Origin of the sequence: Micromonospora sp. NPDC023737 (assembly GCF_040639715.1) — a bacterium.
Taxonomy (GTDB): Bacteria; Actinomycetota; Actinomycetes; order Mycobacteriales; family Micromonosporaceae; genus Micromonospora.
Window position 1 is genome coordinate 1 of sequence record NZ_JBFAAL010000009.1, and the last position, 113,441, is coordinate 113,441.

The window sequence follows — 113,441 nt, forward strand, 5'->3', positions numbered from 1 at the left end:
CGAGTCATGGTCATTCATGTCGCCGAGGTGACCCAGGTTGTGCAGCTTCGACTCCTGCAAGCTGGTGGCGACCGAGATGACCGCGGCCCGCTCGTCCATGCCCGACTTCTTCGTCGCAGCGATGATCGCCTTCACATTGGCGGTCTGCTCGTCGTCCAGAGCGATGCGCGACTGGACGCCCTGCGTGCCGTGCGGGATCAGCTTCGCCGTGTCCACACCCGGCTTCTTGTCCGACTGCACCACGGCAACCGGCTGAGCGTCGACCGTGTGCGCGTTGTGCGCCGCGATCGGACCACCGATGACACCACCGGCGAACGCGAGACCAGCGATACCAAGAACACTCTTACGCATGATCGTGTTCATCATCAAAGCTCCTTCGGGGGTGATGACCCGCCAGGGGACGCGGGCCAGCGCCACAACCGGCGCTTCGAAAAAGGGGAAGTCTGAGGACCAGGCCCACCACCACGAACCCGGGGGTGGTTCACAGGGGCCCGGTGGGGGTCGGCGTGCGGGGCGAGCCGGGGGGCTTACCGCGCCGGGGTCGGTGTTCAACGACCGGCTGCCAGCCGTCATTCCCGGCGACTCCACCAGCACCGTCGGTGGGGACCAGGGGGCGGCGCGCCGGACCGTGTTCAACAACCGGCGGACCGGCATCGTTCCCGGAGGCCTCGCCTCTGCGGACCGACCTGAGGACCTGCCGGACGAGCGGGCTGCTACCTCGGCCGTCAGAGACTGTTCAACGCCCCCGACCGGGCCACGATTCCGTCCCGCAGGTGCAGCCGGTCACACCCAAGCGGGTTGACCATGCCGGGTGTGGGGGGCGGCTGCGAGGGGTGTCCGGTTCCGGTGGGTAATGGTCAACTCGGCTTCCTTGATGTCGGCGCGTCCGCACGCCCCGGACACGCCCGACATCAGGGAACCGGCGTCGATCAAGCCGCAGACGAAACCGGCCGGTCCCAGACGGGACCGGCCGGTTTGCGAGTTCCACACCTCACCAGAGCTGCTGGACGATGTCCGCCGCCTGGTCCTCCCACTGCGCGTAGGCGAACGGGAAGGCCGAGACCTGGACGGTCTGGGCGGCCTGCGACAGCGGCATGTTCTGCCACCCGTCCACGTTCTTCAGCGCCGTGAAGAAGGCGGTGGCCGCGTAGTCGGGGTCGGTGATCTGCTCAGGGGTGCCCCAACCGGACGACGGCCGCTGCTGGAACAGGCCCTCCGAGTCGTGGTCGTTGGACGCGCCGAGGTTACCGAGGTTGTAGAGCTTCGACTCCTGCAGCGACGTCGCGACACCGATCACCGCGCCACGATCACCCACGCCCGTCTTCTTGGCTGCCTTGATGATCGCCTTGGCGTTGTCCCGCTGCGCGTCGTCCAGCGGGATACGCGACTGAGCGCCCTGAACGCCGAACGGGACCAACTGCTCCCGGCTCGGCTGGCCGACGCCCCGCTTGCCGTCGCGGGAACCGGTGGTCATACCGGAATCGTCCGTGGCGCCCTGCTTGTCGTGCCCACCGTTGCTGGTGGCGAAATCGATGGCGGCGATGGCCGCGTCGTGCGGTCCGATGGTGACGGGAGCCGCCACCGCGGTCGGCCCGAACGCGAGGCCGCCGAGGGCGGCCACGCCCACCACGCTCAGTGCGGTCTTCTGGTAAGAGTCCTTCGCGATGGCCGGGAGCCATCGAGTGAAGTCGAACTTCACGATGGTTGCCCTTTCGATCATGCGAAGCGCTCCGGGATGAGCACTCCTCGGGGGATGTCCGCACCGGAAATGGGTTTGGGCTCGGGCGGTACGGGGGACACAACCAGGTTGGCGTGTCGGTCATTCCGGATATGACCCCGCTGCGGGCGGCTGCGGCGCTGGTCACAGCACGGAACACGGACACCTGGTCGGGCAGCGCGCAACACCAGACATCAGCGAACTTTCGTGACGACCGGTCCTCGGATGCGCGTCCTGCGCCCGTACCGCCCCACACCGTGCGGTGGTGGAGAAAGCAAGGACTCGGCGTGCGGCGCGGCGCAAAGAGCCCACTCCGGCGGGATAGGGTCAAGAAGCGCCGACCGGGGGGCGACGACATGATTGGCGCTCCGCTGCCCGGTCGTCGACGGCACCGGGGCCAGGCGCTCCGAGCATCCGGGCGCGCCGGGCATCCGCGCGTGCCGACCCCCGCAGCGGACCGCGCGCCGCTCGGCGTGCCCCACCCGACGAGAGGCCACCCGATGAGCACTGCGGATTACACGCTGCGGCCGATCGGCCGGGTCGAGTCACCGCTGACCGATCCCGCGACAGCTCCGAAACAGGGGGACGAGGGCGCGCCGGAATCCTGGCTGGTGTTCGCACCGGACGTCGCCCCGGCGCTACACGACCTGCGGCCCGGCACCGAGGCGCTGGTGGTGACCTGGCTCGACCGGGCCCGGCGGGACGTGCTGACGGTGCATCCGCGCGGTGACACCTCGCGACCGGAGACCGGGGTCTTCTCCACCCGTTCGCCGCACCGGCCCAATCCGATCGGCCTGCACCGGGTACGCCTGCTGGCGATCGACGGTCTGCGGGTGCGCGTCGCCGACCTGGAGGCACTCGACGGTACGCCGGTGCTGGACGTCAAGCCGGTGCTCGGCGACCCCGCCGAACGGTGACCCACCACCTCGGCCCGTGCGGCGGATGATGCGGCCCGGACGGGCGAAGCCCACGGACCGGTACGTGGCCGAACCGGAACGGCCGACCACGTACCGGCGGGACGGTCAGTGGCCCCGGGCGATCCACTCGTCCAGGTGCGGAGCCTCGGCGCCGATCGTGGTGTCGTCGCCGTGGCCGGTGTGCACCACCGTCTCCGCGGGCAGGGTGAGCAGCCGGTCCCGGATCGACTCGATGATGACGCCGAAGTCGCTGTAGGACCGGCCGGTGGCACCCGGACCGCCGGCGAAGAGCGTGTCGCCGGTGAACACGGCGCCCAGCGCGGGCGCGTGGAAACTGCACGCGCCGGGGCTGTGCCCGGGGGTGTGCAGCACCGTCAGCACGATGCCGGCCACCTCGACGTCCTGCCCGTCACGCAGCACGCCGCCGGGCGCGACGTCCGGGTGGGTCAGGTCCCACAGGATCCGGTCGTCGGGGTGCAGCAGCACCGGGGCGCCGGTGGCCCGGGCCAGTGCTGGAGCGACCCGGACGTGGTCGTCGTGGGCGTGGGTGGCGAGGATCGCCCGGACCCGGCGCTCCCCCACCACACGCAGGATCGCGTCCACGTCGTGCGGTGCGTCCAGCACGACACACTCGGTGTCGTCCCCGATCACCCACACGTTGTTGTCCACGTCGAACGTCTGCCCGTCCAGGGAGAACGTGCCGGTGGTGACCGCGTGGTCGACCCGGGCGGTCACGGAAGGACCACCACCGAGCGCAGCACGTCGCCGTGGTGCATCCGCGCGAACGCCTGCTCCACCTGGTCCAGCGCGATCTCCTCGGTGACGAACGCGTCGAGGTCGAGGCGGCCCTGCAGGTAGAGCTCGGTCAGCATGGGGAAGTCGCGGCTGGGCAGGCAGTCGCCGTACCAACTGGACTTGAGCGCGCCGCCTCGACCGAACACGTCGAGCAGCGGAACTTCGACGGTCATCTCCGGGGTCGGTACGCCGACCAGCACCACCGTGCCGGCGAGGTCACGGGCGTAGAACGCCTGCTTCCACGTCTCCGGTCGGCCCACCGCGTCGATCACCACGTCGGCGCCGAACCCGCCGGTGGCGGCGCGGATCGCCTCGACCGGGTCCTCAGCCGTGGCGTCAACCGTGTGCGTGGCACCGAACTTGCGCGCCCAGTCGAGCTTGCGAGCGTCGGTGTCGATCGCGATGATCGTCGTCGCGCCGGCCAGCGCCGCGCCGGCGACCGCGGCGTCACCGACACCACCGCAACCGATCACCGCCACCGAGTCGCCTCGGGTCACCCCACCGGTGTTCATGGCCGCGCCCAGGCCAGCCATGACCCCGCAGCCGAGCAGCCCTACGGCGGCCGGTCGAGCGGCCGGGTCGACCTTCGTGCACTGCCCGGCGTGTACCAGCGTCTTCTCGGCGAACGCGCCGATGCCCAGGGCCGGGGTCAGTTCGGTGCCGTCGGTGAGGGTCATCTTCCGGGCGGCGTTGTGGGTGGCGAAGCAGTACCAGGGGCGGCCGCGCCGGCAGGCTCGGCAGACACCGCAGACCGCGCGCCAGTTCAGGATCACGAAGTCGCCCGGGTTGACCTCGGTGACACCCTCGCCGATCTCCTCGACGATCCCGGCCGCCTCGTGTCCGAGCAGGAACGGGTAGTCGTCGTTGATGCCACCCTCGCGGTAGTGCAGGTCGGTGTGGCAGACCCCGCAGGACTGGATCCGGACGATCGCCTCACCGGGCCCCGGGTCCGGCACCACGATCGTGGTGATCTCGACCGGCGCGCCCTTGCTGCGGGAGATGACTCCCCGGACCTCCTGGCTCACGCTTTTCCTCCTGGTCGACGGCGGAGCGACCACCGGGGCCGGCGCGGCTCCCGGGCACAGCGTCCGGCCGGACACCCACCACCACAGGCGCCCACCGGCATCGGTGATCGACTTCCGGTGAACCTATCGGAAACCGCCCATGCGGCCTAGGGGTCGTCCGGTAGCGGGTTAACCGGCCCGATCGAGGGGTAGGCGGGGGCACGATCCGGCCTCACCGCGGGAGTGGTCATGAGAATTGCACATGTGCCGCTGCGCGCTTCCATCGGCGCGTACATGCTCAACTCCGGGCTGACCAAGCGAAACCTGGAGGGCGAGGCGGCCCAGGCGACCCACGGCATGGCGGTCGGGGCGATCCCGCAACTGCGGCAGATTCCCCCCGACCGGTTCGCCAAATTGTTGTCGTACAGCGAGTTGGCGCTGGGTGCCGCCCTGCTCGTCCCGCTGGTGCCGTCGGCGCTGGTCGGGCTCGGGCTGACCGCCTTCGGCGCCGGGCTCGTGCAGCTCTACCTGAAGACGCCGGGGCTGCGCCAACCGGGCAGCGTACGCCCCACCGAGGCGGGTTCCGGGCTCGCCAAGGACGTCTGGCTGGTCGGCGCCGGGCTGACCCTGGTGCTGGACGGCCTCATCCCCCGACGGCTGCGCCGCTGACCCTGGCGGCTGCCCGCTGCCCTGCCGGGCGCGGCGTCAGCGCTACCCCGTCGTGACCGCCGCCGTGGGCTGAACACGCTTGGACGACTCGGCGGCGAGCCGGCGGCGGGTCGCGTTGCGGTGCCGGAACACCTGCACCGCGCCGAGCGACCAGAGCACGTACTGCAGTGCGAAGGCCCAACGGAACGCGTCGAGGTCGGGGGTCTCCCGCCCCGCCGGGGTCGCGGAGTCGAGCACGATGCCGACGGCGAGCACCAGCACGATGGAGGCGACGAAGCCGCCCACGTTGACGATGCCGGTGGCGCTGCCGATACGGCTGGCCGGGTTGAAGGTACGCGCGTAGTCGAAGCCGATGATCGAGGCGGGTCCGTTGACGGCGAGCACCAGCACCAGCGCCACCAGCAGCCAGTGCGGTGCCGGCCCGGGCCAGGCGAGCACCACGGCCCAGACCGCCGCGGTGGCCGCCACCACCGTGAAGACGAGCACCGAACGACGGTACGGGTGCCGGGCGCAGAGGTGAGCCAGCACCGGTCCGACCAGCAGGCCGGCCACCGTCATCAGGGTGAGCAGGGACGCCGCCGTGGTGGGTGTGAGGCCCTGCCCCTGAACCAGGAACGGGTAGCCCCAGAGCAGCGCGAAGACCGAGCCGGAGAACTGGGTGACGAAGTGCGTCCAGAGGCCCAGCCGGGTGCCGGGTTGGGCCCAGGCGGCGGCCAGCTCCCGGCGGACGGTGCCGAGCCGGGGCGGCGGGCCGGCGAGGGTCTCGCGGTACGGGGTGTCCCGCACGGCGACGAGGACCAGGAGCACGACCGTCGTGCCGAGCGCCGCGGCGACGAGGAACGCCGGTGTCCAGCCGAGGTGGTGCAGCAGCGCCACCAGGGGCACGGCGCCGAGGACGGCGCCGAGCTGACCGAGGGTGCCGGTGAGCTGCACGATGAGCGGGTTGGCCCGGCCGGGGAACCAGAAGGTCACGATGCGCAGCACGCTGATGAACGTCATCGCGTCGCCGAGCCCGACGAGGATCCGGGCCACCACGGCGAGACGCACGTCGGTGGCGAGAGCGAAGCCGAGCTGCCCGGCGACCATCAACGCGCCTCCGGTCACGAGCAGCCGGCGCGAGCCGAAGCGGTCGAGCAGCACCCCGACCGGAACCTGCATCGCCGCGTACACGGCGAGCTGGGCCACGGAGAAGGTGGCCAACGCGGAGGCGTTGATGTCGAAGCGGTGGGTGGCGTCGACCCCGGTGACGCCGAGTGAGCTGCGGTGGAAGACCGCGGCCACGTACGCGGCGAGTGCCACGCCCCAGACCAGTACGGCTCGGCGGCGTGCGGGAGCGGCGGCGCTCACCGCGGTGTCCGCGGTAGCCGTCATACCTCCATCCTCGGCGGGTCGCCGGATCGGCTCGGGGCCGGTCACCGGCAACGTGGCGTGGACCACCGGCCCGAGCGTCCGGCCGGGCCGTGGCGCCGGCCCGGCGTGACCAGCCCGGACACGCGGATGGGGCAGTCCCACTGCGGGACTGCCCCATCTCGATCAGTGCCTTCGGTCGGCCGTACTCGGACGGCTCGGACGGCTCGTGGGTCGGCTCAGAAGCCGAGCACGGCCCGTCCCCCGACCACGGGCAGCCGCAGTTCGCTGTGGTCCGGCGCGACCCGCAGCTCCGTGCCGCCGTTCGGCAGCAGGGTGTACTCCTGGTCGCTGGAGAAGACGACCACGCCGATCCGGTGCCCGGCCGGGAAGATGTAGTCCTTCGGCTCGAGGGTCCACCGGAAGTCGTACAGCTTGCCCTGCTTGAGCTGCTCCGTGCGGGCCGCGCTCTTGCGGTTCTGCGGGTCCATCCAGCCCCGGGTCACCACGGTCGGCGCGGCGGTCGAGCCGGCCGGGCCGTAGTCGACCAGGTAGGTGGTCAGGTTCGCGTCCGGCTTGTTGTCGATCGCCATCCGCAGCCGCATCTCCGGCCGCCCGGAGATGCGGACATCCTGCTCGAGCGCCGGGGAGAGGTAGGCGAGGCGGTTCGGGCTCGCCGCGTCCGGGCCGGCCACCAGCGTGTCCGGTCCGATGGTGCGGCCCTCGTCGACGAAGCTCTGCTCGACCTTGCCCTTCGGCCGCTTGCCCGTGGTGAGCGTGCCGGGCTGGGTGGCGTTGGTGGCGGCCAGCTTCACCGCGACGTCGCGTGCGCCCGGGTCGGGCCAGTTGGCGTACGTGGTGTAGACCCGGTCCTCCCGCTGCAGTACGGCGGTCGGCTCGTCCATGATCCCGTTCGGCACGTTCCACAGCCAGTAGTCGAACCAGCGGTTCTCGGTCTGCTTGTACGTCCAGGTGCGGCCGTCGGGCAGGGTCACCGACGCGTTGTTGCCGGGGCCGCCGTGCCCGCCCTGGTGCAGCCAGATCTTGCGCGGGACGTCGCGCTTGGCGAGCTCGTCCCACCACCCGGCGAAGTGCTCGGTCTTCACGTTCCAGTCGTTGAGGCCGTGTACGACGAAGACGCTCGCGTGCACGTTCCGCGCGTCGAGGTAGTCCCGGTCCGCCCAGAACTTCGTGTAGTCGCCGGTCACCCGGTCCTGCTGCTCGGTGAGCTTCGCGATCTCGTCGGCGCAGGGGCCCTCGGCGCGGGTCTGCCCGGCGGTGAACTGCGCGAGGATGTCGGTGTCCTCACCCTGGTAGGTGCCGGGTGCGACGACCAGACCGTTGGCCCGGTAGTAGTCGTACCAGCTGCTGATCGCGGAGACCGGCACGATGGTCTTGAGACCCTCGACGCCGGTCGTGGCGACCTGGTTGGGCAGGGTGCCGTTGTAGGAGACACCGGTCATACCGACCGCGCCGGTGGTCCAGCCGGCGGTGACCGGGGCGCCGCTGGCGTCGTAGCCCTTCGCCCGCCCGTTCAGCCAGTCGATGACCGCCTTCGTGCCGAGCGTCTCGGCCTGGTCGCCGCTGGTGGGGCAGCCGTCGGAGTCGGCGGTGCCGACGCTCTGTCCGAGCACCACGGCGTAGCCGCGCGGCACGTAGTAGTCGTCGAGCGAGCCGGGCAGGTTCGCCTTCGCCTCCGCGCGCTGCACGCCCAGGTCGAGCGCCCGCAGCCCGGAGCGGCCGGTCCGGCCGTTCTGCGGCAGGTCGTCGACCAGCACGCTCGGGTAGGGCACGTCGCCCCACGTGTCCTTGCGGTACGGGCTGTGCTCGAAGATGACCGGCACCTTGAGGCCCTGCGTGGCGGTCTCCCGCGGGCGGGAGATGTCGATGGCCACCCGGTCGCGCTGACCGTCGTGGTCGGTGTCGACCGGGGTCTGCACGTACACCCGTTCCTCGATCGCGTCGGCGAGCGAGAAGACCGGCTGGGTCATGCCGTCACTGACCACGATGCCCGGCTGCGGCGCGGCGGCGGGCGAGGCCGCGGCGCTCGCGGGGGCGGCGCTCAGCAGCAGCGCGCCGGACACGCCGACACCGAGCAGTGCTAAATGGGGAGATCGACGCACTCGCGTCTCCTTCGATCGGACTGATGGCCGGGTACGGCCAAGGGGTGGATTCCGAAGATCCATTCACCCACATGCTAGGGATGGTCGGCGCTCCCGTCGATGACCATCAATCGTACGAAATCAGTCTGACCCGGACCGTTCGGCACGGCGAAGCAGCCCGTCGGTGTCCACCTCGAACCGTTCACCGACCCGGCCGAGCAGGTCGGCGAGCCAGGCCGCCTCGTCCGGCGCGGCCCGTTCCAGCCGCATCCGGCGCACCCGCATCGGAGCCGCACGCAGGTCCCGCAGCTCACCGGTCGTGGCGTCGATGGTGGGCAGCCAGAGCAGCCGCAGGTGCGGCCGGTACGTCTCGTGACCACCGATTCCCTCGTAGTCGTCGACGAGGTCGCCGCAGCCGTAGAGGATCAGCCGTCCCCGGTGGACCTGCACCGGGCGGGGATGGTGCGACGAGTGGCCGTGCACCACGTCGACTCCCGCGTCGAGCAGGCGATGGGCGAACGCGACCTGCTCCTGCGTCACGTCGTACCCCCAGTTGGAGCCCCAGTGCACGGAGACCAGCACCCGGTCGGCCGGTGCGGCCTGCGCGGCGATCCGCTCGGCCAACGCGTCCGCGGCGGCCGCCGAGACCTCCGGAAGGTACGCGACGCCGGGCCGGTCCGCCGTGGCCGCCCAGTGCGGCGCCACACCGCTCGACCCGGCGGCCACGCCGAAGACCAGCAGCCGGCGCCCTCCAGCGAGATCCACCCGGGCCGGCCGCCAGGCCGAGTCGGCGTCCCGGCCGGCGCCGGCCGTCGCGACGCCGATGCCCTTCAGCGTGTCGAGCGTGTCGGTGAGCCCGTCCGGGCCGAAGTCGAGGACGTGGTTGTTCGCCAGCGCGCAGACGTCGAGCCGGGCGGCGGCGAGGCAGGACACGTTGCCCGGGTGCATCCGGTAGTGCACTGCCTTGCCCGGCTCGTGCGTGCCCCGGCCGGTCACCGCCGTCTCCAGGTTCACGATCCGCGCGTCCGGGCGCAGCTCGTCGAGGAGTTCCAACGCCGCGCCCCAGGGCCAGCTCACCGGTACCGAACGCGGCAGCGGACCGTTCGTCCGCTCGGCCAGCCGCACGTACTCCCGCGCGTCGTGGACCAGTTCCTCGCGCAGGTCGGCCGGGCCCGGGTGAGGCAGTATCGTGTCCACGCCACGGCCGGTCATCACGTCCCCGCCGAGAAACAGGCGGATCGTGTCGTCAGCCATCCGCCCACCATCGCACCCGGCCCGCGCCGGCACGGGTCGGACGCGAACTTGACCCGCCCGGGCGGGCCTGATCGCTATCGTTTGGGCGACGGCCGGCCGGAGGAGCGTGTGTGACCCAGACCCGCTCGGCACGCCCGTGGTACCGGCGGATGACCGGACGGCGACGCGACGAACCGCACCGCACCGCGACCCCGCTGGAGCTCTTCTTCGACCTCTGCTTCGTGGTGGCCGTGGCGCAGGCCGCCGACAACTTGCACCACGCCCTTTCGGAAGGGCACATCGGCCTCGCGGTCGGGCGCTACCTCATGGTCTTCTTCGCCATCTGGTGGGCGTGGATGAACTTCACCTGGTTCGCCTCCGCGTACGACACCGACGACGACGTCTACCGGATCACCACATTGGTGGAGATCGCCGGCGCGCTGACCCTGGCCTCGGGGGTGCCGCGCGCGTTCACCGAGGGCGACTTCGCCACGATCACGTTCGGGTACGTGGTGATGCGACTGGCCACGATCGTGCACTGGATACGAGCCGCAGCCGGTGATCAGGCGCACCGGCGCGCCGCGCTCCGGTACGCCGGCGGGGTGTTCGTGGTGCAGGTCGGCTGGCTGCTGCGGCTCACCCTGCCGGACAGCTGGCTGGCGGGCTCCTTCCTGGTGCTGGCGCTCGCCGAACTGTTGGTGCCGGCCTTGGCCGAGCGGCCGGGCATGACGCCCTGGCATCCGCGGCACATCGTCGAACGGTACGGCCTGTTCACGCTGATCGTGCTCGGTGAGGTGGTGCTGGTGACGTCCGTGGCGATCCAGACCGGGTTGGACGCCGGCGACCGTCACCTCTGGTCCCTCGCCGCTGCCGGCACGGTGATCGTGTTCGCGCTCTGGTGGCTCTACTTCGACCGGCCGGTGGCGGTCTCGAACCAGCTGCGGCACGCACTGTTCTGGGGATACGGCCACTACCTGATCTTCGCCTCGATCGCCGCGGTGGGCGCCGGCCTGGCGGTGGAGGTGGACCACGAACGCGACGACAGCCATGTCTCCGGTCTGACCGCCGGGTACGCGGTGGCCGTGCCGGTGGCGGTGTACGTGGTCACCCTCTGGGCGCTGCACGTGCGTCGCCGACCGCACCGGTGGCAGACCGCCGCCTGCCTCTGCACGGCGGCGCTGGTGCTGCTCGTCCCGCTCGGGCCGGCGCCGGTACACCTCGTGGCGGTCCTGCTGTTCTGCCTGGTGACGGTCACCGTGCTGGCGCGGAGGCGGAGCAGGTCGCCGGACGACACCGACCCGGGCCCCACCGGGAGCGAAGGCGGCGGTCCGGTCGAGGCGGAGTGAGCGGGCCGATCCACTGAACGCGACGACCCGTACACATCCGGTATGGGACACGCCGCGCTCAAGTGGGCAGAATTGGGCCATGTCTTGCCGTCGATGGCTGCTCGCCGACCAGCTCGGGCCCCACTTCCTCGACGACTCCGACCAACCGGTGCTGCTCATCGAGGCGCGGGAGCTGTTCAGACGCCGACCGATGCACCGGCAGAAGGCCCACCTGATCCTCTCCACCCTGCGGCACCGCGCCGCTGAACTCGGCGACCGCGCGCTGCTGCTGCGGACCGGCACGTTCCGGGAGGCGTTCGACCGGCTCGCCGAGCCGGTCGAGGTCTGTCATCCACACTCGCGGGCGGCGATGCGCTTCGCACGTTCCGTGCCCGGCCTGGCGGTGCTGCCGGCCCGTGGGTTCATCACGAGCCCGGCGGACTTCGCGGTCTGGGCCGAGCAGCAGCACGGCGCGCTGCGGATGGACGACTTCTACCGGCACGCCCTGGACCGCCACGGACTGCTCCGCGCCCAGGCCGGGAGTCCGTCGGCCCGCCGTCCGCCCCGCTCGGCCGACGCCACCCAGCCCGTACCGCCGCCACCGCCGGTCGTCGAGGATGACATCGACGCGCAGGTGCGCCACGACCTGGACCGGTGGGCGGCCGACGGGGTGCGGTTCGTGGGCCGCGACGGCCCCCGCCGGTTCCCCGCCACGCACACCGAGGCGCGGACCCGGCTCGCGCACTTCCTCCGCCACCGGCTGCCGGAATACGACCGGTACGCCGAGGTGATGAGCGTGCACGACCCGCTGCTGACGCACAGTGGGCTCTCCTCGTCGTTCAACCTCGGCCTGCTGGACCCGCGGTCGGCCGTGCAGGCGGCCGAACGCGCCTGGCGCGACGGATCGGCCCCACGGGCCGCCGCGGAACTCTTCATCCGCGGGCTGCTCGGCTGGCGCGAGTTCCTCTGGCAGCTCTACTGGTACGCCGAGCCCCGATTCCGGGGCGCCGGCGCGCTGTCCGCCGCCGAGCCCCTGCCGCAGTGGTTCGCCGAACTGGACGCGGACGCGGTCGAGGCGCGCTGCCTCGCCGACGTGCTGGCCACGGTGCGGGACACCGGGTTCACCCACCATGGTCCCCGGCTGCTGGTGCTCGGCAACTACGCGCTGCAACGCGGGTGGCGGCCGGCCGAACTGGTCGACTGGTTCCAGCGCTCGTTCGTCGACGGCACGGACTGGGTGATGAACGCGACGGTGCTCGGCATGAGCCACCACGCGCAGCCGTCCCCGGTGGAGACCCGGCCGTACGCGGTGGACGGCACGTACATCGACGAGATCAGTGACTACTGTGCCGGCTGCCGGTACGCGCCCGAGCGGGCGCTCGGGGACCTGGCCTGCCCGTACACCGGCGGGTTCGAGATGTTCCTGCACCGCAACCGGGGCCGGCTGGTCGACGACCCGCGGCTCGCCGCAGAGCTGATCCGCCGCGACGAGCCGGAGCACCGGGACGCGGTGCTGGCCCAGGAGGAGAAGCGGGGCAGCACCGCGCCCTGAGAGGGTGTCTGAGAAGGGCAAGTCCCACTGCAACACCCTCTGACCGTTCAGCCGTCCGGGGTGGGCCCGGCGGCGGATACGGTGGCGGTCACCGTCCGCCGCCGGCGGGCACGGGCACTCCCCAGAAGCTGAGCAGGAGCCGGTGGAACTCGTCGGCCCGCTCGACCTGCGGCAGGTGCCCACAGTCACGGAAGAGGTGGGTGCGGGCCTTCGGCAGGGCGGCGCGGGCGGCCTCGAGGTGGGTCGCCGGCAGGATGAGGTCACGCTCACCCCAGACCACCAGCGTCGGCACGTCCAGGTCGGCCATCCTGGCGAGCAGCTGCTCCCGCCACTGAGCTCGGAGACCCTGGAACTGGCCGAGGTTGCGGGCGATCTCGATCATCACCCGCCCGGTGTACGGCAGGCGGGCGATGTCCAGGGCGTGCGCGATCCGGTCCGCGGTGGCGAAGGCCGGGTCGTGGAAGAGCGCCAGCTCCGTCCGGCGGGCGGCCGCCCGGCTCGGGAGCAGCAACAGCCGGCCGAGTGGGCGTACCGTGAGCAACCGCAGCGCGAGGGTCACCTCCCGGCCGAAGCCGGCGCTGCCGGCCAGCGCGAGGCTCGCGACCCGGTGTCGTTCGGTGACGGCGAGCTGCATGGCGATCGCGCCGCCGAGGGAGCTGCCGACGACGTGCGCCGGACGGTCCACGCCCACCGCGTCGAGGTACCGGCCGACGAAGCGGGCCAGCGACGGCAGGTTGCACGGGTCGACCATCGGTAGTGATCCGCCGTGGCCGGGAAGGTCGACGCTGTGCACCCGGAACCGCTCGGCGAGCAGCTCGTGCTGCTCGGCGAAGTCGCGCATGCTGCGGCCGATGCCGTGCAGCAGCACCACCGGCTCGCCGGCACCGTCGATGCGGTGCCGTACCCGCCGGCCGGCGACGGTGACGTGCCGCGGCCGCTCTGCCGAGGTCATGTCGCCTCCCTCACGTTCTCGCCCGCAGACTGCTCAGCACGGCGCTGGGCGGGCACACCAGACGCCGGTGACGTGGGGGACGGTGACGCGCTCGGCCGAGCCGACGCGCCGCCGCGGTTGACGCCGAGGGCGAGGATCCGGCCGTACGAGGCGGGCGCGACCCGCGACAGCAGGTCGGGCAGCTTCGCGGACCAGCCGATCAGGAGCCGGCCGCGACGGCGGGCCACGGCGCGCAGGATCACCTCGGCGGCGGTCGCCGGCGGGATGGTGAGCAGCTTCTCGAACCGGCGCCGGCCCTGTTCGTACTCCTGGATGTCGACGCCGCTGCCGACGCGGGCGTTGGCGGCGATGCGGGTGTTGATCCCGCCGGGGTGTACGCAGGTGACGCCGATCCCGTCGTCGGCGAGTTCGTGGCGCAGCGCCTCGGTGAACCCGCGGACGGCGAACTTGCTCGCCGAGTACGCGGCCTGCCCGGCGGGGGCGATCAGGCCGAAGAGGCTGGAGACGTTCACCAGGTGCGCGCCGGGTTCGGCCTTGAGCGCGGGCAGCAGCTGGTGGGTCAGCTGCACCACCGCCCGGAAGTTGATGTCGACGACCCAGCTGAACTCCTCGAGAGTCGCCTGGTCGAACCGGCCGCCGAGGGCGACCCCGGCGTTGTTGATCAGCAGCCGGATCCGGGGGTGCCGTTGCCGGATCTCGGCGGCGGTCCGAGCGGTGGCCGCCGCGTCGGCCAGGTCGACCACGTGGATGTCGATCGGCAGGTCGGGGTGGGCGGTGCGGAGGGCGGCGACCACGCCGTCGAGGCGTTCGGCGTCCCGGTCCAGCAGGACGAGGTGGCTGCCGCGCCGGGCCAGCCCGTGGGCCAGCGCCGCACCGATACCGCTCGCCGCGCCGGTGAGCACGGCCGTGCCCGCGGTGAAGTCGAAGCTACGCACGCGTCGCGCTCCTCTCCGGACTGCCCGCGCGGGAGAACCGCACGCCCTCGTCGGCGAGCCGGCCGTGCCGCAGCAGCAGCACGTCGCGGGGATAGTTCTGGTGCAGCCGCCAGGGCGCGGATCGGCCCTGCTTGGGCAACGCGTCCAGGCTACGCAGCACGTACCCGGAGCGCAGGTCGATCAGCGGCACCCGGTCGTCGTCCGGCGGTGGTTGCGGAGTGACGATCTGCTGGCCGGTGCGGTCCAGGTGCCTCAGCAGGCGGCAGACGTAGGTGGCCACCAGGTCGGCCTTCAGCGTCCAGGAGGCGTTGGTGTAGCCGATCGTCATGGCGAGGTTCGGCACCCCGGAGAGCATCATGCCCTTGTAGGCGACGGTTCGCGCGAGGTCGACCTCCATGCCGTCCACCCGCACCGTCATGCCGCCGAGGGCCAGGAGGTTGAGCCCGGTGGCCGTGACCACGACGTCGGCGGGCAGCTCCTCCCCGGAGGCCAACCGGATCCCGTGTTCGGTGAACGTGTCGATGGTGCCGGTGACCACCGAGGCCCGGCCGGCCCGTACGGCGGCGAAGAAGTCGCCGTCGGGCACGATGCACAGCCGCTGATCCCACGGGTCGTAGCGGGGTGAGAAGTGCCGCTCGACGTCGTAGCCGGCCGGCAGGTGACTCCGCGCGGATCGCCGCAACACCCGCTTCATCAGGCCGGGGGCCCGTCGGCTGAGCTGGAAGTTGACGGTGGCGAGCAGGACGTTCTTCCAGCGGACCATCGGGTGGACGGCCTTCGCCGGCAACCACCGCCGCAGCGCGTCGGCGAGCGCGTCACGCGAGGGCAACGCGAGGATGTACGTCGGTGAGCGCTGGAGCATGGTCACGTGCTCGGCCCGGTCGGCCATCGCCGGTACGAGGGTGACCGCGGTGGCGCCGCTGCCGATCACGACGACCCGTCGGCCGGCGTGGTCGAGGTCGGCCGGCCACTGTTGCGGATGCACGAGCCGCCCGGTGTACCGCTCGACGCCCGGCAGGTCCGGGGTGTAGCCGGCGTCGTAGCGGTAGTAGCCGGCGCAGACGTGCAGGAACCCGCAGGTCAACTCGACGGTCTCACCGGTGTCGTCGCGGTGGGCCCGTACCGTCCAGCGCGCGGTGACGCTGTCCCACTCGGCGCTGACCACCCGGTGCCGGAAACGGATGTGCCGCTCGACGTCGTACTCGCGGGCGGTGTCGCGGACGTACTCGCGGATGGAGTCGCCGTCGGCGATCGACTTCGGGTTCGTCCAGGGTTTGAAGGAGTAGCCGAGGGTGAACATGTCCGAGTCGGACCGGACGCCCGGATACCGGAACAGGTCCCAGGTGCCGCCGATGGCGTCACGGGACTCCAGCAACGCGTACGTCTTGTCCGGACAGTTGCGGCGCAGTTGACAGGCGGCGCCGACGCCGGACAGCCCGGCGCCGACGATGAGCACGTCGACGTGATCGCGGGCCAAGGCAGCTCCCCGGGTGGCGGTGGACCGGTCCCTATCCACCATCGTCGACGCCGGTCAACACTCTGTCAACAATCTCGACACCCTGTCGAAACGCGATAGCATCGACGACCATGACGACCGTCCGCGCCGCCGCCGGGAACGCCACCACGCGCGGCCGACGGGCCGGCCGGCGCTCCGGCGACCAGCGTGAGCTGGCGATACTGGCCACCGCGGAGCGGCTGATGACCGAGCGGCCGTTCGCCGAGATCTCCATCGACGACCTGGCCCGCGGAGCCGGCATCTCCCGCCCCGCCTTCTACTTCTACTTCCCGTCCAAGGACGCGGTGCTGCTGACCCTGCTGGACCGGGTCACCGCCGAGGCCGACGCGGCCGCCGGCGACGCGTTCGACCGGATGGCCGACGACCCGCGGTCCCGCTGGGGCGACCTGATCGGCCGGTTCCACGACACGTTCCGCGCGCACAAGGCCGTGGTGCTGGCGTGCGCCCAGGCACGCGGCGCCAACGCCGAGGTACGCGAACTCTGGTCAGCGGTGCTGGAACACTGGGTGCGGTGCACGCAGGCGGCCATCGAGGCCGAGCGGCGGCGCGGTGCGGCCCCGGACGGGTTGCCCGCCCGGGACCTGGCGATCGCGTTGAACTCGATGAACGAGCGGGTCATGTACGCCACCTTCGCCAGCGACGGGCCCGCCGTGGCGGCGCCCGACGTGGTGGACGTACTGCTCGACGTGTGGCTGGCCGCGATCTACCGCAGCACCACTCCCCCGTCCGTTTGAGGAGGGACCGACCGCCGGGCGTCGGTGAGTTCGGCGGCAAGGCGGGTGAGCAGCCGGTCGAAGTCCGCCTCGGACAGCACCGGTCCGACCTCCTTGCGCCACCCCATCTCCCGGGACCGGCGCTGGACCGGTGTCTCGAACGCGCCGTCGACGGTCAGCACCCAGCAGGCATCACGGATCGTCGGCTCTCCGAGAAACAGCGCGGGCCGCGCCGCGAACCCAGTCACTGCCGACCAGGGCAGGGTCCGGGTGCGAAAGACGTGTCGCAGCCGGACCCCACTCGGGCAGACGTATACCCCGGCCAGATGCAGCCGGGCCGCGAACGTCAGCCAGACGCCCATGAGAGCCATCGCGCCCACGATGCCCAGCGCGGTGACCATTTCGACCCCGTCGGCCAGCGCCGCCACGCCGGTCACCAGAAGCACCACCGCGAACGCGGTCCCGACCAGCAGAAACAGAATGCTGACCACCTGCCGCCCTCGCCACGGGTCCACCCGGATCCATCTCCGCATGGCCGACAGGCTAGTCGAGCGACGCACGGGTGAAATCCATGATCCAGTTGGTCTCCCGGGTGCGCTCGCCGTCGGTGGAGAACGCCTGCTCCCGGCGGGCGGAGGTCGCGGTGATGCCGGACCAGATGAACCGGCAGTGGACCGGACGCCCCTCGTCGAAGTCGCCCCTCAGACGCCCAGCGGCCCCTCGGCGCGCGTGTCCGCCAGGTACGCCTCGACGTCCGGCGGCTCCGGTCAGTGGAATGCGGGCCAGCCGACTCCTCTCCGTCCTGCTGCTCCTGCAGGCGCACGGCCGGATGACCGCCACGCAGCTCGCCGAGCGGCTGGAGGTCTCCACCCGGACCATCTACCGGGACGTGGAGTCGCTGCACGCCGCCGGCATCCCGCTCTACGGCGAGGCCGGGCACGCCGGCGGCTACCAGCTGGTCGACGGCTGGCGGACCCGGTTGACCGGGCTGACCGCCGAGGAGGCGGACCGGCTCTTCCTGACCGGGCTGCCCGGACCGGCCGACGAGCTGGGCGACGGCGCGGTGGTGGCCGCGCTCCGACGCAAGCTGCACGCCGCGTTGCCGCCCCAGCTGCGTGAGCGCGCCGCCCTGCTCCAGCAGCGGTTCCACCTCGACACTCCCAACTGGTACGCCGACGGTGACCCGTCACCACACCTGGCGTCCACTGCGGACGCGGTCTGGCGGCAGCGGCGCGTCGAGGTTCGCTACCGCAGCTGGACCGGCGAGGTGACCCGGGTACTCGAACCGTACGGGCTGGTGCTCAAGGGCGGCCGCTGGTATGTGGTCGCCGCTCGGCCGGGGCGGGTCGAACCGGCCACCTACCGGGTCAACCAGATCCTCGCGCTCACCCCGCTCGACGAGGGGTTCGACCGGCCGGCCGACTTCGACCTGCCGGCCTGGTGGCGCGCGCACGTACGGGAGTTCCGGGCCCGCCTGCACCAGGACCAGGCGACCGTGCGGCTCTCTCCCGGCGGCCGGGACCGGCTGCGGGAGATCGCCAACGACGTCGTGGTCGCGGCGGTGGACGCCAGCGCCGGGCCACCGGACGCGAACGGCTGGACGACCGCCGTACTGCCGATCGAGTCACTCACCCACGCGCACGGTGAGCTGCTGCGCCTCGGCGCCGACGTCGAGGTGCTCGCGCCGGCGCAGCTACGCGACCGGTTGGCCGCGACAGCCGCGGAGCTGGCCCGGCTGTACCACGAACGCTGACCGCTGATCCACCGTGGAGCGTGGCGCGGGGCATCGATCGCCGGCACGATGTGCCACCCTGGAACGGGGACGACGAAGTCACCGGAGGTGAGAGTCACGCTACGGCTACGCGCGCTGGTCCCCGTGCCCGGCACCGGGCCGGTGACCCTCGAGGTGCCGGCGGGCCGAGTGGCCGCACTGGTCGCGCCGCCCCGCGTCGGCACCGCGGTCGCCCGGGTCCTCGCCGGGCTGGCCCCGCCGGTGGACGGGCGGATCCTGGTCGGCGAGCGGGACGTCACCGAGCTGCCGCCCTCGCGCCGGCAGATCGGCTACGTGCCGGCCGGCGGGGCGCTGCTGCCGCAGCTGACCGTCCGCCGGAACATCGAGTACGGCCAACGCAAGCGGGAGCGGGTGCGCGAGATGGCCGACGACTGGACGGCCACCGTGGTCGAGCGGCTGGAGTTGGCACCCACGCTCGCCCTGCTGCCGCACGTGCTCACCGACGCCCAGCGGTTCCGCGTGGCCCTGGCCCGGGCCGCCGCCTGCCTGCCCGAGGTGCTGGTGGTCGACCTGCCGGGCGGGATGGCCGATGGCGGTCGGCTCGACGACCTGACGCCCCGGCTCTCCCCGGCGGACGCACCGGGGGTGGCCGTGCTCGTCTGCACGGCCGACCCGGCCACCTTGGCGCAGATCCCGGTCCGGGTGGAACTCCCCGCCGAGGCGGTGCGACAGTGACGGCGCCGGGGCGGGTGAGCCGTCGTACGCTGCTGGCGGCCGCCGCGGCCGGCACCGCGACGATCGCGGCCGGTTGCTCCGACGGCGGGCGGGCCGTGCAGGTGGCGGTGGTCTGGAGCGGTGGGGAGCTCGTGCCGTTCCGCGCCGTGGTGGCCGGCTACGGCGCTCCGGTGCACGTGGTCAGCGCCGGCAACGACATCGACGCGTTCCTGCGGGCGCGGCAGCTCGCCGGGACCAGTCCCGACGTGGCGATCCTGCCCCGCCCGGGCCTGGTCATCGAGTACGCCCGGCGGGGCTGGCTCAGCCCGCTGAACCCGGCCCCCGGCCACGGTGTTCCGGGCAGCCTCGCCGGGCTGCTCCGCGGCGACGACGGGCAACGTTACGGGGTCTGGGTGAAAGCGGCCCACAAGTCGCTGTTCTGGCACCTGCCGTCGATGCTCCCGCAGCCGCCGGCCACCTGGGACGAGCTGGTGCTGCTCACCCGCCGCCTCGCCGCGCGGGCCCGCCGCGACGGGGGCCCGGCCCCACTGGCGATCGGCGCCGCCGACGGCTGGGTGCTCACCGACTGGTTCGAGAACGTGCTGGCCGACGTGGCACCGGACGGATACGACGCCCTCGCGGAGCCCACCGCCGACTGGCAGGGCCGGCCGGTGCGCGAGGCCCTCGACCGGCTCGCCGAGATCTGGAGCATCGACGGCGCCTTCCCCGGCGGTGGTCGCCGGGCCCTGCTCACCCAGTACGAGGAATCGGTGATCCAGGTGGTGCACACCCGCCGGGCGGTGACCGTCTTCGAGGGCGACTTCGCCGACGGTGTGGCCCGTCGCTTCCGGCAGGGGCCGGAGGAGCCGGCGACGTTCCGGTTCCCCGGCGTCCGGCCCGGCGACGGTCCGCTCATCGTCGGCGGCGACGCTGCCGTCGCCTTCGCCGGGTCCCGCTCCGGTGTCGACCTGGTCCGCTGGCTCACCGACGCCGCCTCGTTCCGGCCCTGGCTGCGCGCGGGTGGCTACCTGTCGCCGGACGTCACAGTCGAGCCCGGCAGTTACGCCGACCCGCTCCGCCAGCGACTGGCCAGGGAGATGCGTACCGCCGGCACCGTGCGCTTCGACCTCTCCGACCGCCTGCCCGGCCCGTTCACCGGCTCGGACGGGGTCGGCATCTGGCCGATCATGCAGGACTTCTTCGCCGACGTGACCGACGGCGTACCGGCCGCCGAGGCGATCCGCCGCACCACGAAGCAGCTCGCCGCGGCGGCTCGCGACGCCGGTGGTGGCCGATGAGCAGACTGCCGGTGCTCGGTGAACCGGTCGTGCTCGACGACGTGGGGCCGCCCCGGCGGGGTCGGGCGTACCCGGCGGTCGGCGCGTCCACCGCCCTGCTGCTGCCCGCCGCGCTGCTCCTCGGTGCCCTGGTGCTCTGGCCGGTGCTGCGGACCCTGCACGCCAGCGTGACCAGCGGCGGCCACTGGGTCGGCGCCGCGCACTTCCGGGCCGCGCTGGCCGCACCCGGCACCGGCGCGGTGGTCGGCCGTACGGTGCTGTGGGCGCTGCTCGTGCCCGCCGTGGTGACCGGGCTCGGCTACCTGCTCGCCGTCGCCTCCCGCCGCTCGCAGGAGGGCAAGCTCGTCCGGCTGATCCTCGTGGTGCCGACCGCGCTGCCGCTGGTCGTCACCGGCGTGACGTTCCGCCTGATGTACGACCCGAACCCGTCCCGGGGACTGGCCACCCTCGTCGCCGCCCGGTTGACCGGGCGCACCGGCGAGGACGTGCCGCAGATGCTCGGTCCGGGCCTGGTCACCGTGGCGTTGATGTCGGCGTTCGTCTGGGCGTGGGTGGGGTTGGCGGTGCTGGTGTTCCGGGCCGCCCTGGACCGGCTGCCGTCGAGCCTCGCCGACGCGGTACGCGCCTACGGCGGCACCCGCCGGCACGTGCTCTGGGACGCGCAGTGGCGTCCACTGCTGCTGCGTACGGTGGCGGTGGTGTTCGCCCTGGTGGCGCTCGGCACCAGCCGTACGTTCGACCTGATCCTGGTGATGGCGCCCGGCTCGGTGCGCGACGAGGCGGCGGTGCTGGCCCTGCGGGTGTGGCAGACCTCCGGCGGCACCACCACCGGCGAGGGCGCGGCGCTCGGCGTGATCTGGCTGGTGGCGGTCGCCGCCGGCATGCTGGTGGCGGCGCTGTTCGTCCGGCAGGCGTGGCCACCGCCGCGGGACGCCGAGCCGGACCCGGTGGCCGCCCCGCCACCGCGACCGTTCCGGCTGCTCGCCGCCGGTGCCGCCATGGCCTGGCTGGTACCGCTGGCCGTTCTGGTGGCGACCTCGCTGCACGGGCCGGTGGACGCCGCGGCACGGGGGTGGTGGTCGGCGCGGCCCAGCCTCGCCTCCTACCACGAGGTGCTCACCAGTTCCGAGCTGTGGCGATCGCTGGCGTTCACGCTGCTGCTGGCCGCCGGCGTCACCGCCGCGGTGCTGGTCGTCGCGTTGCTCGCCGCGTACCCGCTGGCCGGGCTGACCGGACCGGCCGCGCAGGCGACCGGACTGCTGCTGATGATCGCTGTCGTCGTGCCGGTGCAGGTGATCGCCGGACCGGTCAACGAGGTGCTCGGGGTGGCGCTCTCCTCCGGCACCGCTCGGGGTCTGGTCCTGGTGCACGTGGCGCTGGGTGTGCCGTTCGCGGTGCTGGTGCTGCGCAACGCGTTCGCGGACCTGCCGACCGATCGGCTGCGCGCCGCCCGGCTGGGTGGCCGGCACTGGTGGGGCACGTTGCGCCGGCTGGCCCGGCACTGCCGTCCGGCGATCGTCGCGGTGTCGGTGCTGGAGTTCGTGCAGGTGTGGAACGACCTGGTGGTCGGGCTGTTGTTCAGCGGGCCGGACTCGGCGCCGCTCGGGCTGTTCCTGGCCGGGCAGACCCGCGGCTTCGTGGCCAACAGCGGGGCGCTGGCGGCCGGCTCGGTGATCGCCTCGATGTTGCCGGCACTGCTGGTCGTGCTGGCCCGGCGGCATCTCGTCGCGGGTCTCGTCTCCGGCGGTGTCCGGTGACCGCCCCGAACGGCCGCGAGGGCGGTGGACGGCCACCCCGCTGGCCGTTCCTCGTGGCGGTCACCACCGTTGTCGGCGGCGTGCTCGTCAACCTGGCCAGCAACCTGCTCTCCGAGCTGGCCGCCACCATCCTCGGGCCGGCGAGCCTCGCGCTGGTGATCAGCGGCGCACTCGGCTGGGTGGTGTTCGACGTACGTCGCCGGCGGGCCGGGCGGCCGGACGGAACCGGGTTCGCGAACGGCGTGGCCACGCCGAGCGGCGCGCCGACCCTCCCGCCGGACCGGATGAGCGGCTGGCCGTCGCCGGGACGGATGCCCGGCTGGGACGCGGCGGTGAACGACGTCGCGGACCTGCTCGGCCGCGAGCAGGCGGTCGCCGTACGGGGACGGCGGGCGGTCGGCACGTCGGCGTGCGCGATCCAGGCCGCCAACCGGTGCCGCGACGACTTCCCGGACGGGCAGTACTACCTCGACCTGCGCCCGGGGGGTCGGCCCCGGTCGGCTCGGCAGGTGCTGACCGCACTGGCCCGCATCCTGGGCACGCCCCTGCCCGCCTCCGCCCGCCCACAAGCGCTCGCCGAGGCGGCCGACGCGCTGCGCCGGCACCTCGACGGCCGGCGGATCCTGGTGGTGCTCGACAACGTGGACCGCCCCGAGCAGGTGCGTCCACTGCTGCCGCCGACCACTCGCACCTGCCGGCTGCTGCTCGCCGGCGGTCCCGCGCTGATCGGCCTGCGGGGCGTCGCGGAGCGCTGGATCAACGAGCCCGACACCGACGACGCGGTCGAGATCTTCGCGGCGGCAGGGAAGGCAGCGCCCGCCGCCCGCACCCGCCGGGCCGACCCGCGCACCGACCCGCTGGTGCGGGACATCGTGGAGATCTGCGGACGACAGCCGCGGGCGGTACGCACCCTGGGTTACCGCACGGCGCAGCACAGCTGGCGGCACGCGGACGTGCTGGATGCGCTGCAACGGGCGGTACGGACACCGCCGCACCAGCGGACCGGTCTCGCCCCGGCGGCCCGGCTGCTCACCGAGGCCGACACCGCGTACCGGGCGTTGTCCGCCGAGGCGCGCCGGCTGTACCGGCTGATGTCGCTCAGCCCCGCCCCGGTGGATCGGGCGACGATCGCGGCGCTGGCCGCCCGGCGTCCCGAGCAGGTGTCCGCGCTCCTCGACGAGCTGACCGCCACGGCGTTCGTGCGGGGCCGGGACGGCGACCGCTACGAGATCCGTCCGCCACTGGCCGGGTACGCCCGGCTGCACCTGCGTGCTGTCGACCCGGTCCGCCGGCGCGTCGCCGCGCAGGCCCGGCTCACCCGGCACCTGGCGAAGCACGCCGAGCGGCACGCGGCCAGCCTCGCCGCGCTCGGGTCACCGCCGGACCGGGAATGGACGCTGCCACTGGACGACGACCCGTACGGCTGGTTCGACCTGCACCAGGAGTTGCTGCTGGCGGTGGTGCGGGTGCCGGCCGGCGCGGCCGAGACGCTACCCCGCCGGGTACGCCGCTGGTGGTTCCGGCTGTCCGTGGCGCTCTGCGGCTGGCTGGCCCACGCCGAGCGGCTGGACGAGTGGGAGCAGGTGTGCCGCACCGTGCTCGCCACCCCCACCGCCGAGGACCGGCCCGAGGTCGCCGGTTGGGCGCACAACGAACTGGGTGCGCTCTACCGGCGCCGGCACGAGCCGCACCGGGCGGCCACCGTACTGAACCTGGCGGTCGTCGAACGCGGCCGCCGGGCCACCGCACAGGCCCGGATGAACCTCGGCCTCGCCCTGCTCGACCTCGGACAGCTCGACGACGCCGTGGACCACCTGACCTGGTCGCGGCGGCATCGCTCCGGCGCTGATCGCGCCGGGCTCGCGTTGACCGACCTGGCGCTGGGTGCGGCCCGGTTGGCCCGGGGCGAACTGGACGACGCCCACCGCCACCTGGTCCGGGCGGCGAACACGTTCAACGCGCTCGGCGACGCTCGCGGCTACGCGGCCGCGCTGACCAACCTGGTGCTGGTGCACACCGGCCTCGGGGAGCATCTGGACGCGGCGCAGGCGTGGCGGGCGGCGCTGCGCGAGTACGACTCGGTCAACGACCCGACCGGGCGGGCCGCCGTGCTGCTCAACGCCGGTGCCGCCCTGCTCGCGGCCGGTCCGGGGCAGGCCCGTCAGGCGTACGACTGGCTGGCCGAGAGCCGTCGGCTGCGTGAGGCCGGCCGGCCGACCGCCGGGCTGGGCCGCACCCTGCTCTACCTGGGTGACGCGGCGGCGGCCCTGGACGACGCCGACGAGGCCCGCCGGCACTGGGTCGACGCCGCGGGGATCTGCGAGGCGGTCGGCGACGGCGCCGGCCAGTCCGCGGCCGACGCCCGCCTGAACGCCGCCGTCCACGAGGTGTGACCGCCTCGACCCGCCCGGGCATCGATCGGTCCCGACCCGGCTAGGATCGGACGATTCGCCAGGTCAGCGTGGCGGGACCGGCGGCACCGGCGGTGTGACGGGGGATGAGATGGGCGACGCACGGCAGCAGCACTTCGGCGGCCTGGCCGCCGACAGCCAGGGGACGGACGACGACCGCCCGCCGATGGTCCTGCTGCACGGCCTGACGTACGACCGGAGTCAGTGGGCACCGACCCTGCGCGAACTGGACAGCCTCGACCCGGGCCGGCGGGCGCTGGCACTCGACCTGCCCGGCCACGGCGGGTCACCGGCGGGCGACTCGTACCACACGGGTGACGTCGCGGACGTCCTGCACCGGGCGGTGACGGACGCCGGGTTCGACCGTCCGGTGGTGGTCGGCCACTCGCTCGGCGGCGCGTTGGCGACCGTCTACGCGTCCCGCTACCCGACCCGCGGGGTGGTGAACGTGGATCAGCCGCTGCTGCTGGGCCCGTTCGGTGAGCTGCTGCGCCGCAACGAGCCGGTGCTGCGCAGCCCCGACTACCTGCAGCTCTGGAACTCGCTGCTGGCCGGAATGGGCATCGACCAGCTGCCACCGGCCGCGCAGGAGGCGGTCCGTACGGCCACCACCCCGCGGCAGGACCTGCTCCTCGGGTACTGGAACGAGATCCTGGTGACCGCCGACGAGGCGTTCACCGAGCAGCGGGTGCGGGACCTGGAGCGGATCCGGTCGCTCGGCATCCCGTACCACTACGTGGCGGGCAGCGAGCCGCCGCCGCCGTACCGGCGCTGGTTGGAGTCGATGCTGCCCGACGTGACCATCGACGTCCTGCCCGGCGGCGGCCACTTCCCGCACCTGGCCGAGCCGGCCGCGCTCGCCCGGATCATCGCCGGGGTCGGCACCGGCCGTCCGGCCGACCGCTGACCGCTGACCGCTGACCGCTACGGTCTCCACGACCGGGCGGACGACGACTGCCGCACCCGGGTGACGGGGTCACCCGGGTGCGACAGCTGCCGCGTCAGCAGGTGGCGTTCAGCCCGGCCCAGTCGGCGCGGTCGTTGTAGCCACCGTCGCCGGCGTCACCGACCACCAGGTCGAGCACCCGGACGCCGGTCAGGTCGACGTCGACCTGGTGCACGGCCTCCCGCGTCACCACACCGCTGTCGTACAGCACCCGGCCGTCACCGACGACCTGGAAGGTGGACGTGCCACCGTCCGGGCCGACGTTGTTGACCGCGTCGTCGATGCCGACGACGGCGGCCAGCCGGCTGCACTGGTCGCCGACGTAGTAGCGGACCGTCGACGGCGAGGCGACCCCGATGCCGGTGGGGTAGACCTGGCCGAGCATCTTGATCGGCGATCCGCCACCGACACTCTGGTCGATGGTCGGGTTCATCCAGCCGCTGGTGGCGCTGATCCACGTGTGGTGCGACAGCACGGTCTCGCCGTCCGGCGGCACCGGCGCGACCACCAGGGTCGACGCCGTGCGCTGCTGCCGGCGGCCGTGGCCGAGCACGTCGTACGAGGTGGTGGCGGTCAGCGTGGCGTCGCCGGGAGCCGCCGAGCCGGGCAGGGTCACGGTGAAGGTGACGGTGGCGCTGCCACCGGGATTCAGCAGCTTCGGCGCTCGGTTGAGCGGCCGGACCTGCCAACCGTCCGGCGTGGTGAGCGCGACCTGCGGGGTGAAGACCGGCAGCACGCCGTCGTTGCGTACCGCGACCTGGACCTTCGCCTCGTCCCCGCCGGCCAGCACCGCAGCGGTGCCCTCGGGAAGCGGGGCGCCGCCGACCTGCGTCACCTGCGGGAGCCCGGCGGTCACGTGCGGGACGCCCGGCAGGCCGTGCGCCGTCGCGACGCGGAACAGCGCCGCGCCGTGGGCGGGAACGGCGGCGCTGATGGTGCCGGCGCTCTCGGTGACCTCGTTGGTCCAGGCGTTCCTGAGCGTGAACCGGTCCCCGCTCAGACCGACGGCGGACGCCTTCGCGGTGAGGGTCTTCGAGGTCTCACCGCGGTTGAGCAGCAGCACCGCCCGGTCGCCGTTGGCGAGGCGCTTCACCCACGTCTCGGTGGTGCCGGCGGGGCCGACGCGGACGGCCTGGACGACCGCCGGGTCCTGGTTGATGGCGAGCGCGTCGGCGTCGGTGAGGATGTCCACGCTGGTCTGGCTGAGCTTCCGGATGTCACTTCCGACGATCAGCGGCGCGGCGGCCATCGCCCAGAGCGACATCTGGGTACGGAACTCCTCGTCGCTCATCCCGAGCTCGGGGGCGAGGTAGTCCGGGTCGTTGAAGTGACCCGGCCCGGCGGCCTCGGGGTGCCGCGCGTTCGCGTCGTAGTTGCGCAGCACGTCCTTGAACTTGATGTCGCCGACGAACCCCACGTCGGTGTACGTACGCCAGGACTGCGCGATCTCCGGCGCGTACGTCCACGAGTAGGTGGACTGCTGCTCCTCCGGGTAGTTGCCCCAGTCCGGCGAGGTCACCGGGTTGCAGAGGTTGAAGATGATCTGCCGGCCGCTGGCGTTGCCGCGCAGCGCCCGCGCGAACTCGGTGAAGGCGGTCTTCGGGTCCAGGTCGGCGGCGATGCCGCAGAGGAAGTCCACCTTGACCGCGTCGAACTCCCAGGCGGCGAACTGGTCGGCGTCACGCTGGTAGTTGCCGCCGCCGCTGCCGAGCCCGCACTTGCCCGGGATGTACGGCCCGGCGTCGGTGTAGATGCCGGCCTTCAGGCCCTTGGCGTGAATGTAGTCGACCAGGGGCTTCAGACCGTTCGGGAAGCGGGTCCGGTCGGCCTGGAGGTCACCGGCGGCCGTACGCGGCTCCGGGTCCTGCCAGCCGCCGTCGAGCCAGACGATGTCGTAGCCGGCCTCGGCCAGGCCGCGGGAGACGAGAGCGTCGGCGACCTCGCGTACGGACTGCTCGGAGAAGTTGCCGCCGAGGCCGAAGTAGGTGTTCCAGCCCGCGTACGGCGTCGGGCTCAACACCTCGGACGCCGACTCGGGGGCGACGCCGGCCGCCGGGGCGGCGTGGGCGGGTGCGGGTACGACCAGCAGGCCGGTCGCGAGGGCCAGCACTGCCGCTAGGCCTTGTCGTTTCACATTGGATTCCTTTGCTGCCGGGGGTGCCGGAACACGGACGCCGGACGTCACGACGAGCCGACGAGCCCGCACAGCCCTTCCCTCCGCCTCTCGGCTGACCGTGTCGGGGCGTGCCCGCACGTCGGCCGGGCTTCGGGGCACGCCCCCGCGATGGGCCGCCGGCCCGTGACGCCCGTGTTTCCACGGATCCTGCATCCGGTTACGAGCGCGTGTCAATATTAATTCGTAAATTACGAGTTGTGAGTGGAGGGTTCGACCGTCCTACCTGCACGTCGACCCCTGCTCCCCGCGCCGGCGCCCCTCCCCCGTGCGAACTCCCCGGTCCGACATCCGGGATCGGCCGGCGCCGCGCTTCACGAGGTACGCGTTCGACGTAGCGCGGCGGCGATCGTGGCGACGCCCCGCTCGATGTCGGTCGTCGTGCTGGCGGCGTACCCGAGCACCAGTCCCGGCGGGTGCGTCCGCTGACAGTGCCAAGAGAGGGGCTGCACCTTCACGCCGCGTTCCAGCGTCGCCGCCGCCAGTTCGGTATCCGCCACCGCCTCGTCCAGCGTGACCATCAGATGCAGACCGGCTGCCGCGCCGTGCACCGTCGCACCGGGCAGGTGCCGCGCGAGCGCGGCGACCATCGCGTCCCGGCGGCGTACGTGCCGGCGGCGCAGCAGCCGCAGCTGCCGCTCCAGGGCACCGGTGGTCATCAGCTCGGCGAGCACCAGTTGCGGCAACATCGAGGTACCGAGGTCGGCGTTGCGCTTGGCGGCCACCACCGCGTCCCGGTGACGCGGCGGGACGATCAGCCAGCCGACCCGCAACGCGGGGGCGAGCAGCTTGGAGACGCTGCCCGCGTAGCAGACCTGCTCCGGCAGCAGGGCCCGCAACGCCGGCACGGGTGGACGGTCGTAACGGTGCTCGGCGTCGTAGTCGTCCTCGACGATCAACCCGCCGTCGCGGGCCCAGTCGACGAGCTGGCGCCGGCGGCGACCGTCGAGCACCACGCCGGTCGGGAACTGGTGCGCCGGCGTGAGCATCACCGCACGGGCGCCGGTGGCGACCAGTTCGTCGACCCGCAGCCCGGCTGCGTCCACGGTGACCGGTGGGGTGGCCACACCCCAGTTGTTCAGATGCTGCCGTACGCCGAGCGAACCCGGCTCCTCCACCGCGATCCGGTCGATCCCGTCGCCGAGCAGCGCCTGGGCCAGCAGGCCGAGCGCCTGCGAGACGCCCGCGGTGACGATCACGTCGGCCGGGTGGGCGGCGATGCCCCGGTTACGGGCCAGCCAGGCGGCGACGGCGGCACGCAGCGCCGGAGCCCCGCACGGATCGCCGTAGCCGAAGTCGGCCGCGGCGAGCCGCCGCAGCACGGTCCGCTCGGCCCGCAGCCAGTCCGCACGCGGGAAGGCGGCCAGGTCGGGTACGCCCGGGGTCAGATCGATCCGCGCGGGCGCGGTACGTACGGCGTCGAAGATGTCGCTGCCCGGCACGGGCGGGAAGAGTGCGGCCGGCGACGGCGAGGTGACCGAGACGGCGGGCGGTACGGGCGGCGGCGGTGCGGCGACGACCACGGTGCCGGCCCGGCCGCGCCCGGCGATCCGGCCCTCCTCCGCCAAGCGCTGGTACGCCTCGGTGACCACCCCGCGGGAGACGCCGAGGTCCGCGGCGAGCAACCGGGTCGCCGGCAATCGAGCGCCCACGGCGATACGCCCCTCGGCGATCGCGCCACGCAGCCGTTCGGCGAGCCACGCGGCTCGACCGCCGGGCGGCGCCTCGGCGATGTCGAGGTGCAGGAAGTCGGATCCGGCGGTGCGGAGGGCCGGACTCGCCACCAGCGTTACGGACCTCCCGGGCGACTGCGCTTTGGCCCTGCTCATCGGGCCATCCTGTCAGCAGAGTGGGTGGGGCGGCAGGTGCCGCCGTCACCGCATCGGAAGGACCCTCGTGAGCGTCGCGTTCCTGGTCACCACGCTCGTCGTGGTCGTCACCCCGGGCACCGGAGTGATCTACACGCTGTCGGCCGGGCTCTCCCGGGGCGCCCGGGCGGGCCTGGTCGCCGCAGTCGGCTGCACACTGGGCACGGTGCCGCACCTGCTCGCGGCGGTCACGGGACTGGCCACCCTGCTGTCGGCGAGCGCCACGGCGTTCCACGCGGTGCGGTACGCGGGCGTGGCGTACCTGCTCTACGTCGCCTGGTCGACGTTGCGGGATCGCAGCGCGTTCACCCCGGACGCGGACCCGACGCCCCGCTCGGCGCTGCGGGTGATCGTCACCGCGGTGCTGGTGAACCTGCTCAACCCCAAGCCGACGCTGTTCTTCGTCGCGTTCCTGCCGCAGTTCGTCGATCCGGCCGGAGCCGGCGCCACCCGGGGGATGCTCGTGGCCGGCGCAGTGTTCATGCTGCTCACCCTGGTGGTTTTCAGCGGCTACGGGGTGGCCGCCGCCGCGGTGCGGGACCGGGTGCTCGCCCGGCCCCGGGTCACCACCTGGCTGCGCCGTACCGTCGCCGGCACGTTCGTCGCGCTCGGCGTCTCGCTCGTCCTCACCGATCGATAGGAGCCTTCCCGTGCGCTTCCAGCACTCCGCGGCGCTCCGCGCGGCCTTCCCTGACCTCGTGGCCGGCGTCCTGGTCGCCACCGGCGTCACCACGGAACTCGCCGTGGCCCCCCGCGTCGACCAGTTCACCGGCCAGGCACGGGCCCGCCTGGCGACGGGCCCGGAGGCGGGCTTCCCGGAGATCCGGGCGTGGCGGCGGGCGTTCGCGGCGACGGGCCTGAGACCGACGCAGTACCGGTGCGCCGCTGAGGCGCTGCTGCGGCGGCTGCGGCTCGACGGCGAGTTGCCGCGACTGCATCCGCTGGTCGACCTCTGCAACGCGATCTCGGTCGCGTACGCCCTCCCGGTGGCCGTGCTGGACACCGACCGGATCAGCGGAGACCTGACGGTGCGGCACGCCGACGGCGACGAGGAGTACGTGACGTTCGGCGGCGGCGTCGAGCGGCCGGACCCAGGCGAGGTGACGTACGCCGACGAGACGGGACGTGCCCACGCGCGCCGCTGGACCAACCGGCAGAGCGGCTGGTCGGCGGTACGTGCGGAGACATCGCAGGTGCTGATCGTGGCTGAGGGACTGCACGCGACGGCCGCCGAGGACGTGGCCCGGCTGGTCGACACGCTGCGGGCAGAGCTGACCGCGGTCGGGGCGGTGCCGACCGCCCGCGCGGTGCTGACCGGCTCCGCGCCGGCGTTCGAGGTCCCCGAGGAGCCGTCAGAAGGCCCGACGAGCCGGCCGGATTCGAATGCCGGCCGACCCGGCCCGAATCAGGCGGTCTCGCCCGGGGCGAGGTGGCGGTAGCCGGGGACGGTCTCGCCGAACCAGCCGGTGACGCTGGCCAGGCCGCGCTCGTTGATCTGCGCGTCGTGGATGGTGTGCGTGCGGCGCGCGCCGACGGCCCGGGCGAACTCGATCGCCTCGCCCAGCCGCATCCACGACCCCTGCCCAGGGACCAGCAGGGTCCGCACGGGCTCGTCCGGCACGTGCAGCGAGTCGCCCGGGTGGTAGACGTCGCCGTCGACCAGGTAGCCGAGGTTGACACAGTCCGGCTGACCGTCGTGGATCAGGGCGTGCCGGCCACCGACCGCGGTCACCGGGAAGCCGGCGGCGGTGAACCGCTGCCCGGCCCGGACCGGGATCACGGGCAGCGGAACCAGGTCGGGCAGGTGGGCGCCCTCCGGGGCGTACACCGGCACACCGAGGCCGGCCAGGCGGAGCACGTCGACGTGGTCGGTGTGCTCGTGCGTCACGAGGACGGCGTCCGCACCCGCCAGAGCGCGCGGTTCGCTCCAGGTGCCGGGGTCGATGACCAGCACCCCGCCGTCGTCCTCGAGCCGTACGCACGAGTGGGTGTACTTGGTGATCAGCATCCGATGACGCTAACGGATCGATGCGACACCCCGACACGTCACGCTGGTGGACAGGTCGCGCGGTCGACCGGCCGACGGTCAGCGGGTGGCGGATGATCGGGGCATGGGGCAGCGAGGGCACCGGTGCGTGCCGCACACCGCCGACGTCCGGATCGAGGCGTGGGCGCCGACCCGCGAGGAGTGCGTGTCCGAGGCGGTCACCGCGCTGGTCGAGACCTTCACCGACAGCGCCGGGGCACCGCCCGGTCCCACCCGGGAGCACGAGACACCGCCCGGTACCGACGAGGACCTCCTGGTGAACGTCCTCGACGAAGTGATCTTCCGGATGGACACGGCGGACGAGCTGCCGCTGACCACCGAGGTGACCGACGACGGTAGCGGTGGCCTGCGGGTGCGCTGGCGGGTGACGGACACCGAGGCGGTCGAGCTGATCGGCGCGGTACCGAAGGCGGTCTCCCTGCACGAGCTGCGGTTCGGCCCGGACGGCGGCGGCTGGTCCTGCGCGGTGACCCTCGACGTGTGACCGTCGGGTGCGCTCAGCCCTTGACCACGCCGATCGGCACCAGCCGCGCGACCTTCCGGCACAGCCCCGCGCCCTCGGCGGACTCGATCACGGCCGTGATGTCCTTGTACGCCGCCGGCATCTCCTCGGCCAGCCCGCGACGGGAGGCGCCGCGTACGGCGATGTCCTGCGCCTCCAACTGCCGGCGCGGGTCCGATCCCCGCTCGGCCTTGACCGCCTGTTTGCGGCTCTGCACGCGGCCCGCCCCGTGGCAGGTGGAGGCGAACGCCGGTGAGCCGGGAACGCCGGTCAGCACGTACGAGCCGGTGCCCATCGAACCGGGTATCAGCACCGGCTGGCCGACGTCACGCAGGTCGGCGGGGAGATCCTCGTGGCCGGGCGGCAACGCGCGGGTCGCGCCCTTGCGGTGTACGCAGAGGCTGCGCCGGGCACCGTCGACCTCGTGATTCTCGATCTTCGCCAGGTTGTGCGAGATGTCGTAGACGAGGTCCAGGTTCCGCCCGGTCTGCTGGGCGAAGACCTTGCGGGCGGCATCCGTCAGCAACTGCCGGTTGGCGCGGGCGTAGTTGGCCGCGGCCGCCATCGCGCCCAGGTAGGCCTGCCCCTCGTGCGACGAGACCGGTGCGCAGGCCAGCTGCCGATCCGGCACCTGGATGCCGTACCGGGCCATCACCTTCTCCATGCGCCGGACGTAGTCGGTGCAGATCTGGTGACCCAGCCCCCGCGATCCGCAGTGGATCATCACGCAGAGCTGCCCACGACGCAGGCCGAAGGCGGCGGCCACCGGGTCGTCGTACACCTCCTCGACCGCCTGCACCTCCAGGAAGTGGTTGCCGGAGCCGAGGCTGCCGACCTGCCGGGCGCCCCGCTCCACCGCCCGTTCGCTGACCTCGTGCGGGTTCGCGTCGTCGACGGCGCCGTAGTCCTCGCAGCGCGTCAGATCCCGTTCGACGCCGAAGCCGCGCTCGACGGCGTACCGGGAACCGCCGCGCAGCACACCGTCGAGCTCGGAGCGGTCCGTGAGGTGCCAGACCGCCCCCTTCCCCATGCCCCGCGGTGTCGACGCGGACAGCCCGTCCATGAGGGCGTCCAGCCGCGGTCCGAGCTCCGCGCGGTCGAGGTCGGCGGCGAGCAGCCGTACGCCGCAGGAGATGTCGAAACCCACGCCGCCCGGCGACACCACGCCGCCGTGCTCGACGTCGGTGGCGGCCACGCCGCCGATCGGGAACCCGTAGCCCCAGTGCACGTCCGGCATGGCGTACGACGCGTCGACGATGCCGGGCAGGGTCGCCACGTTCGCCACCTGTTCGAGTGACTTGTCCGCACCGGCGTCGGGCAGCAGCGATCGGGTCGCGAAGACCACGCCCGGCACCCGCATCGGGTCGTGCTGGTCGATCCGGAACCGGTACGGCGACTCCTCCACCAACTGCATCCTCCGCGGCTACCCGCGGTCGCCGGCCTTACACGTGGCACCCGCCGGCGCGAGCCGACGTCCACAACCGGGTGGTCCGAGTCTGGTTGCGCTCGCACCGGCTGGGTAGTGAGGCGCAATGCCCGCACGTTTCGAGGACTACCCCCGCACAGCGATCGTCACCGGCGCGGACTCCGGCATCGGCAAGGCCTGCGCGGTGGCTCTCGCCCAGGCCGGTTTCGACATCGGCATCACCTGGTACGGCGACCCGGACGGCGCCCGGCGGACCGCCGCCGAGGTGCGCGGCACCGGGCGTGCCTGCGAGGTCGCGGAGATGGACCTGACGCGTCTGCCGGACTCGGCCGGCGTCGTCGACGAGTTGGCCGACCGGCTCGGCGGCATCGGGGTGCTGGTCAACAACGCCGGCACCGGAGCGTCGGCGCCGTTCGTCGACACCGGCTGGGAGGCCTGGCGGGAGGTGCTCTCGGTCGATCTGGACGGGCCGTTCCTGTGCGCGCAGCGGGCCGCCCGACGGATGCTCGCGGCCGGTGCCGGGGGCCGGATCATCAACATCACCAGCGTGCACGAGCACGCGCCCCGGGTCGGCTCGGCCGCGTACTGCGCGGCGAAGGGCGGGTTGGGACTACTCACCAAGGTGATGGCGCAGGAGTTGGCCGTCGACGGGATCACCGTCAACGCGGTGGCGCCGGGCGAGATCTCCACCCCGATGACCGGGCAGGAGGACGTCGACCCGGTCACCCAGGAACGGCCGGGCGTGCCGGTGGGCCGCCCGGGCGACGCGCGGGAGGTCGCCGCGGTGGTCGCGCTGCTCGCCTCCCCCGCGGCCGCGTACGTCACCGGCGCCTCCTGGCCGGTGGACGGCGGGATGCTGATGATGGGCCCGCAGGCCGTCGCGCTCACCTCGAACGACTGGCGACGAGTCGAACCGGCGTGACGGTCGGCGGTCGCCCCGGCGGGAGCCTAGGTCTGCGCCGTCGACGACCGGGCGACGTAGGCGAACTGCGCGGCGAAGGCCAGTAGCGCCACCGCGGAGCCCACACCGATGGCGGGCCCGGCGGGCAGCCCCGCGAGTGCGGTCAGCAGCGTCACCCCGAGCCCGAACAACAGAGCGTTCACCGCGCCCACCATCAACGCCGTGGTGAGCAGCAACTGCGCCCGCCCCGGCCTGTTGCCGACCGCGGCCCAGGTGGCCACGGCGCCACCGCCGCCCGACACCGCGTCGGCGAAGAAGTCGTGCCCGGCGGACAATCGCTCGTGGTAGTACGCCCGGATGCGCTGCATCCGTTCCAGATCCACCTCGTTCTCCACCATGTTCTGCACGAGTCGCAGGAACGTGAGCACCCCGGTGACCACCAAGGTGGGCAGCACCGCCCCGAGGTACGGACGGACCAGCGCGCCGGTGCCGGAGACGAAACCGAGTCCGATCAGCGCGGCGGAGAGCAGCGACAGGAAGATGGTCGCCCGGCCCACCGACTCGGTGACCGTCGCGCTACGCGAGGTCTGCAGCACGAAGTGTTCGGTGGTGAGGGCGGTGAGCAGGGCCTGTTCGCGTTCACTGTCGTCCATGGCACCTCACCGTCCGTGGTCTACCAGCCGGGCATCGTCACGATATGAGTTCCGGGACGGTACTCATCGGCGAATGCGGTGGTTCCGTAGGGGACAGCGGCCACCAGGTCCCGTATCCTGCCGTCATCCGAAATGATCGCCGGGCGCCACGGCGGCGGCCGGCCCGGAGGGGAGGCCGGATGCGGCGGCCGGGCGGCTGGCGGTCAGGTCGTACGCCCCGGCAGCGGCGCGCGTTCGTGGTCGGCGGCGGGCTGCTGGCGACTGCCGTGGTCATGCTGCTGGCCGCTTGGCGTAGCGGCGGCTTCCTCAGCGACCTGCTGCTCAACCTCGGGGCCAGCGTGGTGCTCGCGGCGATCTCGTACGTCATCTTCGATCCGCTGTTCGAGGAGGCCCGCAAGGCCCGAGTGCAGGAACACCTGAGCTTCGACCAGGAAGCGTTCGTGGCGCGGCTGGGCAGGTGCAGGCGGGTGCGTGTCCTCGACACCTGGACGATCCTGCTCGACGACCAGCACCGGCAGGCGACCCTGGACGCGATCGAGGCGGCCCTGCGTAACGGGGCGGAGGTGCAGCTGCTCCTGCTCGACCCGGACTGCACGGCGGCCCAGCAGCGCTCCGAGGAGTTGGAGCGACAGGGCGTCGACGTTCCCGGCCACATCCGGGCGAATCTGCGACACCTCATGGCCCTGCGGAAGAAGATCGGTGAGAACGAGCGGTTCGAGGTGCGGATCTACGACGCGTCACCGTCGATCCAGCTTTACCAATGGGACGGGCGGTCCCTCATCTCGTTCTTCCCCGTCGGCAAGCTGTCATTCAACGTTCCCCAACTCGAGGTCGACATGAGCAGCCCGTTGGGCGGTTTCGTGCACGCCCGGTTCGAGGAGCTGTGGGACCACGACCAGGCCACCGTGCCGCTGGAGCGATACGACCGGCTGGCGGTGACGCTGGGCACCGAGAACTCCGACTACCTCCGGGCGGAGATGGCGTACGTGGAGGTTGACGGCGAGCACTACATCGATTGCGAGCGGTCACGGCCGAACCTGTCACTCACCGCGCGGGCGCCGCTGCCTCGTACGCCCGGGTCGGCGCCACGGGTGTTCACACTGATCGAGCCGGCTGACGACGAGCGCCACCCGGTGGCCCGGCGCTTCGACGAGAAGTACGGCCCGGCGCGCGGTGAGCGCGCCATCCTGCGCCTCGCACCCAGGTAGCCGCCCGGTCCTCCGCTCCCCCGCCCGCTGTACCCGTGCAGATGTCGCCGTCAGCAGGAGCGGCACCCGGGGACGAGGGTGGCCGGACGGCACGCGCGGTGACCCCGACCGGCGACCGAGCCGTGGCCGGCGGGACAATGGGAGCACCCCGCCCGGCCAGCGCCGGTGACGAGCCTGTCGAGACGGTAGGAGAGCGGTCAGCGTGTCGGAGAACTCCCGGCCCTCGGGGCCGGAGCGGGACGCCCTGCGCGCCGATTGCGCGCGCTGCTTCGGCCTCTGCTGCGTCGTCCCGGCCTTCGCCGCGTCCGCCGACTTCGCGATCGACAAGCCGGCCGGGCAGCCCTGCCCCAATCTGCGCCCGGACCACCGCTGCCGTATCCACGCGGACCTGCGGGGCCGCGGCTTTCCCGGCTGCACGGTCTTCGACTGCTTCGGCGCCGGGCAACAGGTCGCCCAGGTGACCTTCGGCGGGCGGGACTGGCGGGCCGAACCGGAGACCGCGCAGGTCATGTTCGACACGTTCACGGTGATGCGCCCGCTGCAGGAGCTGCTCTGGTACCTGACCGAGGCGCTTGCGCTGCGCCCGCCGGCGGGGCTGCGCGACGAGCTCGACCAGGCCCGCGCGCAGACCGTCCGGCTCACCGAGGGCAGCCCGCAGGAGCTGCTGGCCCTGGACGTCGGGGCGCACCGCGACCGCGTCAACGTGTTGTTGTCGCGCGCCGGCGACGCTGCCCGGTCCCGGGGTGGGCGGCCGGGCGCCGACCGGCGGGGTGCCCGACTGTTCGGGGCGGACCTGCGCGGCGTCGACCTGCGCCGCGCCAACCTGCGGGGCGCGCTGCTGATCGGCGCCGACCTGCGCGGGGTGGACCTGCAGCTGGCCGATCTGACGGGCGCCGACCTGCGGGGCGCGGACCTGCGCGGGGCCGACCTCTCCGGCAGCATCTTCCTGCACCAGTCGCAGCTGGACGCCGCCCGTGGTGATGTTCGTACCCGGTTGCCGGCAGGGTCGACCCGGCCGGCGCACTGGACGGCGGTACCGCTCGCTCCGGTGCCGCGTACGCCCCGGCCGGCACGAGCGGCGCGGCGCGGCCGCCGCTGAGATCAGCCGGACGACGGTTTTCTCCCCCGGCAGGCGGACGTTTCCCCCGATTTCCGGCGGGTAGCCACGGCTGATTCGGAGACGGCACCGACGGGAGGCGACCGTGGGCTTCAGAGCGCGGCAGGGTGAGCAGCCGGTCGATCCGGAGCACGCCGAGGACGAGGCCGGTCAGGCCCGACTGGTCCAGGTCGAGGCGGACACCGAGGTCCCGGCCCCGGACGACACCGACGTACGGCCCGATCTGGTCACCGAGGACGACGGATCGGGCGTGGCCGGCGGCGGGTCCGGCAGCAGCGGTGGCGGATCGAGCATGCCCGGGCACCCGGACGCGACTCGCTGACCCGCCGCCGCGTCAGCCCACTTCTGAGCTCGGTGAGGGGTGTCGGCTCACCTGGCCGGCACTGCCGCGCGGGCCTCGGTCATGCCTCGGTTGGCCAGCGCGTCGGCGCGCTCGTTCTCCGGGTGACCGTTGTGCCCCTTCACCCACAGCCAGGTGATCTGGTGCCGGGCGCAGGCCGCCTCCAGCCGCTGCCACAGGTCGGCGTTCTTGACCGGCTGCTTCGCCGCGGTCTTCCATCCGTTGCGCTTCCACGAGGCGAGCCAACTGGTGATCCCGTTACGCACGTACGTGCTGTCGGTGTGCAGTTCGACCGCGACCGGCCGGGTCAGGCTCTCCAACGCCTGGATGGCGGCCATCAGTTCCATCCGGTTGTTGGTGGTGGGGGTCGCCTCGCCGCCGCAGAGTTCCCGCTCGTGCCCGCCGTAGCGCAGCACCGCGCCCCAGCCGCCCGGTCCCGGGTTACCGCTGCACGCGCCGTCGGTCCAGATCTGTACCACTCCGCCGGTTTCCGCCATGCCGGCAACCTACCGCCTGCGCCGGCTCACGCCCGGCGTAGGGGCGTCAGAGGACGACGGGTGTCTCGACGCCGGAGGCGGGGTCGACGAGGCTCACCAGCCGGAAGCGCTGGGTCACCACGAGGGTGTCGTCGTCGACGGTGAAGTTCGGGTCGCCGAGTTCGGCGCGTACCTGCGGGCTGTGCCAGAACTCCTCATGGCCGGCTCGCCACTCGGCCACCGACTCGTCACCCTCACCTTCGTCGAGTGCGTGTCGCAGGTCCACGTCCGCGAGCCGGACCACCCGGACGTCGGTCAGCTCGATCACCGCGACCGGTTGCTCCGCCGAGTCGACCACCGCTGACCGTTGACCGGCGCGGGGCAGCGGCTCGCCCTCGCGTTCGTAGCCGAGGAGCAGGCCGGTGGTCGAGGTCTTGACCCCGGCGAGGATCGCCGCCACCAACCGGTCCCGCAGCGGACCTGGGAATGCGAACTCGGCGCGGGGAAGATCGTCGAGGGGCATGCGGCCGACAATAGCGGCCGCCGAGCCAGCCCGCGTCCCCGCCGCCGTGCTCACAGCTCGGGCCGGATCACGCTCTCGCGTACCGGGGGTGGTACGGGCGGAACGGGTCGGGGCGGTCGGAGCCGGTCGCGCAGCCGGTGGGCGGAATCCCCCACGGTGGCGGTCACCATCGGCCGGAGCCGGGTGGAGCTCATCACGGCCAGTTCCTCGGCCGGGGTGGTGGTGCCGTCGAGGAACCGCAGCACCCGCTCGGGTGGATTGCGATCGAAGAGCCGGGCGAAGAACTCCGGACCGCCGACCGTCCCCCGATCCAGGGCGCGCAGCGCGACCGCGTCCATCCAGCGGTGCCGGCGGGGGTACGCGGGCGGCGGCACCGGCGGCCGGCCCTCGGCGAGGGCGTGGGCCACCTGTTCCGCCTGGCGGCGCATCGCGGAGAAGGTGAATCCGGTGGACGGTCGGGTGGCGCCCCCGGCGGTACCGAGGCGGACGACCCGGGGCGACGGGTGCGCGTCGAACGGAGCGTCGGTCATCGGGATCACCCCGTTCTCCACCTCCCGCACCGTCAACCGGGCCGGGTCGAGGCCGAGCAGGTCCCGGTATCCGGCCAGCGCCGCGTCGTACCCGGCGCCGGTGAGCAGGCTGGGTGAGAACTCGGTGTACTCGACGAGGGCGTGCCGGTCACTGACCGGCAGCAGGTAGCCGAAGGAGACGCCCCGCGCGGGCTGCGGGGTGCGGAAGTCCATGAGTACCGCCCGGCCGGGATCGAAGAGCGGGCGCTCGGCCGCCAACCACCAGCCCCGGAAGTGCTGGAGCCAGGTCGTGCGGCCGGGGCGCGCGGGCGGCCGAGGGCGGGAGTCGAGCACCCAACCGGCGCGTACGGTCGGCGCGTCGCCACCGGTGCGGACCAGCACCCGCTCGCCGTCGTCGTGCACGGTGTCGACGGCGGCGAGCATCCGGGTCACGCCGAGGCGGCGCTCCGCGGCGGCGGCCCGTTCGTAGACGGCGGCGGAGCGGAGCATCGCGTACCGCAGCGGGGCGAGGTCGAGCACCCGGCGCGCGGCGGGTGTGACCACCTCGACCTGCTGCCAGCTCGCGCTCAGCAGTGGGTCGAGGTCGCCACCCGGCCGGTCCCAGAACGCCCACGTCCGGTCCTGGCCGCGCCGGTGCACCGGGTCGATGACGGCCACCCGTAGGCCCCGTACGCCGTGCCGGTCGAGCGCGGCGAGCAGGAGCGAGGCCGCACCACCGCCCCCGAGCAGGGCGAGGTCCACGTCGACCGGTGCGGAGTGCATCCGACCACGCTGCCACATCGCCTCGGCGGCGGGCGCGCCGACCGGCGGCGCGAAGCGGCATCGCCCGGACGTCACGTTCCGGCGGCGGCGATCCCGGCAGTGGACTCGGTCGCGCGTTGACATGCAACCGTACGGTTGCCTAATCTGACGTGCAACCGATTGGTTGCCTATCAGGGGGTGCGGTGGACGCGGTGTTCCGGGCACTCGCCGACGCCAGCCGTCGGCGACTGCTCGACAGCCTCAACGCCCGCAACGGGCAGACCCTGCGTGACCTCTGCGCGGGCCTGGACATGACCCGGCAGTCGGTGAGCAAGCACCTGGCGGTGCTGGAGGCCGCCGACCTGGTCACCACGGTGCGCCGGGGGCGGGAGAAGCTGCACCACCTCAACGCGGCACCGATCAACGCGATCGCCGACCGGTGGATCAGTCGTTACGACCGTCAGCGGGCCGAGGCGCTCGCCGACCTGCGCGCAGCATTGGAGGGTGTGCCCGTGGAGGGTCCCACGTTCGTCTACACCACCTACATCGACACCACCCCGGAGCGGCTCTGGGCCGCACTCACCGAGCCCGCCTTCACCCGCCGCTACTGGGGTGGCCTCGCGCTGGAGTCCGACTGGCGGGTCGGCTCACCGGTGCTGTCGCAGGACGCGCCGGGTGAGGAGTTCCGCGACCTCGGCCAGCGGGTGCTGGTCGCCGAGCCGTACCGGCGGCTGTCGTACAGCTGGCACGGCTTCCAGCCGGAGCACGCCGCGCACTTCGGCTGGTCCGAGGAGGAACTGGCGGCCCGGCTGGGCGAGCGCCGCTCGAAGGTCACCTTCGAGATCGAGCCGCACGGTGCCGCGGTCCGCCTGACGGTGGTCCACGACGACTTCTCGCCCGGCAGCGAGATGCACCGGGCGATCAGCGGTCAGCTCGACGGCAGCGGCGGCTGGCCGGAACTGCTGGCCGGCCTCAAGACGCTGCTGGAGACGGGCCGCCCCCTGCCGGAGCCGACCCCGGCCGGCTGAGCGGGTCCGACCCGCGGTGGCCCGGGTCCGGCTGGGCGTCGGGCCGCGCGGCACCCGAGATCACCGCGGCGCTCAGCACCGCGGCACGCTCAGGCCCACCCCGGCACCCGGGATCAGCGCGGCACCCGGGATCACCGCGGCCCGCGGCGAGACCTCGCCTTCGACCCAGCCGGAACGACCTGGTCCCAGCCGGGCGCGCCCGACGTTTCCGCAGCTCCCTCCGTTCCGGGGTGGACACGTGACGGCAACGAAGATTTCTCATTTTCACCGGATCGGGGGGCCAACCGCCCTAGTGTTGGGCACACCGGTGCTAGTCGCGGAGTTGGCCACCCGAACGGCGTCCCGCCACGTGCTCAGCGGACGAAGAGTGAGGGAAGACGCGTATGAAACCGAAGAAAGTCATCCTGTCGGCGGCCGTCGGCGTGGGTCTCGGCGTACTGCTCCTGCCGGGCGCCGCGCTCGCGGAGACCGTCGTCTCGCCGGCCACCACACCGGTGGGTGGCACCGTTGTCCTCACCGCGACGACCTGCGACCCGAATTCGGGTGACGCGCTTTTCCGCGTCACCGGCCCCAACCGCGACGAGAACGTCCGCTCGACCACCGTCGCGCCGGGCGGCGGTCTGAGCGCCGAGCTGTTCACCGCCGGATTCACCCTCGGCACCTACACGGTGACCGCCACCTGCGGCGACGGCACGGTGCAGAACAGCACGCAGTTCACCGTCACACCGATCGGCGGCGCGCCGGCCGGCTCCGGCGGGCGCGGCGACGGCACCGGTGCGCTCACCGCCGGTGGCACGCTGCTCGGCGCGGCCGTGATCGGCGCCGTTCTGCTGCTGCGCCGCCGGGGCTCCGCATCCACTCTGGCCTGAACTGGCGAACCATCCCTGTTGCGGGGGCCCGTGCCGGCGACCAGCCGGTGCGGGCCCCCAATTTTCCGGGTACGGAGGTGACCACGTGTGGCGTCGAGGCACACCCGGAAGGACCGTCGCATCCACCACGCCGACCGGACCGCGCGAGCGTCGCGGTCGGCCCGGCCTGTCCACCGTGTCCACTGTCGCCGTCGTGTCCCTGCTCGGCGTCACCGGCGTCGGACTGGTCACCGCCGGGCTGGCCGCCCCGCCGCCCCGCCCTCCGGCGCCGAACGTCACCGCGCCGGTCGCGCCGGCCGTACCGGCCGCCAGCCGTCCCCCGCGCCCCCTGCCACCGCTGCCGCACGCCGCGCCCACCCTGATACGGATCCCCGCGATCGGCGTACGAGCCGAGATCGTCCCGATCGGTGCGGATGCCAGCGGCGTGCTGGAGGTGCCGCCGTTGGACCGGCCCGGCCTGGCCGGGTGGTACCGCCACGGAGTCAGCCCCGGCGAGACGGGCAACGCGGTGCTCGTCGGGCACGTCGACTCCCCCGCCGGCCCCGCCGTGTTCTTCGACCTCGGCCGGCTGCGCCCCGGCGACACCGTCCGGGTCAGCCGAGCCGACACGCGCGTGGCCACCTTCACCGTCGACCGGGTCGACGCGTACCCGAAGGACGCCTTCCCCAGCGACCTGGTCTACGGCCCGGCCGACTCCGCCGGGCTACGCCTGCTCACCTGCGGCGGCCGGTTCGACGAGCGGTCGGGCGAGTACGTCGACAACATCATCGTGTTCGCGAGCCGGACCGGCTGACGTCCAGCCGCCGAACTTCCCGATCCGCGTTCCGGTACGGTGGCCGCCGAGCAGACCGGCGTCGCCGGGATCTACGGCATGAACTTCGCCCACCTGCCCGGGCCGGTCGGGCACGACGGGTACCGGGCCGGTCCCGGCGCCGCGGCGCTCGCCGCGCTGACCCTGCACCGCCTGTTCCGTCGCTCCGGCCGGCTCTGAGCGGCGCGCCTCAGCGCCGCCGCAGGAAGGCGCGGATCCGCTCGCGGGCGTTGTCGGTGAGTTCCGCGCCGTGGGTGAAGGCCGCCACGTCGTACTCCAGTTCGGCGAGGACGTGCGCGGTCTCCTGCGTCATCCGGAAGTCGGTGCACAGGACCTTGATCGGCCAGCGGATGCCGACCACGTTGAACAGCGCGTCGCCGGTGATCAGCACCCGGGTGGGCTCGTGCAGCAGCGAGACGTGCCCCGGGGAGTGACCCGGGGTGTGTACGACGCGCAGGCCGCCGCCGACCGGCAGGACGTCACCGTCGGCGAGGGGCTCGGCCACGTCGACGGCCGGGAACCTGCCCCCGCCGAGCCGGGAGAAGAGCCGGCCGCCGGTGACCGAGGGATCCCGCGGCGGCGAATGGCCCGCCTGCGCGTACTCGACGTCGGCGGCGTGCAGCACGACCGGAGCACCGGTGCGGCGGGCCACCTCGGCCGCGCCGCCGGCGTGGTCCGGGTGCGCGTGGGTGAGCACGATCCGGGTGACGTCGGCCGGAGACTTACCGATCGCCGCCAGGCCTCGCACGATCCGGGCCGGCGCCCGCTTCACCCCGCAGTCGACGAGCGTGACGCTGCCGTCGTCGTCGACGAGCGCATACGAGTTGACCAGCGCACGACCGGCCGTGGGAATGCGCCACAGACCGGGGGCCAGCGGGACAGCGGGAGGTTGGGCCATGCGCGCGAGCCTAGGAGACGCCGTCAACGCCGGCCCGCGAGGACGGATGGCCCGGTGTACGTCGCCGCCGCTACCCTCGCCGGTGTGATGTGGCACCGGTACGTCGCGATCGGCGACAGCACGACCGAAGGCCTGGACGACCCGGACGGCTCGGGCGGTTATCGGGGCTGGGCCGACCGGTTCGCCCTCGCGGTGGCCCGTTCGCAGGGCGGGTTGGATTACGCGAACCTGGCGATCCGGGGGCGGACCACGGCGCGGATCCGGGCCGAGCAGCTGCCGGCGGCGCTCGAACTCGCCCCGGACCTGGCGACCGTGGTGGCCGGGATGAACGACGTACTCCGCCCGTCGTTCGACGTCGATCAGGTCGCCGAGGACGTCGGCGCCATGCAGCAGGCGCTGGTCGAACAGGGCGCCATGGTGCTCACCTTCACCCTGCCCGACCCGGCGCCGGTGATGCCGGCCGCCCGGCCGCTGCGCGGCCGGGTGAGTGCCCTGAACGAGGCGCTGAGGAAGGTCACGGCGTCGACCGGGGCCACCATGCTGGATCTCGGCGCCCACCCGGTCGCCTCCGACCCACGGCTGTGGAGCGACGACCGGTTGCACGCCAACAGCGCCGGCCACGAACGGATCGCCGCGGCGCTGGCGCACACCGCGGGGTTGCCGGGCAGCGACGACTCGTGGTCTCGTCCGCTGACCGCCGCCCCGCGTCGTCCACGGGAGGAGGTGATCCGCGCCGAGCTGGCCTGGACGCGCCGGCACCTGCTGCCCTGGTTGGCCCGGCACCTGCGCGGCAGTTCGTCGGGCGAGGGCCGGGTAGCCAAACGCCCGGTGCCACTGCCGGTCGACCTGGACTGAGCTCCAGCCGCCCTGCACCCCGCTGAGCCGAGATCGGTGCGCACACGCACCGGCAACGCCCCGACCGATGCCGGCACCGGGTAGGGCAGGATGGCCGGATGGCAAAGCGTGGGACCCGCCGGCGCGCGGCGGACGACCGAGAGCTCTCCTGCCCCTGCGGGTCCGGCCGGTCGTACCCGCAGTGCTGCGGCCCGCTGCACCGGGGCGAGGCCGACGCGCCGACCGCCGAGGCGCTGATGCGCTCCCGGTTCAGCGCCTTCGCCGTCGGCGACACCGACTACCTCCTGCGCAGCTGGCACGAGCGCACCCGGCCGTCCCGGCTCGACCTCGACCCCGGTCGACGGTGGCTCCGGCTGGAGATCGTCGACACCGAGCGGGGTGGCCTGCTCGACAGCACCGGCACGGTCGAGTTCCGCGCCTACCACCGCACCGGCGGGCACACCGGGATGCAGTCCGAGCGCAGCCGCTTCGTACGCGCCGACGGCCGCTGGGTCTACCTCGACGCCGAGCAGTAATGACCAGCCGTTTCGCGCCGCCCCACGGCTCGCGCCCCGTAGAATGAGCGCGGCGCTCCCGCGTCTCGCGGCCATCGCGGTTGTCGGCGCCACCGGGCTCGGCGAGGCGACGGAGACGCACGGTGACCATCACGACCTTCATCAACCTGCCGGTACGCGACCTGGCCAGCGCCGCCGAGTTCTTCCGTTCGATCGGCTTCACCGGCGCCCAGCCCTCCCCCGACCGCACCAGCCTCATGCTGAAGCTCAACGACACGACCCAGCTGATCCTGCACATCGACTCCGCCTTCGCCGAATACACCCAGGTGGCGATCACCGACACCGAGGCGAGTCGGGAGGTGATCGTCGGGCTCGCCGCCGAAAGCCGGGAGCAGGTCGACGAGTTGGTCGACCGGGCCGTCGCGGCCGGCGGCAACGCCCTCGGCGCGGGTCAGGACGCCCCCGGGCTCTACATGCGCGGCTTCCGCGACCTCGACGGCCACCAGTGGTCGTTCGTCCACCAGACGAGCTGAGCGCGCCGTCCGGTCCGGGCCGGCGGGCCGCCCTGCGCCGTCCCGGTTCCACGTCCGCACGCCTCACGGCGAACTCCGCCCGGGTGGGCGGGCTCGCTGGGCGGCTGCCCCGCCGACCCGGCGACCGGGGCGGCCGGCCATGCCCGACAGCAGCGCCAGCGCCAGGTACGGCAGTGCGGCCACCGCGAACGCGACCGCGTTGCCGGCCGCCGTGGCGACGAGACCGTACCCGGCGTAGACGGCGATGACCGTGACGTCGGTGGCCATGCCGGCGAGCGAGGTGACGGTGGCCCGGCTCGGGCCGGAGATCCGGGCCTGCAGACGGGCGTCGGCCAGCACGGTGGCGAGTTGGAATGCGCCGAAGGCGACCGCGACCAGGACGAACCCGGCCGGATGGCTGGTCAGCGCGCCGCCGGCCAGTGCCAGCGCGGCGACCCCCAGCAGGACGGCGTACCCGCGTTCGGTGAGCCGCTCCCCGGCCGGCGCGAGCAGCCCACCGACGGTCATCCCGACCCAGATCAGCAGGAGCAGGAGCGGCACCGCCGAGACGTCCACGCCGGTGTCCCGGGCCAGCAGCGGGGTGTACTCGTCGAGCGCGCCCCACACCGCGGCCACCGCGGCCACCAGTAGCAGCGCGCCCCGTACCGGGGGGACCGTGCGGGCCTCGGCCAGCCCGGCACGCAGGCTCGCCACCCACCCGAGGTCGTCGGGCGGATCGGCCGGGATCCGGTCGGCCCTCCCGGTCCGGACCGGCTGCGCGTCGGCCGGGTCGGCACGGCCGCGGTGCTCGGGGAACCGGGTGGCGACAGCCGCGGCGAACAGGCACGCGAGGACGCTGGCCGCGCCGACCGCCGGGTATCCGCCGGCGAGCAGCACCGGGCCGGCCAGCAGGCTCGAGGCGAGCGCGCCGAGCACCCCGGCGGTCTTGGCGCGGCCGGTGATCCGGGCGTACCGGCCGGCCGCGCCACACCGGTCCAACTCGGTGAAGACCAGCGCCTCCAGCGCGCCGGAACTGAGCGCCGCGCCGGCCCCCCAGAGCAGGAAACCGAGCGCGAACACCGGGTACGAGGGCAGCAGCACCCAGAGGGCGTAGCCGCCGGCGGTGACCAGCGGGGCGAGGCAGAGCAGCAGCCGCCGGGAGACGGCGTCGGCCCAGGCGCCCGAGGGCACCTCCAGCAGGATGGCGCTGGCCGACCAGATGACGAAGAGCGAGGAGATCTGCCCGACCGACAGCCCGGTGTCGGCGAAGAGCAGCGCGTACAGCGGGTAGAGCAGGACGAGGTCGGTGAGGAACGCGTACCCGTAGAGGGTCGCCGTCAGACGGCGGACCGCGCGGTCGGGCACGCGCGTGGCGGTGACGGTCATGAGGCCTTCCCGTGGGAGCGGAGCGGACGCCTGAGGTACGGCGTCCGCGGCGGCCCACGGCTGCGGCCGTCAGCGGTGTATCAATGTCGCCACGTCATGCCCGCGATGCTAGTCGGGCCGGCCGTGGGGAGGCCAGCGTTCGTGGCGTGCGGACGGCGAACTCGCGCCACCGTCCGGTCCGGGCAGGCGGGTGGGGCGGGACCACGTCCCACCCCACCCGATCGGGTGCTCAGCGATCGTCCGGCCGTGGCTCCATCGGCGGAATGACCATGGTCTCCTCGCTGTCCGCCGCGTTCCGCTGGGCGGGAAGCGGCGGGCCGGACGAGGTGGCCTGCGTGGCTTCCGGGTCGTCCGGCCGGACCACCACCTGCGTCTGCTCCGGATCCGCCGGCCGGGTGACCACCTGTGTGGCGTCCGGATCCGCAGGCCCGGTGACCACCTGCGTCTCCTCCGGCTCGGCGGGGCGGGTGACCTGGGTGGCGTCGGGGTCGGCGACCAGGCTCGCCGGCTCGGCTGTCGCGTCGGCGTGCCGCCGCTCCTGCGCCGCGGCGTCGCGTCGGTCGGCCCGGTAGGCGCGCGCGTGCGCGGCGATCAAGTGGGATTCCTGCTCCGCGCGGGTCAGCCACGTCTCCCAGCGGCTCTGCATCGGCCGGACCAGGCCACCACCGACGCCCACGACCAGGATCCCGCCGACGGTGGCCAGCACGGCGATGAGCACCGGGGTGGTGACGGTGGTGGCCACGCCGATCTGGTTGAGCGCCGCGACGACGCCCAGGCCGAGAACGAAGGCGTACGCGATGGCGCCCAGCGCCCGGCCGTACCGGAGACCACCGAGGGCACCGCCGATGATGTCCTTGACGGCGCTGGCGATCGCGGCGGCGACCACCACGATGACGATGGCCACGAAGGCACGCGGCAGCCAGGCGATCACCCCGGCGATCAGGTCCGAGACGGGGTTCGGCCCCCAGATACCGAAGGCCAACTGGAGGGTCACCAGCAGCAGCCCGTACTGGACGAGTTTCGCGACGATGCCGCTCGCGTCGTAGCGGGCGCGGTTCAGCGCGCGGCGGAGACCACCGCGCTCCACGGCACGGTCGAAGCCGACCCGTTCGAGGATCCGGGTCACGATCTTCAGGGCGGCCTTGGCGACGAGCCAGCCGACCACCAGGATCGCCACGAAGGCGACCGCCTTGGGCACGAACAGCATCACCGAGCGGAGCGCGTCGCCCACCGCGTCGCCGACGTTGTCTCTCATCCGAGCTCCTCCACGCGGGTAGGTCGAGACGTTGGGCCCCGACCTACCCGGCGGGTGCCGCGCGCTAAACGCGAAGCTTCGAACCCGGCGACGAGCCGGCCTGCGGGCGGCGCCCGAAGTGGACCGACGCGGGCGCAGGGCGCCGTGTCCCGGCCGCGCCCGGTGCACCGCTGCCGCGGTCAGGACCGCCGACCGTGGCCGTCCTCCTCGGCCGCGCCGGCCACGTTCTCGGTGAGCGGGCCGAGGTCCGCTCGCTCGGGCGGTGGGCCGAGCGGTGGCGCGGCGGAGGCCGGCCCGCCCGGCGATCCGGTGAACTTGTCGAAGAAGCGCAGCAACTCGACGGGAAACGGCATCACGAGGGTGCTGTTCTTCTCGGCCGCGACGTCCACCACCGTCTGCAACAGCCGCAGTTGGTACGCGCCGGGCGTGGCCGCCATCGCCCGGGACGCATCGGCGAGCCGGCGCGACGCCTGGAACTCGCCGTCCGCGGCGATCACCCGGGCGCGCCGCTCCCGCTCCGCCTCCGCCTGCCGGGACATCGAGCGCTTCATGCCCTCCGGCAACGAGACGTCCTTGACCTCGACCCGTTCGATGAGCAGACCCCACGGCTTCTCCGTCGGTGCGTCGATGACCGACTTCAGCTCGGCGTTGATCCGGTCCCGGTCGCCGAGCAGCGTGTCCAGGTCGGCCTTGCCGATCACCGAACGCATCGCCGTCTGGGCGACCTGGAGCACGGCTGCGGGGTAGTCACGTATGTTGACCAGCGCCTTGACCGGGTCGACCACCCGGTAGTAGACGACGGCGTCGACCGTGAGCGTGACGTTGTCCCGGGTGATCGCGCCCTGCGGCGGCACGCCGATCACGGTGGTCTGCATGCTGACCCGCACCATCCGGTCGGCGATCGGGATGATCAGGTGCAGTCCGGGCTGCCGGACCCGCTCCAGCACCCGGCCGAAGCGGAAGACGATGCCCCGCTGGTACTGCTGGACCATCCGGAGGCTGAGCGCCAGCACGAGCACCACCACCACGACCACGACGACCACGGCGACGACCACACCGGTTTCCATGGCACCGCCTCCGAATCCCGACCGACGCACACGTTGCGCAACCGCGCGTACCCGTTGTCGCAGCCGTCAGTCCTGCCATTCGTCACGAGGCGGCAGGAACCGCGACGGGTGCCACCCGGGGTGCCGACCGCCGTTCATCGGGTCGGGTCCGACCGGAGCGGGCCGCACGCTCGGGATTGGATCTCGCTCCGGTGCCCGCCGTCCTCCCTACGATGGCGTCCCGTCGGCCGTCTGGAGGACGTCGTGCTGGAGCGTTTCGTCGACCTGTCCACTCCGCTGCTGGCGGACGCGTGCGTACGCCTGGGGGTGCCGCCGCGGGCCGCGCCGCCCGGTGTGCGCCCGGTGCTCGCCGGCCAACGGGTCGCCGGTCGGGTGTTGCCAGCGCGGCACTACGGCAGTGTGGATGTCTTCCTGGAGGCGTACGGCCACGCGTCGACCGGCGACGTGCTGGTGGTCGACAACGGCGGCCGGACGGACGAGGCGTGCGTCGGTGACCTGACCGTTCTGGAGGCGGCTGCGGCAGGTGTGGCCGCTCTGGTGGTGTGGGGGTTGCACCGGGACACGGCGGAGCTGATCGAGATCGGGTTGCCGGTGTTCAGCTACGGCGGTTTTCCGCCGGGTCCGGTGCGGGTGGACGAGCGGGAGCCGGCGGCGTTGACCAGCGCGCGCGTCGGTGAGCACGAGGTGAGCCGGGGCGACCTGGTGTTCGGCGACGACGACGGGGTGCTCTTCGTGGCCGCCGACGTCCTCGACGAGGTGCTGGCCACCGCGGAGCGGATCCGGCAGGTCGAGCGGGAGCAGGCGGCACGGATCCGGGCGGGTGAGACGCTGCGCCGGCAGACCGCCTTCGACGACTACCTGGCGCGCCGGGCGGTCGATCCGGCGTACACGTTCCGGCGTCACCTGCGCAACGTCGGTGGGGCGATCGAGGAGTGAGGGCGATGCGCGGACGACCGGCACGGTCCGCCCTCTAGCGCAGCGCCGGGTACGGCAATATCCTCCACATGACGCGCGGCCGATGGAGCTACTTTTCACAACCCCCGGTCCGGCCGCAGAGGAGCTGTCATGCACGTCAACCATTCCGAACTGGACCGTCGTACGCTGCTGCGGGCCGGCCTCGGCGCCGCCACGGTCGCGGTCGTCGGGAGCGAGCTGGCCTTTCCCGCCGCGGCCCAGGCGACCCCGGGAACGAGCACGGACCTCGACTGGATCATCAGTTGTGACGAGTGGGGGGCGCGCCCGCCGGCTGACCCGTTGTCGGTCAGCGCCACCCCGACCAACAAGATCATCGTGCACCACATGGCCTTTCCGAACGTCACCGACTACTCCGAGGCGCAGGCCGTCAAGCTGGCGAAGGACTGCCAGGACCTGCACATGGACGGCAACGGGTGGTCCGACACCGGGCAGCACTTCACGGTGAGCCGGGGCGGCTACGTGCTGGAAGGCCGGACGGGAAGCCTGGAGCGCCTCCAGGCCGGCGACCGGCAGATGATCTCGGCCCACTGCCCGGGTGAGAACGGACGGGCCATCGGGATCGAGAACGAGGGCACGTACGTCACCGAGACGCCGCCGCAGGCGCTGCTCGACTCGCTGGTCAAGCTCTGCGCCACGATCTGCCGGCAGTACGGCCTGCAGGCACACGACATCTTCGGCCACTGGGACTTCCGCAACACCCAGTGCCCGGGGGCGGCGTTCTACCGGCAGTTCCCGATGCTGCGGCGCCGGGTGTTCGCCGAACTCGGCACCGACCTCGCCGACGTGCCGGCCCGCCGCTGGCCGGACCTGTGGCGTTTCGTCGGCTCGCCGGCCGTGCAGGTGGCGCAGTACCTGCTCGCCCACCGCGGCTACACCGTTCCGGTCAACAGCGTCTTCGACGCCGCCACGGTGGCCGCGGTGCAGGACTGGCAGTACCGCAACGGCATCCCGGTGGACGTCGACGCCACGCTCACCCCGCAGACCTGGGAGACCCTGGTCCCCGAGCTGGGCAGGGACGCGAGCGGGCTGCCGGTCAGCGCCGTGCAGTTCATCTTGAACATCAAGGGGTACGCCGAGGTGACCGTCACCGGCGAGTACGACTACGCGACCCGCAAGGCGGTGCAGGACCTGCAGGGCGTGCACGGACTGCCGCGCAACGGCAAGGTGGACGTGAGCACGTGGTGCGCCATCGTCGGCGGCGTGGTCCGGCAGTCCTTCAAGCACCACTGAGTCCGGTCGACGTCCGGCGGGGAACGGTCGACCCGGCCACTCCCCGCCGGCCGCGAAACGCGGGCGCGCCTCGTTGTCCCGGCCCCGGTGAACTGCGACGATGACGCAGGTCACGACCAAGGAGGGTGCTGTGACGTCTCGGCTCAACCCGTACCTCAACTTCCCCGGCAACGCCCGCGAGGCCGTCGAGTTCTACCGACAGGTGTTCGGCGGCACGCTGCGCGTGAGCACGTTCGGCGAGTTCGGCAACGCCGCGCCGGGCACCGAGGACCAGATCATGCACGCGATGCTCGACACCGACCGTGGCTTCACGCTGATGGTGTCGGACCTCCCGCCCGGCATGGAACACCAGCCGGGAAACAACATCAGCATCAGCCTCAGTGGAGACGACGCCGACGAGCTGCGCGGCTACTGGGAGCGGCTCAGCGAGGGCGGCGCGGTGGCGATGCCGCTGGAAAAGCAGATGTGGGGCGACGAGTTCGGCATGTGCGTCGACCGCTTCGGCATCCAGTGGATGGTGGACATCATGCCGAAGCAGGCGTGATCCCCCACCGCCGGCGCCGCACGCCGGCACCGACCACGGTGAACTGACGCCACTTGCCCGGCGGGGCGGGCGAAATTCGGCAGCGCGCGACCGCCCCCGGTCCATATCGTCGGCGGATGCTGGTCAAACGCGAGACCGCCGCCGACATCGAGGCCATCCGCGCGGTTCACGCCGCCGCCTTCGCCAAGCCGGACGGTCCGGAGACCGTACCCGTCGAGGCGACCCTGGTCGACGCGCTGCGCGCCGACGCGGCCTGGCTGCCCGCCCTGTCGCTGGTGGCCACCGACCCGGCGGGCCGGGTCGTGGGACACGTGGTGTGCACGCGCGGGTGGGTGGCCGGGCGGCCGGTCGCGTTGGGGCTCGGACCACTCGGCGTGCAGCCGGAGTGGCAACGCCGTGGGGTGGGATCGGCGCTGATGCACGCGGTGCTCGGTGCGGCGGACGCGCGCGGCGAGGGGCTCGTGGTGCTGCTCGGTCACCCCGACTACTACCCACGCTTCGGCTTCCGGGCCGCGATCGACCACGGCGTGACCCCGCCGGTACCCGACTGGGGTCCCCGCTACTTCATGGCGCGGACACTCAGCGGCTGGGACCCGTCGATCCGGGGCGAGTTCGCGTACGCCGAACCGTTCCGCCAGCTCTGATCTATCGCACGGTGACCGGAGTGTTGCATTCTGGTTGCCATGGGAGAGGTATTACCGATGCCCAGCCTCGGTGACCTGTTCGCCGACACGCGGGGCGAGGACCGGACGATGCGGGTCAGCTACCACCCCGAGCGGGAGGCGGTGGTGCTCTCCCTGTGGAGCGGCGGGCTCTGCCGGGCGTCGTTCCGGATGCCCCGAGGTGACCTGCCGAGGCTGTTGTCACTGCTGACCGGGATCGCCTCGATCGACGCGGCGGACGCGCCGACCGACACCGGCCCGGCGGATCGGACCGACCCGAGAGTCCCCGTGCCGCCCCCGCGCGTCGCCTAACCGCCGCCGTACACCCCCCACCCCCGGCCCAACCTCGCCCGGCCCGGCCCGGCCCGGCCCCGGCCCCGGCCCCGGCCCGGTGATCATGGAGTTGTTGCCTGCCCGCCCGGCGTGTCGCAGCAATAACTTCATGATCACCGGGGCGGGACAAGGACCGGGGGCGGGGACAAGGGGTGGGTGTGGGGTCAGGTTTTGGGGGTGATCTCGTTGAGGACGCGCTGTTGGAAGGCGCGTGCCTGGGGGCCGCTGGGCGGCGGACCGCCGAGCCGCGCCGCGATGGAGCGTTCGATCACCGGCGTGGCCTCGTCGCCCTCGGCGACCAGCCGCTGCCCGGCGTCGGTCTTGGCCAGCCATCGGCCGTAGCGGAAGCGGACCAGGGACCGGCAGGCGCCGAGCACCGCGTCCTCGGCGCCGGCCGCCGGCTCGTCGCCGGGCGGGGTCGGCAGGGCCAGCCACCAGGTGAGCGCGTCGACCAGGAGGCGACGCAGCTCTGCGGGGCGCATGTCGGCGAACACCTCGGCCGCCGGCGGGCCGAGCAGCGGGTACCCGCACTGGTGCAGGATGCTGCGGTCCAGCGCGTACCAGAAGTGCCCGTCCGCGACCGGACGGTCCGCCGGGGCGTACGTGGCCCGGAACGGCATCCGCGCCCCGGTGTTCAGCTCCACCTCGAACCCGGGCTCGGGGGTGCCGGACGCGGCGACCGCGCGCCGGTACGTGACCAGTTCCAGCCCGCGTGCAGGGCAGGGCAGGGCCTCGTGCCGCAGCCCCGCCACCAGGGCACGCTTGGCCTCCCCCGGCAACGGGTCGGCGCAGAGCAGCGCCACGTCGATGTCGCTGCGGCCGGGCTGGTACGCGTCGAGCCCGACCGAGCCGGCGGCGTAGGCGCCGACCAGGTTCTCGCCCAGCACCGTGCGGGCCACTGCCACCAGGTCGTCGAGGTAGCGTCGAACGTCTGTGTCCATGCCGGCTATCTGACCTGATCGACAGTGATCGACCGGAGCCGGGCGACCCGTGCGGTGTCGGCCCTGCCCGGAGGGGGCTACTTCACCTTGCGGGTGGACCGGACCACGATGTCGTCGTACTCGGGGTGCCTGGTCAGCCACTTGGCGAGGTACGGGCAGATCGGCACGACGGTGCGCCCCCGGGCGCGCGCGTCGTCCATCACCGCCCGGGCGAGTGTCGAACCGACACCCTGACCCTCGAAGGCGGGATCGACCTCGGTGTGGGTGTAGGCGATGATCGTGCCGGTCAGCTGGTAGGTGACGAGGCCGGCGAGCGCCCCGGTCTCGTCCCGCGCCTCGAAACGCTCACGCTCGGGCACGTCGGTCACGGTGAACTGCATTCCGCCAGTGTCCCAGGCCGGCGTCGGCGGGCGACGGGCGACCGCCGTCGGCGCGACGGGCGCCACTGCCGCGCCCGGCCGGTTTCTCGGCCCGGTTCGCGACGCTCCGCGCGAGGTGTGTGGTGAACAGGGGAAAGGCCTCAGCGGCGGACGACCACGACACATTTACACTTAACAAAGTTAACTGATAGCCTCCGACAAATAGATGAGGAGGCATGTCATGCGACTTCGACGCAGAGTGCCCGCGCTGCTGGCCGGCGCGGCGTTGGTCGCCGCCATCGCGACGCTGCCGGCCACCAGCGGCTTCGCCACCACCACGAACTCGGCGGCGGCCGCCTGCTCGGCGCCGCAGTGGGCGGAGGGGGTCAACTACCCGGCCGGCAGCCGCGTCAGCTACGCGAGCCGGACGTACCAGGCGTTGGTCACCCACACTCCGCCGGCGGGCGCCGGCTGGAATCCGGCCGCCACGCCCGCGCTCTGGACGGACCTCGGCCCGTGTGACGGCAGCCCGTCGCCGTCGCCGACGGTGCCGCCCACGCCCACCCCGACCCCGACCGTCCCGCCGGGTTCGGCCACCTGCCCGGTCAAGTCCAAGCCCACCGGCAAGGTGCTCCAGGGCTACTGGGAGAACTGGGACGGCGCGGCCAACGGCGTCCATCCGCCGCTGGGCTGGATCCCGATCACCGACTCCCGGATCCGCGCCCACGGCTACAACGTGCTCAACGCGGCGTTCCCGGTGATCCGCGCGGACGGCACGGTGCTCTGGGAGGACGGCATGGACGCCACCGTGATGGTGCCGACCCCGGCCGAGATGTGCCAGGCCAAGGCGGCCGGGCTGACCATCCTGATGTCGATCGGCGGCGCCACCGCCGGCATCGACCTCAGCTCCAGCACCGTCGCCGACCGGTTCGTCGCCACGATCGTGCCGATCCTCAAGCGGTACAACTTCGACGGCATCGACATCGACATCGAGACCGGACTGACGGGCAGCGGCGACATCAACCAACTCTCCACGTCGCAGGCGAACCTGATCCGCATCATCGACGGGGTGCTCGCCCAGATGCCGGCCGACTTCGGCCTGACGATGGCGCCGGAGACCGCGTACGTCACCGGCGGCAGCGTCGTATACGGATCGATCTGGGGCGCGTACCTGCCGATCGTCAAGCGGTACGCCGACAACGGGCGGCTCTGGTGGCTGAACATGCAGTACTACAACGGCAGCATGTACGGCTGCACCGGCGACTCCTACCCGGCCGGCACCGTGGAGGGCTTCACCAAGCAGACCGACTGTCTCGACACCGGCCTGGTCGTGCAGGGCACCACCATCCGCGTCCCGTACGACAAGCAGGTCCCCGGCCTGCCGGCCCAGCCGGGCGCGGGCGGCGGATACCTGCCTCCCGCCTCGGTCACCCAGGCCTGGAACACCTACGGCGGTGGCCTGAAGGGATTGATGACCTGGTCGCTGAACTGGGACGGCAGCAAGGGGTGGACCTTCGGCGACAACGTCCGGAACCTTCAGGGCCGCTGATCCGGCGGCGTCTCGATCGCCACGTCCACCGGGCCGACCCGCAGGACGCCGTCGGTGAGCGGTGTGCACCGCACGCCGCCCCGACGGCGCAGCGCCTTCCACGCGCCCGGGCCGATCGCCACATCCATCCACGCGCAGGGATTCGCCGGCCGGTTGACCCGCAGCCGGACCGGGCCGGCGCCGGAATCCAGCACCAGCACCGTACCGACGAGGTCGTCCACGGCGATGCCGGCGGTGAGCACGTTGCGACGGACCTGCCGCAGATCGGCACCGGGGGGCAGCGACTCCCCCGCGATCAGCGTCACGCTCGCCTCCCGGTGCGCGGGACGGCCGAAGTACCGGTCCCCCACGATGCCGAGGCCGGCCCTGATGTGGACCTCTTCGACGAGCTCGCCCTCCGGGGCGGGAGCCGGGCCGTCGGCGGGCCGGCCGACGTACCGGTGCACGGGCGAGGCCAGCAGTTGCACGATCCGCGGTACCGGTGGGCCGTCCGGCGCGGACTTCTCCGTCACGATGCGAACACCTTTCGAAAGTTCAGCGCTTCCCGCCCGACGGTAGCCGCCGGACCCGGGCCGGACCTGCGATCCGCACCCCCGGGGAAGCGGCACGGTCGCCGGCGCCCGGCTCGAGGTCGGCAGTCGTCGAACTGCCCCGGGCCCGGCGCCGGCCGACCCTCAGGATGCCAGGTGGGCCAGCGCCGCCGCGACCGTGTCCGCCATGGGCGTCGTCGGGCGCCCGATGAGCCGGGACAGGTCGCCGGGCGTACCGGCCAGCCGGCCCCGGTTGATGGCGTCGTCCACGTCGACCAGGATCTCGGCGAGCGAGTCCGGCAGACCCGCGCCGGTGAGCATCGCCTTCTGCTCCTGCGGCGGGATGTAGGTGTGCATGACCTTTGTGCCGCTCTGCCGCGAGATCTCCGCCGCGAACTCGCCGAAGGTCCACGCGCTGTCCCCGCTCAGTTCGTACGCCGTGTTCAGGTGCCCGTCGGAGCTCAGGACGGCGGCCGCCGCGGCGGCGTAGTCGATCCGTGGCGCGGTGGCGATGCGGCTGTCCCCGTGGACGCTGTTGACGATCGCGCCCCGCGCCATGATGCCGGCCAGGTCGCCGGTGAACGTCGGGGCGTCGGTGTACCAGTTGTTGCGCAGGAAGGTGTAGGGCAGGCCGGTGGCCAGGATCAGCTGCTCGGTCTCGCGGTGCTCGTCGGCGAGCAGGAAGTCCGCCTCGGGCCCGCCGAACACCCCGACGTACGCCAGCTGGGCGACGCCGCTCGCGGCCGCGGCGTCGATGACCGCCGCGTGCTGCCGGGCGCGTCTGCCGACGTCGGTGCCCGAGATCAGCAGCACCCGGTCGTCGGACCGGAACGCTCCCGCGAACGTCTCGGGCCGGTCGTAGTCGGCCATCTGCACCCGGATGCCCCGGGCGGCCAAATCGGCCGCCTTCCCGCTGCCGCGGACGACCGCGGTGATCTGGTTCGCCGGCACGCCGGCGGCGAGCAGGTCCCTGATGACCAGACGGCCCAGCTGTCCGGTGGCGCCGGTGACGGCGATGCTCATCGAGATTCTTCTTCCAGGTTGCGGTCTGTCTGCGCCGCGGCCTGCGACGTCGTCCGGAGCCCTGGCGGCGCGGGTGGGCCGGCGGGCACCGCCCGCAGCCCGCCGCCGTCGCACTAACCACCCTTCACGTGTGGCGCGCGCCTGGCCAGCATGACCACCGCCAGGATCACCACGACGAGCGCGAGCGCCTGCCCCAGGGCCGACTGGACGCCGCCCCGGATCGACTCGTCCAGCCAGATCAACCCGACGAGGATGGCCACCAGCGGGTCGGTGACGGTGATCGCGGCCAGGGCCGGCGCGCCCAGCGGCCCGGCCTGGTAGGCGTTCTGGCTGAGCAGCACCCCGAACGGGCCGAGCACGGCGACGGCGTACGCCTGCCACTGGGTGAACACGTGCCACGGGCTCTCCTGCAGGTGGAACGCCAGGCTACTGACGAGGCCGGCGGTCACGCCGTAGCAGATGCCTGCGGCAATGGCCAGGGGCATCGGTCTCCAGCGCCGCTCGAGCCGGACCGCGGCCAGCAGACAGAGCCCGATCCCAACCGCCACGGCCACACCGAGCAGCATCGCCGACCAGAACGACTCCAGCCCGCGTCCCTGCCCGCGGCCGGGCTCGGCGATCACGAGGAAGGCCGCGAGACCGAACAGGCACAGGGTGGACTCGAGCAGGATCGTGCGGTCGGGCCGGTCGTGTTCGAACGCCGCGAAGAGCAGCACGTACCAGACGAGCCCGGTGACCAGCAGCGGCTGCACCAGGATCAGCGGGATCAGGCTGAGGGCGGCCACCTGGAGGGCGAACGCCGTGATGGCCAGCACCACCGACCAGCGCCAGCTGGGCAGGCGGATCAGGTGGACCAGGAGGCTGGGTCGCCCGGCCGGTTCCTCCGGAACCTGCCGTCCCGCGCGGAACTGCAGCACGCCCGAGGCTCCGAAGGCCGCGGCGGCGGCCAGGGCGATGGGCACGCCCGCCAGCATCTCCCCCGTGTCGTTCACCGCACGCCAACCGGGCCGGTCAAGTGTGCCTCCCCTACGGCGGTCGTCAACGTCCCGTGGTCACCGCCTGAGGCCGGGCCCACCCGGCCGTGCCCCGGCTCGGGGCCGAGCTGGTGACGCGGCGCGGGTTCCCGGCGCCGTCGGAGATAAACGGTGTACCTCCCACCCCACCGAGCGGTTACCTCCGCAGTGCCAGCATTCGCCCTAAGAGTATGCAAATGGGGATTAAGCTGGTGATTGTTCCAATGGGGTGCTGCCGCGCCTCTCCGCCGCGTACCGCTGGGAGCATCCGACATGTCAGCGTCCGGGCGTCTCGCTCCGCTCCGGCCCGCAGTCGTCCGGCTCGGTGTGCCGGTGCGGCTGAGCGTGGCGGGCCAACGCGACCGCGCCGGTGACCGCGAGCACGAACGCCAGGATCGCCACCGGGGTGAAGCCGGGCCGGACCCGGTCACCGAGCAGGAGCCAGCCGGTCACCGCCGGCGCCACCGTCTGCCCGACGATCGACGACGCCGAGGCGACCGTCACGGAGCCACGCTGAAGCGCGGTCGCGTACAGCAGCACACCGGTCAGGCCGGCGAGCACCACGGCGTACGAGGCCGGGTTGGTGACCACGTCGTCGACGCTCTCGACCCGCGCGAGCAGGCGCGCGCCGAGCGCCGCCGACCCGAACGAGAGCCCGGCCAACAGGCCGGGCACCGCTGGACCACACATTCTCGGGCTGCCCAGATAGGCCACGATCGCCAGTACGACCACCAGGGCGAGCAGCCACCACCCGGCGCTGCCGGGAACCGTGCCCGGCGGTCCCGCCATCGCGGAGAGCACCAGCAGCACCAGCCCGGCGATCACGCCGGCGATCGCCAGCCAGTCCCTGAGGGTCAGGCGCAGACGCAGCACGAACATGGCGATGATCGCCACCATGCCGAGGTTGGCGGCGCCCACCGCCTGCACGGCGAACACCGGCAGGATCCGCAGCGCGGTGAAGGTCAGCAGGGAGGAAGCCCCGTCGAGCACCAAACCCACCGCGTACGGGCCGTTGCGGACCAGCCGGAGCAGCAGCCGCGGGTCGACGTGCGGGGTGGCGGCCAGCCGGCGGGCGCCGATCGACTGGACGATCGCGGCGGTGGCACTGCACAGCGCGGCGATGATCGCCAGCAGGAAGCCCAGAGCCATGTCACGATCCCGGTGTCGACGGCGCCGGACGCGGCCGGCGAAGGTACCTGCGCATACCCGTCTTCGGGCAGGTATCGCATGTCGGCACCGGCGGGTGATCCGTGACCGCCCCGGCCGCGCCGGAGCCGGCCGAGCCGGTCGCCCGGCGCGTACTGATCGTCTCGGCCGACATCGGCGGCGGACACGACGCCACGGGACGGGCGCTGGAGGAGCGGATCCGGGCGATCTGGCCGGGCAGCCGGGTCGGCTGGGTGGACACCCTCGACGTCATGGGACCCGGGGTGGGTCGCGGCTTCCGGCGCACCTACGTGACGAACGTGGGAGTCACTCCCTGGTTGTACGAGTTCTTCTGGGCCTCGTTGTGGCGGCACCACTGGTTCGCCGCCACCGCCAAGTGGTTCACCGGCTCGTGGGCCGGACGCCGGCTGGCCCCGGTCGTCGAGGCCTTCGACCCGGACCTGATCGTCTCCACGTACCCCCTGGGCAGCGCCGGCCTGGCCTGGCTGCGCCGCCGGCGCGGGCTCGGCGTTCCGGTGGGCGCGTGGATCTCGGACTTCGCACCCCACCCCTTCTGGGTCTACCCCAACCTGGACCTGAACGTCGTGGTGCATCGGGCCGCGATGCCGGTCGCCGCGGCCGCCGCGACGGGCGCCACGTTGGGAGTCTGCGCGCCACCGGTGCTCGACTCGTTCCGCCCCGGCGACCGGGTCGAGGCCGCACGGCGCTGCGATCTCGACCCGGAGCGGGCCGCGGTCCTGGTCGCCTGCGGGTCGTACGGCTTCGGCGCGGTGGAGGAGGCGATCCAGGCGCTGGTCGGCGTCGGCGACCCGATCCAGGTGGTGGCGGTCTGCGGGCGCAACGAGCGGTTGGCCGCCCGGCTCGAGGCGCTGGACGTCCCCTCGGGGCGGCTGGTGGTGCGCCGCTGGGTCGACGACATGCCGACGTTGTTGCAGGCCGCCCGGCTGCTGGTCACCAACGCCGGCGGCGCTACCGCGCTCGAGGCGCTGGCCACCGGGACGCCGATCGTGATGTACCGGCCGATCGCGGCACACGGCGCCGCCAACGCCGCGCTGATGGCGGCCGCCGGGCTCGCGGAGACCGCTCACACCCCGCAGACCCTCGTCGCGGGGGTCCGCACCCGGTTGCGCCAGCCGCCACGCCCGGTCGAGGTTCCACCCGACGGGCGGCTGCCGGACCTGGGCCTGTCGGCGCTCGCCGGATCACGCGGTCCGGCGGACGGGCCCGGGGGGCGCCTTCTCCCCGGCGCCACCGAGGAGTACCTGCCCGTCGGCCCCCCGGCCGCCGGCGACATCGCGGCCCGCCCCGTGTTGGACGACGTACGCCGGCCGGACGACGGCGGCGCCCGTGGTCGGGACCGTGGGGCGGCACGCGGACGTCGGGCGAGTTGGCCGCTGCGCGCGCAGGACGCGTTCTTCCTGTACGTCCAGACGCCCACCGAACCGCAGCAGATCGGGACGGTACTGGAGCTGGGTCCACGCTCCGAGGGCGTACCCGTCACGCGGGCGCAGCTGACCGAGCTGATGGCCCAACGGCTGCCGGGGATCACCACGCTGCGCCGCCGTCCGGTGGATCGTGGCTCGTGGCGCCGACCCGGCTGGGTGATCGAACGTTTCGTGGATCCGGCCGCGCACCTCGACGAGGTCCACGTGCCACCCGGCGACGACGGCACCGCGGCCATCGACCGTTTCTGGTCCGAGCCGTTGCCCCACGACCGGCCGCTCTGGCGCCTGCTGCTGATCAGCGGCCTGCCGGACGATCGCACCCGGCTCGCCATCAAACTGCACCACTGCCTCGGCGACGGCGTCTCGGTGATCGCTGTGGTGCGGCGGTTGCTCGACACGGTCCAGAATCCGGCCGTCCGTACCCCTCGGAGGGCACCGTCGTCCCCGCCGCGGGCCGTGACGCCCGAAGAGAGGTCGACCGGGCTCGCCCATACCCGGGAGACGGCGCGCCGGCTGGGGCGGATCGCCCGCGGTCTGACCCGACTCGCCACGCTCGGGTCCACGCCCCGAACCCCGCTCAACCAACGGATCGACACGTCGCGCCGACAACTGGTCAACGTGAGCCTGCCCGCCGCCGACGTGTTGCGGGCCGCCCGTGCCTGCCGTGCCCATCCGAGCGAGCTCATGCTCGCGCTCGCCGCCGGCGCGCTGAAGTCGGCGCACCCGGATCCGGTGCCACCACTGCTGCGGGTGATATTCGCCGTCTCCCGCGACGCGCGCCGCCGCGCGCCCACCCAGGGCAACTGGACCGGCGCGGTCAGCCTGGACCTTCCGCTGCGGCCGATGACGCCGCAGGACCGGGTCGCCGAGGTACGCCGGACGTTGCGCAATGCGCTGGGCAGCGGCGAGGTGGAGGCGGCGGGAATGGTGATGCGGGCGTTGGGGGCCCTGCCCGCGCCCGCGCACGCGGCGCTGGCACGGCGCTTCTACACCAGCCGCCGCCTCAACGTGGTCGTCTCCTACATGCCCACCTCATTTCCGATGCGGGTGCTCGCCGACGCTCCGGTGCTGGCCGCAGCTCCCGTCGTCGCCCTCGCCGAGGACGTGCACATCGGCATCGCCGTACTGCGCAGCGGCGCCAGCTTCGAGATCGGCGTGATCCTCAACGCCGCCTTCGCCGACGTCGGGAAGGCCATCGTCGCGGCCCTGCGGACCGGTCTCGCCGAGCTGCTCGTCGAAACCGGCACCGGCATCCCGGGCGCGGCCGGGGACGACACCCGCGCGCCCGGACCGGCCGGCGACGCCACGGCGAACGACGGGGTGCCGGTCGGGGCGGAGCAGGGGCGGCGGGACACCCCCCTGGTCGGCGAGACGCCCGGAACGCCGACGAGTGGCAGGACCGACCGGGCGGTCCCGCCCGGAGTGCCGCGATGCGCCTGAACGGTGCGGTGGTGCTGGTCACCGGTGCGTCGTCGGGGATCGGGGCGGCGGTGGTACGCCGGCTCTCCGACGCGGGAAGCCAGGTGGTGGCGGCCGGCCGTGACCCGGACCGACTGAGCCGGCTCGCGGCGGAGACCGGCGCCACCACCCTCGTCACCGATCTGAGTCGCCCCCACGCCGGGCGGGAGCTGGCCGAGCGGGCCCTGGCCCGGTACACGCGGGTGGACGTGCTGATCAACAACGCCGGCGTCGGCTGGGCCGGGGCGTTCAACGGGATGGCCGACTCGCTCGCCGACGAACTGCTCGCGGTGAACCTGCGCGCGCCGATGGAGCTGACCCGGGCACTGCTGCCGGGAATGTGTCACCGCGGCGGTCACCTGGTCTTCGTCGGCTCGATCGCCGGGCGGCTCGGGGTGAACGGGGAAGCGGTCTACGCGGCCACCAAGGCCGGGCTGGACGCGTTCGCGCAGAGCCTGCGCATGGAGCTGGCCTGCCGCCAGGTGGCGGTGAGCACAGTGGTTCCCGGGGTCGTGGACACTCCGTTCTTCACGCGCCGGGGCCAGCCCTACCGGCGGCGCCGGCCGCGCCCGCTGCCGCCGGACCGGGTCGCGGCCGCCCTCACCGACGCGATCGCCAACGACCGCGCCGAGGTCTACGTACCGCGCTGGCTGCGCCTGCCGGTCGCCGTACGGGGACTGCTGCCGGCGGTGTACCGCCGCCTCGCGGCCCGGTTCGGCTGAGCCGCGGGCGACCTGTCCGGCCCGCGCCCGGCGACGGGCCGGCGGTTTCCCGCCGCGCCCCCGGGCGCGGACCCGATCAGGTCGTCGAGCGCACCGCCCGGATCGACTGGCGCAGCGAGGACATGGTGGCCAGCACGGCCGTCGGCTCGTACCCGCAGTGCGCCATGCAGTTGGCGCAGCGCGAGTCGCGGCCCCTGCCGTAACTGTCCCAGTCGGTCGACTCCAGCAGCTCCTGGTAGCTGGAGGCGTACCCGTCGGACAGCAGGTAGCAGGGCCGCTGCCAGCCCAGCAGCGAGTACGACGGGATGGCCCACGCGGTGCACGGGAAGTCGACCTTCCCCTCCAAGAAGTCCAGGAAGAGGGGCGAGTGGTTGAGCCGCCAGCGGGCACGTCGGCCACCGGAGAAGGCCTTGCGGAACAGCTCGCGGGTCTCCGTGACGCCCAGGAAGTGCTCCTGGTCGGGCGCCTTCTCGTACGCGTACGCCGGGGCGAGCATCATCTCGTCGACCTTCAGGTCGTCGTTGAGGTAGTCGAGCACCTCGATGACGGTCTGCGGTGTGTCGGTGTTGAAGACGGTGGTGTTCGTGGTGACCCGGAAACCGCGCCGTTTGGCGTCGCGGACCGCCTCCACCGCGACGTCGAACACGCCGTCCTTGCAGACCGCCGCGTCGTGCCGTTCGCGCAGACCGTCGATGTGCACGGTGAACGCGAAGTACGGCGACGGCTCGAACTTGTCGATCTTCTTGGGCAGCAGCATCGCGTTGGTGCAGAGGAAGACGAACTTCTTCCGGCGCACCAGTTCGGCGACCAGCTTGTCGATCTCCGGGTGCATGAGCGGCTCCCCGCCGGCGATGGAGATCATGGGCGCGCCACACTCCTCCACCGCGGCGAGCGCCTGTTCCACAGGCATCCGGCGCTTGAGCAGGCTCGCCGGCTGTTGGATCTTGCCGCAGCCCGCGCACTTCAGGTTGCAGGCGAACAGCGGCTCCAGTTCCAACAGCAACGGGAAATGCTTGCGCCCGCGTATCTTCTGTCCGGCCAGGTACCGCGCGATACGCAGACTCTGACGCAACGGCATACTCATGGCTGGCGTACCTCCTTCGGCAGGGTGAAAACCACGTCCTCCACGGCTGCGGTGTGTTCGCTCACCTCCTTGGCGCCGAGCGCGGTGAGCGCGGCGACGACCTCGTCGACCAGCCCGGGCGGCGCCGACGCGCCGGCCGTGATGCCGACCGTCCGCGCGCCGGAGAGCCAGCGCAGGTCGATGTCGCTCACGCCGTCGATCAGGTGGGCCCGGGCGCCGGCCCGTTCGGCGACCTCCACCAGCCGGCGGGAGTTCGAGGAGTTCGTCGAGCCGACGACCAGGACCAGGTCGGCTCGCGCGGCGACGGCGGTGATGGCCCGTTGCCGGTTCGTGGTGGCGTAGCAGATGTCGTCCGAACCCGGGCCGACCAGCGCCGGGAAGCGCAGCCGCAGCGTGTCGAGGATGCCCGCCGCCTCGTCCACCGCGAGGGTGGTCTGGACCAGGTAGGAGACCCGTTCCGGGTCGTCGACCTGCACCGTCTCGGCAGCCTCCGGGTCCGGCACCAGGCGGATCCGGTCGGGCGCCTCCCCCAGGGTGCCGTCGGTCTCCTCGTGCCCGGGGTGCCCGATCAGCAGCACGGTGTCGCCCCGGCCGGCGAACCGGCGCGCCTCGGCGTGCACCTTGGTCACCAGTGGGCACGTCGCGTCGATCACCGGCAGCCGCCGGTCGGCGGCCTCCTGCCGCACGGCGGGCGCCACGCCGTGCGCGGAGAAGACGGTGAGCGCGCCGTCGGGGACCTCGTCGAGCTCGTCGACGAAGACGGCGCCCTGCGCCCGCAGGTCGGCCACCACCCGGGCGTTGTGCACGATCTGCTTCCGGACGTAGACGGGTGGGCCGTGCCGGCGCAACGCCTCCTCCACCACGGCGATCGCCCGCTCCACCCCGGCGCAGAACGACCGGGGCGAGGCGAGCAGCAGCTGATGCACGCTGCCGGCCGCCGCCGCCCACTCGGTGAGCGCGTCGGCCACCACCGGCAGCACCCGAAGCGCCGCGCGGACCCGGCGGAGCGTCGCCGGGCGGTAGAGCGAGCCGGCCGCGGTGTCGGCGACCACCCGCACGCAGGCAGTCGGCCGGCCGGCGCAGCCGGCGAGCAGCCACGCCGACTCCAGGTCGGCGACGAGGGCGCCGGACCCGGCCAGCCGGTCCCGGGCCGCGCCGTCGACCATCCGGTCGGTGCTCACCACCGGCCCGACGTGCACCCGAAGTCCGCGGCGACGCAGCGCGGCGGCGAGCAGGTCGGCGTCCGGCATCCGCACCTCGCCGGGTGGGGCGTCGGGGGCCAACGGGTCGGCCCGTACCACGTCGGCCACCACGACGTCGCCGGTGGCCAGGCCGGGCGCGAGTCCACCACCGATGCCGGCCACCGCGACCGGGGCGGTCCCGGCGGGACGGTGGGCCGCGACGGATCGGGCGCGGCGTGGTCCGATGCCGGTACGGCAGAGCGTGAGCCGACCGAGCGGATCGGCTTCGCCCAACCCGCGCCGCAGCGCCGACAGCTCCGGCCGCATGGGCGCGTAGAGCGTCCATGCCGGAGCGTCCGGGACGCTTGGGCGGATCACCGTGTCACCGTTGCCTCGAGCTCGCCGGCGCCGGCGTTCAGGATCCGGCCGAGCGCGCTGATCGGGAAGACCAGCCGGTAGAGCCCGTAGTTGATGTAGAAGTCGCCGGGGAAGCCGGTGCCGGTGAACTGCGGCTCGTCCCAGCCGCCGTCCGGGCGTTGGGTCTCGACCAGCCAGCGCACCGCCCGCAGGGCCGGCTCGCCCGTGCCGTGACCGGCCGCGTGCAGCGCCAGCAACGCCCAGGCGGTCTGCGACGCGGTGGACTCGCCCCGGCCGATCCAGGACGGGTCCCGGTAGGAGCGCAGGTCCTCGCCCCAGCCGCCGTCGGCGTTCTGGTGCGTCAGCAGCCAGTCGACGGCCCGCAGGATCGCCGGGTGGCGACGGGGGACGCCCGCGGCCACCAGGGCGGGCACCACCGCGCCGGTGCCGTACACGTGGTTGGCGCCCCAGCGGCCGAACCAGGATCCGTCCGGCTCCTGGGCGCGCAACAACCAGTGCACCCCGCGTCGTACCGGCATCGTGCCGGCGTAGTTCTCGGCGACGAGCGCCTCGACGACGTGCGCGGTGACGTCCGCGCTGGGCGGATCGATGACCTCGCCGAAGTCGCAGAACGGCAGGTCGGCGAGGATGGCCCGGGTGTTGTCTGCGTCGAACGCCGCCCAGCCGCCGTCGCGGCACTGCATGCCGAGCATCCAGCGGGTGCCGCGCAGCACCGCCGCCTCGGCCGGGACGCCGGTGCGCCGCAGCGCCATGATCACTTCGGCGGTGTCGTCGGTGTCGGCGTACCCGTCGTTGTCGAACTCGAAGGCCCAGCCGCCGGGCGGCGTGTTCGGTCGGCGCACCGCCCAGTCACCGCGTACCCGGACCTCCTCGTCCAGCAGCCACCGACCGGCCCGCTCCAGCGCGGGGTGCCCGGCGGGCAGACCGGCGTCGCTGAGGGCCGTCACGGCGAGCGCGGTGTCCCACACCGGTGACTGGCATGCCTCCAGCCAGCGCACCGTCCCGTCCGGGGTCTGGGTGCGGACCGTGAAGCGTTCCAGACCGTCCAACCCGGCGCGCAAGACCGGGTGGTCCAGCGGATAGCCGAGCAGGTGCAACGCCATCACCGAGTAGACCCAGGGCGGTTGGATGCCACCCCACGAGCCGTCGGCCTCCTGGCGGGCCACGACCCACTCGGCGGCGCGGCGCAGAGCGTGCCGGCGCACCGGCCCGCGGGCGATCCGCTCGTAGGAGCCGGCGAGACGGTCGAGGCGGTGCAGCAGCCCGGGGCGGGAGGCGAGCCGGGGCGGCCGCGGCGGTGGGGCCGCGGTACGCAGCTCGTCGACGCCGAAGCCGAGCGAACGCACCGGGCGTAGGGCTCGGACGATGGACAGCGGAACAATCGTCTGCCGCGCCCAGCAGGCGAAGTCGTAGACGTTGAACGGTACCCACGACGGCAGCAGCACCAGCTCGGGTGGGACGGCCGGCAGCCGCGACCACGGCCAGTGACCGAACAGGGCCAGCCAGAAGCGGGTGAAGACGCGGCTGGCGGCCAGGCCGCCGTGCGCCCGTACGAACGCGGCTGCGGCCGACATGTGCTCCGCTTCGACCTGATCACCGGCCAGGCGTAGCGCCACGTACGCCTCGATGGTGGTGGACAGGTCGCCCGGACCGCCGTGGAAGGTCGCCCAGGACCCGTCGGGGCGCTGCTGGGAGCGGATCCAGCGGGCGGTCTGCTCGGTCTGTTCGGCGGTACGGATGCCGAGGAACTGCCGCAGCATCAGGTCCTCGGCGTCCATCGTGACGTTGGTGGCGAGTTCGCCCTTCCACCACCCCGCGTCGTCCTGCAGGCCGAGCAGGTGTTCCCGGGCGCGGCGCAGCGCCTCCCGCGCGCCGTCGAGCGGGTCGGGGCCGGCGCGGAGCTTCGCGTCTTGGGTGGTGGTCTTCGCAGACAGCAACTCGGTCATCAGTGGTCCCGTCCGGTGATGAAGTCGGCCACGTCGGTGAATTCGGCTCGCACGTCCTCCGGCAGTTCCAGGGCGTCCAGTTCGGCCCGGGCCGCCTCGATCTCGTGCCACGCCCGCTGCTGCGTCCACTCGCGGGCGCCGGTCGCCTCGATCAGCTCGGTCGCCCGGGCGACGTCCTCGTCGGTGAGCGTCGTCGGCGAGCCGTACAGGTCGGCGAGGGCCAGCCCGGCGGGGTCGCCGCTGGTCAGCGCGTGCACCACCGGGACGCTGCGCTTGCGGGCGCGCAGGTCCGAACCGACCGGCTTGCCGGTGCGCCGCGGGTCGCCCCAGATGCCGAGCACGTCGTCCACGAGCTGGAAGGCGAGGCCGAGGTGGAATCCGAACCGGGACAGCCCGTCGACCAGTCCGGGTGGGCCGCCGCAGAGCAGCGCCCCCAGCGCGCACGACCCGGCCAGCAGGGACGCCGTCTTGTCGCCGATCATCGTCAGGCACTCGTCGAGACCGACGTCGTCGCGCCGTTCGAAGCTGAGGTCGGCCATCTGTCCGGAGATCAGGGCGCGTACGTCCTCGGCGAGCCGCCGCGCCGCCGGTTCGCCTCCGGCCACCTCGATGAGCGCCTCGTACGCCAGCCCGATCAGCGCGTCCCCGGCGAGGATGGCCGGGCCGACGCCGAACACGGTCCACGCGGTGGGCCGGTGCCGACGTTCGGTGTCGCCGTCCATCACGTCGTCGTGCAGCAGCGAGAAGTTGTGCGCGAGCTCGACCGCCGCGGCCGCCGGCACGCCGGCCTCCGCAGCGGCCCCGGTGGCCCGCGCGGACAGCAGCGCCAGCGCCGGACGCAGACCCTTGCCCTGGCTGGCCGCCGGCGACCCGTCGGCGTCCCAGTAGCCGAGCTGGTAGCCGGCCACCAGCCGGCTGCCCGGGTCCAGGCGGTCGAGCAGAGCCCGGATGGCCGGCTCCACGTACGTCTGGATCTGGTCGGTACTGCGGCTGCGTACAACGGTCATCGTGCGGCCTCCGTGTGGTGTCGAGGCCGGGACACGAGCTGTCGGGCGAGGATGTCGGCGGCCGCCTCGCCGCTGCGCACCGCGCCTTCCATCGTGTCCGGCCATCCGGTGTCGGTCCATGCCCCCGCGAGCACCAGTCCGGGCAGGCGGGTGCCCGCCGCCGGCCGGTACGGGCGGGTGCCGGGGTTCTGCCGGAAGGTGGCTCGCGGTTCCCGGGTGACGAACGCGTCGAGTACCGGGGTGCGCCGCGCGGCGGGGAGGAGCTCGGCGAGCGCATCGCGCTGGGTTGCCACCAGCTCGGCGGCGGGGCGGTCGATCTCGGCGTCGGCGGCCGAGAGCGAGACCACGAGGTGCTGTTCCGTGCCGGCGTCCGGGGCCGACCGGTCGAAGATCCACTGTGCCGGTGACTCCACGGCCGCGGCCATGGTCAGCCGGGTGACACGGTGGGCGTAGCGCAGGTGCACGTTGACGATCGGCGCGTCACCGAGGCGGGCCCAGTCGGCGGCGGCCGGTGCGGCGGCCGGCGGGACCAGCGCGGACGCGACCTGGTGCGGCACCGCGAGCACGACGGCGTCGGCGGCCAGTTCACCGCCGTCCACGCCGACCCGGAACCCGGCCGGCTCCGGGTGGATCCACCGGACCCGGGACCGCAGGCGTACCCGCGCGCCGAGTCGTTCGAGGACCCGCCGGGCCGCGACGGAGTGCAACTCGGTGAGCGGCACCAGGGGCCGGCCGATGTCGCCGGCGTCGGCGCTCTCCAGCAGGCCGGTGCGGAAGACCCGCGCGGCCAGCGCCAGGGATGCCTGCGTGCTGGGCACGTTCAGGGCGGCCACGGTGATCAGGTCCCAGAGCCGGCGTACCAGGCGCGGGTTCTGGCCGTGGGCGGCGAGCCATTCACCGAAGCTCTGCTCGTCGGTGACCGGCGAGTCGGGGTCGACGCGGCGCAGCGCGGCGCAGGCCCGCACGGCGGCGAGCCGTTCGGCGGGGTTGAGCAGGCGGTAGCCCGCCAGCGCGGGCAGCAGGTGGGCCGGGGCGGGCAGCGGGCGCCGGGTCAGCAGGTGTGGTGCGTGCCCCGGTAGCAGCACCGGCACCTCGAACCGGCGTTGCAGCTGGGTTCCGGCGGTGGTGCCGAGGCGGTCCAGCAGGCCCCGGTAGGCGTGGTAGCAGCGCAGGAAGACGTGCTGGCCGGTGTCGACGGTCAGGCCACCGCGACGGAACGAGTAGGTGGCGCCGCCGAGTTCGGCGCGGCTCTCCAGCAGCGTCACCGGCAGGCCGAGGTCGGCGAGGCGGATCGCCGCGGTGATCCCGGCCAGCCCGCCACCGACGACACACACCCCGCCGCTCTCCGGCGGCGTCGCGAGCGGCCCGGTCATCCGGTGCGCCCGACGAGAGCACGTGCTGCCACCCAGGCCTTCTCCCGGCCGCGCAGCGACACCCGGGTACGGGCGACCGCGAGCGGGTCGGCGGCGATCCGGGCGAGCAGGCGACGGTAGATACCGGCCATGGCCGCGGTGCAGGCGGCGCTGCGCCGGTCGAGCAGCGGCAACAGCCGCAGGCCGTCGTCGTACCAGTGGGCGGCCCGGGCCGCCTCGAAACGCACCAGCTCCGTCAGCCGCTCGGGCGGGTCGGTGAACCCGGTGCCGCCGAGCTCCAGCGTGCAGCCGAACCGTTGCAGGTCCTCGGTGGGCAGGTAGATCCGGCTGTCGGCGCGGTCCTCGACCAGGTCACGCAGGATGTTGGTCAACTGCAGGGCCACGCCGAGCGCGTCGGCCAGCGGGGCGGCCCGTCCGGGATCGGCGGCACCGAACACGCCGAGGGAGAGCCGGCCGATCGAGCCGGCCACCCAACGGCAGTACCAGACCAGGCCGTCGAAGGTGTCGTACCGGCGGCCGACGACGTCGGCCACGCACCCGTCGATCAGCTCGTCGAAGGCGGCGAGGGGGATCGGCATGCGCGTGGCGGCGTGCCCGAGCGCGGTGAGCACCGGGTCGCCGCCGCGGTCCGTGGGCAGCCGGCGCAGAGCGGCGCGGGTCTCCGCCAGCTGGAAGAGCTTCTCGTCGCGCGGCAGGTCGCCGTCGCCGATGTCGTCGATGCGCCGGGCGATGGCGTAGATGGCGGACAGGGCGCGGCGCTTCGCCGTGGGCAGCAGCCGGATGCCGTACGCGAAGTTGGCTGCCTGGCTGCGGGTGATGTCCTCGCAGTGACGGTAAGCGGCCTCGACGGCGGGAGTCGTCGCGGTCATCCGGCGCTCCGTACGGTAGCGGCCAGCCAGCGGCGCAGCACCCGCCGGCGGTAGGGACGTACGGCGTCGCGCAGTGGGTCGTGGTCGGCCGCGGCGAGCGCGTCGAGGGTGGCCCGTCCCCCGGCCACATAGCCGCCGACGGCGACACGCGCCCAGCCGTGCAGCGCGGACACGAGCGGGGCGCCGGCGTCGAGCCAGGCGCGGGCCCGCTCGGCCTCGAAGGCGATCAGCTCGCGCAGTGGCCGGCTCGCGGCCGGCCGGGCCAGGTCGTCCTCGGTGACACCGAACCTGTCCATGTCCTCCCCCGGCAGGTAGATGCGGCCGCGCCGGTGGTCCTCGGCGACGTCCTGGAGGTGCTCGACGATCTGCAGGGCGGTGCAGATCCGGTCGGACAGTTCCCGCCGGGCTGGACCGACCTGCCCGAACACGTGCAGCACCAGTTCACCGACGGGGTTGGCGGAGAGCGTGCAGTACTGCACGAGCTGCGCGAACGTCACGTAGCGGGTGACCCGCTGGTCGACCCGGTTCGCCTCGATGAGCCGGATCAGCGCCTCGATGGGCAGCCGGCACCCGGTGACGGTGGGCGCGAGGGCGCGTACCACCGGATGGCTGACCGCGCGGCCGGCGGCCAGGGCGCGCAGCTCGGCCTCGATGCGGTCCAGTTCGGCCGTCCGGTCCACGCCGGGCGCCTGCGGCTCGTCGCCGAGGTCGTCGACGTGGCGGGCGTACCCGTAGACGGCGAGCAGGTGGCGGCGGTACCGGTCCGGCAGCACCCGCAGCGCGACCGGGAAGTTCTCCTCCGTCCGGGCCTGGGCGAGCCGGTGCACTGCGGGCACGACGATCTGCTGGCTCATCCCTGGTCTCCTTCCTCTGAGGCGGGGGTCGGGCGGTGGCGCGTCATCCGTGCAGCGCGGTCAGTGGTGCCTGCGCCCGGTCCCGCACCCGCCTGTCGAGGCCGGCGGGGAGGGTCGAGACCTGGTGCAGGACCGCGGCGCAGATGCCGGGCGGGTCCAGGCCGTGCTCGGCGAGCAGACCGGCCCGCTCGCCGTGCGGGATGAACGACGTCGGCAGGCCGAGCGCCCGCACCGGGGCGTCGACGGCCGCGTCGGCGAGGGCCAGCGCGAGGGCGCTGCCGATGCCACCGTCCCGTACACCGTCCTCGACGGTGACGACCAGCGCGTGGTCGTCGGCGAGGGCGGTCAGCGCCGGGTTCACCGGGCGGACCCAGCGGGGGTCCACCACCGTGCACTCGACGCCCGCCTCGGCGAGCAGGTCTGCGGCGCGCAGCGCGGGCGCGGCCATGGCTCCGACGGCGACCAGCAGCACCGGCGCGGCGGTCGCGGTGCGCAGCACGTCGACTCCGCCGCTGCGGTAGACCGTGGGGATCTCGTCGCCGACGCCGGCCTTCGGGAAGCGCAGCACGGTCGGTCCGTCCTCGTGGGCGACCGCCTCGCGTAACTCCTCGCGGAGCGTCGCCTCGTCCCGGGGTGCGGCCACCCGCAGTCCCGGTACGGCGCCGAGCAGGGCGAGGTCCCACATGCCGTGGTGGCTGGGCCCGTCCGGGCCGGTGATGCCGGCCCGGTCCAGCACCAGGGTGACCGGCAGGCGGTGCAGGGCCACGTCGAGCAGGACCTGGTCGACGGCCCGGTTGAGGAAGGTCGCGTAGACCGCCACGACGGGGTGCTTCCCGCCGAAGGCGAGTCCGGCGGCCGAGGTGACGGCGTGCTGCTCGGCGATGCCGACGTCGACAGTCCGGTCGGGGTAACGCTCGCCGAAGGCGGCCAGTCCGGTGGGGCCGAGCATCGCCGCGGAGACCGCCACGAGGTCGGGGCGGCCCTCGCCGATGGCCACGAGCTCGTCGGAGAGGGCGTCGGTCCAGGTGCGGTTCGGGGCACTCGCCGGCCGGCCGGTGAGCGGGTCGACCACACCGACGGCGTGCAGCCGGTCGGCCTCATCCGTCTCGCTGGGCTGGTGCCCGTGCCCCTTCTGGGTGACGCAGTGGACCACGACGGACCGGTCGGCGGCCCGGGCCTTCTGCAGGGCGGCCTCGACCTGGTGCACGTCGTGGCCGTCGATCGGACCGAGGTAGGCCAGGCCCAGCGCCTCGAACAGCCCCGGCCCGGCGTCGCCGCCGTGCCGCCCGGCGAGGTGGTCGGCGAGGCCACCGACGGTCGGGGCGTAGGAGCGGCCGTTGTCGTTGAGCACGACCACCACGCGGCCCGGTGACGTGGCGAGGTTGTTCAGCGCCTCCCAGGCGAGTCCGCCGGTGAGGGCGCCGTCACCGATGACCGCCACCACCGCGCGGTCCGTCCGGTCGAGGGCGTAGGCGCGGGCCAGTCCTTCGGAGTACGAGAGTGCGGTCGAGGCGTGCGAGTTCTCCACCAGATCGTGCGGCGATTCGGCGCGCCGGGGGTAGCCGGAGAGGCCGCCGCGACCGCGCAGCGCGGCGAAGCGGTCCCGCCTGCCGGTGAGCAGCTTGTGGACGTACGCCTGGTGTCCGGTGTCGAAGATGATCCGGTCGTGCGGGGAGCGGAAGACCCGGTGCAGGGCGAGGGTCAGCTCGACCACACCGAGGTTGGGTCCGAGGTGCCCGCCCCGCCGGCAGACCGCGTCCACGAGGAACGCCCGGATCTCGGTCGCGAGCAGCCCGAGCTGGTCGCCGGTGAGCCGGTCGAGGTCTGCGGGCTCGTTGACATCGTCAAGCAGGGACATCATCTCTCCGTCCGGGCACGCGACTCCGCGGCGACACCGTCTGGCGCACCGGCCGACGGGGTGGCCGTCGGCGTGGGTCGTGCTGCGACGCTCGTCCACCGCGTTTCACGATTGCGGTGGCCCGCGCCGCGGGTGCTGCGGGTAGGGCCAGGGACAACGGGCCGCTTGGAACCTGCGCAAAATCACCTTAACCCTACGGATCTGACCTACCGCCTGAAATCGGTTCGAATACCTCGACCAAGCGGGGCGACGCAGGGGCTGGTGCGGCCGGCTCAGCCTCCGAGGGCGCGGGTGACCACCGTCAGGTCCTCGTCGCCGAGACCCCGGTCCACCAGCTGTTGCCACTCGACGCCGAGGCACTCGGCCACGGTGAGGCGGCCCGCGTCGGCCACGCCGTCCAGCGCGAGCCGGACGTCCTTGAGCGCGAGCCGGAGCGGGTACTGCGGCGAGTAGTCGTCCCGACCGATCCGCTCCAGCTTCTCCGCGGCCCACGGGGCGACGATGGGGCTGCCGTGGAGCGCGTCGAGCATCGCGGGCCGGTCCAGCCCGAGCGCCCGGCCGAGTGCGAGCGACTCGGCGATGCCCTCGTTGACGAAGGCGAGCAGCAGGTTGACGACCAGCTTCAGCCGCGAACCGGCACCGACCGGCCCGGCCCAGACGGTACGCTGCCCCACCGCCTCGAAGACCGGCGCGATCCGGTCCCGAACCTCCTCGGGGCCGGAGGCGAGCACCGCCAGCTTTCCCTGCTCGGCCGGGCCCCGGCTGCCGGACACCGGCGCGTCCAGCAGGACGACCCCGGGACGCCGCTCGGCCACCAGCGTGGCGACCCGTTCGGTGCCCGCGACCCCGATGGTGCTCATCTGCGCCCAGATCGCGCCGTCCGGCATCGCCGCGAGCATGCCCTGGTCGGTGGCGATGGAGAGCACGGCGTCCGCGTCGGTGACCATCGTGATCACGATGTCCGCCTCGCGCACCGCGTCCGGCGGGCTCGGGGCGACCTCTGCGCCCTGCTCGCCGAGCCGCCGGGCCGGCTCCGGGTTACGGTTCCAGACCACCGTGGGCAGGCCGGCGTCGAGTATCCGGGCGGCCATCAGCCGACCCATGCCGCCCAGTCCGAGTACGGCCACCCGCTGCGTCCGCGCCATCCGCACACCTCCCCCGGCAGCGTACGGTCGGCGGACGGTGATGATGGCGGGAACGACGAGGCTGAACCGCCCTCGCGCCCCTGATGCCGGTGCTTTGCCCGGCGACGACGGTCCACAGCGGATAGGGTCGGGGCCTGATGCGGACGAAACAGGAGCTGGGCGAGGCCATCCGGCGCGACCGCAGGGCGGCACTGGTCGTCAACGCCCACTCCCGCCGAGGTCGCCACCAGTACGAACGGGCCTGCGGCCTGCTCGCGGCGGCCGGCTTCGACCTGGTCGCGAATCACCCGGTGGAACAGGTCGACCGGCTCGAGTCGGTCCTCGCCGAGGTCGCGGACCTCCGGCCGGACCTGCTCATCGCCGGTGGCGGCGACGGCACTCTCAGCGCGGCAGCGCGGTTGCTCGCCCACCGCGACATGGCGCTCGGGTTGTTGCCGATGGGCACCACCAACAACTTCGCCCGGACCGTCGGTATCCCGCTCCGTCTCGACCAGGCCGTCGACGTGCTCGTCGACGGGACGGTGGTCGACGTCGACCTCGGTCTCGCCGGTGGCACCCCGTTCACCAACCACGTCGGCATCGGGCTCTCCGCCGACATCATGCTCACCACTCCGCCGCGCCTGAAGCGTCTCACCGGACGGGTGGCGTATCCGCTGACGGGGCTGGCTCTGCTCACCCGGCACCGGCCGCTGCGGGCCACCATCCGGGCCGGCGGCGGCGAGCACACGTACGTCACCCGGCAGTTGTACGTGGCCAACGGCGGGTTCCACGCCGGACGGCCGATCACTGCGGACGCCGACGCCGACGACCGGCTGCTGGTCGCGTACCCGGTCGGTGGACCGAGCCGTCGCGGGCTGCTGCGGGACGCCGTCCGCAACGCCACGACCGGCCACCGGCGCACCTTGCACGAGGAGCCGTTCCTCGCCGTCGGGGAGCTGTGGGTGGACACCGACCGGCCCGCGGTGGTGGAGGTCGACGGCGAGTTGCACGGCCGTACACCGATCCGGATCGGGCTGGCCGCGAACGCGCTACGGGTGATGGCTCCGGTCGGGACGGTCGACCGCTAGTCCACCTCGCGTCGTCGAATGGTTATTGCCAACGCATTAATCAGGCATGACGATTGATGGTCAGGGGGGCCCTTCCATAAGGAGGTTCTTCATGACCGAAGTGACTGAGGCCCCGGACGTCCGCTCCTATCCGCTGGGAAAGAGTCGCCCTCCGCTCGCCGTCGCCGATCTACCCGAGCCGGAGGAGGTGTTCGGCGTACGCAAGCTCGGGCTCCCCCAGTTGTTCAAGTACGCGCTGGGCCCGAGCCTGATCGCACTCGGCATCTCGATCGGCAGCGGCGAATGGTTGCTCGGCCCGCAGGCGGTGGGGCAATTCGGTTTCGTCGGGGTGGGATGGGTGATCCTCATCTCGGCCGTACTCCAGACCTTCTACAACATCGAGTCGTCCCGGTACGTGATGGCCACGGGCGAGGCGCCGGTCGTCGGCTGGGGGCGGGTGCCGCCCGGCTATCTGCTCTGGGTGCCCGTGGGGGTGTTCCTGGTCATCTTCGCCTTCATCGCCGGCGGCTGGGCCGCGTCCGCAGGCCAGGGGCTGTACGCGCTGGTCCACGGCGAGGTGCCGCCGACCGGGGCCGAGGAGCCCCGGCTGTGGGCGATCGCCCTTCTCGTGCTGGTGTTCCTGATGACCGCGGCGGCCCGGCGCATCAGCCGGACGCTGGAGCTGGCCAACTGGGTGATGGTGGGGACCATCCTGGTGGCGCTGCTCTTCATCGCGCTGCTCGTCGTGCCCGGCAGCCTGTGGTGGGACGGCATCCGCGGATTCGTCACCCCCGCCGCGCCGCCGGCCGGCATCACCGCCACGCAGCTCGGCGGGCTCGCCGGTTTCACCGCACTGGCCTCAGGTCTGAACTGGTACGTGATGGGCCACTACCGCGACAAGGGCTACGGCATGGGCTACCGCACCGGCTACATCTCCGGGCTGCGGGGCGACCGGCGTGAACTGCTCGCCAGCGGCGTCACCTTCCCCGACGACCCGGCCAACGCGGCCCGCTGGAAGCGGTGGTACCGGCTGCTGCTCACCGACATGTGGGGCATCTTCTTCGTTGGCGCCATGTTGGGCATGCTGCTGCCCACCATCCTGATGGCCCAGGCGGTGCAACTCTCCGGCGAGGCGCCCACCACGGCGACCGTGCCCACGTTCGTCGCCAGCGCGCTCGAACCGGAGTACGGCCGCGGGATGTTCTACTTCATGCTGGTGATCGGCGTACTGGTCCTGTTCAGCACGCAGCTCGGCATCTTCGAGGGCATGGTCCGGGTGACCACGGACGCCGCACACGCCACCAGCCCGCGGTTGCGGCGCCTGATCGAGGGTGATCCGCGCCGGTTCTACTACCCGTTCATGCTCCTGCTGCTCGTGATCATCGCGGTCGTCCTGCACCTGGCGCTGCCGGTCAGCCTGGTGCAGTGGTCGGCGAACATGTCCAATCTCGGGGCGCTGATCTTCCCGTTCATGCTGATCTATCTGAACCGCCGACTGCCGCGCGCCGCGCGCCCCCGGATCTGGCATTACGCATTGCTTCTCATTAATGTGATCTTCTTCGGGTTCTTCTTCATCAACTTCATCGCCGATTTCCTGGGCGATCCGCTTGTCACGTTCTGATCCACGCCGGTCGCAGTGTCGACAGGGGCCCCTTGCCAATCGGTGGATGCGATGGCACGGGGCCTCTCCCGCCAGACCCTTTTTCCACACACGTTCGGCGGCAGCGCCGCGTGAACCTTCGCCGGCAGCGCCGGCAGCGCCACGTAGACCTGCGACGGCACGGCCGGGCGCGCCGTGCGGTACGGGTCGACGGGGCTGGTTCAGCGCAGCAGGTCGCCGACCGGTCGGGCGCGGATGGAGGCGTCCAGGATCTGGACGGTGTGGGCGACGGCGAGGCTACCGCCGAGGTGCCGCACGCCGGCGGCGATCTGCATGAGACAGCCGGGGTTCGCGGTGACCAGCAGTTCAGCGCCGGTGGCGAGCACGTCGCGGGCCTTGCGATGGCCCAGCCGCTCGGCGGGCTCCGGGTTGAGCACGTTCCACACCCCGGCCGATCCGCAGCAGATCTCGGGATCGGCGATCTCGCGCAGCTCGAGACCCGGCACGGCGCGCAGCAGCTCGCGCGGCTGTGCCCGTACGCCCTGGGCGTGTGCCAGGTGGCAGGCATCGTGATAGACGACAGTCACCGGCAGCGGGTGGCGCGGCGCCACCGGCCCCAGCTCCGCGAGCAGCTCCGACAGGTCACGCACCGTTGCGGCGAACGCGGCGGCCCGCCTCGCGTACGCCGGGTCGTCGGCCAACAGCTCGCCGTACTCCTTGAGGGCGGAACCGCAGCCGGCCGCGTTGACCACGAAGTAGTCGATTCCGGCGGAGTCGAAGGCGTCGACCAGCGCCCGGGCGAAGCGCTGCGCCTCGGCCCGCCGGCCGTTGTGGACGCTGAGCGCACCGCAGCAGCCCTGCCGCTCGGGGAGGATCAGCACGTCGCACCCCTCGGCGGCGAGGACCCGGGCGGTGGCCGCGTTCACCTCCGGGAAGAAGGCGTGCTGCACGCAACCGGTCAACATGCCGACCGTCGCCCGCCGCCGCCCCTGCGCGGGCACCCGCGCCGGGATGTCGCTAACCGGCCCGATCCGGGGCGCCAGCGAGTCCAGGGCGGCGAGCGGCGGAGCAAGGCGCGGCAGCAGGCCGGTGCGGCGGACGAGCCGCCGCAGGCCGCTGGCCTGGTACGCCCGCAAGGGGCCACGCAGCAGGCGCAGCCGGCGCGGGTACGGGAAGAGCGCGAAGACGGCCGCGCGCAGCGCCCGCTCCCGCCGGGACCGGCGATGCCGCCGCTCGACCTGCTGGCGGGTGTCCTCGATGAGCCGGTCGTACCGCACTCCGGACGGGCAGGCGGTGACGCAGGCCATGCAGCCCAGGCAGCGGTCGACGTGGGCGACCATCGACGGGGTGAGCGGCTCGCCGTCGAGTCCCTGCTTCATCAGGTGGATCCGTCCGCGCGGCGAGTCCATCTCCTCACCCCACAGCACGTAGGTGGGGCAGGTGGGCAGGCAGAAGCCGCAGTGCACGCAGTCGTCGACCAGGTCCCGCCGGGGTGGGTGGTCGTCGTCGAAGGCCGGCTCGCCCGGCGCGGGGGCGACCGGCCCCAACACGTCGTGCGGTCGTCCACGCTGGGCGGGAATGTCGGTCATCTCAGATCCCTCCCACGAAACGGCCGGGCGCGAAGCGCGCTTCCGGATCGAACTGCGCCTTGACCCGGCGCATCAGGTCGAGCCCTGCGACCGGCCCCCACAGGTCGATCCACTCCCGGACGGCGGGTGGCGCGGTCAGCACCACGACGTGCCCACCGGCCGTCCGCGCCTCGGCGCGCAACTCCGTGACGATCCTCGCCGCCAGGTCGGGTGCCGTGGCGGCGGGCAGGCCGCCGTAGAGCACGCCGGTGCCGGCCGAACCACGGACGGCCAGCTGCACCCGGTGCCGACGTGCCGCCTCGCCGACGACCGCGAGCAGCCGGGGGACGCCGGAGAGTGCCGCGGTGAGCTTGAGCCCGACGTCTCCGGGCCGCCACGGGTAGGAGGACCACCAGTGGGGCGGTTCGTCGGCGACGGCCGCCCCGCCGAGCAGCGCCCGGCCGGCGGCGGCGCGTTCCCGGACCCCCCGGTCCGTGCCCTCCAGCAGCACGGCGATCTCCATACCGCCGTCGGGTGCCGCGTCGACCTCCAGGGCGCTCGGGGCCAGCTGCCACCCGAGGACGGCGGCGGCGAGGCGGCCGGCCTCGGCGGCATCGGCGGCCCGGCGGGTCAGGAAGGCCCGCGCGGCCGGGAGCGGGTGCAGCCGGAACGCGCACTCGGTGACCAGGCCGAGCGTGCCGTACGCGCCGGTGAAGAGCTTGCCGAGGTCGTAGCCGGCGACGTTCTTCACCACCTTGCCACCGGCGCGGGCCACCACCCCGTCCGGCCGTACCACGGTGATCCCGATCAGCAGGTCGCGGACCGTGCCGTACCGCATCCGGCGGGGTCCGCTGGCGTTCGTGGCCACCACACCGCCGACGGTGGCCGCCGCGCCGGGCGGCAGCGGTGTGTCGAGCGCGAGTTGCTGACCGGCGGGGGCCAGCTTCGCCTGGAGATCCGCCACCGCGGTGCCGGCCCGGACCACGACGATCAGGTCACCGGCGGCGTGCTCCACGACGCCGGTGAGCCGGCGGGTGCGCAGCAGCAGGTCCAGGCGCCGCGGCGGGCCGGCCCAGTCCTGCTTGGTCCCGGCGCCGGCGACGACCACGGCCAGGTTCCGGCCGGCGGCCACGCGCAGCAGCGCGGCGGCCTGCTCGGTGGAGCCGGGAGCCACGACGTACCGGGGCAGGACGCCGGCCACCGCGTCACCGGCCCCGGCGGGACGCGCCCCGTCACCGCCGGCCGCCGCGGCGAGGTCGGCGAGGACGTCGTCTGGCATCAGAACACCTCCGCGAGACCGGCTTCCTGTAGCGGGTGCACACCCCGACGCCGGCCGGGCACCTCACCGCAGAGCCGAGGGGTCGGAAAGACCTTGCCCGGGTTGGCGAGGCCGCGCGGGTCGAAGGCGCACCGGAGCAGTTGCATCGTGTCGAGGTCGTCGTCGCTGTACATGCGTGGTAGGTAGCTGACCTTGTCCATGCCGACGCCGTGCTCGCCGGTGATGGAGCCGCCGTACGCGATGCAGATGTCGAGGATCGCACCGGAAACCTCCTCGGCCTGCTCGGCCTGACCCGGCACGGCGTCGTCGAAGAGGACCAGCGGATGCAGGTTGCCGTCGCCGGCGTGGAAGACGTTCGCGACCCGGACGCCGCGCTGCGCGGAGATCTCCGCGATGCGGCGCAGCACCTCGGGCAGCGCCGTACGCGGGATGACCCCGTCCTGGACGATGTAGTCCGGGCTGATCCGGCCGACCGCCGCGAAGGCGGACTTGCGTCCCTTCCAGATCAGCGCCCGCTCGGCGTCGTCGACGGCGACCCGGATCTCCCCGGCGCCGTGCTCACGGCAGAGCCGCTCCACGTCGGTGAACTGCGCGTCGACCTCGGCGGCCGGGCCGTCGAGCTCGACGATCAGCACGGCGCCCGCGCCGGCCGGGTAGCCGCACTGCACCGCCGCCTCGGCGGCCTCGATGGCGAGCGCGTCCATCATCTCGATGGCCGCCGGCACCACGCCCGCCGCGATGATCGCGGAGGTGGCCGCGCCGGCCTGGTCGGTGCCGGCGAAGCCGGCCAGCAGCGTACGCACCGACTCCGGTGAGCGGGTGAGCCGCACGGTGACCTCGGTGGTGATGCCCAGCGTCCCCTCCGAACCGACGAAGGCACCCAGCAGGTCGTAGCCGGGCGCGTCGGGGGCGGCGCCACCGAGCCGGACCAGGTCGCCGTCGGGGGTGACCACCTCCAGGCCGGTGACGTGGTTGGTGGTGAAGCCGTACTTCAGGCAGTGCGCGCCTCCGGAGTTCTCCGCCACGTTGCCACCAATCGAGCAGACCTGCTGGCTCGACGGGTCGGGTGCGTAGTGGTAGCCGTACGGCGCGGCGGCCCGGGTGACGTGGAGGTTGATGACGCCGGGCTCGACCACGGCCCGCTCGTCCTGCGGCAGGACCGCCCGGATCGCGCGCATCTGGGAGGTGACGACGAGCACTCCCTCGGCGTGTGGCAGCGCCCCGCCGGACAGGCCGGTGCCCGAACCGCGGGCCACGAACGGCACGCCGGCGTCGACGCAGGCGCGGACCGTCGCCGCGCACTCGGCCGCGGTGCGGGGCAACGCCACGAGGGCGGGGATCACCCGGTACTGGGCGAGCCCGTCGCACTCGTAGGTGCGCAGCTCCTGCCGGTCGCTGATCACCTGGGCGTCGCCGAGCACGGCTCGCAGTGCCGCGGCGAGGGTGCTGATGTCCGTCGTGGTCATCGCCGACCTTCCGTCGCGGCCCCAGGTGTCAGGGCATCCGTTCGTACGCGGGCAGGGTGAGGAAGTCCACGAAGTCGTCGGCCACGGCGACCTCCATGAACAGGTCCCGGGCGGCGATCCAGTCGGCCCGGTCACCGGGCAGGCTCGCCAGTTCCTCGTCGGCCAGCCGCTCGATCAGCTCCCGGTCGACCTTCTCGCCGGTGTCGTCGAGGGTGACCCCGTTGTGCAGCCACTGCCAGACCTGGGAGCGGGAGATCTCGGCGGTGGCCGCGTCCTCCATCAGGTTGAAGATGGCCACCGCGCCGGTGCCGCGCAGCCAGCTCGCGAGGTACTGGACGCCGACGCTGATCGCGTTGCGCAGCCCCGCCTCGGTCTGCCGTCCGGGCGTAGCGGCCACGTCGAGGAGCTGAGCGGCGGTGACGCGGACGTCCTCGCGGGTGCGGTCGAGCTGGTGCGGCCGGTCGCCGAGGACGCCGTCGAAGACCTCGCGGCAGATCGGCACGAGGTCGGGGTGGGCCACCCAGGAGCCGTCGAAACCGTCGCCCGCCTCGCGGGTCTTGTCCTCGCGTACCTTCGCCAGTGCCGTCTCGTTGACCTGCGGGTCGCGGCGGCTCGGGATGAACGCGGCCATGCCGCCGATGGCGTGCGCGCCGCGCCGGTGGCAGGTCCGCACCAGCAGTTCGGTGTACGCGCGCATGAACGGCGCCGTCATGGTCACCGCGTTGCGGTCCGGCAGCAGGAAGTCACGGCCCCGGGTACGGAACGTCTTGATGACGCTGAACATGAAGTCCCAGCGGCCGGCGTTGAGCCCGGCGGAGTGCTCGCGCAGCTCGTAGAGGATCTCGTCCATCTCGAACGCCGCCGGGTAGGTCTCGATGAGCACTGTGGCGCGGATGGTGCCGCGTGGGATGCCGAGCCGTTCCTGGGCCAGCAGGAACACGTCGTTCCAGAGCCGCGCCTCCAGGTGGCTCTCCATCTTGGGCAGGTAGAAGTAGGGCCCGCTGCCACGGTCGAGTTGACGCCTCGCGCAGTGGAAGAAGTAGAGGCCGAAGTCGACGAGGCCGGCCGAGGTGCGTTCGCCGTCGACCAGGATGTGCTTCTCGGTCAGGTGCCAGCCGCGCGGCCGGACCACGATGGTGGCCAGCTCGCCGTCGCGCAGGATGTAGCGCCGGCCGTCCGGAGCGGTGTGGGTGAGTGTCTTCTCGATCGCGTCGCGCAGGTTCAGCTGGCCGCCGATCACGTTCTCCCACAGCGGCGTGTTCGCGTCCTCCAGGTCGGCGAGCCACACCCGCGCCCCCGAGTTCAGGGCGTTGATGGTCATCTTCGCGTCGGTCGGTCCGGTGATCTCCACCCGCCGGTCGACGAGACCGGGCGCAGGCGGGGCGACCTGCCAGTCGCCCTCACGGACGTGCTTCGTCTCGGGCAGGACGTCCAGCATCCCGCCGGCAGCGATCGCGGCTACACGTTCGGCACGCGCGGCGAGCAGCTCTCGGCGGCGGGTGTCGAAGGCGCGGTGCAACTCGGCCAGGAAGGCGAGCGCCGGTGGAGTGAGGATCTCGTCGTGGCGGTCGTGCCGGGGGCCGACGACCTCGACGCCTTCGGGCAGCTGCATGACACGCTCCTCGCCGTGGCGGGTGGCCAGGGATCGATCCACGGGAATTGCTGCGGTCGACTCTAGTGGCACCGGGGACGAACCGCGAGGGGCCGGCGCCCGACGGGTGCCATCGTCATCGATCATTGCCGGGGGGCGGCTTCGGGCTGGCGTCCGTCGTCCGCGTTCCCGGTGACACCGGGGCGGTCCAGGTGGAGCAGGCTGATTTCGCGGACACCCGTCCGCAGAACGGGCGGAGACATGGTGCAGCAATCATCGGGCCCGCTGGCCGGCCTGCTCGTCGCGGACTTCTCCCGGATCCTCGCCGGCCCGTACGCCACGATGCTCCTGGCCGATCTGGGCGCGCAGGTCGTCAAAGTGGAGGGCCCGGACGGTGACGACACCCGTACCTGGATGCCCCCGACCCGCGACGACGTCTCGACGTACTACCTCGGCATCAACCGCAACAAACGCTCCGTCGTGCTCGACCTGAAGGACCCGGACGACCTCGCGGCGGCCCAGGAACTGGTCCGCCGCGCCGACGTGGTGATCGAGAACTTCCGCCCCGGCGGTCTCGCCCGGTTCCGCCTGGACTACGACACCGTCGCCGCCACCAACGAGAAGGTCATCTACGCGAGCATCAGCGGCTTCGGCACCGGCACCGGCGCGAACCACCCCGGCTACGACCTGATGGTCCAGGCGGTCTCCGGCCTCATGAGCCTCACCGGCGAACCGGACGGCCCGCCCTACCGCGCCGGCGTCGCCGTCTTCGACGTGATGGCCGGGTTGCACGCGAGCCTCGGCATCCTTGCCGCCCTGCACCACCGCGGGCAGTCCGGCCGCGGCCAGCACGTCGAGGTGAACCTTCTCAGCTCCGCGCTGTCGGGGCTGGTCAACCACACCAGCGGCTACGTCGCCGGCGGCACCGCCCCGTACCGGATGGGCAACGCGCACCCCAGCCTCTGCCCGTACGAGCCACTGCCCACCGCCGACGGCGAACTGGTCGTCATCGCCGGCAACGACGGCCAGTTCCGCAGGCTCTGCCAGGTGCTCGACCTGCCGGACCTGCCCGACGACCCGCGTTTCGCGCGCAACCGGGACCGCACCGCCAACCGGGAGCAGTTGCGGACGCTGCTCGTCCAACGGCTCGCCCAGCGCACGAAGAACGAGTGGTTCCGGGAGTTGCTGGCCGCCGGCGTGCCGTGCGCACCCATCAACACCGTCGACGGCGGCGTTTCGCTCGCCGAGGAACTGGGGCTCGACCCGGTGGTCACCGTCGGCGGCGTGCCGGGCATCCGCCACCCCATCACCTTGTCGGAGACCCCGGCACGGTACGAACTGCCACCGCCCGAGCTCGACGAGCACGGCGAACAGATCCGTGCGTGGCTGCGGGGCCGAACCTCCGAAATGTAGCAATCCTTCCTGACAGCTCATCGATGTGTAGCTAAGTTTCGGCCATCCGGACTGGAGCGTCGTCGTCGATGAAGACCCGTCTCGTCATCAACGGGCTGTGCAACGGCGCGGGCACCGACGCGGCATGGTTGCTCGCCGACGGGTGGTCGCCCGCGCGCAGCCGAGCCCACCGTGGCGTTCTCCGCTCCCCCGGCCGGTACGGCACCGGCCGGGGGCGGGGCTGTGGCCCGGGTCGACGGGGTCGGGCTCGGCGGGCCGGCGTGCGGGCCGAGGGCACATTACCTGCGGACCGACGACCACCCCGCACGACGACTTCCGCAACCATTGCCTTGGCCAATCCCCCCCGTATCCACGGCCGACAGAAATGTATACAACGAAACCCCGCAGCGACGATCCCGGCGCCAGGACGGGCCCCGGCCCGCACTGGAGTGCAACCGATTATTGACTCCGATGCCGAGTTGCCGTTCAACAACATGGGGCAGAATGCGAATGCACTCGATTCCGGAAATTCGCCGCTGCACGGCGGGCCGGCGGGCGCCAATGCGCCAACGTACTCGCTGGTAGCCGTAACCGACGCCCCCAGACCGGGCGCAACCAGGCGATACAGGGAAAAGGGTTCCTGTCAAAACTCGGTCACCTTGTCATGAACATGACAATGCCGAGATCGCGAGCCATGAGACTCCATTTATGAATGCCTACGTGCAAATATTCTTAACCAAACCGAGATAAAGCCCGGCTAGGGTCACTCCGCAGATTGATCTGCGTCATCCAGGAACCATCCCGGTGTCAGTGGGGAAACCGGAAGAGGTGGGGAATGCGGGGGATCCCGGTCGCATCCATGGTCATCGGCATCGCTTCCGCGCCGGCCGCGCGCCGGCAGCTCGCGCAACTGCTCGGCGGCACGGAGGCGTTCCTGATCGTCTCGAGCGTCGATCAGGCGAGAGAATTTCTCGGCGGAGCCGAGAAACCGGCCACCGAGGCGGAGATCCGCCCGGTACGGGCCATCACGGTCGACGCCGGGCCCGGCGCCACCGCGCCACCGCCACCCGCACCACCGGCGCCGGCGCCGGCGCCGGCACTGACTGTCGACTCGGACCGGCGGGTGGCGCGCTGGCTGGACCGCGAGATCAAGTTGACGCGCCTGGAGCACGACCTTCTACTGTGTCTGATGGGCGCGCCCGGCCGGGTCTGGACCTACGAACGGCTGCACCTCAAGGTCTGGGGCAACAAACACCTCGGGCGCGGCTCCGACATGCATTCGGTGGTGCGCAGGATACGACGGAAGCTCGCCACGCTGGACGCCTCGGCGACCATCGACTCCGTCCGCGGAGTGGGCTTCCGGCTCGCCTCGGCCTGACCGGACAGGCGCCCCGGCGGCCGGAGAACGCGGCTGCGCGCCCAGCTGGGGCACGGCAGCCAGGCCTGACCTCGCCGCCGCACCCGGAGGTTGCGCCCTCAGGGCCCCTCGGGCCGCGACATCGCGCATGTTGTGCCCTCGCCCGGGGCCGACCCACAGCACGCCGTGCGGCGGGTCCAGGAAGGGGTCCGGCCCGCCTGGTGGGACCAGGCGGGCCGGACGTCGTGCGTCAGCGGTCAAGCGTCAGCACTTGGTGGGAGACAACGCGAAGTCCTCCACCGTGGGCGTGCTGGTGTTGATCTTCGCCGAACGGGTCTGGGGCTTCCAGCCGTCCTTGGCGACGATCATGGTCAGCGGGTTGTTCCGCTTGTCGAGCCAGTAGGCGTACTTACCCTCCGCGTTGGTGGAGAGGGTGAGCGAGCTCGCCCACGAGTCGACCTGGACGGTCACGCCGTTCAGCGGAGCAGCACCGCCCTGGCAGCTGTTCCCGGTGACCGTACCCATCAGCTTGCCCCAGGTGTTCGGAGCCTGCGCGGTCATCGACACGGTCACCGGATCCACCGTGTACGGGGTGTTCTCCTTGATGGTGACCTGGCCGGTGTAGGTGCCCGGCTGGTCGACGTTCGCCGTCATTCCGACGGTGACCGTGACCTTGTCACCCGGCGCCAGCGTGACCTCGGACTTGTCGATCGTCAGCCAGCTGACGTCGGCGCCGCCGACGGCGCACTCCTCGAAGCCGGGCAGCACCTCGCTCTCCCGGGTGGGGGTGAAGCCACCCGAGGAGCCGCCGACCTTGTAGAAGCCACACGCCGCACCACCGCGGTAGCGCGGGGCGTTGGCGTTCGGCAGGTTCTCCCACGACCCGGTGCTGGGGTCGAAGGCGAAGGCGGCGTTGGTGACGGCACCAGCCTGCACACCACCGACGATCAGCAGCTTGCCGTTGGCGACAGCGAACGACGAGGCCCACTGGTCGACCGGCGCGTCGGCGATCGGGCTCCAGGTGTTGGCACCCGGGTCGAAGACGTAGCTGGCCTTGTGCGCGGTGGCACCGTCGTTACCGCCGGTGCAGTAGATCATGCCGTCGATCCCGCCGCAGGAGGCGAACGCCACCGACTTCGGGTACTCGGGCAGCGTCTCCCAGCTGTCGCCGGCCGGGTCGTAGCGGACCACGGTGCTCGACATCGGCGTGCAGGCCGAGCTCGTGCAGCCGCCGATGGCGTAGAGCTTGCCGTCGGCGATCGCCTGCCCGGCCGCGGCGCGCGGCGCCGGGTTGTCGGCGAGCTGGCTCCAGGAGTCGGCGCCCGGGTCGTACGCCCAGGTGGTGCCGGACGGGCCGGCAGCCGCCCAGCCGCCGGTCGCGATGATCTTGCCGTCGAGGACACCCACCGTCAGGGCGTTGCGTGCCTCAGGAAGATCGGCGATCGGCGACCACGTCTGGGCGACCGGGTCGTACACGTAGTTCTTCGTGCTGGACGCGGACCCGTCACCACCAGCGATCGAGTACACCTTGCCGTCGAGGTTCACCACCCGGTTGTCCATGACGACTGCCGGGTAGGCGGGCAGGTTCGTCCACGGGTCGGCCTGGGGGCCGACCGCGGTGGCCGCCGTCGACGACTTGCCGGAGGCCTGGGCGGCGAACGAGGTCGCCACCTTCAGCCGCTGCTCGGGCGCACCCTCGGCGCCGAGGATCTGCTGCCGGCTCACCCGGGACCCGTCGGCCCGCTGGAGCTCGAAGCCGGCGTCGCGCTCACCGAACGCGACGTCGACCGGCGCGCCGCCGGTGTTGGTCACGGTGAACGTCTTGCTGGCCTTGCCACTGGGCATCTTGGCCGTGCCGCTCAGCGTGCCCGGGGTGACGGACAGCTGGCCGGCCTTGAGCTGGAAGTTCGTGCCGGTCGCCCAGTCGGCCTGGACGTCGACGTTCTTGCTCTGGCTGACGTAGTTGCCGGCCGTCGCGGTGAACTTGTGCGTGCCGGTCAGCGAGGAGAACATCCAGTAGAAGCCGTCCTCGAGACCGGTGTCGTCCGGAGTCGCCACCGTGGTGACCTTCTCCGCCGGCTTGTCGGCGCTGGTGACCGTGGCACCGTTGACGTACCCGCCGGTGTTCTTGTCACGGACGTGGCCGAACACCAGGGCGCCGTCGGTCGGCTCGCAGGTGACCTCGCTGCCGATGAGCACGTTGTCGACCTGCCACCACCACTCGTACGCGGCGTCGTAGTAGTGGAACCGCACGCGGACCTGCGACTGACCCGCGGCCTGCGGGATCGCCACCTCGGTCAGGCGCGGACCGGCGGCGTCGTTCGTCTGGTTGAGGACGTTCGTCCAGGTCTCGCCGCCGTCGAGGCTGAGGTCCACGTCGGCCTTCTCCGGGCCGAGCCAGTTGAAGTCCTGGTTGAACCGGATCACCGGCGCGGTGACGTCGCTCAGGTCGACGACCGGGCTGACCAGCGAGGTGTCCTGCTGCCCGCTGCCGCCGTAGCGGTCGCTGTCGACGTTGGCGAAGCCGCCGTTGCCACCGGTCAGGTTGCCCCGGTTGCCGTCGTCGGTGAACTTCCAGACCTGGCCGTTGCCCAGGTGGTCCACGACCTCCCAGCCGCTCGGCGTGGTGCCGCTGTTGAAGGTTTCGAACTCACCGTCGGAGCCGTAGCCGTAGCCGGGCGCCGTCTCGCACGCGTCCGCCTTCGCGGGCACGGCGACGTTGGTGACGACGTTGCGCGAGGCGACGACGACCTCCTTCGTCACCGTCTCGTAGCCCGGGTACACCGACTCGACCTTCAGGCTGTAGGTCGCCCCGGCCGGAACCTGGAGGCTGTAGCGGCCGTTGCCGGGCGCGGTGTAGTCGGACAGGCCCGACGGGCCCACGACCGTGACCTTGGCGTAGAGCGGCCAACCGTGCCCGGAGCCGTCGGTGACGGTACCGGTGATGTTGACGCTCGGCACCGCGTCGAGCGCGATGTTGAGCGTCGTGGTCCCGTTCGGCGTGATCGTCGCGGTCGCCGTCTTCTGCGCGTACCCGAACGCGGTGATCACGACCTGGTAGTCACCGACCGGAAGCAGGGACGAGAACTTCCCGTCCGCCCCGGTGCTGAGCTGCCGGTCGGCCGGGCCGGTCAGGGCCACGGCCGCACCCGCGAGCGGGGCACCGGTGCCCGCGTCGGTGACGGTGCCGGTCACGGTGCCGGTGTCGCCGATCGGCGCGGAGTTGAGCAGCGCGAGCGCGTCGAGCCGGCCCTCACCCCACACGTTGTTGTCATCGGCGGTGCCACCGCACTGCGCGTCGTTGGTGTCGACGGCGCTGTCGTCGAGCAGCCCGCGGGTCGCGTTGACGTCGCCGACCATCCCGGGCGCCGCCGACCACAGCAGCGCGATCGCGCCCGCGAGGTGCGGGGCCGCCATCGAGGTGCCGCTGATGCTCGCGTACCCGTTGCCCGGCACGCTGGACCGGACGTTCACGCCGGGAGCCGAGATGTTCGGCTTGATCCCGCCGTTCTGCCCCGGGCCACGCGCCGAGAAGGAGGCGATGTTGTTGTTGATGTCGTACGCGCCGGCCGAGTAGTTGCTCTCCAGGCTGCCCGGAGAGCCGCTGCTCTGGCAGCCGGGGCCGCTGTTGCCGTTGGAGAAGACGCCGAAGATGCCCGACGCCGTCCAGGCCAGGGTCACGTCCTCCATGAACGGGTCGTTCGACGGCAGGACGGTGCCCCAGGAGTTGTTGATGATGTTCGGCCGCTTGGTGACGTCGCCGTTCTGGCCGTTGAGGTCGGTCGGCTCGAGCATCCACTGACCGGAGTTGATCAGAGCGGCGTCGCTGGGGCAGCAGCCGTTCGCGGCGATCCACTTGACGCCGGGGGCGACACCGATCTGGTTCGCCCCACCGTCGGAGCCGGCCATCGTACCCATGGTGTGGGTGCCGTGGCCGTCGCCGTCACAGGGGGCCGCCGCGCAGGTGCCGGCGGCGTTGAACCAGTTGTAGTTGTGGTCGAACGTGCCGTCGCCGTTGTTGCCCCTGTAGGAGCCCACCAGCGCCGGGTGGTCGAACTGGACGCCGGTGTCGATGTTGGCGATCGTGATGCCCTCACCGGTGACGCCGTACTGGGACCAGACGTCGTCGGCGTTGATGTTGGCGATGCCCCACTCGAGGGCGTTCACGGCCTTCTCGGCGTCCCCCTCGGTGGTCTTGGGGATCTGGTAGGCGACCGGGGCGTAGAGGGCCTCGACCTCGGAGTGCGCGGCCATCTTCTGCGCCAGCCCCAGCGAGCCGCCGCTGACCCGGATCGCGTTGGTCGCCCAGAAGCTCTGGTACTTCGCGCCCGTGCCGTAGAGCTCGGCCTTGACCTTGGCCTGGCTCTCGTCGGCGGCCTTCTTGAGGGCGGCTACCACTTCGGCGCCCCGCTTGTTCCAGTCCTTGTTCTTGCTGGCCTGGCTCAGGTCCGCCCGGTCCTTGAAGCGGATCCAGAAGTCGCTCTCGGCCTTGCCCTCGAGCTGCTTGGTGAGTTCCGGACGGATCTTGTCCGCCGGAGAGGGTGCGCCGGTGCCGAAGCCGCCTGATGCGGCCTGGGCGCCCGAACCCGTGGCGGCGAGCGCTGTGGCGACGAGAACCGTCGCCGCGCCCGCGCTCACCAGGGATCTGGCGACGCGTGTCCAATGTGGACGTCTGAACATTCGGTGTTGCCTCCTTCAGGACGACCCAGGGGGTTGAATGGGCCATGGTGAAGGTGCAGGACGATCGTCCCCGTCTGGATACCGGTTCGGACGATCCCCTCCAAGCCCCCCCATGCACCGCGCGGGTCACGCCGGTTGCCCGGTTGGACACTATGATCGAGATGAATGGACGATCAAGCACATGCGGTGAGCAAGTTGTCACTAAGAGTTTGTTGGCAACGGTTTGACGCCTGCCAACAATTGTCACGGCCAAGATCAATGCGGGCAGAAACTGCCCGTCATTCCCGGGATGGGTACGGTGGGCGAGGTCGACGAGATTGCGGTGCCGGACGGTCCTGATCCGGCCGAGGAGCTGTATCCGCTGGTCATCGCGGTGGCGCCGTCGCCTGCCGAGCGGTTGCGGCTCGCGGAGCGCCTCGACGGCGTCGCACCACTGCTGCTGGTGGCCGATGTCGACGAACTGCGTCGGTTGATCGCCGTCCCGCGCCACCTGTCCGGGGCGACGCCGGCGCCACCCACCCCGCCCGATCCGGTCGACGACGCACTGCTGATCGACTCGGCCCGGTCGACCGCGCGCTACGGCGACCAGGAGGTCGCGCTGACCCGCCTCGAACACGATCTGCTGACCTGTCTCAAGGCCGAGCCGGTGCGCGTGTGGAGCTACGCCGAGCTGCACCGGGCGGTCTGGCGCGACGAGGGCCTGGAGCGCCGGGCGGACGTACAGTCACTGGTCAAGCGACTGCGGCGCAAGCTGGGCGAGCTCGGCACCGGCGTCACCATCGACGCGGTACGCGGCGTCGGCCTCCGGTTGACCGACCACCGGCAACCACGGGTCGGCGGCGGCTGACGTTGCCTTTTTCGGGCAGCCGTTACCTGGCCGGTGCGCGTCACTGGTCGAAGGCCAGCGGGGACGCGCCCACCTTCGCCGCGAGCAGAGGTGAGTGCCTCCGGAGGTGACGGACCTGCCATTCGAGCGTCGGCAGCGAGTCGACCCGCCCGACTCCGCCGTAGTGGCTCGCGAGCAGATCCTTCATCCCGATGAACAACCACGCCCAGAAGGTCGGCCGCACCAACGCCCATTCGCCGTCCGACAAGGGGCGCACCTCGTCGTAGCCCCGCAGGACGTCATCGTGGTGGCCACGCCAAGACAACGCGAAGTCGGCCACCTGGTACGTGTGGTGGGTTCCCTCGAAGTCGACGACGCCGGTCAGCCGGCCGTCGTCGAACAGCAGGTTCCAGGGAACGAAGTCGCCGTGGACGACGCTGCGCGGAGCGTTCCCGACGGGATTGTCGGTGAACCATCGCAGCGCCGCGTCACGGTACGCCCGCAGCGCCCGCCCTTCGTCCGGGCGGGCGGCCTCGTGCACGCGCAGCCAGTGGTCCAGCACCGGGTCGCGCACCAGCTCCGCCGGGAGGGTGAACCCACGCCGCTGGTCGACGATGCCGGTGGCCGCGGCGGACGCGTGGAGCTCGGCGAGCAGCCTCCCCCGAGCACGCTCCTCGGCGGGCCTGTCCGCCTCGGCCGGGTTCGGTGATCGGCCGGGGAGGCGATGGAAGAGCACCCACGCGCCGCCGGCGACGCTCACCGGCTCCTCGGCGAGCTCCGGGGTCGGCCACCCCTGGGCGCGCAACGCCGCCGCCACCCGCAGCGTGTAACGCCAGTCGGGAAAGCGCTGCGGATGCAGGTGTTTGACCACGAACGGCTCGCCACCACGGGTGACCGCCCAGGTCCCCTTCCCGCGGTGCCCGAGCGCCGGCCCGGGCGTCAGTCGCCACCGCGCGCACACCTCGCGGTCGAGGCCCTGCTCCGCCGGCGCTCCGTTCACCGCGCCCCTGCTCCGCACCGGCTCGGTCACTTGTCACACTCCCGTCCCCTGATCCGGCCGGGTTCGCGGACGTGCCCGCGGACGGTACCGCTCACCCGCATGCCGTTCGATGCCTGGTACTCAGCATGCCGACATTGATAGCGATGAGTTTACATGTAATGATTAACACAATTAACAGTTTGGTCCGCCGTCCCGACCGAGCCCCTACCACCGACCAGGCCTGACAGCCCCACGCCACCATCCGGTTGCCGGCGCGCCGGTCAGCAGCGGATTTGTCCCGGATGTACCGCATCGCGGTGGGAAGGATCATGACATGGCGCGACGATCACCCGAGCCTCCACCCCGCCGGCACCGCACCCGGTTGGCCGCCGCGCTCGCCGCGGTCGCCCTCGTCGTACCCGCGAGCACGACGGTCGGCGCCCCCAGCGCGTACGCGGCCACCGTCGGCCCCATCACGGGGTACGGCGGCAAGTGCGTCGACGTGGCCGGCGCCAGCTCCGCCAACGGCACCCAGGTGCAGCTCTGGACCTGCAACGGCAGCGCCGCCCAGCAATGGACCGTCGCGGACGACGGCACCGTCCGGGCGCTCGGCAAGTGCCTCGACGTCGCCGCCGCCAGCAGCGCCAACGGCGCCAAGGTGCAGCTCTACGACTGCAACGGCACCGGGGCACAGCAGTGGGCGGCCAGCGGCACGCAGCTGGTCAACCCCAACTCGGGCAAGTGCCTGGACGCGACCGGCCCGAGTTCCGCCGACGGCACCCCGTTGCAGATCTGGAGCTGCACCGGTGCCGCGAACCAGAGCTGGACGCTGCCCGGCGGCACGACACCACCGCCGTCCGGTGATTTCACCCACCCCGGTGTGCTGGTCAGCCGCGGGCAACTCGACTTCATCCGCGGCCGGGTGCAGGCCGGCGCGCAGCCCTGGGCGTCGGCGTTCGACCAGATGATGAGCAGCCGATACGCCTCGCTGTCACGCAACCCGGCACCGCGCCCGGTGGTCGAGTGCGGCTCCTACTCCAACCCGAACAACGGCTGCACCGATGAGCGCGAGGACGCGATCGCCGCGTACACCGACGCGCTCGCCTGGCACATCACCGGCGACACCCGGTACGCACAGAAGGCGATCCAGATCATGGACGCCTGGTCGGCGACGATCACCTCGCACACCGGCAGCAACGCCCCCCTGCAAACCGGATGGGCGGGTTCGGTCTGGCCCCGCGCCGCGGAGATCATCAGGTACACGTACAGCAGCTGGCCCAATGTCAACCGGTTCTCGACCATGCTGCGCAACGTCTACCTGCCGGTGGTACGCAACGGCTCCAACAGCAACGGAAACTGGGAGCTGACCATGATGGAGGCCGCTGTCGGCATCTCCGTCTTCCTGGAGGACCGGGCAGCCTACAACGCGGCGGTGACCCGCTTCCTCAACCGGACCCGCGCCTTCGTCTACCTGCCCAGCGACGGCCCCCTGCCGTACACGGTCCCCGGCAGCGGCCTGGACACCCCCGGCGAGATCATCGGCTACTGGCACGACCAGTCCACCTTCGTGGCCGGGCTCGCCCAGGAGACCTGCCGCGACTTCACCCACACCGGGTACGGCATCTCAGCCATCTCGCACGTCGCGGAGACCTCGCGGATCCAGGGTCTGGACCTCTACCCGCAGGTCGGTGAGCGGCTACGGCACGCTCTCGGCTTCCACTCGCGGTACCAGCTCGGCGAAGCGCCGCCGTCCTGGCTCTGCGACGGAAGCCTCGTGCGTGGTCTCGGTCCGATCACCGAGGTCGGCTACAACGCCATGGCCAACCGCCTGGGCAACGCGATGACCAACACGCAGACCCTCACGTTGCAGCAACGTCCCGCCGGTACCAACAACCTCTTCGTCGCCTGGGAGACGCTGACCCACGGCGACAACCCCAACTGACCCGTACGCGGCGGGCCGTCGCCGGACGCCCGGCGACGGCCCGCCACCCGCCGCCCACACCTACGCCTCACCGGCCCGGTTGCCGCGCGGCACCTGGCCGGCGATCAGCCGGTTGCCCGCCCGAGGCGCCGCGGCGCGGCCCGACGGCAGCGGCCCCGGCCGCAGGTCAGCTGGGAGGCGCGACCCGGTCTCGATCCCGCGGTCCACCCAGGCGGGCCTGGCCCTCGGTAATGGCGGCGCGCAGCAGGTCGCCGTACTCGCCGGGTGGCAGCGCGGGCATGTGCTCGCGGGCGCGGTCGAACGCGACCCGCGCCCGGTCGGGATCGCCGAGCCGCTCGTACGCGAGCCCCACGCCAACGTGCAGCGACGGGTAGAAGGCAGCCACCCGGTCGTCACCGACCCTGTCTGCGCGCGCGAGCGCCTCCCGGTTCCAGTACAGGATCTCCTCGGGCTCGCTCTGATGGCGCGCCAGGTAGTGCGCCGCCACGCAGGCCTCGTAGTCGTCGCGGCTCGCGTCCCACGCCCGCCGGAAGAGCGTACGGGCCGCCGCCGGTCGGCCCTCGGCCTCGGCGCGCATGCCGTCCTGGCACATCCGGAGCACCGGACTGTCGAGATCCATCGCCCACTCCCTCATCTCGGTCAGCGACGGAGATCATGCGGACTCGACCAGCTCGAGGGTCAAGCCCGGCGGGGACCGTTCGTCGTCAACACGACGGAGCACCGTCGCCGACGGCGTCCCGCAGACCGCGCGCGAGGTTGTCCCGGGCCGCGCTGAGCGCGCTGATCCGATCGTCGAGCAGGGCGAGCCTCCGCCGGGCGAGCGCGACCATGGCCGGAGCGGGCGTGGCGGCACGCAGGTCGCCGTCGAGGCAACGGCGGAAGTGGGCGACATCGTCCAGGGTCAGCCCGGTGGAGAGCAGGTGACGGATGTTCCTCACCCGCACCACCGCCGCCGGATCGTATTCGCGGTAGCCATTGGATGCGCGCCGGGACTCCAGCAGCTCCAGGCCCTCGTAGAACCGCAGGGTCCTGGTCGACACACCGGTGACCCGGGCCAGCTCGCCGATCCGCACGGCGTGAGGCTACCCGGGCGGTCAGGCGACGACCGCTCCGCCGTCGACGGGGATGACCACGCCGGTGGTGTAGGCGGCCTCGGGCCGGGCCAGCTGGGTGATCCAGAAGGCGACCTCTTCCGGCTGGCCGATTCGCCCGAGCGGTACGTGTGCGATGAGGGCGGTCCGCAGCGCCGCCGCCTGCCCGGGGTCCAGACCCTGGTGCTGGGCGATCGGCGTGGCGATGGGCCCGGGAGCGACCGCCGCGACGCGGACTCCGTGCGGTGCGAACTGGACGGCCCAGGTCCGGGTGAGTGTCTCCAACGCGGCCTTCAACGCCACGTACAGCCCGCCGTCCGGCATCGGCCACCCGCGCTGGCCGATGGCGGTGCTCACGTTGACCACCACGCCTTGGTGCGTGGCCAGCTGCGGCAGGGCCGCCTGGGCGAGGTACATCGGGGCGAGCAGGTTCGTGGCGACCATCTGCCCGGCGGCCCGCCGACCACTCGTGTCGTCCTGCGGCGTCCGCCGGACGACAGCGGCGTTGTTCACGAGTACGTCGACACGGCCGAAGTGGTCCAGGGCCGCACCGACGATCATCTCGGCGGCGCCCGGGGCGGCGACATCGGCGACGAGTGGGCGGACACCCGGCAGCCCCTGCGCCGTCTCGGCCAGCCGCGACGCCGTGCGGCCCACGACGAGCACCCCGGCACCCTGGGCGGCGAACGCGCGGACCGTGGCCCGCCCGATGCCGGTACCTCCACCGGTCACGATCACTGCCTTGCCGTCGAACTGCGAACTCTTCATGGCAGCGACCGTAAACATTGACGCGTACGTCAAGGTCAAGTTCATTGCGGGCTTCGCGAACGGCCCGGGAGGCGCCCGCACCGGAGCCCGGCCGGGGCGTGGTTCGGCGCCGCGCTGGACGGGACGGCGAGGAAGGCCAGCTCCGGCGGCAGGACCGGCCGCCGACGTGTGTGATCCTGGGCGGCGTGGAACTCAGGCACCTGGAGTACTTCGTCGCGGTCGCCACGGAGCGAAGCTTCACCCGGGCGGCCAACCGGCTGCACGTCGTGCAGTCGGCGGTCTCCGCCTCGATCTCCTCGCTGGAGCGAGAACTCGGCTCGGCCCTGTTCGAACGCAGCGCGCAGCGGGTGGACCTGACCGAGGCGGGCGAGGCGCTGCTACCGCAGGCGCGGGCCACCCTCGACGCGGCGCAGGCCGCCCGGGACGCGGTGCACGAGGCCGGCCGGGAACTGCGCGGGACGGTGGTGGTCGGCTGCCTGACCGGCGTCGGCGGGATCGACTTCGCGGGTCTGCTCGGCGAGTTCCACACCCGCCATCCCCGGGTCGCGCTGCACCTGCGGGCCGCGACCTGGAACGGCTCGGCCGGCCTGGCCCGCTCGCTGGTCGACGGTGAGATCGACGTGGCGTTCCTCGGGGTGGGCCGCCGGCCCTTCCCGAACCTCGAGACGCGGAGGCTGGTGCCGGTGCCCCAGGTGCTCGTGGTGCCGGCCGGACACCGCCTCGCCGAGCGGGACAGCGTCGTGCTCGCGGACGTGGCCGAGGAGGCGTTCATCGACTATCCGCTCGGCTACGCCAACCGGACCACCAACGACCAGGCGTTCAGCGCCGCCGGGCTGGACCGACACATCGCCATGGAGGTGGCCGACGTCACCGTCGCCGCCGACTTCGTCCGGCACGGGCTCGGGGTGGCGATCCTGCCGGTGCGCAACGTGCCGCCGGGGCCCGAGGTGACGGCGTTGCCGGTCACCGACCAGTCGCTGGAGTGGGCGCTGCACGCGGCGACGGCCACCGGGCGGCGGGTGAGCGCCGCAGCCGACACCCTGCTCGGGATGGTGGACGGCCACCTCGAGCGTTGAAGATTCCGGTCCCGCCGACGGACGGCGGGTGTGGCGGATCGTGCCGGCCCGGGCAGACCCTCGTACCGGTGTGACCCACTCCGCACGGGGAGGATCTTGATAGCTCGGATGTGGCATCGTGGCGAGGATGGATCCGCAGGTGGATGCCGGTAAGCGCCACCGGCTGCCCGAACCCGCTCGCATGGCCCTGCGGGTGCTGCTCGGCTACCGGCCGACCGGCGCACGGATACGCGCGCTGGTACGCAGCATGGCGACCTCGTTCGTGGTGCTCAGCACCACGCTCTGGCTGCTGCCCGGGGTCACCGCGAGCGGTCTGGTCGCGATGCTGTGGCTGGTGGCGCTGGTCACGGTCGTCGGGGCGGTGCTGCGTCCGTTGCTGCTCGCCCTGGCCACCGCGCTCGGCGGGCTCAGCGCGCTCGCCATCGGCGTGGGCGTGCAGGCGGTCGTCATGTACGTGGCGCTGCGCCTCGACCCCGAGGCGCACGTCGCCGGTTTCGCCGTGGCGTTCGTCGCCGCGTGGGTCGCCGTGGCGCTCGCCGCGATCGTCAACTGGCTCGCCGACGCCGGCACGGACGACACGTTCGTCAGCGAGACGCTCCGGCTGATGATCCGGGTGCGGCGGACGGCGAGCCGGCGGCGATCCGCCCGCCCCTGGCGGCGGCCCCGTCCCGCCGCTCCGCCCGCGGACGGGAAGCTCTCGGACGGGCTGCTCGTCATCCAGCTCGACGGCGTGGCCGCGCCGCTGGTGCAGTGGGCCGTACGGGCGGGCAACCTACCGACGCTCGGCCGCTGGTTGCGCTCGCGCAGCCACCGGATGACGCGCTGGCACACCGGCCTGCCGGCCACCACGCCGGCGGCCCAGGCGGGCCTGCTGCACGGGGACGTGCGTCACGTGCCGGCCTACCGGTGGTACGAGAAGGCGACGGGTGACGGCTCCCCCGGCCGCCTCGTGGTGACCAGCCGGCCCCGGGACGCCGCCGACATCGAGCGGCGCCTCAGCACCGGCAGCGGACTGCTGCGCGACGGCGGTGTGAGCATCAGCACCGCCTTCTCCGGTGACGCCTCGACCAGCCTGCTCACCGTCAGCCGCGCCGGCCTGCCCGGCCGCTCCACCCCCGGCTACGCGGCGTTCATGACCAGCCCGTACGGTTTCGCCCGGGCTGTCGTACTCAGCGCCGGGCAGGTGCTGCGCGAGCTGCACGAGGCGCGACGCCAGCGGGTGCGCGGCGTGCAGCCCCGAGGTGACCGACGCGGCTCATACCTGGCGCTTCGCCCGCTGGCCAGCCTGCTCAACGACCTGAACGTCTCACTCATCGCCGAGCAGATGGCCCGCGGCGCCCCGGTGATCTTCTGTGACTTCGTCGACTACGACGAGGTGGCCCACCACGCCGGCCCGGCCCGGCCGGAGGCGATGGCGGCGCTCGAGGCGCTCGATCACACCCTCGGCATCCTGGAGCGGCTGGCCGGCGAGGCCGCCCGGCCCTACCACATCGTGGTGCTCAGCGATCACGGCCAGAGCCAGGGCGCCACCTTCCGCCAGCGGTACGGCGAGTCCCTCGCCCAGGTGGTGGCCCGGCTCGCAACCCCGGCCGCCGCGCCTGCCGCCGACGGCCGATCGGCACCCGCCGGCACGAGCGCCGAGGCGGCCGGACGGGTCGAGGAGTGGGGGCGGGTCAACACGCTGCTCACCGAGGTGGCGGGGCGGGGCGGTGTCACCGCCGCGGCCACCCGAGCCGCCATGCGGTCCGGACGCGACGGGGAGGTGAGCCTCGGACCGGCCGACCGGGAGGAGGCGGCGACGCGTACGGACCCGCAGACCGTCGTGGTGGCCTCCGGCAACCTCGCCATGATCTACCTCGCCCAGCACGCGGGGAAGCTGACGCGGGAACGCATCGACGTCGTCGCTCCGGGGCTGATCGACGGTCTGGCCGCGCACCCCGGCATCGGGGTGGTCGTCGTCGACTCCGCCGACGGGCCGCTGGCGGTCGGGCCGCGCGGCTGGCACCGGCTGCGCGACGGACACGTCGAGGGCGACGACCCGCTGCTGCCGTACGGCCCGCGGGCCCGGCGGGACCTGCTGCGCCACCAGACGATGGAGCACGTCGGTGACCTGGTGGTGATCAGCGCGGTCGACCCGAGCCTGGAGGAGGTGGCGGCCTTCGAGGAACTGGTGGGCTGCCACGGTGGGCTGGGCGGCTGGCAGACCGATGCCCTGCTCGTCCACCCCGCCGGTTGGGCTCAGGACGGCGAACTGGTCGGCCCGGACGCCGTACACCGGCAGTTGCTCGCATGGTTGGGTCAGCTGGGCCTGCGCCGCTCCGCCGACGACGCGTCGCCCGAGCATGCGGGGCGCCCGGCGGACGCCGACCTCCCGGCCGCGCCCGCGCGGTCGGGCGTACACCTGCCGGTCATGGCCGCGCCGGCGGAGGCTCCGGCGCCGTCCGGCGCCGGCTCAGCCAGCTGAGGCCCTGGGTGACCAGGACGACGAGCAGGATCGCCGCGACCACGCTCTGCCACGGCTCGGGGAAGATGGCCCGGCCGACGACACCGATCGCCGCGTAGAGCACCGACCAGCTCAGGCTCGCCGGGGCGTTGGCGACCGCGAAGCGCCGCCAGGTCAGACCGGCCACCGCTCCCGCCAGCAGCACCGGCACCCGCCCGCCGGGAACCAGCCGGGACACCAGCAGCAGCGACACGCGTCCCTCGCGCACCCGGGCGGCCATCCGGTCGAACCGCTGCGGCTCCCGCAGCCACCGCAGGCGCCGGGCGATGCGTTCACCGCCCCAGAGCAGCACCAGGTAGGTGGCCAGATCACCGATGTACGCGCCGAGCGCGCCGGCGGCCACCACGAGGACCACGGTCAGCGGGTGCTGGTGGGCGGCGAGCGCGGCCGCGCCGCTGACCGCCGCGCCGGTCGGCACCACCGGAACGACCGAACCGAACAGCACCACCAGGATCAGCCAGCCCAGTGCGCCGAGCGTCGCCGTCATGAGCGGGTGATCGTGCAGGACTCGCCCGGGTTCAGCACCCGCACCCGGGTACCGGGCGAGACGACACCGGCGTGGTGGGCGAAGTCCTCCCCCGGCGGCAGGAACCGGTCGGGCCGGATCCGGTCGCAGCCCAACGGCCAGAACGTGCCGTAGTGGATGGGCACCGCCCACGCCGCCGCCGCCCGCCGCACCGCCTCGGCGGCGCGGGCCGGGTCGAGGTGGCCGGGGCCGAGCGTCGGCCCCCACCCGGCGACGGGAACGAGTGCCAGGTCGAGCGGGCCGAGTTTGCCCATCTCGTCGAAGAGACCGGTGTCGCCGGCGTACCAGGTGCGGGCCGCACCCTGCAGCAGGTAGCCCACGGCGGGCGCGCGGTGCCGGGACCAGGGGCCACGGCTCGCGTCGTGAGCCGCCGGCACGGCGGTGACCCTGACCTGGCCGACCGTGGTCGTCTCGCCGACGGCCAGCTCGACGCACCGGTCGGTGGCGGCGCCGAGCGCCCGCCGGACCAGCCGGGCCGCCCCGGCCGGCACCACCAGGGTGGGTTCGCCGGGCAGCCGGCGCAGCGAGGCGAAGTCCAGGTGGTCGGCGTGCAGGTGTGACACCAGCACGGCGTCGGGCGTCCCCGGCAGCTGCGGCGTGGGCCCGCGACGACGTCGTAGGTGGGCGAGCCGGTCCCGCAGCAGCGGATCGGTCAGCAGCCGGGTGCCCGAATCCTCGATCCACACGGTGCTGTGCCCGTGCCAGGTCACGCGCACCGCGGCACCACCCGTACCCGTCTCGGTCACGCCTGCCACCGTAACCGACCTGCTTCTCCGGCCTGCGGGGGCGTTGCCGCCGGCTCGTCCGAGCGCCGCGGACCGCACGACGAGGCGGGCGGGGGACGTCGTCAGGCGGCGCGGTCCACCGTTCGCCTGCCGTTGCGCTGCCGCGGGTCGTCGGAGACGCGGTAGCCGACATCGGCGAGCATCCGGCGCGCGGCGTCGAGCCCGGTCAGCACCGCCCCGTACGCGGCCACCTCCCGCTGGAAATGCTCGACCTTGGCGTACCAGAACTTGAGCTCCGGGTTCATCGACTTCGCGTTGATGTAGTTGACGATGTCCGTGTCCGGAGTGATGCCGCGGCGTGCGTAGCAGCGGTCGAAGCGGGCCTTCGTCCGCTCGTACTTCTCACTCATCGCGGTCAGGCCGGCTTCGGCCTCCAGCAGCCGGGCCTGCAGGTGCCGCACGTACGCGACGGGCACCGAGGTGGTGGAGCGGCGCCGGGGCGCGGGCAGGGTGGTCATCGCGATCACCCGACCCGGCGGACGGAGCGTCCGCGCGCTGTGCGGACGACGGTCGGCGTCCGGGACCGACGAACGGATCCACTGTGCGTCAACATGACTGGTCACCTCCATTGGCTGCGCGCATCGCTCCCGGGTGCCCAGGCGGCACGCCCGCCGCTTCGACGATCGTCCGGTCAGTGGTCGGCCTGGCCGACCGTCGGGCGGTGGCGGCGGCATCGCCGGCGGACCCGCAGCGACGCAGGTACCTCCTTCTACCCGCGCCGGCAGCCGATCATGCGCACGTCCGCCGGCTGCGGGCACGGTGCGTCGACTCGTAGGCGCCTGATGACCGGCGGGCGGGGTGTCCAGTCGGACGGTGCAGCGGCGACCTCGTGGTCAACCGCCGCGCCGCCCCTCGACCGACGGTGCGAGGGGCGGCGCAGTGCGGGTTCACCACTGCGGCGGAGGTGTCCCGGCTGCGAGCGGGCCCGGCGAACGCCGGCGGGCCCGCCGGCCGCCGCGTACGAGCAGCACTCCCCCGAGGATCATTCCCAAGGCGACGAGACCCAGGACGACGGCCACCACCAGCACGGCCACGTCGATCGGCTGACCGACGCGCCGGGGCGTCCCGTCATCACCGGGACCGAAGTGCCCACCCGCGCCCTCGGCGTTCGCCGGCAGGAGGTACGGCTGCGCCATGACCTTTCCGGCCGCGCGCAGCGCCTTGGCCGCGTTAACGACGCCGTAGCCGGTCTTCGGGTCGTGCCGGTCCGGGTGCGAGGCGGTGCTCTGGAGAATGTCGGCGACCTGCCGCGGGGCGAGCTTCGGGTACTTGGCGACGATCAGCGCGGCGACGCCCGCGGTGAGCGCGCCCGCCGGCGAGGTGCCTTCCGTGGACTGCCGTCCTTTCGACCGGATGCTGGCGGCCCAGATGTCGACACCTGGCGCGGCCACGTCCGCGTACGTGTGCACCGACGAGAAGTCGGCTCGTCCGCCCGACGGGGTGCTCGCGGCTACCGCGATCACGCCGGGATAGGCGGCCGGGTAGCTGACGTAGTTTCCGTCAGCACCTTCGTTGCCCAGGGACGCGATCACCACGACGCCTTTGGAGAGGGCGTACTGGATGGCGTGGGCCTCGTCGGGGCGGTACGGCTCGAAGGGATTGTTCGAGCCCAGCGAGAGTGAGATGACCTGGGCACCGTGGTCGGTCGCGTACCGGATGGCGTCCCGCGCCGGGCGCGGCGCTCCCGGCTTCGGTTTCGCCACGCTCTCCTCCCAGGTCTGGAAGTCGGGGTCCTCACGGTCCCGGATCGCCCGCAGACCGAGTACCTTCGCCTTCGGCGCGACGTCCAGGACGCTGGAGGACATCGCGGTGCCGTGCGCGCCGTACCAGGACTCCTTCTGATCGTTATCCCCCAGGAAGTCGGGCCCCTCGGAGGCGCGGCCGTCCAGGACCGGGTGGTCCGTCCGGATCCCGCTGTCGATCACCGCGACGGTGACCCCTTCGCCGCGGCTGATGGCGTGCGCCGCGCGCACCGAGAGGGCATCCAGCTCCCAGCCCTTGCCGGCCGCGTGGGCCGGTGCGGCCGACGCGACGAGGGCCCCGGCGACGCAGAGCGCGACGGCGGCGCGTGACACCGCCCGGAACGCCCGCGCCCTCATCGGCCGTTCGCCAGGTTGTCGAAGGTGCGGGCGAACGCGCCGACGACCTCGTCGGCGGCGCCCTGGAACACTCTCTGCTCGTGACGGCCGCCGGTGGCCCATTCCCCGGGTAGCTTCCCGTACTGCCGGACGTTCAGGGCGCCGACGGTCACGGCCGCCACGTACGGCGGCGAGTTGGTGTCGAGCCCGACGGATTTCGCCCGGCCGGCGTACGCGAGTTTGCGACTCCAGCCTGCGGCCGCGGTGCCGGGCACCGCCAGCGGGACCACCATCGGTGCGGTCTCCAACCGGAGCTCTTCCTCGATCTCGGTCGCCTGCTGGTACGAACCGACCACACAGAGCGCGACGGTGGCGACCATGTCACCTCCGATGTGCACGTACGTCGCCCGCAGCACGCTGACGCACCCCTGCGCGATCACCGCCTCGGTGAGCTTGTCGGCCAGCACCCCCTGGCAGTCCTTCTGCTCGGCAATGCCCTGCCGGGACCATCCCGGTGGCTTCTCCCCGACCTCGTCGGGATCGTTGAGGACGTCCGGGAAGACCTCGTCGGTGCGCAGGTTGTGCCAGGCGACCGCGGCGAACGCGTCGTTGCCGGTCTGGATCCGGTGGTTCTTGACCACCACGAACATCGCCACCCCGGCGAGCAGCAGGGGCACCACACCGAAGGCGACGGCGAGCATTCCGAAGACCACGCGCTTGCGACCGCGCGGTCGGCCCGCGCCCGGCGGTGCCTGCTGCGGGGTGTGCACACCAGCGAACGGTGGCGGTGCGGACGGTGGCTGGGTGTGCGCACCGGCGAACGGCGGCGGTGGAACTGGCTGCGCCGCGTAGTACGTCGGCGGTCCGCCCGGTTGGCCGGGTGGAACCGGCTGCGCGAACGGCGCCGGCGGCTGTCCGGGCGGAACAGGCTGCGCGGCGTAGGGTGCCGGCGGTCCGGCCGACTGCCCTGACGGAACCGGATACGCCGCGTAGGGCGCCGGCGGTCCGGCCGGCTGCGCGGCGGGCGCGGGCCCTGGCGGGCCGTACGCGGTTCCACCGTGCGGGTGGTACGGCATGGGTGGCTGTGACACGGAGAAGGCCTTCCCGCCCCGCCGCGGGGGCTGGGCACTACCGGATTCATCTGTGGAACCCGGCGACCCTGGCACCCGACGCTTGCCACCGCCTTGCCAACGGCCCGCCAACGCGGTCCGATGCCGCTGTCGCGTACCTCTAGGATCTTGCGAATGGAGTTCCGGCTGCTGGGTCCGGTGGAGCTGTACACCGACGACGGGCAGTTGATCCCGCTCCAGCGTCGCCAGGAACGGCTGATGCTCGCGCTGCTCCTGCTCGATCCCGACCGGGTGGTCAGCGCCGAGCGGCTCATCGGTGTCCTCTGGGGACAGCGCCCGCCGGCAACCGCCAGGGCAACGCTGCAGGCACTGATCTCGCGCGTCCGCAAGGCGGTGCGGGTCGCGGCCGGCCCGAATGCCGACGGACAGGTCCGCCTGCTGGCGCTCGGGGAGGGCTATCGGCTGTCGGTGCCGTCGGAGTCGGTGGACCTGCACCGCTTCCAGCGGATGGTCGAGGAGGCACGGATCCTCACCGACCCGCGGCGGCGCTCCGCACACCTCACCGCCGCGCTCGACCTCTGGCGTGGACCGGCGCTCGCCGACGCCGCCACCGGTACCGTCCGGCAACGGCTCTGCGGCGGTCTCGAGGAATCGCGCCTGACGGCTCTGCTGGACCGGATCGACGCGGATCTCGCCGCCGGCCGGCACCGTGAACTCGTGTCGGAGCTCGCCGAACTCGTCGTCGACCATCCCCTGCAGGAACGGCTGCACGGCCAGTTGATGCTGGCGCTCTACCGCAGCGGTCGCCGCGCGGACGCGCTCGCTGCGTACCGGAATGCCCGCGGGTTGCTCGTCACCGAACTCGGCCTGGAGCCCGGACCGTCGCTGCGCGACCTCCACGCGGCACTGATCGCGGACAGCCCGGTGCTCGACCCCGCCTCCGGGTCCGCGTCCGGTGCGGCGGTGGTCACGGCGGCCGCCGGGGCGGAGCCAAGCACGGCGTCCGGGACGCCCGGTCGGGCCGGCAGCCCTCGGGAGGTGGCGCCGCCGCTGGCCGTCGTCCCCGCGCAGCTACCCGCCGGGGTAGCGGCGTTCGTCGGTCGTACGGCGTACCTGTCCCGGTTGGACGCGCTGCTGCCCGACGGGGCGGACGAACGCCACGATCCGACGATCGTCACGATCACCGGCACGGCGGGCGTCGGAAAGACCTCGTTGGCGCTGCGCTGGGCCCACCAGGCCCGCCGTTGGTTCCCCGACGGGCAGCTGTACATGGACCTGCGCGGGTTCGACCCGGAAGCGACATCGGCGAGCCCCTCGGAGGTGTTGCACGCCTTCCTGCACGCGTTGCAGGTGCCGGCACAGCGGATTCCGGCGATGCCGGCCGCGCAGAGCAGCCTCTTCCGCAGCCTGCTCGCCGACCGGCGGATGCTGATCGTGCTGGACAACGCACAGAACGCCGATCAGGTCCGGCCGCTCCTGCCCGGCGCGGCAGGGTCCATGGTCGTGATCACCAGCCGGAACCGGCTCAGTGGCCTCACGGTGATCGAGGGCGCCCATCCGATGCACGTGGACCTGCTCACCACCGGGGAAGCGCGCAAGCTGCTGGCGAACCGGCTCGGCGCCGAGCGGGCCGGCGCCGAGCCCGACGCGGTCGACGAGATCATCTCCCACTGCAGCCGGCTGCCGCTCGCCCTGGCCATCGTGGCCGCACGCGCCGCCGCGAACCCCGGATTCCCGCTCGCGGTCATAGCGAACGAGCTACGGGCCGCCCGTGGTGGGCTGGACGCGTTCGACGGTGATGAGACGTTCACCGGTGTCCGGGCGGTCTTTTCCTGGTCGTACCGGGCGCTCGATCCGCGGGCCGCGCGCCTGTTCCGTCTGCTCAGCTTGCACCCGGGGCCGGACATCGCCGCCCCGGCCGCCGCGAGCCTCGCCGGCGTCCCGGTCCGGGAGGCTCGACCGCTGCTGGCCGCGCTGACCGGAGCGCACCTGCTCTTCGAGCAGAGTCCCGGCCGGTACGGGTCCCACGATCTCCTGCGGGCGTACGCCACCGAACTGGCGTACGCGCACGAAGCGGCGTCCGAACGCGCACAGGCACAACGCCGTCTGTTCGACCACTATTTGCACACCGCTGATCTCGCCAACCGGCTGCTCTACCCGGGCCAGCAGTTGATGTCGCTGGCGGCACCCAGCCCCGGAGTCGCGGTGGCCGATCTCGCCGTGCCGCCGCAGGCGGTCGCCTGGTTCGCGAGCGAGCAGCGGGTGCTGCTCGGCGTGATCAACCAGGCGGCCGAAAACGGCTTCGACCGACACACCTGGCAGCTGGCCGGGATCCTGACCACGTTCTTCCACCGGTGCGGGCTCTGGCACACCATGGCGGCCACCCAGCAGACGGTGGTCACGGCGGCGAGCCGGATCACCGATTCGGCGGGCCGCGCCCATCTGCACCGCAGCCTGGCTGTCGCGATCGCGGCGCTGGGCCGCGACGATGACGCCCAGGCACATCTGGAGTTCGCGCTCGACCAGTTCCGTGAGCTGGGCGACTCGAACTCTCAGGCCGACACCCACATGGGGCTGGTCTGGGTGCACGGACGGCTGGGTCAGCCCGAGCTGGGCTTGTACCACGCCGAGCAGGCGCTGGCGCTCTGGCGGAAGACCGGTCAGCTCTCCGGGGAGGCGAACGCACTCAACAACATCGGCTGGTGGCACGCCCATCTCGGCCACTATCAGCAGGCGCTGGCCTACTGCGGGGAGGCTCTGACCCTGCACCGCGAGATCGGGGACGACCGGCACGGCGAGGCCGTGACGCTGGACAGCCTCGGTTTCATCCACCATCACCTCGGCCAGCACGACCGCGCCGTCGCGCTGTACGAGCAGGCGCTCGAACGGTACCGCGAGGTGAGCAGCCGCTACTACGAGAGCAGGACGCTCACCCGGCTCGGCGAGCTGCACCTTGCAGCCGGCGATCCGCCGCTCGCCCGGCGGACCTGGCGGCAGGCCCTGGCCATCCTCGACGAACTCACCCACCCGGACGCCGACCAGCTCCGGGACCGGCTCGCCGCACTTCCCGAGTGACCACATCGATGGACCTCACGGCTGGGCCTGGCCGAGACGCCGGACGATCTCGGTCAGCACCGCGTCGGTCTGCGCACCGGGTCGCAACAACATGAAGGCGTGGGTCATGTCCGGGTATTCGTACAGGGTCACCACCGTGCCGGGTGCCCTGACGGCGAGTCGAGCCAGCCGCCGCGCGTCCGGGGTGAGAATGTCGTCCCCGCCGGTGAAGACCGCGACGCGACCGAGGTTGTCGAGCGGGCCGTTGATGGGGCTCAGCTGCGGCGTGGTGAGTTCGTCCGCTCCGGCCCACATCCGGGCGAGGCGGCGAAGGTTCTGGGTCGATGACATCGGGTCGCGGGGTTCGATCGCCCTGATGTCGGGGTTGGTCATCGTGGCGTCGAGCCACGGCGACATGAGGACGAGGTCCCGCGGCCGGGGCTGTCGCGGTGGCAGCGACTGGACGAGCGCGAGTCCCATCGTCGCGCCCGCGGAGTCGCCCATCACGGCGAAGGTGTCCATGTCCCGTCCGGCGGTGAGCTGCTCGTAGAGCCGTCGCAGGGTCGGGAAGACGTCGCGATGGGTGTGCTCGGGTGCGAGTGGGAACTCCGGCACCGTGAACGTCCGCCCGGTGCCGGCCGCCAACCGGGCGACCATGTCCAGTTGCATCGGCTGCAGGTGGCTGACGTAGCCGCCGCCGTGCACGTAGAGGACGTGCCCGCGGCCGTCGCCCGCGCCCGGGCTCACCGTGTGTACGGGCCACCCCTCGAACTCGTTTCGGTCGACCATGAGCTGTCGTGGCAGTGAACCGCTCACGTTGTCTCCGGTCATCGATGTGCCCCTCGATCTTCCCAGTATGAGTGTTGGGCGTGTCGTCCCGTTCGTTCGTACTGAATGGGGGTGAACCCCTGGCTCCGCAAGGATTCACCCCAATCATCAACAATCACGACAGACCAGAGGCAAGCTGCAGGGCGCCGGCGGCGAGCGAGACGATGAGAAGCAGGACGGGCGGAAGGATCTTGCGATCCCCGACGCGCAGGTGCGCGGCGACCGCCCCGGCGAAGTAGAGCACCAGGCCGGCGCCGGCCGCGACGCCGAGCGGCCACCACGCCAGGCCGACAAGCAGCCCCGCAGCACCCGCGAACTCGAGGAACGCGAGCAGCGGTCGAAGCTTCACTGCCCCGACCCGTTCCAGGGTCTCCATCTGCATCGGGTCGCCCTTCAGCTTCCCGGCGGCGGACACCGCCAGCAGGGCTGCGAAGGCGATGCTGACAACAAGGGTGGCGACGAACATTCGTGACTCCAGGGGCAGAGGCGTGGCAGGGAGGAATGGACCCCCTGTTCCGGAGACCAATCTCCGGTACACGGTATAACGGAGAGCTGTCTCCGGTATTCCGGGTACCATGTCCACGTGGAGCAGACGACGAGCGCCCGCGACGAGGAGCCGCGTCCGCGCGCCGAACGCCGGGACAGCATCCGGAATCGCGAGCGGATCATCAGCGCCGCGGAGGCGCTCTTCGCCAGTGAGGGCCTCGACGCGCCGATTGACAAGATCGTCACTGCGGCGGGCGTCTCCCCTGGCACGCTCTACCGGCACTTTCCATCCCGCGTCCAACTCTGGGAGGCGGTTCTCGACCAGCCGCTACGCGCCGCACTCGAGTTGGTCGAGCGGGCAGTCGCGAACCCGGACCGGTGGGCGGGGGTCACCGAGTTCATCATGGCGACCTGCGCACTGGAGGCCGAGCGCGGCGGCTACCTCAATCTCATGACCACGCGCTTCGACGGCTCCCCCCGACTGGTGGAGTTGCGCGGCCAGATCCAGGGGCGAATCGAGGAGCTCTTCGAACGGGCTCGGGAGGAAGGGGCCGTCCGCCCGGACTTCACGGTCGAAGACCTGATCTTCATCACGCTGTCGAACAGCAGGGTGGCCGAGGTCACTCGCACGGTCGCACCGGGAGCCTGGCGGCGGAACGCGGAGCTGTTCCTCGACAGCATCCGTCCGGAACGCGCCCACCCACTGAGCGAGCCACCCATGAGGCCGAGCCAGGTGGCTCGCGCCATGATGCGGCCGCCGGCCGGCCGGACCCGGTCCGAACGCGGTAAACGGTAGGGGCCGAAGGCACTGCTTCCTCCATTCGCCCCGTGTCCGGCGAACGGCCGATTACCGTACGTAAGCGTGACCATCATTCGGGTTACCTCCGTGGCGCTCGGCGCCCTTCTGGCCCTGCCCGCCGTCGCGATCACGCCACCGGCGCGGGTGGCCGCGACGCCGTACGTGCCCTGTCCGGCGGTGAAGCCACCGACGCCGGCACCTGCCGCCCCGTCTCCACCGCCGGTCGACCCCGCGCAGCGCGCGGTCGGCGGCGAGGCCCTCGCGACCGCCGGGCTCGCGGCCCCGCCCGGCGCGCCCAAGGCCCCGGCGGTCACCGCCACCTCGTGGCTCGTGGCCGACCTCAAGACCGGCGAGGTCCTGGGCGGGTGCGGGCCGCATGAGCACCGGACACCCGCCAGCGTGCAGAAGCTGCTGCTCGCCGCCACGCTGATGCCCCGGCTCGACCCGACCCAGGAGGTGGAGGTGGCACGGTCGGACCTGCGCGACCTCGATCCGGAGAGCTCACTGATGGGGGTACGGGCGGGTGGCCGGTACACCGTCGAGGACCTGTGGCTGGGGTTGCTGCTCTGCTCGGGCAACGACGCGGCCAACGTGCTCGCCCGCCTCGGCGGTGGCAACGCCGGGAGGCAGGGTGGCGTCGACGCGATGAACGAGGAGGCCCGCCGGCTGCGGGCGTACCAGACGCACGCGGCGACCCCCTCCGGTCTCGACGGCCCCGATCAGTACACGAGCGCGTACGACCTGGCGTTGATCGCGCGTGCGACGTTCGCCCGCGAGGACTTCCGGCGGTACATGGCGACCGAGGTGGCGCGGATACCGGCGCGCCCCGGAAGCCCGGCCCTCGAGATCACGCACGACAACACGTTGCTCGGCCACTACCCGGGCACCCTCGGGGGCAAGACGGGCTTCACCGACCTGGCGCGGCAGACGTACGTCGGGGTGGCCGAACGCGACGGCCGGCGACTCGCGGTCACCCTCCTGGGCGCGGAGACCGCTCCGCTGGGCAGTCTGGGTGAGGCGGCGGCGCTGCTCAACTGGGGTTTCGCGCTTCCGCGTGGCGCTTCCGTCGGCCACCTGGTGGCGCCGGAGGAGAAGAAGTACGACCAACCTGTCGTGCCGGTCAAGGGCGAGCACGAGGAGGAGACGGCCGAGCCCACCTCGTTGCTGCTGCCCGTCGGCCTCGGCCTCGGCGGCGTGTTCGTCCTGACCGTCGCCCTCGTCGTGATCCCGTGGCGGCGCAAGGCCGGCCGATCGAGGTCCGACCGGCGGTAGCGTCGGCCGACGATCGGGCGTGACGCGGCGGCCAGCGGGAAGTGGGAAGTGAGGTGCCGACCGCGACTCGGCGCGCCGCTCCGATGGCTGGCCGGTCAGTTCCCGGCGCTGGTTCGTCGGGCACCGCTGGGCCACAGGATGGTGGTCGGGATGCCCTGCTGCCGGGCCAGGTCGACGGTCCGGTCCGTCGACGCCGCGTGGCAGCCCGGCTCGCCGTCCCAGACCGCGACGAGTCGCTGCACCCGTCGGAGCATCTCCCAGTTGGCTGCCACGTACGCGGCGGTCCCGGAGCGGAGATAACCCGTGTGGACCACCCGCGTCGCTTGTCCGAGCAGTTCGTCGAAGTCGGTCCGACTGTCGGATGCGATCGCGACGGTACGGTAATCCCGGGCCGGCAGGATCACTTCGTACGTGCCGCCAGCGGTCAGAACCGCGCGCGCGAAGATCTGATCCGCACCGGGGGCCAGGCAGGTGACCCCGTGCACCGGCCGGTTGCTGATCCGGCGCAGTTCCACACGGATCGCGTCAGCGACGAGCCGCGCGGTGGCCGGAGTCAAATTGATGTGCCCGGTGATGCCGACACGCGCCGGGGCGAAGTCAGCCCGCATCCTCCGGCCCTCCGCGCTGCGCGGGGACGGCTGGTGCCAGCCGGATCAGTTCGAAGCCGCTGTCGGAGAGCACCTCGGGCAATGCCCGAACCTCCTCGCGGTTCTGCTCCTGGACGTCGGGCGGCAGCTCGTTCCACGGGCGCAGCGCGGGATGCCGGCGCCGGACGTCGTCACGCGGCTCGCCGTACGTCCAGCCCTCGCTCCGCCGCTCCCGACACCACCGTTCATGTTCCAGCCGGGCGAGTTCCTCAATCCGATCGTCGATGGCCTGGCCGGCGGCCGAGGCATCACCGCCGCTGCCGTGGCGCGGTGCCACGACGCAACCGAGATTCAGCAGCTTGGCCGCGATGTCCTGGACATAGGCCCGGTTGGCCCGACGCAGTGACTCAGGCAGCTGCGGCCAGTCCACCATCGCTGGCGCGTCCGCAGGGCGTGCCACGGCCCGCCGTTGGGCGTGCAGGTACCGGTCGTGGATCTGCTGAGCCAGCCGTTCGGTGAGGTCCTCGGCGATCAGTCGGGCGTCACAGGCACGGGTCAACACGGGGTACAGGCGGAGCTTGCCGTGCACCTCGTCGAGCAGGTCGTGGCGGGAGTCTCCGTGGAAGGCGGCGGCGAGCGCCGCCTGCCGGTAGACCGGCACGAAGACCGAGCTCTGCGTCCCCTGCCACAGAGCGGGCGTGTCCAGCACGAACTGCAGTCCGCTGCTCTCGTCGGTCGGACAGACGTAGATCCGGTCGTAGGCCCCGGCACCCATCTCGTCCCGCGCGAGCAGCTCGCCGAGGGTGACCTCGTAAGCGGAGAGATCGCAGGTGACGGCCAGGAACGGGTAGCGGGACGCGACGAGGGCGAGTTCGGCGCAGGCGTCGGGGGCCACGAGGTCCACCTGGAGCGGTGGGCCCTGCTCCCCGACCCCGGCGTCCGCCCGGCGCGTTCTCCGGTGCCGGGCCGTCTCCACCAGCAGGGCTCTACGGAAGGCGCCTCGGCCGGCGATGAGGACCCTCGTCGGCCGCCCGGACCCGGGCGGCAGCGGGTGGTGACGGTAGAGCGCCCGGGCGGCGACGTCGTCGACGTGGAAGTAGTCCAGTCGCATCCGGCTGGAGCCGGCGGCGCCGAGTCGCCGCGCCTGCAGGGACAGGCACATCTCAGGGTCGTGAACCTGCACGTATGCCCGAGGTGGTTGCCGTCGGTCCTGGATCAGTCGGCTCGCCGTGTTGACGATCGCGTGGTTGCGGTCGTCGTCGTCGGTGCAGGCGTAGATGGTTTGGGCGAGAGGCAGGCCTGCGCCCCGCAGCACCTCCGCGCTGGTGGGATCGCCGACGACTCCGAGGTAGCGGCGCCTGCGGTACTCCAACGGCCCGAATGGTTCCGAGCGCACCACGACCACGCGTTCGCCGTCGGCGAAGAGCCGGTCGGCGAGCATGTGGGCGAACTGGGAGTCACCGCAGACCAGGACGTGGTCGCGGGCCCGTCGGGCACGTACGCGGCGGATCTCGGCAGCCAGCAGCAGCCGGCTGGCTTCGGCCACGGCCAGCAGGGTGAACAGCGGCGCGGCGAACCGGGCGACCTGCAGCTGCCACGGGTACGGACCCGGCTCCTGAAGGGGTTCGGCGCCGAGGACGAACAGTTGCAGGTCGAAGTAGATCAGGTCGTACCAGTCGTGGGCGGTCTCCGGCCGCTCCTCCAGCAGGCGCTCGAAGCCGATGTAGCCGAGCACGAGGGCAACCAGGCCGATGATCGCGAACACTACGCGCAGCAACGATCCGGGCGGGCGGGATCCGCCTGCCGGCTGCGTCATCGGGCGGTGCCCCGG

99 protein-coding genes and 2 pseudogenes are annotated in these 113,441 nt (G+C 72.7%); 44 read left to right on the forward strand and 57 right to left on the reverse strand.

The annotated features are described in order from the left end of the window. Together AB0F98_RS19690 and AB0F98_RS19695 are read right to left on the reverse strand one after the other, a co-directional pair. Window positions 1–363 (reverse strand): annotated as a pseudogene (locus AB0F98_RS19690) (hypothetical protein); the annotation flags it as partial. A 628-nt stretch (window positions 364–991) separates the two neighbouring features. Further along, complete coding sequence (locus tag AB0F98_RS19695) at window positions 992–1,699, reverse strand: hypothetical protein (protein WP_357737599.1); 708 nt, start codon at window positions 1,697–1,699, stop codon at window positions 992–994. 518 nt (window positions 1,700–2,217) lie between these two features. Here AB0F98_RS19695 and tsaA point away from each other — a divergent pair. Further along, complete coding sequence (gene tsaA, locus AB0F98_RS19700; RefSeq protein WP_357737221.1) at window positions 2,218–2,634, forward strand: tRNA (N6-threonylcarbamoyladenosine(37)-N6)-methyltransferase TrmO; 417 nt, start codon at window positions 2,218–2,220, stop codon at window positions 2,632–2,634. A gap of 105 nt (window positions 2,635–2,739) precedes the next feature. Here tsaA and AB0F98_RS19705 read toward each other — a convergent pair whose 3' ends face one another. Both AB0F98_RS19705 and AB0F98_RS19710 read right to left on the reverse strand, forming a co-directional pair. Beyond that, complete coding sequence (locus tag AB0F98_RS19705) at window positions 2,740–3,369, reverse strand: MBL fold metallo-hydrolase (RefSeq protein WP_357737223.1); 630 nt, start codon at window positions 3,367–3,369, stop codon at window positions 2,740–2,742. Next, window positions 3,366–4,454 (reverse strand): S-(hydroxymethyl)mycothiol dehydrogenase, encoded by a 1,089-nt coding sequence (locus AB0F98_RS19710; RefSeq protein WP_357737225.1) that lies wholly within the window; start codon window positions 4,452–4,454, stop codon window positions 3,366–3,368. Before AB0F98_RS19710 ends, AB0F98_RS19705 begins: the two co-directional genes overlap by 4 nt. 228 nt (window positions 4,455–4,682) lie before the next feature. On the opposite strand from AB0F98_RS19710, the gene AB0F98_RS19715 reads away from it, so the two are divergent. Further along, window positions 4,683–5,102 (forward strand): hypothetical protein, encoded by a 420-nt coding sequence (locus AB0F98_RS19715; RefSeq protein WP_357737227.1) that lies wholly within the window; start codon window positions 4,683–4,685, stop codon window positions 5,100–5,102. Window positions 5,103–5,144: 42 nt separating this feature from the next. Here the strand turns inward: AB0F98_RS19715 and AB0F98_RS19720 are convergent, their stop codons facing one another. The 3 genes from AB0F98_RS19720 to AB0F98_RS19730 all read right to left on the reverse strand — a co-directional run bounded on the left by AB0F98_RS19720 (window position 5,145) and on the right by AB0F98_RS19730 (window position 9,805). Beyond that, window positions 5,145–6,473 carry an MFS transporter gene (locus AB0F98_RS19720; RefSeq protein WP_357737229.1) on the reverse strand — a complete coding sequence of 443 codons (1,329 nt, stop codon included), beginning with the start codon at window positions 6,471–6,473 and terminating at the stop codon, window positions 5,145–5,147. Between the two features lie 215 nt (window positions 6,474–6,688). Then, window positions 6,689–8,572 (reverse strand): Xaa-Pro dipeptidyl-peptidase, encoded by a 1,884-nt coding sequence (locus AB0F98_RS19725; RefSeq protein WP_357737231.1) that lies wholly within the window; start codon window positions 8,570–8,572, stop codon window positions 6,689–6,691. Between the two features lie 120 nt (window positions 8,573–8,692). Continuing rightward, window positions 8,693–9,805: a CapA family protein gene (locus AB0F98_RS19730; protein ID WP_357737233.1), complete on the reverse strand. Its 1,113-nt coding sequence runs from the start codon at window positions 9,803–9,805 to the stop codon at window positions 8,693–8,695. Window positions 9,806–9,915: 110 nt separating this feature from the next. On the opposite strand from AB0F98_RS19730, the gene AB0F98_RS19735 reads away from it, so the two are divergent. Together AB0F98_RS19735 and AB0F98_RS19740 are read left to right on the forward strand one after the other, a co-directional pair. Continuing rightward, the gene (locus tag AB0F98_RS19735) at window positions 9,916–11,130 is read left to right on the forward strand and encodes a low temperature requirement protein A (protein WP_357737235.1); all 1,215 of its coding nucleotides are present in this window, start codon (window positions 9,916–9,918) and stop codon (window positions 11,128–11,130) included. Between the two features lie 79 nt (window positions 11,131–11,209). Next, window positions 11,210–12,661 carry a cryptochrome/photolyase family protein gene (locus AB0F98_RS19740; protein WP_357737237.1) on the forward strand — a complete coding sequence of 484 codons (1,452 nt, stop codon included), beginning with the start codon at window positions 11,210–11,212 and terminating at the stop codon, window positions 12,659–12,661. A gap of 88 nt (window positions 12,662–12,749) precedes the next feature. Here the strand turns inward: AB0F98_RS19740 and AB0F98_RS19745 are convergent, their stop codons facing one another. Genes AB0F98_RS19745 through AB0F98_RS19755 form a run of 3 tightly spaced genes read right to left on the reverse strand, consistent with a single transcriptional unit; the run spans window position 12,750 to window position 16,067 of the window. After that, window positions 12,750–13,613 carry an alpha/beta fold hydrolase gene (locus AB0F98_RS19745; RefSeq protein WP_357737239.1) on the reverse strand — a complete coding sequence of 288 codons (864 nt, stop codon included), beginning with the start codon at window positions 13,611–13,613 and terminating at the stop codon, window positions 12,750–12,752. After that, entirely contained in the window at window positions 13,610–14,548 is a 939-nt protein-coding gene (locus AB0F98_RS19750) for an SDR family NAD(P)-dependent oxidoreductase (RefSeq protein WP_357737241.1), read from the reverse strand. The genes AB0F98_RS19745 and AB0F98_RS19750 overlap by 4 nt, the downstream gene beginning before the upstream one ends. Continuing rightward, on the reverse strand, window positions 14,541–16,067 hold the full coding sequence (locus AB0F98_RS19755) for an NAD(P)/FAD-dependent oxidoreductase (protein ID WP_357737243.1): 1,527 nt from the start codon (window positions 16,065–16,067) through the stop codon (window positions 14,541–14,543). Before AB0F98_RS19755 ends, AB0F98_RS19750 begins: the two co-directional genes overlap by 8 nt. 68 nt (window positions 16,068–16,135) lie before the next feature. On the opposite strand from AB0F98_RS19755, the gene AB0F98_RS19760 reads away from it, so the two are divergent. Then, window positions 16,136–16,798 (forward strand): TetR/AcrR family transcriptional regulator, encoded by a 663-nt coding sequence (locus tag AB0F98_RS19760; RefSeq protein ID WP_357737245.1) that lies wholly within the window; start codon window positions 16,136–16,138, stop codon window positions 16,796–16,798. Here the strand turns inward: AB0F98_RS19760 and AB0F98_RS19765 are convergent. Next, complete coding sequence (locus AB0F98_RS19765) at window positions 16,768–17,310, reverse strand: PH domain-containing protein (RefSeq protein ID WP_357737247.1); 543 nt, start codon at window positions 17,308–17,310, stop codon at window positions 16,768–16,770. The genes AB0F98_RS19760 and AB0F98_RS19765 overlap by 31 nt on opposite strands. A 242-nt stretch (window positions 17,311–17,552) precedes the next feature. Between AB0F98_RS19765 and AB0F98_RS19770 the strand changes: the two genes are divergently transcribed. The 6 genes from AB0F98_RS19770 (at window position 17,553) to AB0F98_RS19795 (ending at window position 25,596) form a co-directional block, all read left to right on the forward strand. Next, window positions 17,553–18,530 carry a WYL domain-containing protein gene (locus AB0F98_RS19770; protein ID WP_357737249.1) on the forward strand — a complete coding sequence of 326 codons (978 nt, stop codon included), beginning with the start codon at window positions 17,553–17,555 and terminating at the stop codon, window positions 18,528–18,530. A gap of 87 nt (window positions 18,531–18,617) precedes the next feature. Next, window positions 18,618–19,244 carry an ATP-binding cassette domain-containing protein gene (locus tag AB0F98_RS19775; RefSeq protein WP_357737251.1) on the forward strand — a complete coding sequence of 209 codons (627 nt, stop codon included), beginning with the start codon at window positions 18,618–18,620 and terminating at the stop codon, window positions 19,242–19,244. Beyond that, window positions 19,241–20,521 (forward strand): extracellular solute-binding protein, encoded by a 1,281-nt coding sequence (locus AB0F98_RS19780; RefSeq protein ID WP_357737253.1) that lies wholly within the window; start codon window positions 19,241–19,243, stop codon window positions 20,519–20,521. The genes AB0F98_RS19775 and AB0F98_RS19780 overlap by 4 nt, the downstream gene beginning before the upstream one ends. Further along, complete coding sequence (locus AB0F98_RS19785) at window positions 20,518–22,278, forward strand: ABC transporter permease subunit (protein ID WP_357737255.1); 1,761 nt, start codon at window positions 20,518–20,520, stop codon at window positions 22,276–22,278. The genes AB0F98_RS19780 and AB0F98_RS19785 overlap by 4 nt, the downstream gene beginning before the upstream one ends. Further along, window positions 22,275–24,671 carry a tetratricopeptide repeat protein gene (locus AB0F98_RS19790; protein WP_357737257.1) on the forward strand — a complete coding sequence of 799 codons (2,397 nt, stop codon included), beginning with the start codon at window positions 22,275–22,277 and terminating at the stop codon, window positions 24,669–24,671. Before AB0F98_RS19785 ends, AB0F98_RS19790 begins: the two co-directional genes overlap by 4 nt. 109 nt (window positions 24,672–24,780) lie before the next feature. Continuing rightward, window positions 24,781–25,596 (forward strand): alpha/beta hydrolase, encoded by an 816-nt coding sequence (locus AB0F98_RS19795; RefSeq protein ID WP_357737259.1) that lies wholly within the window; start codon window positions 24,781–24,783, stop codon window positions 25,594–25,596. A 94-nt stretch (window positions 25,597–25,690) separates the two neighbouring features. On the opposite strand, the gene AB0F98_RS19800 is transcribed toward AB0F98_RS19795, so the two are convergent. Together AB0F98_RS19800 and AB0F98_RS19805 are read right to left on the reverse strand one after the other, a co-directional pair. Then, window positions 25,691–27,769: an NPCBM/NEW2 domain-containing protein gene (locus AB0F98_RS19800; RefSeq protein ID WP_357737261.1), complete on the reverse strand. Its 2,079-nt coding sequence runs from the start codon at window positions 27,767–27,769 to the stop codon at window positions 25,691–25,693. A 353-nt stretch (window positions 27,770–28,122) separates the two neighbouring features. Further along, window positions 28,123–29,637: a PLP-dependent aminotransferase family protein gene (locus AB0F98_RS19805; protein ID WP_357737263.1), complete on the reverse strand. Its 1,515-nt coding sequence runs from the start codon at window positions 29,635–29,637 to the stop codon at window positions 28,123–28,125. Window positions 29,638–29,704: 67 nt separating this feature from the next. Between AB0F98_RS19805 and AB0F98_RS19810 the strand changes: the two genes are divergently transcribed. Both AB0F98_RS19810 and AB0F98_RS19815 read left to right on the forward strand, forming a co-directional pair. After that, entirely contained in the window at window positions 29,705–30,316 is a 612-nt protein-coding gene (locus AB0F98_RS19810) for a LysE family translocator (protein ID WP_357737265.1), read from the forward strand. 10 nt (window positions 30,317–30,326) lie between these two features. Next, window positions 30,327–31,115 (forward strand): phenylalanine--tRNA ligase beta subunit-related protein, encoded by a 789-nt coding sequence (locus tag AB0F98_RS19815; RefSeq protein ID WP_357737267.1) that lies wholly within the window; start codon window positions 30,327–30,329, stop codon window positions 31,113–31,115. On the opposite strand, the gene AB0F98_RS19820 is transcribed toward AB0F98_RS19815, so the two are convergent. Continuing rightward, window positions 31,082–31,684, reverse strand: coding sequence for an MBL fold metallo-hydrolase (locus AB0F98_RS19820; protein ID WP_357737269.1), 603 nt, complete (start codon window positions 31,682–31,684; stop codon window positions 31,082–31,084). The two genes, AB0F98_RS19815 and AB0F98_RS19820, sit on opposite strands and share 34 nt — an antisense overlap. 103 nt (window positions 31,685–31,787) lie before the next feature. Between AB0F98_RS19820 and AB0F98_RS19825 the strand changes: the two genes are divergently transcribed. Beyond that, entirely contained in the window at window positions 31,788–32,207 is a 420-nt protein-coding gene (locus AB0F98_RS19825; protein WP_357737271.1) for an archease, read from the forward strand. 13 nt (window positions 32,208–32,220) lie between these two features. Here AB0F98_RS19825 and AB0F98_RS19830 read toward each other — a convergent pair whose 3' ends face one another. Continuing rightward, window positions 32,221–33,639, reverse strand: coding sequence for an RtcB family protein (locus tag AB0F98_RS19830; protein WP_357737273.1), 1,419 nt, complete (start codon window positions 33,637–33,639; stop codon window positions 32,221–32,223). A gap of 118 nt (window positions 33,640–33,757) precedes the next feature. On the opposite strand from AB0F98_RS19830, the gene AB0F98_RS19835 reads away from it, so the two are divergent. Further along, on the forward strand, window positions 33,758–34,573 hold the full coding sequence (locus AB0F98_RS19835; protein ID WP_357737275.1) for an SDR family oxidoreductase: 816 nt from the start codon (window positions 33,758–33,760) through the stop codon (window positions 34,571–34,573). 26 nt (window positions 34,574–34,599) lie between these two features. Here AB0F98_RS19835 and AB0F98_RS19840 read toward each other — a convergent pair whose 3' ends face one another. Beyond that, window positions 34,600–35,205 carry a hypothetical protein gene (locus AB0F98_RS19840; protein ID WP_357737277.1) on the reverse strand — a complete coding sequence of 202 codons (606 nt, stop codon included), beginning with the start codon at window positions 35,203–35,205 and terminating at the stop codon, window positions 34,600–34,602. 179 nt (window positions 35,206–35,384) lie between these two features. Here AB0F98_RS19840 and AB0F98_RS19845 point away from each other — a divergent pair, with 179 nt between their 5' ends. The 3 genes from AB0F98_RS19845 (at window position 35,385) to AB0F98_RS19855 (ending at window position 37,852) form a co-directional block, all read left to right on the forward strand. Continuing rightward, window positions 35,385–36,413, forward strand: coding sequence for a DUF5919 domain-containing protein (locus tag AB0F98_RS19845; RefSeq protein WP_357737279.1), 1,029 nt, complete (start codon window positions 35,385–35,387; stop codon window positions 36,411–36,413). 202 nt (window positions 36,414–36,615) lie between these two features. Then, on the forward strand, window positions 36,616–37,512 hold the full coding sequence (locus tag AB0F98_RS19850; protein ID WP_357737281.1) for a pentapeptide repeat-containing protein: 897 nt from the start codon (window positions 36,616–36,618) through the stop codon (window positions 37,510–37,512). Window positions 37,513–37,615: 103 nt separating this feature from the next. Next, window positions 37,616–37,852: a preprotein translocase YidC gene (locus AB0F98_RS19855; RefSeq protein ID WP_357737283.1), complete on the forward strand. Its 237-nt coding sequence runs from the start codon at window positions 37,616–37,618 to the stop codon at window positions 37,850–37,852. A 47-nt stretch (window positions 37,853–37,899) separates the two neighbouring features. On the opposite strand, the gene rnhA is transcribed toward AB0F98_RS19855, so the two are convergent. From rnhA to AB0F98_RS19870, 3 genes are read right to left on the reverse strand one after another with little or no spacing between them, the layout of a single operon-like run. Further along, entirely contained in the window at window positions 37,900–38,367 is a 468-nt protein-coding gene (gene rnhA / locus AB0F98_RS19860) for a ribonuclease HI (protein ID WP_357737285.1), read from the reverse strand. Window positions 38,368–38,413: 46 nt separating this feature from the next. Then, a complete protein-coding gene (locus tag AB0F98_RS19865; protein ID WP_357737287.1) occupies window positions 38,414–38,869 on the reverse strand; it encodes an ASCH domain-containing protein in 456 nt (151 codons plus the stop codon). A gap of 50 nt (window positions 38,870–38,919) precedes the next feature. Beyond that, a complete protein-coding gene (locus tag AB0F98_RS19870; protein WP_357737289.1) occupies window positions 38,920–40,161 on the reverse strand; it encodes a lycopene cyclase family protein in 1,242 nt (413 codons plus the stop codon). 182 nt (window positions 40,162–40,343) lie between these two features. Between AB0F98_RS19870 and AB0F98_RS19875 the strand changes: the two genes are divergently transcribed. The 4 genes from AB0F98_RS19875 (at window position 40,344) to AB0F98_RS19890 (ending at window position 43,028) form a co-directional block, all read left to right on the forward strand. Next, on the forward strand, window positions 40,344–41,168 hold the full coding sequence (locus tag AB0F98_RS19875; protein WP_357737291.1) for a metalloregulator ArsR/SmtB family transcription factor: 825 nt from the start codon (window positions 40,344–40,346) through the stop codon (window positions 41,166–41,168). 383 nt (window positions 41,169–41,551) lie between these two features. Continuing rightward, window positions 41,552–42,037 carry a hypothetical protein gene (locus AB0F98_RS19880; RefSeq protein ID WP_357737293.1) on the forward strand — a complete coding sequence of 162 codons (486 nt, stop codon included), beginning with the start codon at window positions 41,552–41,554 and terminating at the stop codon, window positions 42,035–42,037. 175 nt (window positions 42,038–42,212) lie between these two features. After that, window positions 42,213–42,830, forward strand: coding sequence for a class F sortase (locus AB0F98_RS19885; RefSeq protein WP_357737295.1), 618 nt, complete (start codon window positions 42,213–42,215; stop codon window positions 42,828–42,830). 39 nt (window positions 42,831–42,869) lie between these two features. Beyond that, window positions 42,870–43,028, forward strand: coding sequence for a hypothetical protein (locus AB0F98_RS19890; protein ID WP_357737297.1), 159 nt, complete (start codon window positions 42,870–42,872; stop codon window positions 43,026–43,028). 10 nt (window positions 43,029–43,038) lie between these two features. On the opposite strand, the gene AB0F98_RS19895 is transcribed toward AB0F98_RS19890, so the two are convergent. Further along, window positions 43,039–43,746, reverse strand: a complete 708-nt coding sequence (locus AB0F98_RS19895; RefSeq protein WP_357737299.1) for an MBL fold metallo-hydrolase — start codon at window positions 43,744–43,746, stop codon at window positions 43,039–43,041. Between the two features lie 54 nt (window positions 43,747–43,800). On the opposite strand from AB0F98_RS19895, the gene AB0F98_RS19900 reads away from it, so the two are divergent. The 3 genes from AB0F98_RS19900 to AB0F98_RS19910 all read left to right on the forward strand — a co-directional run bounded on the left by AB0F98_RS19900 (window position 43,801) and on the right by AB0F98_RS19910 (window position 45,628). Next, on the forward strand, window positions 43,801–44,601 hold the full coding sequence (locus tag AB0F98_RS19900; protein ID WP_357737301.1) for an SGNH/GDSL hydrolase family protein: 801 nt from the start codon (window positions 43,801–43,803) through the stop codon (window positions 44,599–44,601). A 98-nt stretch (window positions 44,602–44,699) separates the two neighbouring features. Next, window positions 44,700–45,116 carry a YchJ family protein gene (locus AB0F98_RS19905; RefSeq protein WP_357737303.1) on the forward strand — a complete coding sequence of 139 codons (417 nt, stop codon included), beginning with the start codon at window positions 44,700–44,702 and terminating at the stop codon, window positions 45,114–45,116. A 122-nt stretch (window positions 45,117–45,238) separates the two neighbouring features. After that, window positions 45,239–45,628: a VOC family protein gene (locus tag AB0F98_RS19910; protein WP_357737305.1), complete on the forward strand. Its 390-nt coding sequence runs from the start codon at window positions 45,239–45,241 to the stop codon at window positions 45,626–45,628. A gap of 63 nt (window positions 45,629–45,691) precedes the next feature. Here AB0F98_RS19910 and AB0F98_RS19915 read toward each other — a convergent pair whose 3' ends face one another. The 3 genes from AB0F98_RS19915 to AB0F98_RS19925 all read right to left on the reverse strand — a co-directional run bounded on the left by AB0F98_RS19915 (window position 45,692) and on the right by AB0F98_RS19925 (window position 49,315). Further along, the gene (locus AB0F98_RS19915; protein ID WP_357737307.1) at window positions 45,692–46,993 is read right to left on the reverse strand and encodes an MFS transporter; all 1,302 of its coding nucleotides are present in this window, start codon (window positions 46,991–46,993) and stop codon (window positions 45,692–45,694) included. 229 nt (window positions 46,994–47,222) lie between these two features. Next, window positions 47,223–48,248: a hypothetical protein gene (locus AB0F98_RS19920; RefSeq protein ID WP_357737309.1), complete on the reverse strand. Its 1,026-nt coding sequence runs from the start codon at window positions 48,246–48,248 to the stop codon at window positions 47,223–47,225. 179 nt (window positions 48,249–48,427) lie between these two features. Next, on the reverse strand, window positions 48,428–49,315 hold the full coding sequence (locus AB0F98_RS19925) for a slipin family protein (RefSeq protein ID WP_357737311.1): 888 nt from the start codon (window positions 49,313–49,315) through the stop codon (window positions 48,428–48,430). A 243-nt stretch (window positions 49,316–49,558) separates the two neighbouring features. Between AB0F98_RS19925 and AB0F98_RS19930 the strand changes: the two genes are divergently transcribed. The 5 genes from AB0F98_RS19930 to AB0F98_RS19950 all read left to right on the forward strand — a co-directional run bounded on the left by AB0F98_RS19930 (window position 49,559) and on the right by AB0F98_RS19950 (window position 53,038). Beyond that, complete coding sequence (locus tag AB0F98_RS19930) at window positions 49,559–50,251, forward strand: RraA family protein (protein WP_357737313.1); 693 nt, start codon at window positions 49,559–49,561, stop codon at window positions 50,249–50,251. A 129-nt stretch (window positions 50,252–50,380) separates the two neighbouring features. Continuing rightward, complete coding sequence (locus AB0F98_RS19935; RefSeq protein ID WP_357737315.1) at window positions 50,381–51,520, forward strand: N-acetylmuramoyl-L-alanine amidase; 1,140 nt, start codon at window positions 50,381–50,383, stop codon at window positions 51,518–51,520. A gap of 130 nt (window positions 51,521–51,650) precedes the next feature. Beyond that, entirely contained in the window at window positions 51,651–52,064 is a 414-nt protein-coding gene (locus AB0F98_RS19940) for a VOC family protein (RefSeq protein WP_357737317.1), read from the forward strand. A gap of 116 nt (window positions 52,065–52,180) precedes the next feature. Next, a complete protein-coding gene (locus tag AB0F98_RS19945; RefSeq protein WP_357737319.1) occupies window positions 52,181–52,708 on the forward strand; it encodes an N-acetyltransferase in 528 nt (175 codons plus the stop codon). 57 nt (window positions 52,709–52,765) lie between these two features. Next, window positions 52,766–53,038 carry a hypothetical protein gene (locus tag AB0F98_RS19950; protein WP_357737321.1) on the forward strand — a complete coding sequence of 91 codons (273 nt, stop codon included), beginning with the start codon at window positions 52,766–52,768 and terminating at the stop codon, window positions 53,036–53,038. Window positions 53,039–53,223: 185 nt separating this feature from the next. Here AB0F98_RS19950 and AB0F98_RS19955 read toward each other — a convergent pair whose 3' ends face one another. Then, window positions 53,224–54,000: a nucleotidyltransferase domain-containing protein gene (locus tag AB0F98_RS19955; protein WP_357737323.1), complete on the reverse strand. Its 777-nt coding sequence runs from the start codon at window positions 53,998–54,000 to the stop codon at window positions 53,224–53,226. A gap of 77 nt (window positions 54,001–54,077) precedes the next feature. Continuing rightward, window positions 54,078–54,380, reverse strand: coding sequence for a GNAT family N-acetyltransferase (locus AB0F98_RS19960; protein WP_357737325.1), 303 nt, complete (start codon window positions 54,378–54,380; stop codon window positions 54,078–54,080). Between the two features lie 220 nt (window positions 54,381–54,600). Between AB0F98_RS19960 and AB0F98_RS19965 the strand changes: the two genes are divergently transcribed. After that, window positions 54,601–55,908, forward strand: coding sequence for a glycosyl hydrolase family 18 protein (locus AB0F98_RS19965; RefSeq protein WP_357737327.1), 1,308 nt, complete (start codon window positions 54,601–54,603; stop codon window positions 55,906–55,908). Here AB0F98_RS19965 and AB0F98_RS19970 read toward each other — a convergent pair. The 4 genes from AB0F98_RS19970 to AB0F98_RS19985 all read right to left on the reverse strand — a co-directional run bounded on the left by AB0F98_RS19970 (window position 55,896) and on the right by AB0F98_RS19985 (window position 59,623). Then, window positions 55,896–56,420, reverse strand: coding sequence for a molybdenum cofactor biosysynthesis protein (locus AB0F98_RS19970; RefSeq protein ID WP_357737329.1), 525 nt, complete (start codon window positions 56,418–56,420; stop codon window positions 55,896–55,898). The genes AB0F98_RS19965 and AB0F98_RS19970 overlap by 13 nt on opposite strands. 162 nt (window positions 56,421–56,582) lie before the next feature. Next, window positions 56,583–57,461: an NAD(P)H-binding protein gene (locus AB0F98_RS19975; protein WP_357737331.1), complete on the reverse strand. Its 879-nt coding sequence runs from the start codon at window positions 57,459–57,461 to the stop codon at window positions 56,583–56,585. A gap of 113 nt (window positions 57,462–57,574) precedes the next feature. Further along, on the reverse strand, window positions 57,575–58,453 hold the full coding sequence (locus AB0F98_RS19980; protein ID WP_357737333.1) for a DMT family transporter: 879 nt from the start codon (window positions 58,451–58,453) through the stop codon (window positions 57,575–57,577). Between the two features lie 297 nt (window positions 58,454–58,750). Further along, window positions 58,751–59,623, reverse strand: coding sequence for a hypothetical protein (locus AB0F98_RS19985; protein WP_357737335.1), 873 nt, complete (start codon window positions 59,621–59,623; stop codon window positions 58,751–58,753). A gap of 101 nt (window positions 59,624–59,724) precedes the next feature. Here AB0F98_RS19985 and AB0F98_RS19990 point away from each other — a divergent pair, with 101 nt between their 5' ends. Together AB0F98_RS19990 and AB0F98_RS19995 are read left to right on the forward strand one after the other, a co-directional pair. Then, the gene (locus tag AB0F98_RS19990) at window positions 59,725–62,526 is read left to right on the forward strand and encodes a wax ester/triacylglycerol synthase domain-containing protein (protein ID WP_357737337.1); all 2,802 of its coding nucleotides are present in this window, start codon (window positions 59,725–59,727) and stop codon (window positions 62,524–62,526) included. Beyond that, window positions 62,517–63,266: an SDR family NAD(P)-dependent oxidoreductase gene (locus tag AB0F98_RS19995; protein ID WP_357737339.1), complete on the forward strand. Its 750-nt coding sequence runs from the start codon at window positions 62,517–62,519 to the stop codon at window positions 63,264–63,266. Before AB0F98_RS19990 ends, AB0F98_RS19995 begins: the two co-directional genes overlap by 10 nt. Before the next feature lie 76 nt (window positions 63,267–63,342). Here AB0F98_RS19995 and hpnH read toward each other — a convergent pair whose 3' ends face one another. The 10 genes and pseudogenes from hpnH to AB0F98_RS20045 all read right to left on the reverse strand — a co-directional run bounded on the left by hpnH (window position 63,343) and on the right by AB0F98_RS20045 (window position 74,961). Then, window positions 63,343–64,350 carry an adenosyl-hopene transferase HpnH gene (gene hpnH, locus AB0F98_RS20000; RefSeq protein WP_357737341.1) on the reverse strand — a complete coding sequence of 336 codons (1,008 nt, stop codon included), beginning with the start codon at window positions 64,348–64,350 and terminating at the stop codon, window positions 63,343–63,345. Next, window positions 64,347–65,318 carry a 4-hydroxy-3-methylbut-2-enyl diphosphate reductase gene (ispH, locus tag AB0F98_RS20005; protein WP_357737601.1) on the reverse strand — a complete coding sequence of 324 codons (972 nt, stop codon included), beginning with the start codon at window positions 65,316–65,318 and terminating at the stop codon, window positions 64,347–64,349. Before ispH ends, hpnH begins: the two co-directional genes overlap by 4 nt. A gap of 90 nt (window positions 65,319–65,408) precedes the next feature. Further along, a pseudogene (locus tag AB0F98_RS20010) lies at window positions 65,409–65,858 on the reverse strand (hypothetical protein); the annotation flags it as partial. A 47-nt stretch (window positions 65,859–65,905) separates the two neighbouring features. Beyond that, window positions 65,906–67,855: a squalene--hopene cyclase gene (gene shc, locus AB0F98_RS20015; protein WP_357737343.1), complete on the reverse strand. Its 1,950-nt coding sequence runs from the start codon at window positions 67,853–67,855 to the stop codon at window positions 65,906–65,908. Continuing rightward, window positions 67,855–68,862 (reverse strand): polyprenyl synthetase family protein, encoded by a 1,008-nt coding sequence (locus AB0F98_RS20020; protein ID WP_357737345.1) that lies wholly within the window; start codon window positions 68,860–68,862, stop codon window positions 67,855–67,857. Before AB0F98_RS20020 ends, shc begins: the two co-directional genes overlap by 1 nt. Further along, the gene (gene hpnE, locus AB0F98_RS20025; protein WP_357737347.1) at window positions 68,859–70,235 is read right to left on the reverse strand and encodes a hydroxysqualene dehydroxylase HpnE; all 1,377 of its coding nucleotides are present in this window, start codon (window positions 70,233–70,235) and stop codon (window positions 68,859–68,861) included. Before hpnE ends, AB0F98_RS20020 begins: the two co-directional genes overlap by 4 nt. Beyond that, window positions 70,232–71,104, reverse strand: coding sequence for a presqualene diphosphate synthase HpnD (gene hpnD, locus AB0F98_RS20030; RefSeq protein ID WP_357737349.1), 873 nt, complete (start codon window positions 71,102–71,104; stop codon window positions 70,232–70,234). Before hpnD ends, hpnE begins: the two co-directional genes overlap by 4 nt. Then, entirely contained in the window at window positions 71,101–71,958 is an 858-nt protein-coding gene (gene hpnC / locus AB0F98_RS20035; protein WP_357737351.1) for a squalene synthase HpnC, read from the reverse strand. The genes hpnD and hpnC overlap by 4 nt, the downstream gene beginning before the upstream one ends. Window positions 71,959–72,001: 43 nt before the next feature. Beyond that, window positions 72,002–73,816 carry a 1-deoxy-D-xylulose-5-phosphate synthase gene (locus AB0F98_RS20040; RefSeq protein WP_357737353.1) on the reverse strand — a complete coding sequence of 605 codons (1,815 nt, stop codon included), beginning with the start codon at window positions 73,814–73,816 and terminating at the stop codon, window positions 72,002–72,004. Window positions 73,817–74,088: 272 nt separating this feature from the next. Beyond that, window positions 74,089–74,961: an NAD(P)-dependent oxidoreductase gene (locus AB0F98_RS20045; protein ID WP_357737355.1), complete on the reverse strand. Its 873-nt coding sequence runs from the start codon at window positions 74,959–74,961 to the stop codon at window positions 74,089–74,091. A 137-nt stretch (window positions 74,962–75,098) separates the two neighbouring features. Here AB0F98_RS20045 and AB0F98_RS20050 point away from each other — a divergent pair, with 137 nt between their 5' ends. Next, a complete protein-coding gene (locus tag AB0F98_RS20050) occupies window positions 75,099–76,028 on the forward strand; it encodes a diacylglycerol kinase family protein (protein WP_357737357.1) in 930 nt (309 codons plus the stop codon). Between the two features lie 91 nt (window positions 76,029–76,119). Continuing rightward, on the forward strand, window positions 76,120–77,628 hold the full coding sequence (locus AB0F98_RS20055; protein WP_357737359.1) for an Nramp family divalent metal transporter: 1,509 nt from the start codon (window positions 76,120–76,122) through the stop codon (window positions 77,626–77,628). A gap of 200 nt (window positions 77,629–77,828) precedes the next feature. On the opposite strand, the gene AB0F98_RS20060 is transcribed toward AB0F98_RS20055, so the two are convergent. Genes AB0F98_RS20060 through aceB form a run of 4 tightly spaced genes read right to left on the reverse strand, consistent with a single transcriptional unit; the run spans window position 77,829 to window position 83,532 of the window. Then, entirely contained in the window at window positions 77,829–79,196 is a 1,368-nt protein-coding gene (locus tag AB0F98_RS20060; protein ID WP_357737361.1) for a heterodisulfide reductase-related iron-sulfur binding cluster, read from the reverse strand. Window position 79,197: 1 nt separating this feature from the next. Further along, window positions 79,198–80,454, reverse strand: coding sequence for an FAD-binding oxidoreductase (locus AB0F98_RS20065; RefSeq protein WP_357737363.1), 1,257 nt, complete (start codon window positions 80,452–80,454; stop codon window positions 79,198–79,200). After that, a complete protein-coding gene (locus tag AB0F98_RS20070) occupies window positions 80,454–81,920 on the reverse strand; it encodes an FAD-linked oxidase C-terminal domain-containing protein (protein WP_357737365.1) in 1,467 nt (488 codons plus the stop codon). Before AB0F98_RS20070 ends, AB0F98_RS20065 begins: the two co-directional genes overlap by 1 nt. A 28-nt stretch (window positions 81,921–81,948) precedes the next feature. Then, window positions 81,949–83,532, reverse strand: a complete 1,584-nt coding sequence (gene aceB, locus AB0F98_RS20075; RefSeq protein ID WP_357737367.1) for a malate synthase A — start codon at window positions 83,530–83,532, stop codon at window positions 81,949–81,951. 240 nt (window positions 83,533–83,772) lie between these two features. On the opposite strand from aceB, the gene AB0F98_RS20080 reads away from it, so the two are divergent. After that, window positions 83,773–84,924 (forward strand): CoA transferase, encoded by a 1,152-nt coding sequence (locus AB0F98_RS20080; RefSeq protein WP_357737369.1) that lies wholly within the window; start codon window positions 83,773–83,775, stop codon window positions 84,922–84,924. An 814-nt stretch (window positions 84,925–85,738) separates the two neighbouring features. After that, on the forward strand, window positions 85,739–86,281 hold the full coding sequence (locus AB0F98_RS20085) for a winged helix-turn-helix domain-containing protein (RefSeq protein WP_357737371.1): 543 nt from the start codon (window positions 85,739–85,741) through the stop codon (window positions 86,279–86,281). Window positions 86,282–86,524: 243 nt separating this feature from the next. On the opposite strand, the gene AB0F98_RS20090 is transcribed toward AB0F98_RS20085, so the two are convergent. Continuing rightward, on the reverse strand, window positions 86,525–90,940 hold the full coding sequence (locus AB0F98_RS20090; protein ID WP_357737373.1) for a S8 family serine peptidase: 4,416 nt from the start codon (window positions 90,938–90,940) through the stop codon (window positions 86,525–86,527). 289 nt (window positions 90,941–91,229) lie between these two features. Between AB0F98_RS20090 and AB0F98_RS20095 the strand changes: the two genes are divergently transcribed. After that, window positions 91,230–91,787 (forward strand): winged helix-turn-helix domain-containing protein, encoded by a 558-nt coding sequence (locus tag AB0F98_RS20095; RefSeq protein WP_357737375.1) that lies wholly within the window; start codon window positions 91,230–91,232, stop codon window positions 91,785–91,787. 40 nt (window positions 91,788–91,827) lie between these two features. Here AB0F98_RS20095 and AB0F98_RS20100 read toward each other — a convergent pair whose 3' ends face one another. Then, window positions 91,828–92,796 carry a phosphotransferase gene (locus AB0F98_RS20100; protein ID WP_357737377.1) on the reverse strand — a complete coding sequence of 323 codons (969 nt, stop codon included), beginning with the start codon at window positions 92,794–92,796 and terminating at the stop codon, window positions 91,828–91,830. Between the two features lie 283 nt (window positions 92,797–93,079). On the opposite strand from AB0F98_RS20100, the gene AB0F98_RS20105 reads away from it, so the two are divergent. Beyond that, entirely contained in the window at window positions 93,080–94,687 is a 1,608-nt protein-coding gene (locus AB0F98_RS20105) for a ricin-type beta-trefoil lectin domain protein (protein WP_357737379.1), read from the forward strand. Between the two features lie 166 nt (window positions 94,688–94,853). On the opposite strand, the gene AB0F98_RS20110 is transcribed toward AB0F98_RS20105, so the two are convergent. The 3 genes from AB0F98_RS20110 to AB0F98_RS20120 form a co-directional block, all read right to left on the reverse strand. Beyond that, window positions 94,854–95,306, reverse strand: a complete 453-nt coding sequence (locus AB0F98_RS20110) for a hypothetical protein (protein ID WP_357737381.1) — start codon at window positions 95,304–95,306, stop codon at window positions 94,854–94,856. A gap of 85 nt (window positions 95,307–95,391) precedes the next feature. After that, window positions 95,392–95,760, reverse strand: a complete 369-nt coding sequence (locus AB0F98_RS20115) for a MerR family transcriptional regulator (protein ID WP_357737383.1) — start codon at window positions 95,758–95,760, stop codon at window positions 95,392–95,394. A 21-nt stretch (window positions 95,761–95,781) separates the two neighbouring features. After that, complete coding sequence (locus AB0F98_RS20120) at window positions 95,782–96,546, reverse strand: SDR family oxidoreductase (RefSeq protein WP_357737385.1); 765 nt, start codon at window positions 96,544–96,546, stop codon at window positions 95,782–95,784. Between the two features lie 185 nt (window positions 96,547–96,731). Here AB0F98_RS20120 and AB0F98_RS20125 point away from each other — a divergent pair, with 185 nt between their 5' ends. Beyond that, window positions 96,732–97,622 (forward strand): LysR family transcriptional regulator, encoded by an 891-nt coding sequence (locus AB0F98_RS20125; protein WP_357737387.1) that lies wholly within the window; start codon window positions 96,732–96,734, stop codon window positions 97,620–97,622. Window positions 97,623–97,749: 127 nt separating this feature from the next. Continuing rightward, entirely contained in the window at window positions 97,750–100,086 is a 2,337-nt protein-coding gene (locus AB0F98_RS20130) for an alkaline phosphatase family protein (RefSeq protein ID WP_357737389.1), read from the forward strand. Here the strand turns inward: AB0F98_RS20130 and AB0F98_RS20135 are convergent. The 5 genes from AB0F98_RS20135 to AB0F98_RS20155 form a co-directional block, all read right to left on the reverse strand. Further along, a complete protein-coding gene (locus AB0F98_RS20135) occupies window positions 100,031–100,612 on the reverse strand; it encodes a VTT domain-containing protein (protein WP_357737391.1) in 582 nt (193 codons plus the stop codon). The two genes, AB0F98_RS20130 and AB0F98_RS20135, sit on opposite strands and share 56 nt — an antisense overlap. Next, complete coding sequence (locus AB0F98_RS20140; RefSeq protein WP_357737393.1) at window positions 100,609–101,397, reverse strand: MBL fold metallo-hydrolase; 789 nt, start codon at window positions 101,395–101,397, stop codon at window positions 100,609–100,611. Before AB0F98_RS20140 ends, AB0F98_RS20135 begins: the two co-directional genes overlap by 4 nt. A 101-nt stretch (window positions 101,398–101,498) precedes the next feature. Next, window positions 101,499–101,894: a hypothetical protein gene (locus AB0F98_RS20145; protein WP_357737395.1), complete on the reverse strand. Its 396-nt coding sequence runs from the start codon at window positions 101,892–101,894 to the stop codon at window positions 101,499–101,501. Between the two features lie 429 nt (window positions 101,895–102,323). Continuing rightward, the gene (locus AB0F98_RS20150) at window positions 102,324–103,535 is read right to left on the reverse strand and encodes a S8 family serine peptidase (RefSeq protein ID WP_357737397.1); all 1,212 of its coding nucleotides are present in this window, start codon (window positions 103,533–103,535) and stop codon (window positions 102,324–102,326) included. Then, window positions 103,532–104,284: a hypothetical protein gene (locus tag AB0F98_RS20155; protein ID WP_357737399.1), complete on the reverse strand. Its 753-nt coding sequence runs from the start codon at window positions 104,282–104,284 to the stop codon at window positions 103,532–103,534. Before AB0F98_RS20155 ends, AB0F98_RS20150 begins: the two co-directional genes overlap by 4 nt. Before the next feature lie 474 nt (window positions 104,285–104,758). Here AB0F98_RS20155 and AB0F98_RS20160 point away from each other — a divergent pair, with 474 nt between their 5' ends. Then, on the forward strand, window positions 104,759–107,659 hold the full coding sequence (locus tag AB0F98_RS20160; RefSeq protein ID WP_357737401.1) for a BTAD domain-containing putative transcriptional regulator: 2,901 nt from the start codon (window positions 104,759–104,761) through the stop codon (window positions 107,657–107,659). A gap of 15 nt (window positions 107,660–107,674) precedes the next feature. Here AB0F98_RS20160 and AB0F98_RS20165 read toward each other — a convergent pair whose 3' ends face one another. Both AB0F98_RS20165 and AB0F98_RS20170 read right to left on the reverse strand, forming a co-directional pair. Continuing rightward, complete coding sequence (locus tag AB0F98_RS20165; RefSeq protein ID WP_357737403.1) at window positions 107,675–108,469, reverse strand: alpha/beta hydrolase; 795 nt, start codon at window positions 108,467–108,469, stop codon at window positions 107,675–107,677. A gap of 112 nt (window positions 108,470–108,581) precedes the next feature. Further along, a complete protein-coding gene (locus AB0F98_RS20170; protein WP_357737405.1) occupies window positions 108,582–108,932 on the reverse strand; it encodes a DoxX family protein in 351 nt (116 codons plus the stop codon). 117 nt (window positions 108,933–109,049) lie between these two features. On the opposite strand from AB0F98_RS20170, the gene AB0F98_RS20175 reads away from it, so the two are divergent. Both AB0F98_RS20175 and AB0F98_RS20180 read left to right on the forward strand, forming a co-directional pair. After that, window positions 109,050–109,748: a helix-turn-helix domain-containing protein gene (locus AB0F98_RS20175; protein ID WP_357737407.1), complete on the forward strand. Its 699-nt coding sequence runs from the start codon at window positions 109,050–109,052 to the stop codon at window positions 109,746–109,748. 66 nt (window positions 109,749–109,814) lie between these two features. Further along, the gene (locus tag AB0F98_RS20180; protein WP_357737409.1) at window positions 109,815–111,023 is read left to right on the forward strand and encodes a serine hydrolase; all 1,209 of its coding nucleotides are present in this window, start codon (window positions 109,815–109,817) and stop codon (window positions 111,021–111,023) included. Window positions 111,024–111,118: 95 nt separating this feature from the next. Here AB0F98_RS20180 and AB0F98_RS20185 read toward each other — a convergent pair whose 3' ends face one another. Next, window positions 111,119–111,631 (reverse strand): hypothetical protein, encoded by a 513-nt coding sequence (locus tag AB0F98_RS20185; RefSeq protein WP_357737411.1) that lies wholly within the window; start codon window positions 111,629–111,631, stop codon window positions 111,119–111,121. Further along, window positions 111,621–113,426 carry a RyR domain-containing protein gene (locus AB0F98_RS20190; RefSeq protein WP_357737414.1) on the reverse strand — a complete coding sequence of 602 codons (1,806 nt, stop codon included), beginning with the start codon at window positions 113,424–113,426 and terminating at the stop codon, window positions 111,621–111,623. Before AB0F98_RS20190 ends, AB0F98_RS20185 begins: the two co-directional genes overlap by 11 nt. Window positions 113,427–113,441: the final 15 nt, after the last annotated feature.

What these genes read in the sequence shown, in the direction of transcription:
- tsaA (WP_357737221.1), top strand. Translation starts at nt 2,218, where the DNA reads ATGAGCACTGCGGATTACACGCTGCGGCCGATCGGCCGGGTCGAGTCA.
- AB0F98_RS19715 (WP_357737227.1), top strand. Translation starts at nt 4,683, where the DNA reads ATGAGAATTGCACATGTGCCGCTGCGCGCTTCCATCGGCGCGTACATG.
- AB0F98_RS19720 (WP_357737229.1), bottom strand. Translation starts at nt 6,473, where the DNA reads ATGACGGCTACCGCGGACACCGCGGTGAGCGCCGCCGCTCCCGCACGC.
- AB0F98_RS19730 (WP_357737233.1), bottom strand. Translation starts at nt 9,805, where the DNA reads ATGGCTGACGACACGATCCGCCTGTTTCTCGGCGGGGACGTGATGACC.
- AB0F98_RS19740 (WP_357737237.1), top strand. Translation starts at nt 11,210, where the DNA reads ATGTCTTGCCGTCGATGGCTGCTCGCCGACCAGCTCGGGCCCCACTTC.
- AB0F98_RS19745 (WP_357737239.1), bottom strand. Translation starts at nt 13,613, where the DNA reads ATGACCTCGGCAGAGCGGCCGCGGCACGTCACCGTCGCCGGCCGGCGG.
- AB0F98_RS19755 (WP_357737243.1), bottom strand. Translation starts at nt 16,067, where the DNA reads ATGGTGGATAGGGACCGGTCCACCGCCACCCGGGGAGCTGCCTTGGCC.
- AB0F98_RS19760 (WP_357737245.1), top strand. Translation starts at nt 16,136, where the DNA reads ATGACGACCGTCCGCGCCGCCGCCGGGAACGCCACCACGCGCGGCCGA.
- AB0F98_RS19765 (WP_357737247.1), bottom strand. Translation starts at nt 17,310, where the DNA reads ATGCGGAGATGGATCCGGGTGGACCCGTGGCGAGGGCGGCAGGTGGTC.
- AB0F98_RS19770 (WP_357737249.1), top strand. Translation starts at nt 17,553, where the DNA reads ATGCGGGCCAGCCGACTCCTCTCCGTCCTGCTGCTCCTGCAGGCGCAC.
- AB0F98_RS19785 (WP_357737255.1), top strand. Translation starts at nt 20,518, where the DNA reads ATGAGCAGACTGCCGGTGCTCGGTGAACCGGTCGTGCTCGACGACGTG.
- AB0F98_RS19795 (WP_357737259.1), top strand. Translation starts at nt 24,781, where the DNA reads ATGGGCGACGCACGGCAGCAGCACTTCGGCGGCCTGGCCGCCGACAGC.
- AB0F98_RS19805 (WP_357737263.1), bottom strand. Translation starts at nt 29,637, where the DNA reads ATGAGCAGGGCCAAAGCGCAGTCGCCCGGGAGGTCCGTAACGCTGGTG.
- AB0F98_RS19820 (WP_357737269.1), bottom strand. Translation starts at nt 31,684, where the DNA reads ATGCTGATCACCAAGTACACCCACTCGTGCGTACGGCTCGAGGACGAC.
- AB0F98_RS19825 (WP_357737271.1), top strand. Translation starts at nt 31,788, where the DNA reads ATGGGGCAGCGAGGGCACCGGTGCGTGCCGCACACCGCCGACGTCCGG.
- AB0F98_RS19830 (WP_357737273.1), bottom strand. Translation starts at nt 33,639, where the DNA reads ATGCAGTTGGTGGAGGAGTCGCCGTACCGGTTCCGGATCGACCAGCAC.
- AB0F98_RS19835 (WP_357737275.1), top strand. Translation starts at nt 33,758, where the DNA reads ATGCCCGCACGTTTCGAGGACTACCCCCGCACAGCGATCGTCACCGGC.
- AB0F98_RS19840 (WP_357737277.1), bottom strand. Translation starts at nt 35,205, where the DNA reads ATGGACGACAGTGAACGCGAACAGGCCCTGCTCACCGCCCTCACCACC.
- AB0F98_RS19845 (WP_357737279.1), top strand. Translation starts at nt 35,385, where the DNA reads ATGCGGCGGCCGGGCGGCTGGCGGTCAGGTCGTACGCCCCGGCAGCGG.
- rnhA (WP_357737285.1), bottom strand. Translation starts at nt 38,367, where the DNA reads ATGGCGGAAACCGGCGGAGTGGTACAGATCTGGACCGACGGCGCGTGC.
- AB0F98_RS19865 (WP_357737287.1), bottom strand. Translation starts at nt 38,869, where the DNA reads ATGCCCCTCGACGATCTTCCCCGCGCCGAGTTCGCATTCCCAGGTCCG.
- AB0F98_RS19870 (WP_357737289.1), bottom strand. Translation starts at nt 40,161, where the DNA reads ATGCACTCCGCACCGGTCGACGTGGACCTCGCCCTGCTCGGGGGCGGT.
- AB0F98_RS19880 (WP_357737293.1), top strand. Translation starts at nt 41,552, where the DNA reads ATGAAACCGAAGAAAGTCATCCTGTCGGCGGCCGTCGGCGTGGGTCTC.
- AB0F98_RS19895 (WP_357737299.1), bottom strand. Translation starts at nt 43,746, where the DNA reads ATGGCCCAACCTCCCGCTGTCCCGCTGGCCCCCGGTCTGTGGCGCATT.
- AB0F98_RS19905 (WP_357737303.1), top strand. Translation starts at nt 44,700, where the DNA reads ATGGCAAAGCGTGGGACCCGCCGGCGCGCGGCGGACGACCGAGAGCTC.
- AB0F98_RS19915 (WP_357737307.1), bottom strand. Translation starts at nt 46,993, where the DNA reads ATGACCGTCACCGCCACGCGCGTGCCCGACCGCGCGGTCCGCCGTCTG.
- AB0F98_RS19920 (WP_357737309.1), bottom strand. Translation starts at nt 48,248, where the DNA reads ATGAGAGACAACGTCGGCGACGCGGTGGGCGACGCGCTCCGCTCGGTG.
- AB0F98_RS19925 (WP_357737311.1), bottom strand. Translation starts at nt 49,315, where the DNA reads ATGGAAACCGGTGTGGTCGTCGCCGTGGTCGTCGTGGTCGTGGTGGTG.
- AB0F98_RS19935 (WP_357737315.1), top strand. Translation starts at nt 50,381, where the DNA reads ATGCACGTCAACCATTCCGAACTGGACCGTCGTACGCTGCTGCGGGCC.
- AB0F98_RS19945 (WP_357737319.1), top strand. Translation starts at nt 52,181, where the DNA reads ATGCTGGTCAAACGCGAGACCGCCGCCGACATCGAGGCCATCCGCGCG.
- AB0F98_RS19950 (WP_357737321.1), top strand. Translation starts at nt 52,766, where the DNA reads ATGCCCAGCCTCGGTGACCTGTTCGCCGACACGCGGGGCGAGGACCGG.
- AB0F98_RS19955 (WP_357737323.1), bottom strand. Translation starts at nt 54,000, where the DNA reads ATGGACACAGACGTTCGACGCTACCTCGACGACCTGGTGGCAGTGGCC.
- AB0F98_RS19960 (WP_357737325.1), bottom strand. Translation starts at nt 54,380, where the DNA reads ATGCAGTTCACCGTGACCGACGTGCCCGAGCGTGAGCGTTTCGAGGCG.
- AB0F98_RS19965 (WP_357737327.1), top strand. Translation starts at nt 54,601, where the DNA reads ATGCGACTTCGACGCAGAGTGCCCGCGCTGCTGGCCGGCGCGGCGTTG.
- AB0F98_RS19975 (WP_357737331.1), bottom strand. Translation starts at nt 57,461, where the DNA reads ATGAGCATCGCCGTCACCGGCGCCACCGGACAGCTGGGCCGTCTGGTC.
- AB0F98_RS19985 (WP_357737335.1), bottom strand. Translation starts at nt 59,623, where the DNA reads ATGGCTCTGGGCTTCCTGCTGGCGATCATCGCCGCGCTGTGCAGTGCC.
- AB0F98_RS19995 (WP_357737339.1), top strand. Translation starts at nt 62,517, where the DNA reads ATGCGCCTGAACGGTGCGGTGGTGCTGGTCACCGGTGCGTCGTCGGGG.
- hpnH (WP_357737341.1), bottom strand. Translation starts at nt 64,350, where the DNA reads ATGAGTATGCCGTTGCGTCAGAGTCTGCGTATCGCGCGGTACCTGGCC.
- shc (WP_357737343.1), bottom strand. Translation starts at nt 67,855, where the DNA reads ATGACCGAGTTGCTGTCTGCGAAGACCACCACCCAAGACGCGAAGCTC.
- AB0F98_RS20020 (WP_357737345.1), bottom strand. Translation starts at nt 68,862, where the DNA reads ATGACCGTTGTACGCAGCCGCAGTACCGACCAGATCCAGACGTACGTG.
- hpnE (WP_357737347.1), bottom strand. Translation starts at nt 70,235, where the DNA reads ATGACCGGGCCGCTCGCGACGCCGCCGGAGAGCGGCGGGGTGTGTGTC.
- hpnD (WP_357737349.1), bottom strand. Translation starts at nt 71,104, where the DNA reads ATGACCGCGACGACTCCCGCCGTCGAGGCCGCTTACCGTCACTGCGAG.
- hpnC (WP_357737351.1), bottom strand. Translation starts at nt 71,958, where the DNA reads ATGAGCCAGCAGATCGTCGTGCCCGCAGTGCACCGGCTCGCCCAGGCC.
- AB0F98_RS20040 (WP_357737353.1), bottom strand. Translation starts at nt 73,816, where the DNA reads ATGTCCCTGCTTGACGATGTCAACGAGCCCGCAGACCTCGACCGGCTC.
- AB0F98_RS20045 (WP_357737355.1), bottom strand. Translation starts at nt 74,961, where the DNA reads ATGGCGCGGACGCAGCGGGTGGCCGTACTCGGACTGGGCGGCATGGGT.
- AB0F98_RS20050 (WP_357737357.1), top strand. Translation starts at nt 75,099, where the DNA reads ATGCGGACGAAACAGGAGCTGGGCGAGGCCATCCGGCGCGACCGCAGG.
- AB0F98_RS20055 (WP_357737359.1), top strand. Translation starts at nt 76,120, where the DNA reads ATGACCGAAGTGACTGAGGCCCCGGACGTCCGCTCCTATCCGCTGGGA.
- AB0F98_RS20060 (WP_357737361.1), bottom strand. Translation starts at nt 79,196, where the DNA reads ATGACCGACATTCCCGCCCAGCGTGGACGACCGCACGACGTGTTGGGG.
- AB0F98_RS20065 (WP_357737363.1), bottom strand. Translation starts at nt 80,454, where the DNA reads ATGCCAGACGACGTCCTCGCCGACCTCGCCGCGGCGGCCGGCGGTGAC.
- AB0F98_RS20070 (WP_357737365.1), bottom strand. Translation starts at nt 81,920, where the DNA reads ATGACCACGACGGACATCAGCACCCTCGCCGCGGCACTGCGAGCCGTG.
- aceB (WP_357737367.1), bottom strand. Translation starts at nt 83,532, where the DNA reads ATGCAGCTGCCCGAAGGCGTCGAGGTCGTCGGCCCCCGGCACGACCGC.
- AB0F98_RS20080 (WP_357737369.1), top strand. Translation starts at nt 83,773, where the DNA reads ATGGTGCAGCAATCATCGGGCCCGCTGGCCGGCCTGCTCGTCGCGGAC.
- AB0F98_RS20085 (WP_357737371.1), top strand. Translation starts at nt 85,739, where the DNA reads ATGCGGGGGATCCCGGTCGCATCCATGGTCATCGGCATCGCTTCCGCG.
- AB0F98_RS20090 (WP_357737373.1), bottom strand. Translation starts at nt 90,940, where the DNA reads ATGTTCAGACGTCCACATTGGACACGCGTCGCCAGATCCCTGGTGAGC.
- AB0F98_RS20095 (WP_357737375.1), top strand. Translation starts at nt 91,230, where the DNA reads ATGGGTACGGTGGGCGAGGTCGACGAGATTGCGGTGCCGGACGGTCCT.
- AB0F98_RS20105 (WP_357737379.1), top strand. Translation starts at nt 93,080, where the DNA reads ATGGCGCGACGATCACCCGAGCCTCCACCCCGCCGGCACCGCACCCGG.
- AB0F98_RS20110 (WP_357737381.1), bottom strand. Translation starts at nt 95,306, where the DNA reads ATGGATCTCGACAGTCCGGTGCTCCGGATGTGCCAGGACGGCATGCGC.
- AB0F98_RS20120 (WP_357737385.1), bottom strand. Translation starts at nt 96,546, where the DNA reads ATGAAGAGTTCGCAGTTCGACGGCAAGGCAGTGATCGTGACCGGTGGA.
- AB0F98_RS20130 (WP_357737389.1), top strand. Translation starts at nt 97,750, where the DNA reads ATGGATCCGCAGGTGGATGCCGGTAAGCGCCACCGGCTGCCCGAACCC.
- AB0F98_RS20135 (WP_357737391.1), bottom strand. Translation starts at nt 100,612, where the DNA reads ATGACGGCGACGCTCGGCGCACTGGGCTGGCTGATCCTGGTGGTGCTG.
- AB0F98_RS20145 (WP_357737395.1), bottom strand. Translation starts at nt 101,894, where the DNA reads ATGACCACCCTGCCCGCGCCCCGGCGCCGCTCCACCACCTCGGTGCCC.
- AB0F98_RS20150 (WP_357737397.1), bottom strand. Translation starts at nt 103,535, where the DNA reads ATGAGGGCGCGGGCGTTCCGGGCGGTGTCACGCGCCGCCGTCGCGCTC.
- AB0F98_RS20160 (WP_357737401.1), top strand. Translation starts at nt 104,759, where the DNA reads ATGGAGTTCCGGCTGCTGGGTCCGGTGGAGCTGTACACCGACGACGGG.
- AB0F98_RS20165 (WP_357737403.1), bottom strand. Translation starts at nt 108,469, where the DNA reads ATGACCGGAGACAACGTGAGCGGTTCACTGCCACGACAGCTCATGGTC.
- AB0F98_RS20170 (WP_357737405.1), bottom strand. Translation starts at nt 108,932, where the DNA reads ATGTTCGTCGCCACCCTTGTTGTCAGCATCGCCTTCGCAGCCCTGCTG.
- AB0F98_RS20185 (WP_357737411.1), bottom strand. Translation starts at nt 111,631, where the DNA reads ATGCGGGCTGACTTCGCCCCGGCGCGTGTCGGCATCACCGGGCACATC.
- AB0F98_RS20190 (WP_357737414.1), bottom strand. Translation starts at nt 113,426, where the DNA reads ATGACGCAGCCGGCAGGCGGATCCCGCCCGCCCGGATCGTTGCTGCGC.